This is a genomic window from Luteolibacter sp. Y139 (genome assembly GCF_038066715.1).
In the GTDB taxonomy this organism is placed as follows: Bacteria; Verrucomicrobiota; Verrucomicrobiia; order Verrucomicrobiales; family Akkermansiaceae; genus Haloferula; species Haloferula soli.
On record NZ_JBBUKT010000011.1, the window covers coordinates 57,391 to 172,733 of the forward strand.

Consider the following 115,343-nt stretch of genomic DNA (forward strand, 5'->3'; position numbering starts at 1 on the left):
CAGGTCGCGGCCATGGCAGCGGCAACTGCTGCGAGCACGGCTGCAGCCTCATCCTGATTCCATTCACCGCCGTGGCCGGATTGGCTGCCGGGTCTCCGGTAATGGCGCTGGAAATCCTGCCCAAGGGGTCATGGAGAATCTCGGCCGACTTTTCTCGTGAGGAGGTCATTGGTTCCGTCCGAGGAGGGATGTGACTTCGTCCTGACAAACCCGTGCTTCTCGTAGAACCGCAGCGCCCGTGGATTGTCAGGGGTGACTTCTGCTCGAATCGTTCCGAAACCATTTGAGGCCGCCCATTGGAAGAGCGCATCCATGAGATCAGCCGCCACTTGGCTACCGCGGCTTTCGGGGGAAACCCACACTTGGATCAGTTCTCCCTCCTGCGGCTGATCAAGGTTTCGATAGATGGCCCCCAGACCGATCGGCCGGTCGGCGAGAACCACAAACGTCGCCCGATCGCTTCCGGATGCCGACGCGTCAGCTTGAGCTTGCCAACTGCCCTCATCTCTCTGCAAGGCGGATTCGTAGCTCGTGGCAAACGCCTCCGGGGACTCGCGCAGTGATTCCAGCCGGACTGCTCGATAGAGATCGGCTTCGCCGGGATTCAACCGCCGGACGATGTAGTTGGGCGAGTGGCTGCCGGATGCCTGCCGGTGGCCAAGATCCAGCTCGTAGAATCGCTCAGCGAAGGAATCGTCGTTGTATCGTTCGATGGGGATAAAGCCATTGGCCTCGAAAAGACGGATCGCCGCCGTGGACTTTGTGGTCGTGTCCAAGCGAATCCTCGCGAACCCCTGCTCGCGGGCATGTCCGATGGCGGTCTCTAACAATCTCCTCCCGAGTCCTCGGCCATGCCATGCAGCCAGCAGGTAGAAGCGCTTCAGCTCCGCGCACTCCTCATCCAGTCGCCGCAACGCGATCGTTCCAGTCACCAGCCCATCCTCGCCGTCCCTGAGCATCCAGAACTCACCGCCGGAGTGTTGATACGCCGCGGGGATGTCCGCTAGATCCCGCTCTTTTGAAATCAGGTCAAAGTCCCGGTCCAGCTCGCCGAAGACCTTCGTGAAGAAGGCGACCACCTCATCACTTGCCGGGGGTTGGTAGGGTCTGAGGAGTGTGTGCATGGACGGAGTCAGTTCTTCCGAAAGATGTCTGTCCGATGTCGGGCGAGAAAAGATGCTTCCGGAAGCGCGGCATCGTCTGGGATCTGGAGTGGCTTGCCCGCATAGGCTCCGAAGTTTTCCGCGGCCGAGCGTTGATCGAGTTCCGCTTTGAGTCGCGGGGACAGCAAGAGACGCAAACTGTCATCGAAAGCGATCAGGCCTCGATCGAATGCGGCATCATGCAAGCGGGAGAGGGAGAGGCCGTTTTGGACGTTCAAGCGCTCCTCGGGATGAGAAGACCATGGCAGGATATGGGAGGCGGTCAGCAACTCTCGGAGTGCCAGCCCGGTCACACCGCACCGCCCTCCGAAATTGTTCAGAACAGCGTCCCGGAAATACTCTTGTCCGCGGCGCTGCTTCACGGTCGCTAAGATCTCCGTCGATTCGAGATTCGGGTGCTTGCGTGTGCGAATTCCCACCTTGGGCAGGACTTCGAGGTCGGCTGTGGCTCCTGCTTTGAAGAGCTTCCGCAATGCTTCTTCGCTGGCAGGCGCCGTTTCGTTCAGATCGGCATGGAATTCGGTCCACACTGAGCGATCGAGAGCACTGGCACCGGGAAGGCCGCGAATTCCGCGCAGTTGAAGGGCGGGATCGAGCGATGCAAGATTGCAGAGCTTCATGGCCACGCTGTTCGCGCCGCGATCCAGCTTTTTGGCGAGATCGACGATCACCGGTTGGCGTGCGTGCAGTTGGCCAAACGTGAGCTTGTGATAGACGTTCAGCAGCACCAGCAACTCGTCACGGGTCCAATTTTTTCGCGCAGCCACATCAACACTTTGATTGTTTCGGAGACGCCGGGAAGAAAACTTCGAGGTGGGGCCAGGATTCCTGGTCTACGAGGATAGCGCTTGAAGGCTTCCCCAATCCTGGCCAGGTGATTTTGGCGATGAGTGCGTCTAAAGTTCCACTTCTGCTGGATAGCCTGATGGTTGGTCAGATTCTCGATGCCCTTCAAGTGCGACGAGAAGCTTGGGAGAAGACCTCGGCTTGGTTTCGAGGAGTGCTGGATGATCCCTACTTTGTCATCGAAGAGTGTAGCGACGCTGAGGAGGCGGATCAGATTGCCGCCTATTATGTTGAGATCGAAGCCGAATTGAGAAAGCAACTCGACCAGCACCGAGTGGAATCTGAGGGAGAGTGAGCACCTTTTGATGAAGCCGGTGACACGTGGCAAGAGGGCAAAAGCGGAGGATAGTGAAGACGATGGAGGTAACTAGCGATGGGAATTTGGCGAGCGGATTCTATCACCCGCTTTGCACAAGCACAGGCGAGGGGAGCGCTTCTTCGGTCGAACTCTATACCTCACCAATCCCATGAAACTCCGTTCTCTTCCCGTTCCCGTCCGTTTGTTCCTGAAGCGCCAATGGACGGAATGGCGGTCGACGGTGTTGTTTGTCGTGTTCGTCCTGACGCCGGTGAAGTCGAGTTTCGCGGACATGAACTGGGTGCCGACGGGGTCGATGAATCCGACGATCCTAGAAGGGGATCTGGTGTATGTGGACAAGCTGGCTTACGACTTGCGGGTGCCGCTGACTTACCAGCGGATTGCGCGGTGGAAGGAGCCAGCGAAGGGGGACATCGTGGTGTTGTTTTCGCCGAAGGATGACACGCGGTTGGTGAAGCGGGTGGTGGGCACGCCGGGGGATGTGGTGGAGTTGCGGAACCGCAGGCTATTCCTCAATGGCAAGCCGATGGACTATGATTCCTTACCGGCAGCGGAATCGGCGGGGCTGAATCCGGCGCTGGCTTCGCGGTCCGTGATGGCGGAGGAGGATCTGGCCGGGGCGGAGCATGCGGTGATGGCGATTCCCGGGTTTCAGGGAGCGCCGACCAGCTTCGGCCCGGTGACGGTGCCTGCGGGGCACTATTTCCTGATGGGAGATAACCGCGACAACAGCGCGGACTCGCGCGACTTCGGGATGGTCGAGCGCAAGCGGATCGTGGGCAAGGCGACGACGGTGCTCGCGTCATTCGATATCCTCGACAAGTATCAGCCGCGCGGGTCGAGGTTTGGGAAGCACTTGCGATAGGTGGCGATACTTGGGCCTCTTTGAAGAGGCGGGAGGTGGCTTCAACGTAAGGGGTGTCGACGTTGCGTCGACGCCGTGTGGACAGAATGTCCACACTCCTTATGGGGCTGCGCCCTGTATGGAAGCTGGGAGCTCACCGGGGCTTATCGATTCAAGATCATGAACCCTGCATTGAGGTAGGTGGCATAGCAGACCCAGAGGAGATAGGGAACGAGAAGAGCCGCCGCGAGGCGGTCGAGACGGCGGAAGCGGGCGATGGTGACCATGATGGCGATGATGAGCAGCACGATGATCACGAGTGCGGCGGCGAGTTGATGGGCACCGAAGAAGACGGGCGTCCAAGCGAGATTGAGGGCGAGCTGGACGAAAAAGGCGGTGAGCGCGCGGCGCTTGGCGGAGTCGGAAGGTGCGCGATGCCAGATGAGGGCGAAGGCGATGCCCATCATCGCGTAGAGGACGGTCCAGACGGGGCCGAAGATGGCATTCGGTGGTGTGCCGGGCGGGCGTTCGAGGGCGGCATACCATGAGCCGATGGAGGAGGCGGTGATGAAGCCGCCGAGACCGCCGAGGATTTCGGCGGCGAGGATGCAGAGGACGATCTTGAGCCAGAGGGGCATCCTCAAAAGTCGCCGCGATGGTGACTCTGTCCAACAGAGAACGGCTTGAGATGCTCCGAGGTTTTTATCGGTGCGGCGCAGGTCTACCAGCGCGGATCGTCCGACAGCTCACGGATGGAGCGGTGGATGAGGTGGAGAATCAGGCACAGGACCACGAGCATGCCGATCAGGAGTGCGATCCCGATCACCACTCCGTCGCCGGGACTCTGGATCGTGTAGCCGATCAAGGTCGAGAGGGCGGCGATCGCCACATAGGCGATGCGGCGGCTGGACGCCCGCTGAGAAAGATCCTGTCTCTGGCGGGAATTGGCCAACTCCATCACGCCTCCCAGAAGGAACCACATCATGGCGCAGTCCATGGCCGAAGAAAGGAGGGAGAAGCCGATGGAATTTCCACGGACCGCATAGCCCGCCACGGATAGAATCGCCATGATCCATGCCAAGGTGGCCGCGGTCGAGAAGCGCGGCGAAGCATCCCTCAATCCGCGGCATCCCAAGGCGATGAGAATGTAGCCGAGGATATCCGGCAGGATATCGATCTGGTTGATGTTGAAGTCGAGGACGACCAGCAGTAAGCCCCAGAAGATTTGGATGAAGCGAAGAGCCATGGGTTCGAGGGAGGCGTAGACCGTATTCTAACGGTTCCATCATGAGCGACCATCGCGTGGAGCCGCTAGTGCAATTCTTCGGAGTTTTTGTAGATCTCCCTGAGCGAGCGGTAGCGACCGCAGGCTCTCTGTCCGATTGAGAGAGGCCACGGGTCAATGGATGCCGAGTCAGTGGCCCTGCTTTGATTTCTCGAAGGTCTCCGCGGCCGCCTTTAGGAAATTGTCGCGCGCTTCCCATTGGTCACCGCTGGAGCATTGCACCAGGAAGAGGGCGATCATGCCGGTGCCGGGGTGGACGGAGAGGTCGGTGCCGTAGGCACCATCGTGGCCGAACATGCCATTCCGCAGGTGATAGCCGAGGCTGTAGTTCACCTTGGTGGTGCCGGTTTGTTCCTTGCGGAGTTCGTCCATCGCGGCGGGGGAGAGGTAGCGTTTGCCATCGAGTTCGCCATTGTTTGCGAGCAGCATGCCCCAGCGCAGGATATCGTGGGCAGTGGAGAAGAGGCCACCGCCGGCTTCGGGGAAGCGGTGGACACGGTCGCTGAAGGGCTGGTGGAGGTAGCTGACGCTGCCCTTGGTGTAGCCGGTCTTGTCTGCGTTCGGGCCGTAGGTATTGGCGAGCCGGGCGATCTGTGCATCGCTGGGCCAGAAGGTGGTCTCGGTCATGCCGAGCGGATCGAAGATGCGCTGCTGGAGGAAGTTTTCGTAAGGCATGCCGCTGACGAGCTCGATGATGCGCGCGGCGATATTCATGCCCTGGTTGCCATAGGCATACTTTTCGCCGGGCTGCGATTGGAGCGGGCCGGTGACGGAGGCGGTGGCGCGGACGGCGAGCGGCACGCTATCGGCGCCGGTGATCTGTTGCAGTTCGGGGTGCGGGGCGAGGCCGCTGGTGTGACTGAGCAGGTGACGGATGGTGACCGGGCGGGCGACGGGCTTGAGCAGGGTGTGCTTCTTGTCGTTTTCCGCGATGACCTGCCAGCGGTCGAGATGGGGAAGGAACTTCGTCACCGGGTCGTCGAGGCTCACCTTACCCTCGTCCACGAGCATCATGATGGAGGCGCCGGTGAACATCTTGGTCATCGAGGCGATCCAGAAGACATTGTCCTCGCTCATCGGTTTTCCGGCTTCGACATCGGCGTGGCCGATGAGGTTTTCGGAGACGACGGTGCCATCTCGGTTTGCGACGATGCCGATGACGCCGGCGAGCTTGTGGCTGTCGAAGTAGGGCTGCATCGCCGCGGCGACTTCCGGGCTGGCGAGAGGGGCTTCAGGCGCGGCGATGGCGATGATGGGAAAGGCCGAGGCTAGCAGCAGAGAGGTCCAAACGCGGAAATGCCGGCGAGTTTTCATGGCGAGGATGAGTCGCTATTCAGAACGGCGGGAGGTGCGGCGAACCATCATGCATGACACGGTCACATGAGGAGGTGGCGGCCGATGGGAGCCGGGAGAGGATAAATCCGTTCGGCGGGAAGGTGGCGCTTGGCTTCATCCGCTTTCCCCCTGCGGAGCAGATCGTGGATTTTGGTCACGGCGGGTGTGAGGTCTTCGATCTTGAGAATCCATTCGTCGACCAACGTGCGAATCAGATGGCGACTGATCCCCACCTGGATGCTGAAGTATTCCAGCCCTGCGCCTCGCAGCGTGCGCTCGGGATCCCATTGCACGTGAACCACGGCATCCTCGAATTGACGATGCCAGTCATCCCGTGACCGGTGGGCCTTCGGTTCGTAGGAAGTAAGGACCGCCTTGCTGAGGGCTTCCTCCCAACCCTTGCGGGAAATCGTCACGGCCAGGGTTCTTTCCTGGCCGCTCTTGTTGCCCCAATTGCTCCGGTGCATGAGCCACAGGAACGACGGCTTGATCCACGTCATCCGGCCAAACGAAAACGGCTCGACGAAGCGTCCGGCCTTCAGTGCGGGATCGGCGATGGCCGAGGAATAGCCCTGATAGACGACGATGCTTTCGCCGTCGTAGTTGGCGCGGATTTCGTGTTTGGAAGGCATTGCGGGTCGATGGAGGAGGGCACTCGGCATCATCCCTCCGGCACGTAGCGGCGGGTGGCGAGCATGAGGAAGGCGGCGACGGTGGATGCCACCAGAACGCCTACCCACAGGATGGCGGGACTGAATTGCCACAGGGTGATGCCGAGCGACGGGCCGATCATGGTGGCGCTGCTCCAGCTGATGGAGCTGACGCCCTGATAGCGGCCGCGCATTTCATCCGGGGCCAGGCCGGCGATGTAGCTATTGCCCACGGGCAGGGCGATCATTTCACCGAGGGTGAAGATGATCATGCTCGAGACCAGCAGCGGGAGGCTGGCACCGAGGGCATTCATGCCCATGCCGAGGCCGATGATCGCATAGCCGGTGGCCATGATGCGGACCGGTGCGAAGCGCCGTGTGAAGCTGGTCAGGGGCAGCTCGAGGAAGACGATGAGGATGCCATTCAGCGCCATCAGTAGGCCGTAGGCGCGCTCGTCGAGGCCTGCGCCTTCGGTGGCTTGGAGGCCATAGCTGCTGCTCATTTGCCAGAAGACGATGCCGATCAGCAGGCTGGCGATGGTGGCCAGTTGGAAGGGGACATTGCCCTTCATGTGCTGGAGAGCGTGGCTCCAGCCGAGCTTGGCGGCGGCAGCGCTGGCGGGCCGTGGCTTCAAGCCGAAGAGCACGGTGAGACCGAGGATGATGGTGGTGGCGGCGTCCGCGATGAAGAGCGCCATGAACGATTGCTTGGCCATGAAGCCTGCGGTGGCCATGCCGGCGGCGAAGCCGAAATTGATCGCCAGCCGTTGGCAGGAGAAGGCACGCACCCGCAGCGCTGGTGGCACGAGGTCGGCGATCAAGGCACCTGCTGCCGGGCCATACATGGCGGTGAGAAGGCCGGTCATGAAGGTGGTGCCCACCAGCGCCGGGACCCCATGGGCTTGTGACAGCAGCAGCATGAATATGGCCGCGCCCGCACACGAGATCAGCATGGTCGGCTTCCGGCCGATGCGGTCGGCCAGATAGCCGCCGATGGCGCCGGCAACCAAGGCGCCCGCTCCATAGGCCGCCATCACGAGGCCGGTGGTGCCGGCATTGTGCCCCTGCTGACGGAGGTAGATGGCCAGGAACGGGATCACGAAGTGACCGAAGCGGTTCACGAGCGTGCCGCTGAAGAGGATCCAGTACTGGCCGGGCAAGGCGCGCAGGTCTTGCCACAGCGTGGTGTGGTGGGGCGTGGCTATCGGCGTCGGGTTCATGACATGGGGCGGAAAACAAAAAGCCCCGTCTGCCGGTGTGGCGGACGGGGCGAAAACGGTTCTGGAGTGTCTGTTTATTCCATCACGATTTCATCCCGCCACGCGCGCTCGTATTTGGTGGTGCGGAAATTCGCGCCGAGCGGACGGACGACGGTATGCCACATGCCCGCAGTCTGCCCGCCACGCACGAGGTGCGAGAGGGAGCGGGAAGCGGAGGACACCGGATTCATCGGAGGGTCGGGAGAGTGTTAGGCAGCGGGGCGTGAGTCAATCCGGATCTCCGTGGAGAGAGGCGGCTGGACGGGTGGAACGGGATATGTTTTTGGCGGAAATCGGGGTGCGGGAGGCTTGTGGCGCGGGGTTTTAAGAAATTTCCGAAATCCTGAACTTGTTCGGGGGTTGATTTTCAAGTAATTCCCGGCGCGTGAACACTCCGGTCCCACTCCGGTGGATGCGCTTCACCCCCATCGCTTTCGCCCTCCTCCTGTCCCTCTGTCCGCTGGCAGCCCAAGTGGTTGTCTCCTCTCCCGTGACGGTCACCCATCGCGTGCAGATCCAACCGATCCGCGTGAAGAAGACCAACGGGACGGCTGCGACCACCTTCGGGACGGGCACGACGGAGACCTACATCAAGGATCAGATCAATCGTGTGTGGGCGCAGGTCGGCGTGGAGATCACGTGGCTGCCGCTGGCGGACTACACGAACAACTTCGCCTACGACGGCTCACCGACGAGCTATGCCTCGACCGCCCGGCCCACGGCGCATTTGTCGCAGATCGTGGATGCCGCGGGAGTGCCACCGAAGAGCGGGAATGCGATCGTGGTGAACTTGTTCTTCGTGGAGATCGTGCCGGGTTTCGCGCAGACGAACGACAATACCTCGAACGGCCTCGCCTTCATCGACTCGAATGGGATCACGCTGCACGTGGGGACGAATCTCCTGACCTGGCAGGCCGGGCGGGATGTGGTCGCTGCTGTGGCCGCGCATGAGATCGGGCACAATCTGGGCCTGTCGCACGCGGCGAATAATACCGACAACCTGATGAGCCCGGGAGGCACCTCGCAGCGGCTGACCAGTGCGCAGAAGACGACGGTTTTCACGAACAACTCCGGCACGGATAGCTATGAGTTTCTGCAGCAGGTGGTGCAAAGCAGCCAGTATCAGCAGTGGGCTGCCACCAATGGCGTGATTGGCGGGCCGGAGGATGACCAGGATCATGACGGCATCACCAATGTGATCGAATTCATGCTGGGGCTGAATCCCACCACATCGAGCAAGATGCCGGTGCCAGTGCCAGGAGCCAATGGTCTCACGTGGACCCTGACGAAGAATGCCAACGCGCTGGCCGATGGGCTGGTCTATCAGGTGGAAAGCGGCAATGGCGAGGCGTGGCTGCCCGCTGGTGCGAATGGCAGCGGAACCACCGTGGTGCAGGACAATGCAAGCGCGCTGATAGTGCGGCTGAATTCGGGAGGCGGCCGGCGCTTCATGCGGATGAATGTGGGCGTGCCTGCGTCGCTCACCGCGGGTTCAGCAGCGGCTGCGTTTTATGCGCCCGGGGAGCCGGGCGAGCGGGTGGTGTCGGATTGCGGCGATGCGGGCTGCGAGATTCATGCGGCGGTCCCTCCGTAGCGGAAGCTCTGCGAGCTTCCGGCGGGGCGAGGCGTTCGAGAAGGTCGCCGCGTCGATTGTCGTGCGGGTCCGCCAGACGCCGGAACGGCGCAGCCGCTCCGCTACATATTCGGTCCGCGCTAGGCGAGGAATCCAAGCGGCCCGGTCGCGGCGGGCGTGAAGAAGTTGCCGACATTCGGCAGCACCAGAGGCAGGCTGGAGGGTGGCACGCCGAGCCACAGGGCGAGCTCGGCGAAGTATTCGTCGCAGCTCGTTGTTGGAATAAGCCGGCCACGGCCGGTATCGAGCGGGTTCAGGTCGTTGCCGCTTTCCGGATTGAGGGCGAGGCTGGGATACTGGCCGTAGATCTTTTTTCCTACGACGCTGCCGCCCATCACGAAGTGATTGCCGCCCCATGCGTGGTCAGAGCCGCGGGCATTGCTGGTGAGCGTGCGGCCGAAGTCGGAGGCGGTGAAGAGCACGACTTGGTCCTGGATGCCGAGCGCGACGAGGGCTTGCCAGAATTCACCGATGGCTTGGTCCACCTCGCCCAGCATGGCTTCCTGAAGCGACAGGGTTTCACTGTGGTGGTCCCAGCCGCCGCGCTGGACGAAGAAGGTCTGGCGTGCGGCCTGCAGTCCATTGCGGCCCATGATGGCCTTCGCCACCTGCTTGAGCTGGCGGCTGAGTGGATTGTCATTGGTGAAGGTGGCGGTGGCAGGGAGATCAGGCGCGGTGGCGGCGGCATACATCTCGTAGGCCTGCTGAGCCTCGCGGCGCTTCTTCTGGAAGGTCTCCTGCAGCAGGTGGCTGTATTGCTGGGCCAGCATGCTATCGACGGCGGTGCTGGCGGTATTGTCGAAAGGACGATCGGGATCGTAGCCGGCTTTGTAGCCGGTGAGCGGAGTGGCTCCGCCGCCGGATCCATCACCGTAGCCGGCATTGACGGCATACTCCGCGCCGGTGATTCCGCTCTGGAAGACATTGCTGCCGTCGATGGAGATGTTCATCGAGACCGCCTGGCCGGGATTGATGCCCTTGATGAGGTCCATCATGCGGCCGGCCCAGCCGACGCCGGTGCGGCTCTGCGGAACGCTGGTCTGCCATTGCTCGATCTGATCGGAGTGCGAGTAGAGGCCGAGCGGCAGGCGCTTGGATGCGGCGATGACTTCGGCGCGGCTGAAGACTGGCTCGATCAAGGTGCCGACATTCGCCACGAAGGCGGCATCGCCTGCTTCGAAACGTGCAGCGAGGTTCGGCATCGAGGGATGCACGCCGAAGGTGCGGACGCCTGTATTGGTCGGGTGAATCCGGTGAAGATCCTCGAGATCGAGCGCGAGATCGCCGCGGCTGTTCACGTACTCGGTGCGTGAGTCATCGTGAGTAGAGGAAGGGCCGCTGTAGGGGGACAGCATGTTGAAGCTGTCATTCCCGCCGCTGAGGAAAAGGCAGACGATGGCGCGATACTCGCTGGCTACGGGCGGGGCTGCACTGGCGATGGAACCGGCGAGCCGCAGATTGAGCAGCGTATTCAGCAGCGGGATCGAGCTGACGGCGGAGCAGCTGGCTTGGCCGAGGAAGCGACGGCGGGACGTGCGGTGGGCATTCATGGGATCGTTTCGGATCACGCCGGGGGGCACGCGCGATGGGCTTATCTCAGATTTGGGGAGGCCTGTCTACCTAGGGCTCCGGGTCATTTTGCGCAGAGACACTGAATCGCTCTTTCTCCGCTTTCTTTTGCGGTCTGTTGGGATTCCGGGCGGCCTTTCCCATCGACATTGGGGCGGCGGGCGAGTGTCTTTCATGCGATGTCTCTTCCGTCCTGGGCCACCGAGATCGTCGCGCGCTACGAAAGCGGGGCGGCGGGTCAATTCATCCTCCACGGCAATGTCGCCGACCGCATGCTCTTGCGCCTGCCGGAGGGTCCGAAATTGGGACGGCTGAATGACTACTTGTTAGACGTGTTGCTACCGCGTTTCCAAGTGGTGCTGAGCTATGATCCGGGCTTCGGCTTGCGCGTCGAGCGGGGGAAGGAAGTGTTTGCTGATTGGCCGGCGTTGAAGGAGATGCCGGAGTTGCCATCGCTGCCCTTGCTGGCGGTCCGGGCCATCGCTCGCTTTCTCCAGTATGCACGGAACCTGCGCGCGGTCGGGGCGAAGCCGGTGACCGTGGCGGTGGTGCTGCGGGATGCGCAGCTCTACGTGCCGGTGCTGCCGCAGACGATGAATCATGAGCTGAGCGCGATTGCTTCGCTGATCCGCACGTGGGGTGGTGACACCACGCTGGCGGCGCATGGCCAGGCGGTGTTCCTGGTGGCGGATCGTATCAACAGCCTGCATCCGCTGGTTGCCACAAATCCGCGGGCGGCGGAGATCGAGCTGCCATTGCCGGATACGAGTGAGCTGGCCGGAGCACTGCAGGCGCTGGCTCCCGAGTGCCCGAAGGCGCTGGCGACGGATGCGGATTTTACACGCATCGCTTCGCGACTGGCGGGCACGTCGATCGCAGCCTTGGAAGCTTTCCTGCGGCGTCGCAATCACGCGGGCCTGCCATTGGGCGATGCCGACCTCGGCGAGCTGCGGAAGGCGCTGGTCGAGCGCGACGCGGGTGAGTTGCTAGACTTCGTGGAACCTGACCGAACCCTTGACGATGTGATCGGTTTGGAAGGCGTGAAGACGCGGCTGCGCCAGGATCTCACGCTTTGGAAACAGGACGAAGTCGAGGCGCTGCCGATGGGCTATTTGTTCTGTGGGCCTGTCGGGACGGGCAAGACCTATTTGGCCGAATGCCTCGCTGGTGAAGCGGGTGTGCCGGTGGTCACTCTTCGGAACTTCCGCGATCGCTGGGTGGGATCCACCGAGGCGAACTTGGAGAAGATCTTCGCGCTTCTGCATGCGTTGGGCCGTTGCATCGTCTTCATTGATGAAGCCGACCAGGCACTGGGCCGTCGCACGGCGGGTAGCGGAGACTCCGGTGTCTCCAGCCGTGTTTACTCAATGCTCGCCGCGGAGATGTCCGACACTCGTAATCGCGGCAAGATCCTGTGGGTGCTGGCCTCGAGCCGGCCGGATTTGATCGAGGTCGACTTGAAGCGCCCGGGCCGTATCGACGTGAAGGTGCCGATCTTCCCGACCGCGACTGCGGAGGAGGGGATGATCCTGTTAGGCGCGTTGTGCAAGCGCCGCGGCATCCCGCTTGATGATGCGGCAAAGGCCGCGTTGCTTCCCTTGGTTCCCTCATGGCTCACGCCGGGCGCTGCGGAAGCGCTCGCGGTGAAGGCCTATCGTCTAACAAAAACGGGAACCCCCTCCGCTCAAGAGGCGCTGCGCACTTGTTTGCAGGGTTACTTGCCGCCCGTCGATCCACTGGTCATCAAGGCTCAGATGCGACTCGCTTCTGAAGAAGCGACCGATGCGGAATTCGTTCCTGCGGAGGTCCGCCGCTACCTCGACTCCTGATGACACCGGAACAGGAACGATTCGCGGAGCTTGCAACGAGGTCATTGGAAGGAACACCGGAGCTTCGGGATGAAGCTCGCTCCGAGGTTCTGGGCCGCCTTGCTCATACCGGAGCCGACCCCGCGGAGGCTTCGGCAAGGCTGGAGTCGAGTCAGCCGCGATCCTTCTGGATGCCGGTGTGCCTTTCAGCGTTGGCACTCGTCGTTCTGGGCCTATGCGCCAGCTGGCAGATGACGAAAGTCTTGCCTGAAGCCAGAACGCTTCAGGGGCTCACGAATTTCGGATCGTCTCTCAATCCCAAGGATCGATTGCGAGAGCGACTCGACCCGGAGACGCGCGATTTCGTCTATGCCTGCATTGGTTCGGACCATGAAGTGGCGAAGAACCTCCAGCGACAATGGGAACTTCATCCCGACGAGCTGGGAATCTACGAGGAGCTTGTACACCGCCGCATCGCCGCGAAAGAAGGCTTGCCCCCGGGTTTTCAGAAAACGTGGCGACGTCGTGATGGCGACAATGGCATGTGGCTCTTCCTCGAGGCGGTTGGCAAGAATGAGGAATGGAAGGCCAAAGGGCCGCCTGCCGGGGAAACGTTTTCCCGGGAGACGCTGGACTTGCTTCGTCAAAGCGCTTCAGCCCCGAGGTTCAAGTCCTACTTGCCTGAACTCCGCAAGCATCGTCTCGCCCTGCTGGGCCCCACCGACACGATGGCGGGAGAGACGGAGATCTTCCTCTACTCGATTTCGGCGCTCTGGGCACCGAGCATTCGCTACCAGAACGACGCGCTCCTCACCTTTAGCAAAGCGGCAAAGCAGGCCGTGGTGGATAAGAACGCCACGGAACTTGCAGCCGTGATCAAGTCTTACGAGCGCTTGCCTGGTCGTCTGGCCGGGAACGGGAGCACGCTTTTGGATCTGATTCCCGCCGCGTCTAGTTGGAGCGAAGCAAGCAAGGTCATGGTCCAAGCGAGCCGGGACCTCGGACTGCAAGAGGAAGAACTCCGGATGGAAGAACTCGGGAAGCAATTCTCGGACTACCAGGCGACGTATCATAGGTCCCGTGCCGACGCGAAGCCGATGAGCTCTCTCGCGCGGGTGTTGGTGAGTGGTCCACTGCCTGACGTGGTCGTCGAGGCATCTGCTTTCGAGCCCGGCCGGCGGGTGGAATACGCCGTGATGGAGCGGATGTCAGCTTTGCTGGCAGCGATCGTGGTGCTGCTATTTCTCGCCGTTGCCGTTGTCGAAAGCTTCCGCCGGGGCCGTCGGGTCAATGGCTTGGCGACCGGCTTGGAGCCTCTGTTTCATAGGGTGGATCTGCTGTGGACTTTAGGCCTCGGAGTTGTCGTTCCGTTGTTGTGGTATTTCGGGATCACACGAGGGACTGCTTTCGGCCTGCGCGATATCGGAATGACTTACTACGAGAACCAGCCGCATCCTATCTTGATCCAGGAGGGAGCGGCTTTGGTATTCATGCTCCTGATGATCGTTCAGACGGTGCGCTGGCGCGTCTCCACGAGAACCAGCTTCCTAGCGTTGAAACCTGCTCGGCCATGGATCGGGTGGACGATGGCGGGCGTTGCCGCGGTGGTCATGCTTTCGGCGGGTGGAGTCCGCTGGCTTCCGGGAAATCAGCAGCGCTATCTGCAGGCGATCGCAGCTACCGGTGGCTTGCCGTTGCTGTGGCTATTGTGGGAGACGGGGATGATGCTCTTTTCGTCCCGTGACCAAGCTCTCGGTGGCGTCCTTTTGTGCCGTCGCATGATCGTGCCGCTCACACTGCTGGCGGGATTGCTGCTCGCATGCCGGGGGCCGCTGATGGCGACCGAGCGTTATTGTCACGCGCAGGACAATGTGACCCGAGCTGACCGCGAGCGTGGTGGGTTGACCCTGTTGGAGAGTCAAGTGGTTGAGAACGTTCGCAGGCGCATGCACAAGGCATTTTCCGAAGCCAGCTCCGCCCGCTGAGCATCTACGATTCGGCCAAGGCGGCGAAGAGCGCTTGCATCTCTTCGTCTACCAGATCACCGGAGACCAAGGTGCGGGCGATCTCCTCGCGCAGTCGATGCCGGTAGCGCTTCCTTAGCCGGTGCACGGCGACCCGCGCGGCTCCTTCGGTCATGCCGAATTTTTCCGCGATCTCCGCGTAGGCGATGCGATTGCTGCCCATGCCGAGGAACGGCTTCCATCGCGCGAAGTCTTCTTCCTCTGCTTCAAGATCGGCCAGCACCTTGTCGAGCAAGGCCATCGCCCACTCGCGATCGAAGAGCACGTCGGGGCTGAGCGGGTCGGCGGGATCGAGGGCGAGCCCGGTTTCCGCGTCGCGCCGGTCGATGGAGATCCTCGTGGCAAAGCCACCGCGCTTTTGCCGGTGGGCATGGCGCCATTCGTTGGCGAGGTAGTGCTTGAGCGTGCCTAACAGGAATGCGCGAAAACGCCCGCGGTCGACATCGGCATGACGCAGGCCCTGGCCTTCCCAAAGGTGGGCGAAGAATCCCTGCACCAGATCCTCCGCATCATGTTCTCCGTGGCCGAGTCGACGGACGTAGCGGTAGAGCGGCGGCCAGTAGATGCGGAACAGCTCCGCCAATCCCTCGCGTGCCCGCGCAGGATCCTCCGCACCCGCGTCGCCGACGAGAGTCCAGCGGGTGGTGGCGAAGAAGGAGACGTGTGGCTTTTCTCCGGGCATGCGGTACTGCTCATCCTAACGGAAATCCGCTGCCGCGTTACACGAGAAAGATGTCAGCCGTGCTCAAGGATAGCGCACGTGACGGACGGTGAGCCGGCTCAGGGCAAAGTCACCGCCGTAGTCATTCCACAGCTCCAGCGACGTGGGCATCACCTTCGCTTCCGTGTCCAGTTCGGCCAGCGTTTCCCCTTGGGCATTGGTGCCGGCGTGGAGCGTGATCCTTCCCGCTGAGGGGTCGTAGCGCAGGGTGAGATCGTGCGTCTCCAGCGCGGACAAGCGGGTGAGGCTGGATTCCCGGCCGGCAATGTCATCGCGCAGACGCCAGCAGTGATTCTCGCGGGCAAGGGCGACCACCGAGCAGAGGCGCTTGCCATTCGCATCGATCAAGGTGATTCGCTCGATGCCGCTGCGGCGGGTCTTCTTGTCACCCATCACCGCTGGAGGCGTGGTGGTGAACGTCGCCACGAGGACCTCGCGGCCTTCACCTGCCGGTGGGTCGGCGAAGATGGCTCCGAGATGGCGGAAGCCGCCGGAGGTATCGAGCTGGCCATCGCCCGTTGTCATGATGCCCTGCTGCTCGACCACCTTCCACGGCTTGCCGATATCCGGCTGTTTTCCAGCGAGCACCGTGCCCGCTGGCTCGCTGAAGTCGTCGTCGAAGATCACCTGTTCCACCGGCGGCAATTGGCGGAAAGCCGTCCGCTCTGCGGCAGCGCGCCGGGTTGGTCCACCATCGCGCCACGATGCGGATTCACCCGTGGAAAGCACCAGCTTGTCCTCCCCCGGTCGTGTGATCTCCACGCTGCCGCCCAGCACGTGGACGTCGCAGGACCCATCGTCCAACGCGCGGATACCGAAGTCGGTGCCGACGTGCCGCACGGTCGCTCCGGCTACCTTTACCTCGAAGCCGGGGCTGTCCGCTGCCGTGTGGAAGAAGATTCGGCCGCGGCGCAGCTCGAGATCGCCGTCATTGTTCAGCAGCCGCAGGCTTGCCGAGCCGTCGATGCTGGCTTCGGCGGAGGGATTCAATCGCACGAGCAGCACGCCATCGTGCACCTCGAGCACCTCGCCCTTTTTCCAGAACTTGGAAGTCGCCTCTTTCCCATCGATCAGGAAATGGCTGTCCGCGGTGGCGGTCATGGTCACCCGCGGCGTATTCGAGTGAATGACAAAGGCGGTGAAGAATCCGGCCACCAAGACGGCGGCGAGGGCGAGCAGCAGCTTGCCGATCTTGCGCCGCTTGACCGTCGGAACGGTGACCACCTTCGCATGCGCGGCGAGGTGCTCCGGCATCTCGTAGGTGTCCACGAGCATCTGGTCCGTGCAGAGCAGCGCGTAGTAGTCCTTCCGCGCGGCCGGATCGCGCAGCAGGATTTCCTGGAGGCGCGCGAAATCCTCCTTGCCGATGGTGCCGTCGACCAACTCATGGATCAGCGGCACGGTCTCGGACGGCCTGCTCATGAACTCTCAGGTTGGTGGAGTTGCCCTTCAATGCAGCGCCGCAGTCCGGCACGGAGCTGATGGAGGCGCGCCTTCAGCGTGCCCACGCTGCGGTGGGTGTCGTTTGCCAGTGTCTCCAGCGAGCCGCCGCTCCAGTAGCGATGGCGCAGCAGCTCGGTGTCCTTGGGCGTGAGCTTGGCCAAGCAATTGGAAAGCGCGGCGCGGCGCTCGGGAAGTTCGTCCACGGTATCGGCGAACTCGGTGGCGAAGAGGTCGAACAGCTTGTCGTCGAACGTGACCAGCGGCGACTTTCGCTGCTTGCGGAGGTGGCTCTTCACTTCCAGCTGGGCGATTTGAAACGACCAGTTCTTGAAGCTGGAGCCCGGGCGGAATTTCTCGCGCTTCTTCCACAGCACCATGTTCACCGCCTGCCGGATGTCGTAGGCCGCGTGCATGTCACCGGTGAGCGCGCGGATGAAATAGAACAAATCCATCTGGCAGCGGGTCAGTTCGCTCACGAATTCGTCGAGATTCTCTTCACTGGGGTCCATGGCTGCCAAGAATGCACGGCCTGTGCCGGTAGCGAGGTTTAGTTTGCGGGCGGGATTTCCGCCAGTCTGTCGCGGATCTTTTTCACGGCCCATGTGGCGTGTTCGGCAATCAGTGGATCCGGGTCGACCGCCGCCTGATCCAGCGCGGGAAGATCGTCCGCTCCGCCGGTATTTCCGAGCACCACGCAGACGTTTCGCAGGAAACGCGGGCGCTTGATCCGCTTGATCGGAGATTTGGAGAAAAGCGTGCGGAAAGCATCATCGTCGAGCGCCAGGAAATCGCGTGCCTTCATCGCGAAGACCGCTTCGCGGGCGTGGAAGCGAGCTTCGCGGGCCTCCTTGGCAAAGCGGTTCCATGGGCACACCTCCAGGCAGGCGTCGCAGCCGTAGAGCCGGTCGCCGATCGCCTCGCGGAATTCCTCCGGGATCGGTCCCTTGTGCTCAATGGTGAGATAGGAAATGCAGCGCCTGGCATCCACCCGGTGCGGCGCGGTGATCGCCTTCGTGGGACAGGCATCGATGCAACGCGTGCATTTCCCGCAGTGGTCGCCGAAGACCGGGTCCGGCGGCAGATCGAGCGTGGTCAGCAGCTCGGCGAGGAAGAACCACGTACCGATCTCGCGGTGGATCTGGACGGTCGACTTGCCATTCCAGCCGAGTCCCGCGTCGCTGGCAAAGTCCCGCTCCAGCACCGGGCCGGTATCCACGTAAAACCGCTGCGCGCCACCCAGTGCCTGCATGCCCTCGTCCATCCGGCGCAGCATCTTCTCGATGATGTCGTGGTAGTCGTCATTCCACGCGTAGCGGGCGATCCGGTAGCCTTCGCCTGCGCTACGGCCGGGATAGTAGTTCAGCGCGAGGCAGACCACTGCCTTGCAGCCGGGCAGTACCTCGCGGGGGTCGCAGCGGCGCTCCGGCGTGCGCTCCATCCATGCCATCTCGCCGTGGCAGCCATCGCCGATCCAGTCCCGGAAGGCGTCCGCATGCGTCGCCACGCCCGCGGCCGCGATCCGGCAATCATCGAAGCCGGTCTCGCGGGCGAGCTGCTTGATCGCATCGGCCGGGGACATAGGGGGACCATGGGGCGGGAAGGGGGGGGTGACAACTGTGGCGTGGCTCTCCACCCTACCCGAATCGGTGGATTGAAATCCCCGGCGGGTCCGTCACGTTTGGAAACCATGCACCGTCGGCACTTTCTCGAATCCTCCGCCCTCGCCCTCGCCGCCACCGGCATTTCGCCTCTGATGGCGGCGGAAGCCGCCCCGGTGGCAGCGGACCGCCCGCTCGCTGTTTTCACCAAGATGCTGGAAAAGGTGCCGGCGGACGAACTCGCGGAGAAAGTGGCCGCTCTTGGCGTGACCGGCATCGAGGCCCCGATCCGCGCCGGGGGCCACATCGAGCCGAAGGACGTGCCGGACAAGCTGCCAGCCTTCGCCGAGGCCTTCAAAAAGCGGGGCCTCGAAATCGTGATCCTTTCGTCCGATGTCGATCAGGCGAGCGACGAGCACGCGAAGGTGCTCCGGACCGCGGCTTCACTCGGCATCAAGCGCTACCGGCTGAAGCACTACAACTACGACCTGAAGAAGCCAATCGCGCCACAGCTCGCCGACATCCGGGCCAAGCTCATCGACATCGCTGCGATGAACAAGGAGCTCGGCGTGCAGGGTCAGTATCAGAACCACCGCGGCAACAACTACGTGGGTGGGCCGATCTGGGACATGGTCTGGGCGCTTGATGGCATCGATCCGGCGCAGCTGGGCCTCGCGTTTGATTTTGCGCATGCGACCGTCGAGGGAGGCAATGCGTGGGAGCTGAACCTGCATCGCGCCGCGCCGCACATCGTGGCTTTTTATTTCAAGGACTACCGCCTGGATGGGCGTGAGTGGAATCCCTGCCCTCTTGGCGAAGGCTCGGTGAATCCGAAGTCGGCTGCTCTCGTTCGGCAGCTTCTTCCGGCGACCACGCCGATCTCGGTCCACATCGAATACATCAGCGGGAAGGATCAGGCTGCCCGCATGTTTGAGGCGATGAAGAACGACGTGGCGACCTTGAAGAAGTGGCTGGCGTGAGTGGTGGGTGCGGGGGCAAGGATGTCCCCGCTCCTCAGGGGCCGAAGGCGAAGCGTGCGAAGAACTTGGCTCCTCCTGGCGGTGGGGTGATGCGGTAGGTCAGGCGATCCACCGCCGGGCTGGTGGTCACCCGTTGGCTGCCGACGAATTCCGCGCCAGCATCCACGGCCCAGCTGGTGAGGTTCGTGGAAATCTCGGGAGTCACGGATGCCCCTTCCGCAGTGGCGCGGCGCGTGATCGTCATCAGGAACTTGCCATCTGCCTCGGCGGTGAAGGTTGGTGCGAGGCTTCGGTCAGCGACCTGCGGATTGCCTCCGAGAAAGTACTCCTCGCGCGTGGTGAAGCCGTCACCGTCCAGATCGGCGTTGTCGCCGGGATTGCCATTCGCGGCCTTCCAGTCGGCATAGCTCTGCGTGTCGCTGAGGCCAGGAGTACCGCCGCCTGTCACCGCGCTTGCGCGCCAGCTCCGCGGATCTTTGTGGTCCGGTGCGGTCGTGGGATTGACCAGCACCAGCGAATAGCCATCGCCGTCCGCCTCGACCGGCCACGGGGGCACGTCATCGTAGGTGAAGTCGTGCAACTCGGTGCCGTTGGCGGCGACCAGCCGGATGTGCTCGCCGGAGTTATCGAGATTGTTGGGGAAGGTTCCCGCGATGGGCCTGCCGGTTCCAAACGCGGCGTTGAAGGCTGCGACGTCTTTCACCACCAGGGTCCGCGCTCCGGGTGCCAGCAGCGTGCCGCCGGGGAAGGTGAAGGTGAGGCCTGCGGCGAAGTTCACGCTGCTCAGGTCGAGCGTCGCGTTCGAGACATTCGTCAGCTCCACATACTCGGTGGTTTCGACGTCTCCCGGTGGATTGTAGTAGATCTCGGAGACGACCAGGGTGGACGGCGTGGGCAGCGCGATGCCACCGGTATTCGTGACAACAATGCTGTCGCTGCCAACCACGGCGCCGGTGAAATCCACGGCTTCCAGCGTGATGGCATTCGGACCGGAGGCGATTGGCACGGCGGCTTGCCATGCGGTGGAGGATGTCCACGTCACGGCCAGCGGCACGCTCGATCCGGCGAGGCGGATGTTGCGCACGTTCACCCAGCCGGTACCCGCTAGGGTTACCGGGCTGAAGGGAGTGGAGAAGTTCGCTCCGTTGTTGGTGGTGATGTTGAAGGCGACGGTTGGCGTGTCGCTTTGGATCGCACCGAGGATGTAATTCGAGCGCGTGTTGATGTAGCTCAAGTGACCGGCGAAATCCTGGCCCGGCAGCAAGTTGCCGTAGTGCGCGGCCCATGGCCCCATGTAGCTCTGGTTGAAGACGGTCGTGCAGATATGATGGAGGTGGCCGAGGTAGAGGCGGCGGCGCGCGGGATTGGCGACAAGCTTCTGGAGTTCGGAATTGTCAAAGATGCCGCGCGTTGCATTGAACGCGTAGTCCATGTCGTGCGGGAAGTAGAGGACGCGCCCATCCGGCCGGGCATAGAAGATCCCGTTGTGGTTCGAGTTGTCGAAGAACGAGTCTCCCGCGCCCGTGGTGCAGGCATGGGCCAGTGCTTCGAGCCACTGGTCCGGATCGATGACGTCGGTCAAGCCGGCTTCAAAGGCGCTGCCGCTCCTGGAGAACTGCTTCGCGGCTGCCATGATGCGCGAGTAGTCGTCCTTGTCCTGATTGTTTTCCTGCAGGAAGTTCCAGCGGTAGTTCTCCTTGTCGTCGCCTAGGTCGGTCATGTCCGTGCCGACCACGCCGTCCGGCTGGGGCAGCTTGTAGCCATTGGCATCGGTCGTAGTCGGGTAGTAGATCAGCTCGTACTCCCAGGCCGACCCATCGCTGCCGTGTTCGAACTGCGAGTCGAGGAAGACGTCGCCGTAGCGGGCCATTTGCAGGATCGCCTGGCTGGTGTGGGCCGGGTTCGGCGCGATGACCTGGCAGAGGTCGTTGTATTCGGCGGGAATGTTGCCGCCGGCGGCCATGGTGTGATCGAAGAGGATTTCGCGGCAGCCGGTATCCTGGCCGTCCGAGCGGTCGATCGCCACGGTCTTATGAACACCGCGGAACAGCTGGCCTTGGTTGAAGTCGAGATTGAACCCGACGCGCTGGTCGGAGGGGCGGCCGCGCTGGCTGCTCTTCAAGCGGACGCCGACGTCGTAGTAGACCTCGTTCTCGTCATAGATGACCGTGCAGCCGAGCCGCTCGTTGCTCATCAGGTTGTTCTCCTGGTAGAGCAGGGCCTTGTCCGCCGCGTCCATCACGATGCGGATGTTGTGAAGCCCGTTGGTGGCGGCCAGGCTGTCGTTCACCTGATAGAGCGCGTGAGAGGCGACGCCATCGGCGGGGAAGTACGAGGTTTGTGGTACTGCCGCCGCATCCGTGGCGGAAACGTAGAAGCGCACCACGCTGGCGGCGGTTTGGCCCGGGACGACGGCGGTGAAGGTGGCTCCGTCGCCGGTGGCGGTCATCGGCACGGCCGTGAACGATCCGCCATTCACCGCGTAGCCAAGTGTCAGTGTGCCGAGCCCGTCGGGGTCCGCGGCACGTGCTGTCACGGTCACGCTTTGACCTGCATTCGGCACGGCGGGCGAGTGGGTGAAGCGAGTGAAGCTGGGCCCGGCATTCGGCAGGGCGGTGGAGTTCGCCGTGCCCGGAGTGCCGGGGTTTTCAAACCTCGTCAGCTCGGTCGTCTTCGCGCAGCGATTGAAGTAGAGCCGCGTATTGAGCCGGTTCGATCCGCTGAGCCAGCGGGCGCGATAGCGGATTTCGTAGACGCGGCCGTTCACCACCGACCTTCCGTTGGTGAGGGTGGTCTCCACGTGGTTGTGCATGTGCTCGGTGGCTCCCTTTGCGGAAAGGTGCAGCACCGGGTTGCCGGGTTGGGAAGGATCGTCGATCACCTCGGCGTGGCGATGGTTGCCGAGGAAACGCCAGCCGGTCGTTCCCGAACTGAAGTTGCCATTGGCGATCATCGGTGTGGCGGTGGTGTCGGGATTTTCGATCACGGCGATGTCATCCAGCAACACGTCACCATCGTCTAACAAACCAAAGATGAATTCCCGCCACTGGCCATCCGGTCCCACGCTGCTGGCGTTGGCCGTCATCCGGTAGCTGTAGTTCTGCCACGACCGCCGGGCGCTTTCATTGCTGGCGGCCCAGGCCTCGGGCAGTGAGTTGTCCGAGTGGGAGTCGCGGAGTTCCAAGGTGGATCCGTCGCCGTCGGCATCGCCCGGCCAGCGACCACCATCGAGGTAGTTTACTTCGTCGGCGGGATTGCCCGCTCCGTCGAATAGGGTCACCGTTTCGCCGCTGTTGTCCAGGCTGCCGGACCACGGGCCGAGCACGGTCACACCGCCCGGCACGGGAAAGTTTCCTGGAGTCTTCGCGACGACCAGATAGCCGCCGGCGGCGATCATCGTGTTCGCCGGGAAGGTGAAGTCGACTCCGTTGCCCAGACGCCAGCCTCCGATGTTTACGGCTGCGGCACTTTTGTTGCGGAGTTCGATCCACTCCTTGTCCGCGCTCGCCGGTGTCAGGTCCACCGGGTGGTAGCAGAGTTCATTGAGCACGATGTCCTGATGGAGCGTGAAGGCATTGGTCGCGCCCGGTGTGGCAGACGAAGGGAAGAGCCAGCGCCCCGGCCACATGTCGCTGCGGCCGCGCACGACCGAGTCCGCGATCTGGGCATCGACCGGGGCACCGCTGGGAGCACGCAGGATGACCTTGTCGCCGACACCGGGGCGGAAGCCGAGTTGGATATAGTTGAAATGAAGCATGCCTCCCGGAGGCACTGTGGTATTCGGCAAGGCATCGGTGCCATCCACGGAACCGGCAACTTCCAGCGTGAAGCCGTTGGTCGAAATGGTCTGTGATGATGGGTTCCGGACTTCGATGAAGAACGATGGGGAGGCGGACGCTGCGATTTCATTCAGCTCCAGTGCTGCTGGCAAATCGGGATCCACGGGTGTCTCGATGCCGCGCAGGTTCGCGGTGAAGTATGCGGTGTTATCCGAGGCACCGGTATGCACCGAGACGGCGAGGACATTCGTACCGCTCACGAGTGCGGTGGAGGGGACGGTCTGATATCCTGTTGCGGCCGGGGTGGCGAGATCGGCCAGTGCGGACGTCGAATGACTCACGCTGCCACTGGCCATGCCACTGCGGGAGATCTCCTGGCCATTAAGATAGAAGACCGCGCCATCCGCCAGCGTGTGCCCGAGTTCCAATGTCGTGCGGGCGGGATCTCCGGTGAAGGTGAAGGATTTCCGGAAGTAGGAGGTGGAGGCGTTGGACGCCAGTGTGGTGCGAGCGGCACTATCGGGGAAGGCGGTGGTGAGGCCATACTTGGCTTCGAGGTAAGCACCGGTCGCTTGGAAATCGGCATCGCCGAGCGCATCGCGATAAATCAGCAGCTCGGCGATGTCGCCATTGAAGCCATTGAGCTGGCTGCCGTGGCGGCCGATCACGATCGGTTGCGGGGTGAGGCTCGATCCATCGTCGGCCGAAGTGCCTTCCATCACTCCATCGACCCACAATTCGAAGCGGCTGAGCGCGGGATTCCGCCGCACTGCGACGATTTGAAATTGGGTGGTGGAGATTGCAGTGGTGGATACCGGGCCGCCGAGGCTGCTGTTGTTGTCGTAGCGCTTCTGAAAGCCGTAGCGGCCGTTCACCGCCTTGAGTGAGACCAACGGCGGATCCGACACGGTTGGTACGCGGTCGAAGAGATAGGCACCGCTGCCATCGGAGATGCCGCCACTGCTCGGCGCGGCGTTCGCGCGGCAGACGATGAAATAGACGAAGCCCGAGGTGGGTCCAATGCCGGGCGAGACCGCGGTGCGGAACTCGTCGTTGCCATCGAAATTGACCGAGGGTTGTCCGCTCGGCGTCATGTTGGTGGCGAAAAATGGATTTCCGCCGGATGTGGCACTCTGGGTGGCGCCATCATCGGTGGCAGTGTCGTTCCATGTGGTGAAGCCCGCTCCATTCGAAACGCCGGTAATCGCACCGGCCCGGAAGCGCTCGACCAGGTTCGCGGTGGCTCCGAGGACCGGGGCAATGCCCGTGGTGGCGAAGGGCGCTTGGCCTTGTGACCATGCGCTGTCGTTGAAATTGGCATTCGCCCAGGTGCCGGCGGGCGCGGCGGTATTGTCGCGGTAGCGCCAGGTGGTGTCGCCGTTTGTGAAAACGTGGGTCAGCGGCTGATCCGGCGAATGGAAGTTGAGTGCGGCGGGCGTGGCGACCGCGCCCCTCCAATTCGCCGGGTCTCCGGCGCTGCGGCCTTCGTATCGCTTCGCCAATGTGGCACCCGCACCATCCGCGGTGACTGGCCACGGCGCGCTGTCGCCATACGACAGGTGATCCATCAGGCGGCCGGTGGGGCTCAGCAGGTTGATCGTTTCGCCGCTATTCGAAAGGTTCCCGGTGAAAGGGCCGAGTACGCCGGGGATGCCGGCGAGCGATGCATGTGCCGGTGTTTTCGCGACGATCAGATATCCGCCGCCGGGGATCACTGTGCTACTAGGGAAGACGTAGTCGATGCCATCCGCCAGCGACCAGCCGGAGATGTCGACGTTCACCGCCATCTGATTGTGAAGCTCGATCCACTCCGCATCCTGGCCGGAAGCCGGGTTGTAGTTGATCTCGTTGAAGGTAACGACCGCGTCGGGTGTCTCGGCGAACAATCGTGCCGTGGCGACGACGCCGAGCAGCGGGAGCCATCTCATGGGAAACATGGAAAAGGAAAAGCGGGTGTAAGGGTGGAAGGAGAGCCGGGGAGGGGCGGGCTCTCTCCCGAAAAAAGGCCCCGCGGATCGCTTGGATCCGCGGAGCCGTGAATCATCGAGGAACCGGGTGGGTCACTCCGTGTAGGAGATGCGATAGTAGGCGCGCACGTCCGGTGGATCATTGTCCAACACCGTCACGGTGCCCGAAGGTGGTGCGACTTCCGTATCCACATTGGTCCAGCTCGCCGCTTGCAGGGTGGTGGAGCGCTGCAGGATGTAGGTGGCGCCCGGAGCACCCGTGAAGGTGCCGGTGACCGAGTTGCCATTGAGATCCACTACCAGCGTCAGCGGACCCGGAGCCGTGCTGGCGGCGGGATTCACGGTGATCAGCACCGTGCCGAGGGCGGACGTGCCGCCCCAGCCATCGCTGACCGAGTAGGTGAAGCCATCCAGACCGCTGTAGCCGGTTGCCGGCGTGTAGGTGAGAATGCCTCCGTCGTTGGTAATCGTGCCGCCGTTAAAGCTGGTGGCACTGAAGCTGGCGATCGTCAGCGTGTCCCCATCCGAGTCGGTGTCGTTGACGAACATGTCGAACACGGGGTTGATCTCGAGCGGCACGTTTGCGTCGGTGGTCAGGTTGTCATCGGACACCGCCGGGTTGGTATTGCCCACCGTGACCGTGGCCACGTTGCTATCGACGAAGGTGACGCTATTGGTCACGCGCACCTTGAAGTTGCCGCCAGAGGTCAGATCATCGATCGACACCTCATAGGTCGGGGAGGTCGCGTCGGGGATCGGGTTGCTGCCCTTGTACCATTGGTAGCTCAGGGTAGCGGAACCACTGGCTGCGACGCCGAGCGTGAAGACACCATTGTGGGGACCGGTGCCGCCTTGTGGTTGCACCACGATGTGCGGCGGGGTGTTCAGCGGAACGATACCGATGGCGTGCAGGCCTTCGACTCGCAGGCCGGTGTATCCGGTGACTGCGTCAGCGTTGTTCACCACGAAGTCGATGTTGTTAATGCCGGCCGTGAGGCTTGGAGCATTGGTGCTATTGATCGTGAACGGGGCCAGCACGCCGTAGGTGACGCCAGCGGTGTTGGTGATGCCGGTGGGCGATCCGTTCACGCGGAGTGCGAGGCCGGAGTTGTCGGTGGCCCAGCTTCCGGTGATCTGCACGGTGGAGACATCGAAGCCGGTCAGATCAACCTGGGTGCGATAGACGTAGGTGCCGGGACCTTCGCCCGCATCCGAGTTCAGTGCGGCAGCAGCGTTGGTGACGGTACGTGGGCCGACCCAGGTTGAGGTAGCCGAATGAGGAATCCACGAACCAGGAATCGGGTTTTGGACGAGCACGTTGGTGCTCGACGGATTGTCCGGGTTCACGATGAGCGTGTAGTGCGCATCCGTCGCTCCGGCAGGCAGTGCCTGGCCGAAGTTGTTCACGCCGGTGGGGAAGACACCGGGGACGTTTTCAAGCACGGAGACCACGGCCGCGTTGCTGGTGGCGGAGCTGACGCCATTGGTCACGACCAGCGTGTAGCTGCCGCCATCCGAGACATCGGCATCTTCGATGAGGAGCACGGGCTCCGTCGCTCCCGGGACGTCCTGGGTGCCGCGCTTCCACTGGTAGGTCAGGGTTGCACTGCCGGTGGCTGCACCCCGCAGGGTGTAGCTGCTGTGAAGGCCGATGGATGCTCCCACCGGCTGCAGGGTGATCGTGGGAGCCACGCCGACCATGGCGTTCGCCTCACGATTGCTGCTGCCATAGATGTGCATCGTATCGGTGCCGGTGATGCCGTGGAGCATGATGGTGGCAGTGGCGGCGGTCGCCGTGTATGAGTAATCGAAGCGGATACCCTGGTTGTCGCCGTAGGTATGCTGATTGAGGATGGACGGGGGCTCGCCGGGGACTGTTCCGTAGAATGCTCCTTCGCGTGCTCCCGCGCCGAAGCCGGCCGAGTAGATCGAGAAGACGTATTGCTTGCCCGCGGTCAGGCCCGAGAGGCTGAAGACGCTCGGGGAGCCATTGTAGCCGAAGTCCTTCGCCATCGCGGCGCCGTAGCCGGTGATGGAGTTGGTATCGTTGTTGAAGATGGTCGGCAGGGTGAGGCTGCAATTCGTTCCCGTGGGATTCACGCCGGCGATACCGGTGAAGTTCACGCCGTTGATGTTCGGGGAAACGGTGGTGCCGTAGCTTTGGGCGTGAGTGTAGACGTGATTCGGGCTGATGCCGGAATCGGAGTCATCATGCCATGCATTGACGGACCAAGCGCTGGTGGCGGTGCGGGGTGTCGTTTCCCGGTTGCTGAAGGCGCTGGTGTGGAAGGAGAGGCCGGACAGGGGCGGATAGGAGATCGTCACCGGCGAACCGAGCGCGTCGGTCGTGTAGGTGTAGTTCACCTTGATCCCCTGGCCTTTTCCGTATTGGTTCAGGTTCACCGTGTAGGAGTTGCCTCCGAGGCTGCTGCTGAAGGTCGATGCCCGATTGGCCGTCGCGTCCGTCGGCGCATCCCAGCCGGCACCGTAGATGGTGAAGAGATACTGCGTGCTCGGCTTCAGGTTCTGAAGGGTGACCGAGGTCGCGCCGTCGTAGCGGAACGGGCTCGCCAGCGTGGCGCTATTGCCGGTAACTTGCAGGACCCCGGCACCAAAGGCGGCGGAGGCAGTGAGCCCGGTAAGATTGTAGACGCCCGGCAGCGCGCCCTGGCGTCCGTAGAAGGTGACGCCATTGATCGTCACGTTCGTGTTGGCATTGCTCAGCTTGAAGGCGTGAGTGTAGACGTAGCTGGAGTCGACTCCGGAACTCGCATCGTCGGTCCATGGGGAGAAGCTCCACGAATTGGTCGAAGGGACCACGGTCAGGCTGTCCAGAAGCAGCGTGTGGTCGCCATTGGCGGAACTCGCAGGAGCTACCGTCGGTTTTGTATTGGTGAAGGTGATCACGTGCGACGTGGCCGTCGCGGTGAATTCAAAGCTGGCGGTGCGGTAGGCAGCGGTGCCCCCGACGGCAGACACTTCCGCAGAGACGGTCGGTCCCGCTGCCGGGTTATCGATCGAGAAGCGGATATGGGGGACGTTCGCGGGAGTCTGCGAACGAGCATTCACCCTGACCGACACGTTGTATTTGGTGCCGATCGTCAGGCCCGAGACGGTGGTTGAAAGCGATGGCGTTGCCGCGCCCGTGGCCTGGAGGAAGGCGACATTCGGGGTGCTGGGAATCGTGCCATTGTTGGCAAACGGGGAGGTGCTCGCCGGATTGAGGCCGACCCGGTCGAGCGGCGAGGGCGTCCATCCGTTGATCGAGGCGGCGCCGCCGTTGCCGGAAGCATAGCCTGGGAAGGTGGTGAAGTTGGCGGCATCGAATCCCGGGTTGGTCAAGGTTTGCGCCGACAAGGGGGTCGCGGAGAACAGGAGCGCCGCGGCGAGGCAAGTCGCCAGCACTCCTGTGGAGCACGAGGTTAGTTTCATGGGCATTAGGGTTTTTCTGGGAGGCTAGGTTTTTGGTCGGATCAGCGCCGTCCGCACGACGAGGCTGGAACCGATGAACCCCGGTTTTACCCCGGTGCCCGGGAGAGACGATGGAATTGGATTCCCAATCCCTGCCAAAATGGCCTCTGCATGTTAGAATGGAGCGACTCCCAATGCTTCCAGCCGTCTTCAGTCGCCATTCGGACGCAGGGAAAGTTGTTTCGTTCCGAAACCCAAATGCGGGGTGGGGGTTTGAATCAAAGTCCACGATCCTGACATTTTCGCTTCCCGCCCGGCCGTCATCTGCTTTCGTCGCCGCCCGCATGGATAAGAACGCATTCTGGAAACTCCTCGACGGCCTCGACACCGAGGACGCCGCCGCTGAACTCGCCAGCCGTCTCGAAGAACTCGAACCGGCCGAGATCGCGGACTTCCAGCGTCACTTCGATGACGCTCATGCCAAGGCCTACACCTGGTCGCTGTGGGGTGCCGCGTATCTCATGGAAGGCGGCTGCTCGGACGATGGATTCAACGACTTCCGCTATGGCCTGATTTCCCGCGGCCAGAAGGTCTACGAAGCGGCTCTCGCGAATCCCGACAGTCTCGCCGATCTCCTGGACGAAGAAGATTTCCTTTCCAACGAGGAGTTCGGCTACGTGGCCGGCCAAGTTTACCAGTCGATCACCGACGAGGAGATCCCGCATTCCGACGACCCACCGGCCTTGGAGCCTTCAGGTGAAGAGTGGGATTTCGATGACGAGGATCTGAACGCCGAGAAGCTTCCGAAGCTGGCGGCGAAGTTCGGGGGCTAAGACCCGAACAGGCTCATCACTGGCTTCCCCTTGCCATCTTCGGTGGCGTAGAAGGGACGCTTCTCGATGTCATAGACTGTCTTCGGGCTGATGCCCATGGCGGTGAAGATGGTGGCATGGAGATCGCTGATGGTGACCGGGTCCTTCACGGCGACCAGAGGGCGTTCGTCCGCGGTCGCACCGTGAACGTGGCCTTTCTTTACGCCGCCGCCGAACATCACGACCGATGAGCCGCCGGTGAAGTGGCGGTGCAGGCCGTAGTGGGTCATGCTCTCCAAGGTGTCGGATTTCACGCGTGCCTGGTCCTTCGCCGTCGAGCCGGGCACGCCTTCGATCATCATGTCGCGGCTGAACTCGCTGGCGATGATGACCAGCGTGCGGTCCAGCATGCGCCGCTCTTCGAGGTCGCGGATCAGTTGAGCGATCGGACGATCGATCTCTTGCTTCATTTTGACGACGGTGTCGTGGCCGTTCTCGTGGGTATCCCAGTAAACGAAGGGAACGTACTCGGTGGTGACCTCGATGAAGCGTGCACCCGCTTCCGCCAAACGCCGGGCCAAGAGGCAGCCGCGTCCAAAGCGTCCCGAATCATAGGCATCCAGCGCTGACTTCGACTCGCGGGTGAGGTCGAAGGCTTCCTTCTCCTTCGAGCCTAACAAGCGGTGCGCGTTTTCCAGCGAGCGGAGCATCGACTCCTGCTGGTAGTCGCTCATGAAGTCGCGCTGCGGGTTCGCGTCGACGAGCTTCCGGTAGAGTTGGTAGCGGTTCGCGAAGCGGCTGGCGTCCATGCCCTCGGGTGGGCGCACCGAACGCGCGGCCTCGTCCGGGAAGGGGAGATTGAAGGGTCCGAACTCAGACCCGAAGAAGCCGCCGGTGGTGAAGGCCTTGAGCTCCTCGCTTTCGCCGATGCCTTCGAGCCGCTGGCCAATATTGACAAAGGCGGGCATCACCGGATTGCGCGGGCCGAGCACGCGCGCCATCCACGCGCCGATGTGCGGGGCGGCGACGGTCTGCGGCGGCACATAGCCGGTGTGCCAATGATACTGGTGGCGCGAGTGAAGGATGGAGCCCAGGTCCGGCTGCACGTGCGAACGGATCAGCGTGGCGCGATCCATCAGCTTTGCGATTTCCTCAAGGCCTTGGCCGATCTTCACGCCATCGAGCGAGGTATTGATGGCGGGGAAGGTGCTGAGGATCTTGTCGATCGGCAGGCCTTTTTCGAAAGGGTGGTAGCCCTTCGGATCGAAGGTTTCCGGAGCGGCCATGCCACCGGCCATCCACAGCAGGATGCAGCAATCGGCAGTCGCCTTCGGATGGACGACCTCTTCGCTGCCGAAGGCGCGTGGAGCGCCGGACATCGCTGCGGCGAGGCTGGAGGCGGAGAGCGCCTTGAGAAACGTGCGGCGTGTGTTGTCCATGGAGTTAGCGGACGAATTGGAATTCCGGCAACAGGATGACCATCCACAGGAGGTCTTCGATCGCCTGCGGCGTGGGTTGCGAGCCGAGCACGGTGCCGAGACCGTTCTTCTCGGCGGCAGTGGCGCGGCGGCCGAGGGATCGCAGGAAAACCTGGTCGATCAGCTCGGGCGTGGGCTTTCGTGCGGCGGAGAGGGAAGCGGCACCTTTTTTGAGAAGGCCGGCAAGCTGCTCACCATTCGCGAGGTCGATGGCCTCCAGCGTGGTGATATTGTCCGGACGCATGCTGACGATCTGTTCGCGATTCGGCCGGCCGAGTGCGCGCATCAGGAGATCCGCCGGAACCAAGGACGCGCGCACCATCGGTGACGAATCGGCGGTGAGCGGAGGCATTGCGGCGACGAAGCGATCCCACACTGCTGGATTCGCCAGCACCTGAGCTGGCTGCCAATCCTGCGGCGGGCGAGGGAAGCGGCCCTTCGCATCAGGCAGCGTGGCAGTCCATTTCCATGACGGCCCGGTCGCGATGGTGAGCGGCTTGCCATCGGGCAACTCGATCCGGCCTTCTAACAGGAAGCCCGCGGGATTTGGCCCACTGCCGCCATTGCGAGCGATGACGATGATGGAGTTTTTCCCTGCGCGGAGATCCTTCAAGTCGACGGCGACGCCACGCGGACCTTCCGGCCGGATGGTCTCGTGCACGATGGAGCGGCCATTGACGAAGATCTCGGCCTCGTTGTCGGCGATAAACACGGCCTTCGCGGACAGTGGTGCGGTCGGCAGGGTGACTTCGGTGCCGAGCGTGATGGCGTTGTCATCGGGCATTGCCGACGAGGCATTCGCATCCGACCAGATCCACTTGGCGGCGAGGGCGGAGGAGCCGCTTCCCTTGCCGCGCGGGACTGCGTCATTCGCTTTGGCCGGTGCGGTGCCGGTGAGCGTCCACACGGCATCCACGAATTCCTCGGCGGTCATGCGCTTGGGAAGCGGGCCACGGAAGATGGCGGGGTCGGCATTCTTCGCGGTCACCACCGGCTGGGACTGATAGATCTGGGACGAGGCGATGAAGGCGAGTGCCTTTTTCAAGTCGTAGCCGTCATCCACGAAGCGGACGGCGAGGTAGTCGAGCAGGTCTTCATTCCACGGCTGGGTGTCCATGGCATCGACCGGATGGACGATCCCACGGCCCATCAGGCGGTGCCACAGGCGATTGACGATGGTGCGGGTGAAGCGGCCGTTGTCCGGATGGGTCATCAGGCCGGCGAGTTGCTTCAGCCGCTCCGGTTGGGGCGCACTTGCATCGACTTCGCCGAGCTCGGGGAAGATCCAGCCGGCCTTGGCCATGCGGCCGGTGGGTTTGTCGCAGCGCGCGATTTCCAAGGGCCGCTCGGAGTAGATGGCGGCGAGACCGTAAGCCTGATCGAGCTTCCAGCGGTCCACGAAGCTATCGTGGCACGAGGCGCACTTCATGTTCAGACCCAGGAAGGTCTGCGAGATGGATTGGGAAAACTGGATCTCTCGGACTTGCGAGGCATTGACGCTGCCGCGCCACTGGATGCCATCGATGAAGCCGCGCGAGTCCGGGGTTGGAGGCGCGAGCAGCTCGCGGGCGAATTGGTCGTAAGGTTTGTTAGAGACCAGCGACTGATAGAGCCAGCCGGTGATTGGCTTGCGGCCGCCATCGATGTAGCCGGTGCCTTGGTAATCATTCCGGAGCAGGTCGTTCCAAAAGCTCAGCCAGTGCTCGGCGTAGTCGGTGTCGCGGGCAAGCGTGGCGGTGATCAGTTTCTCGCGCTTGTCCGGTGCCTTGTCGGCCACGAAGGCATCGATGGCTTCCGGCGTGGGAAGCAGGCCGGTGAGATCGAGGGTGAGGCGACGGATGAAAGCGGCATCACCGAGAGGTTGCGGGCGGGTGACCTTGTTGTCGGCGAAGTAGGCGTCGACCAGGCGATCGATGGGATTTTCGCGGCCTTCCACCACCGGCGGCAGTTGTGGCCGACGCGGCTTGAGCGGCGGCTCGTAGGCAGCCTTGCCAAAGCTGAAGCCGGGCTCCCACGCCATGCCCTCGTTGATCCACTTCTTGAGGATTTCGACTTGGTCCGCGGGAACACGCTCACCCTTCGGCGGCATGCGGTCCGACTTGTCCTCGGAGAGAACGCTTTCCAACAGAACGCTCTCGTCCGCCTTGCCGGGTTCGACGACCGCGCCGTCCTCAGAACCGGCGAGCAGTGACTCGCGGGTGTTCATGGAGAAGCCGCCTTTTTTGGCGGTGTCCATGTGGCACTTGGAGCAGTGCTCCTTCAGGATCGGGACGACCTGGTGGGCAAAGTCCACGTCCGCCCGGGCGGCGAGCGGTGCCAGTAGCACCGCTGCCATCCCACCCAGCCCGGTCGTTGATTTGACGGCTCTCCTCATACGCCGGTGCTGGTCAGGTTGGTTGGAAGGGTGCCTGAGTTACTTCGCCAGCAGATAGGCGAGCAGATCCTTCAGCTCTTCCGGATTGAGGCGATTGATCAGGCCGGCGGGCATCGGCGAAACCGGGGACGGCTTGATGTCCTTGATCTGGCTGCGCTCGATTTCGCTGGTGGCGCTGAAGTCGAAGGGACTGGTGGCGATGATCCAGTGCTCGTCCTTTTCCTCGATCAGCTTGCCGACGACCTGCGAGCCATCCTTCTTGAAGACGGTGTCGAAGGCGTATTGGTCGGAGACGACCTTGCTCGGTTCGAGGACGGATTCGGCGAGGTCCTTCACGGTGAAGCGTCCGCCCACAGCGGTAAGGTCGGGACCGGCGGAGCCGCCTTCACCATCGAAGCGGTGGCAAGCAGCGCAGAGCGAGGCTTGGAACATCTTCTTGCCGTTCTCCTTGCTGCGACCGGTCAGGCCAGTCGCGGCGAGCTTCTCGATCTCGGCGACAGTCCATTCACGGCCGGGGCCTTGGACCGGCGGCAGATTGGCCAGCGGGTTTGCGGTGACCACGGGGGCCATCTTGCTGATCCAGTCGCGCTCCTCAGGCGTGGCGGTTTCCAGCGCCTGCTTGCGAAGGTCCTGGATGAAGCCGGCATAGCTGGCACCACCGCTCTTCTCGGTGAGGCGGCCGAACCATGCGAAGAAGCGCTTCCGCTCTTCCTGGCTCCACGGGCCCTTCACGACGCGCAGGCAGTAGATGTAGTGGATGACCTGCGCGGGTGGCAGGTTCTCGATCATCTTCTTCACGTCGCCGCCGTACTGGGTATTGCGCGCGGCAACGGCGAGCCAGTCGGGTGCCGGCGAGGGGCCGGTGGTATCCATCAGTGTCAGCGTGCGACCGACGATGCCGGGAGCCTGCAAGTAGCAGAGCATGCGGCACAGTTCGCGATCGAGTTCGCGCTGATCCGAGGGGAAAGCGGCGTCAATCTTGGCGATCATCTTGGTGCGCTCATCGGCGTTCGGTTCACCATGGCGGGCGAAGGCGAGGCCGGCGGCGCGCAGCCAGTTGAGCTTCTGTTGGAGATCGAGCTTCGCCCAGTCGAGGCCGAGCAAGGCGTTGAGAGCAATGCCCCGCTGCGAACTGGTGCCGGTGCGAACGAGGCCCATGGAGCCGTCGATCACCCTCCACGGGTCTTTCTCGGTGGCGAGCTTCTGGGCGAATGCCTGCGGGCCCACGAGCTCAAGGGCGACGCGCGAGTTGAAGCGCTCGATGCGATCCGGCGAGCCAAGGCCTTCCCAAGCGCCGTCCTTGCTGGCGATGCCAGCCTCCTTGGATTCGTAAGGAACGGGAGCGGTCGATTCGCGACCCGTGTAGGTCACGCGCCAGAGCGCCGAAGCCGTGCGGCGACCGCCGGTCATGAAATACATCGCGCCGTCCTTGCCGATGACCGCATCGGTCAGTGGCAAGCCGGTGCCGGCAAGGAAGTCCTCGCTCTCCGCCTTGTAGCCTTGGCCATTCGGCGTGGCGTGGATCGCGTGGATGGTGGCGTAGGTCCAGTCGAAGGCGTAGATGGCCTTCTGGTACTTCGCGGGGAACTTGGCGTCCTTTCCGGAAACCACGCCGGTGGGCGAGCCGGGACCCATTTCCAGGAGCGGCGGTACACTATCTTCATAGTAGATCGGCCATGGGCCGGTGCCATTGCGCCAGCCGAACTCCGCGCCGGGAAGGATGTGGCAGATGCGGGTGGGGCGATACCACGGCATGCCGAGGTCCCACTCCATGTCGGAGTCGTAGCCGAAGAGATCGCCGTGCTCATTGAAGGCGATGTCGTAGGTATTGCGGAAGCCGCTGGCGACGAGCGTCCAGTTCGAGCCATCGGTATTGCAGCGGGCGACCCAGCCGCCGGGTGCGAAGCGATCCTGCGCGTGGCCGCGGGCGTCCGGGCGACGTGGCAGGAGTTGGTCTTCTGCCCACACCTTAGGGACCAGCGAGTCCTTCATCTCCGGCAGGTCGGTGAAGTTGCCGGCGACGAAATAGATGTATTTGCCATCGGGAGACGGCACCAGCGCGTGCGGGCCGTGCTCGCCATTGCCCTTCACGCTCAGGACGCGTTCGGCCTTGTCGGGTTCGCCATCGCGATCGCTGTCGGTGACGCGATAGACGCCGGCAGGTTCCGGACCTTCGTTCACGGTGACCCAGAGCACGCCCTGGTGCCACAGCAGGCCGTGAGCGCCGGCAAGCGGGATGGCGGTCGGAGTGACGATCGTTTCCTGGTCCGGCTTGGCGGCCGGAGTGACGCGGTAGATTTTTCCGTACTGGTCGGAGCAGAGGAGCTTGCCGGAACCATCCACGGTCATGGCCACCCACGAGCCCTGGACATTCGGCACCTGATAGAGGCGCTCGAGCTTGAAGCCGGGAAGGAGTTGATACTTGTCAGTGACATCGACAGGAAGGGCGCCGCCTTCGGAATCCGGCTGGAGGACCATGCCCCACGGGCCATCGCCCATTTTGCCGACAGCCACGGCAGGCGTCCAATCCTTCGGCGTGAAGCGTGGCTCTTGCCAACCGCGCGGCGCTTCGAGCGAGGTCTGCCACTTGTCATCCGTCACGATCCATGCCTTGCGGCCGCCTTTGACCGTTGCGGAGAAGCGCAAGGCCATGCCGGCGCTGCCACCTTCGTTGCGGCCTTCCACGGCGATGACGTTGCGGCCGCCCTGGACGATGTACTTGGAGACATCGTGGTTGGCGGGCGCACCCCATTCGGCGGTGAAGCCAAGGTCCTTGCCATTGATCCAGACACGCTGCCAGTTGTCGCAGGTGACGGTGAGTGAGGCGGAGATGATGTCGCGCGGCAGCGAGAACTCACGGCGGAAAAAGACCTTCTGGTTGTCGGCCGGTGAGGCGTTTTGCCAGATCCAGGAGATCGTTGGCTCGACCGTTTGAGGGTTGGCGCTGGTGTCGGCGGTGGCCTTCGGTGGAACGGCCACCGGCGCGGGAGCGAAAGTACGGATCCGCAGATCCTTGAACTCCGCTTTCATCGCAGGGCCGGCGTGGACTTGCAGGGCCAGCACGCCTTTCAGCGAACGCTTCGCGGCATCCACATCATGGATTTCGGCCACGGGCTTGTCATTGATGTAGTGAGTGGCGGTGTCACCCTTCGCGACGATGCGGTAGGTATTCCACTCGGCGAGATTGGTGGCGGGACGATCAAGCGATCCGGTGACGGTCGGCTTGTCGGCGAGATCCACCTTCTGGCCGCTCTGGCAGGCGATGCCGCGGCCTCTCTCCTCATAGAGCATGCCGAGGTAATTCGGATCCGGATGCAGGTCCATCTGGTAGCCGCCGACGATCCACTGCTTGGGATCGACGATCTTGCTGCGGTACTGGACGCCGGAGTTGTTGGCGTCGACGCGGGCCTTGTATTCGAGTTCGAAGTCCGCGACTTCGCCTTTCCAGATCAGGAACGAATTCGCGGCGAGCTTGCGCTTGTCGTCATCGGTCTGGCCGATCAGCACGCCATCCTCGACGCGCCAGAGACGCGGATCTCCGGTCCAGCCGTCGAGATTGCGGCCATTGAAAAGTTGTTTCCATTCCTGGCCGTGAAGCGGCAGCGCGATGAGGAATAGAGCGGCGAGTGATGGAAATTTTTGCATGAACGGGTGAAACAAGAAACGGAGCGTACTTCAGGGATTCTTTCCGGATGACACGCGATGATCGGGAAATCCGAGTACGCGCGGGGTGCGGTTGCCGGGTTCAGTGATGACGAAGACAATCGTGCGGACGGCGGGATCGTGATTCCACTGGGTTTCGCAGAGCGGGTAGAGCGCTTCCTTCCCGGGAATGCGGAAGGTGAGGTTCACGTTGTAGGACTCCAAGGTGGAAGCCGGGGGATCCAGAACGATCTTCGAGCGGGTCTTCAAGACGAGTTGCTGTTTTCCGACGCTGCCGCCGACGTCATTGGCGGTGAGATTGAACCACATCATCTGGCCGGCCTTGAAGCGATCGGCACTGGCATCAATGACCTGCATGCGAACCGGTGCCACCTTGTTCTCCGCGTCCGGACTGAGCAGCAGGTAGAGATCGCCGGTGGTTTCAGGCACGGTGGCGGATGGAGCGCCGGCGGGGAGGGGCTGATCTTTCGTGGGCAGCGCGGGCAGCATCCTGAGCGTGAGCGCCCCACTGGGCAGCTCATAGACCTTCGACAGATTCATTCGTGGCAGCTCCACCTCTTGGGCGGCCTTGCCGTCGTGCAGGTAGAGTTTTTCCGGATCCGAGTCTGTACCCCCGAGGAAGAGGATGCGGCAGGTGCGATCGCCCTTTTTTTCTTGGGCGGTGAGGGAGAGCGGCAGGAGGCAGCAGAGAAAGGCGAGAAGGCGCATGGGATCAGTTTGTCAAATTTCCGAGGGGTTTAGCCAGCGGAAGCTCACCATCTCGAAGCGGCGGCCGAAGGTTTTGTTGATCGCCACCTTTGGCGACGTGACGAGATCGGCGGCGTCGGCGGAGCTGACGTAGTCGCGAGTTCGGCGGACCACGGCTTCGCAGACGGCGCGGCTGACGATGTTGCCCTGGTCATCGCGGGCATCGCCGTGGGCACGGATGACGAAGGTATCATCGCGGGCGGAGAGGATCGGCGCGAGCGGGCGGAGGATATCGGCCTGGCGTGTCCAGCCGGGCAGGCCGTAGGCACTCCAGCCTTCGGCAGCGGCGGGGAACTTGTAGCCGGCATCCGCAGCCTGGGGAATATTGGCGGAGGCCCTGCCGGTGCTTCCGACCACAGCTTCGATCTCCGAGTAGGGATTGGAGCTCCCTTTCGCGACTTCGTTCATGGCGGTCTGGAGGGCTCCGGCGAGCGCGAGGTCACCGGACGAAAGCTGGCGGTTCACGAACTCGGAGAGCGACAGGAAGGGCCCGCGCAAGCGGACTTGCTTTACGATTTCCTCCGCGAGCTGGTCGATGAACTCATCGTCCAGCACGCGATAACCGGAGAATTCGGTGGCTTCCGGGAAGCTGCCGGAACTGCCAGCTGTTCCAGCTTGCGAGTCGCCGGAGATGGAAAAGCGGCTGCTCGCGTAGTCATTCTCGCCGGAGCTGTCCACATTCCATGAAGTGCCGCTTTCGCGGATGAACGGAACCTTCTGCTTGCGGGCGTGACCGAGCAAGGCGCGCCAAGCGGTAACTGAAGTGGAGTTCACGTTGAACATGCCTTCCACTTCCAGATGAGAGGAGACCTTGCGGTAGGCATCGGCGGGTTTCACGTTCTGGTCGTAGAGCTTGGTGGCATTGCCTGGTGCTGCGGCGACGTAGCCGGTATCCTCGGCGGTTGGCTTGTAGGCGCGGTTGGCGAGCGGAGCCACGCCGGAGACGAAGTCGGTGTAGGTCGTCTGGAGGTTCTTGCCGCTGGTGCCGTAATTGGTCGGATCGGGCGCGATCGAGGAGAAAAACCAGTCGTCGAACAGCAAGTGATTGGCGCAGTAGCTGTCGTCGTACTGGAGGTTGGTGTCGGCGGTGTAGTTTGCGATGGCGTTTGCGGGCATCAGCGGGCTCGCGTCGCTATTGCCGATCAGATTGAAGGCATAGGGCGGGATGGGATTCTCGTAACGAAGGTCCCAGTTTTGCAGCTCACCCAAGGAAGCCAAAGGGCGCACCGGGATTTCCGCGATCACGCAGCGCGAGAGGCCGTCGGCCTTGTTGAAGCCGGTGACGATGTAGCCGCGGTTGGTCGCGTCGCTGGCATTCGGAAGCTGGCTGTCACCGCCGGGAGCGTGCTTGATGAAGCTGTAGTCGAATGGCGAGTTCACCGGGTGATTGGTGCCATTGTAGTCCATCATGATCGTGGGTTCCGCCCGATCCTTGTCACCCATGGCAGTGTAGTTCACCAGCGGGCTGGATTGGACGAATCCCTTGGCCGGGAGGTGGGTCTTGCTGGCCATCCGCGCACCGAAGACGGTGGACATGAAAGGCACCGGGCTGGAAGACGCCTGTGCCAGCGTGGCATCTGCAAGCGCGCTGAGAGGCTTGTAGACTTCGTTGGCCACCTTGTCCGTGTAGACCATCCGGTAGACGAGGTGCCGCGGGCCTCCGGCGGCGAGCGACATGTCCAGATAGATGCCGACGCCTGTCTTGCCGGCATCTTCGTAGATCGTGTCGAACTTGGCGTCCGCCTTGATCGTGGTGCCGCCGGCACCGGTGACCACCTGGCCGGCGGAGTTCTTCAAGTCGAAGTAATGGCCGCCCTTGCTGCGGTAGCCGGGTTGCAGCTCCAGTGCGACAGGATTAGTACCGGCGGGCGGGGTGGCGGGAACGATTGCGACCACACTCGGATTCGTGCTCGAGCCGGGGCTGAAGACGCGGGTCTCGCCGGGCTTCAACACGAATGATTGGGAGATCTGATACGACAGGCTGCCCACGGTCGAAAGAGCGGGCGTGTTGTTGTTGCTGACGCCGAAGAGGCAATTGTAGTTCGCCGAACCGCTCACATTGTAGCGCAGTGCGACCGGTAGCGGCTTGGGAATGTAGAAGCTGAGGGCGGCCGGCGAGGTCAGCTCCACGCTGTAGGGATTCCACATCGTGATCACCGGCGTCAGCAGCAGTCGGGCGGTGTATTGGCTGGCCGATCCCGCGGTGCCGGTCGTCCCGGCGTAGTGCGAGAAGACCCACTGGACGCGGGCAACCACGGGCAGCAAGCGAACCTTGTGGAGGAAATTGAAGGCATTGCCGCTGTCATCGATCGCATACGAGGAGGAGGCGATCCGGTTGCGGCCGTTGGCGCTGCTGGTGATCTTCTTGTAGAGGGTGGCGTAGTCGCGGAGGTTTTCCCAACTCGTCACCGGACCGTGACGATAGATCGTCATGTCGCCCGCGGAGCCACGGTAGGCAGCCCACGGGTAGAGCATGGAGCGGTCGGCCGTGGCGTTGCCGGAGGTGGGTTTGGCGGCGGCGACGTCCTTGTCCGGTGTAAGGCGGAAGAAGGGAAGATTCGACGAGGGCAACTGGGTCCAGTTCTCGGTGGCGAGCGAGAGGTCCTTGCGCCAGCCGCCGGTGGCGGTGTTCGTCAGCAGGCCGACCGAGGTGGCGGAGAGGTCGTGGAAGAACTCCTGCGAAACATTCAGGGTCTCCTTTTTTCCGAGGAGGTCGCCGAGCATCAGGCTGACGGCGCGATCGGCGGGCGCCGCGTCGTCGAGCAATTGCTCCATGCGAAACGACTTCGGGTCGGCCACGGTATGGGTCTTCGCCAGCACCGACCAGCGAGCCGCATTATCATCTGTCGGCTTCTGGGGTTTGGGCAGGCGGGCTTTCTGATTTTCCCCGCCGATCCACCAGGCGAGGCCGCCCTTGCCGTCAGGAGTGGAGATTTCCTGGGGCACCAGGTGGATTTGCATTTCATCCCGGCCGGAACCGGTGCCGACGGTCTTGGCACCGATCAGTGGTACGCTGCCGCTACGCTCTTTGGTATCGGGCAGGGTCTTGGAGTCGCCTGACGTGGACGTCAGCCAGCCGAGGAAGTTGGCTTGTTTCTTTGAGGCATAGTTGCCGGGTGAAGTCGGCTTGCCCTTCGAGTCGTGATCGGCGCCCCCCCAGCTCTTCCATGCGCCGAGGACCGCCGGGCGGCCGGCTCCCTGGATATCAGCACGGGCGGTGACGCGGGTGTCGGCACCGGTTTTTTTCTGAAGTTCGCCGATCGCGATGACGAGCGCCATGCGGGCGTTCGCCCGGGCTTGGGCGGCGTAGCCATCGCGACCGCTGCTGCGCAACGAGATCGAGGACAGGCCGAGCAAGCCGGTGACGAGCACCATCATCAGCACCATCAACGAGAGTGAGATGATCAGGGCGAAGCCACGTGGCTGACGCTGTCGATTGGAAGAAGAAGGAATGGGCGCGGTCATGGGTTTTTGCGTCGCGTTCCGAGGGTTTGCAGGATCGGACCTGGGCTAGGTCCTTTCAAAAACGGGTGATCGATTTAACAGGTCGGAGAGACATCGTGAAATTCTCAGAGGACCCCTTTTAGGGGGATCCCTGCGGCGTCATGCGGCGCCGGCGCGGCGGCCGTGGAAGGACTCCTTCCACTGTCCTGGCGTGAGGCCGAGGTGCTCCTTGAAGAGCCGGCAGAGGTTCTTCGCGTTGCCGAGGCCGGTCTCCATTGCCACGGGCTCCAGCTTCACGTCGTCCTCGCGCAGCATCATCGCGGCGGCTTCGATCCGGCGGGCGATGATGTCCTGGCCGATCGTGGTGCCGGTGACCGAGCGGTAGAGCCGGTGCAGCGAGCGCACGGACATGCCGCACTCGCGGGCCAGCGATGAAACGGTGAGCGGGCGGGAATACTCGTAGCGGATCGTGCGGAGGACCTTGCGGATGCCGGGATTGTCGCACTCCGTCACCGCGGCACTGCGCTCGTGAAAGGAAGCGCGGGTTTGGCGCGTACGATCACTCCAGTCGTATCCGCCTCCGGGAGCGTCGACCAGGTCCGCGCTATCGCCGGATCCATCGTGGCATGCATCGAGTTTCATGGGTTTTCGGCCACGGGGATTTCTCCAGTGGACCGTGCTTCCCTACCCGAATGGATGTCGCTTGGATACCTAGGCGAATACCTAGTAATCACATAATCGACTCATTTACAAAGAAATGAGGGTGTCACAAAAGTGACGAAACGAGCCGGTTTTGGCCGTTCAAGGAGCCTCAGGCTCGCGCTTCATGTACTTCAGTACCGCTTCCGTACGCGTTCGCACGTGGAGCTTCCGGTAGATATTGCCCAAGTGGAAGCTGACGGTTTCCATCCGCACGCCGAGCTCGTGGGCGATCTCCTTGTAGAGATAGCCCTTGGCCAGCAGGTCGAGCGTTTCCTTTTCCCGCTGCGTGAGGTGGTAGTCTTCGCTCGGTTCCGCGACCGGCAACTGGACGGGCAGTTGGAAGTGCTGCACCACCTTGCGGGCGATGCCGCTCGACATCGGTGAACCGCCGGCAACGACATCATCCAGCGACTCCAGCAGCTTGGCGTCGATATCGCGCTTCAGCACGTAGCCGGAGGCACCGGCGGCGAGCGCTTCGAAGACGCGGTCGGCGTCCTCGAACACGGTGACCATGAGGAATTGCGTATTCGGGCACAGCGGCTTGATCTTGCGGAGGAGCTGGATGCCGGAGAGGCCGGGCAACTGGATGTCCATCACACAGGCTTCGGGAGCGTCCTTCTGCAGGCCTTCCAGTGCGGTTTCCGCGCGGCCGTAGCAGCCGGTCACGGTCCACTTGTCCGAAGCGGACAGTGTTTCGCGGAAGGACTCGCGCAAAAGCGAGTCGTCTTCAACGATGGCGATGGTGCGCTTGGCCGAACTCATGCCTTCGGCAATGCCGGAACTTTGGGGAGCTGGCAACGGAAGATCGCGCGGGTGCCCTCTCCAGGCGTCGATTCGATGACACAAGTGCCACCGAGCTCGGCGAAACGGGCAGCGAGATTCGTCAGGCCATTGCCCTCCTGTGGAATCGAGGGATCGAAGCCCAGGCCATTGTCCGAGATCTCCGCGAATAGCACGCCGTGATCGAGCAGGCGCAGCATGAAGGTGGCCTCGCATGGCCCTGCGTGCTTGAGGATATTGTGCAGCGCTTCCTTCACCCCGAGCGCGAAGTGATGGCGGAAATCCGAGCGCAAGGTCACCGGCGGAAGATTGTCCGCGATGTCGATCCGCAGCCGAACCGGACTATCGCGGAAGATTTCCTGGGCGACTGCGGAGAGGTGGGTGGCGAGGTGATCGAGTGTGTCATTCGACGGATTTACCGCCCATACGAGGCCGTCCATCGCGGTGACGAGGTCGCGGGCCGCGGATTCGAGCCGCACGACCTGCTGGCGTGCCCTTTCCGGATCGCCATCGATGGCACGCCGCACGAAGGAAGCGGCGAGATTCAGCACGGTGACGCGGGTACCGAGGTCATCGTGCATGTCGCGGGCGATGCGGGCGCGGTCGCGTTCCACCGCGTGCTGGAGCTTGATGGCGGAGAGCCGGTGACGGGCCCGGCGGCGATAGGCGGCGAAGAAAAGCAAAGCGGTGGCCAGCACGCCGGCGGCGACCGCGAGCGGGGCGAACCATTCGCGCTCCCAGATGGGGCGCTCGATCTTGATCGGGAAAGCGAGGCTTGCCGTGGCCGGTTGCGGCTCGGATCCCACGGCGATCGCTTGGAAGGCATACTCGCCGGGCGGCACATTCAGGTAGCTCGCCCGCAGCGAAGCTCCGGGAATCACGTTGAAGGCTTCCTTCCAGCTCAGCAGGAAGGTCTCGCCTCCGGCGGCCGGCTTCACCCCGAGCTCGCGGGTGGAAGTCCACTGCGCGTAGCGTTTCTGCTCGGCATCCACCAAGCCCAGCGAGGGGCCGCGCATTTGCATCACGCGTGCGATCGCCGGCTCGGTGCCGTGCCGCTGCCAATGCAGCGGGACGCCGCCGAGTTGGTTCATCCGCTCGCCTTGCTGGAAACCGCCGTCTTCCCAAAGGTTGGTCTGTGGTGCGGACGACCGCGCCAGCGCGAGGTCGTCGATCACCCAGATGCCGGTGGTATCGTCGGTGCCGGATGAGATGGTGACGTGGACTTTTCTCGTGCCCTCCGGAATGAAGAGCGGCTCGGTGCGCTGCACCATCGGCGAACTCAGGGCATCGATCTGCCAGCCGATGCTCGAGCCCGTGGTGGCGAAAACCCGCTGCGTGAGCAGGGCGTCTCCGGCGCCCAGCATCCGCCACTCCATGGTCATGCCGCGCGCGGCTGGGTGCCACTCGTCGCCAAGCCCCTCGAGACGGCAGCGCACCGCCAGCGGATCGGCATTCACGCCGGGCAAGAACTTGAAATCGAAATCCAGCCGGTGGAGTCCAGGGCCGAGCACCAGCGGCTGGCCTGCTGGCGGCAAGACCGCCGGCTGCTCGCCAACCTGCACCTGCTCCAGCATCATTCCCAAGGGAGGTCCTTGCGGCGGCGCGCGGCGCAGGAGTTCGTCCAAGCGGTTTTTTTCCTCCTCGTCGACAAAGCAGAAGTCGTAGGGAGCGCGGGCGATGCTGCTGATGCGGACTTCATCGATCAGTCCGGGGAAGAATTCCTTGGGTGCATTGCTGCCCTGGCGGTTGCCAGTGTTGCCGATGGCGAAGTCCGCGAGCTGCCGGCCGAGGTCCGCGGTCAGGGTTCCTTGGCCGATCATGTTGGCGGTCTCGTTCCCTTCGCCCAGCTTGGTCCAGTAGAGCTTCAGGTTATTCACCGCCGACTCACGGCCGTCGTACACGACGGCGGCGTGGAACCAGTCCGTGGTGTTCACCGCGTGCGGGCCATCCTTTGGCAAGGTCGCCAAACCTCCCCCGCGGACGTCGCTCCCCGTGATCGGCAGGAAGCACAGGAAACCCGGCTTTTCGACCCGGAAAATGAAGACCCGGTTCGCCGTCACTTCGTCGTCCATGCTGACGATGTCGAGCGCCAGACCGGGGGAGTCCGCAGGCATCACATCGAACTTCACCAGCGCCTCGATCGTGAAGGCCCCGTCGTGTCCCATGATCGGGAAGGGCGGATCGACATTGTCCTTCGGCCCGCTGTCCAACTCCGGCTTGGCCAGCAGGATCGGCCCGTACTCACGGTCTCCTTCCGGCAGGGGCTGGAAGGAAATCGCCGCACCGAAGCCCGGGTAGGGCGGTTGGCTGGCCCTGGCGCCATTGAGCAGGCCTAGCAGCGGCGACGGGCTGACCCCGTCGTCCTTGAAGGGAGGACCGGCCTCGTCGAGGTGCCACAGGTGCAGTGTGTGCTCGTCCGATTCATAGGGTTGGATGGTTGGTGCGCCGAGGACCGCCGCCACCATTCCCACTGCCACCATGACTTGAAGCACCCACATCTCCCGCCAACAGAAACGCCTCCCGTGCGCGTTGCAAGCTGCGAACATTGAACACCTTGCCTTTCGAGTGGTCCTAACCATTAGATCCCCCTTTACCGCGCCTCCCCCCCGAGATGACCGGACGACTGACATTCGATGCCCCAAGCTTCCTTTATTGTGCCTGCCATTCTGGCGGGTGGCCTTCTTTTCGGGTGGATCATTGCGCGCTGGCTGGAGAGACACTTTGATCGCAGCCGCGGTGCCAGCTCCGAGGAGCTGCTGGACGAGTTGGAGACCGCCTGCACGCCCCGCCGCAGTTTCGAAGTCCGCGTTCGTCCGGATCTCTTGAAGCCCTTTCTTTCCTGTGTGGCGGATGAGGTCGACAGCGGCTTCAGCCCGCGCCATGCCCGTCACCTGCTAGGACGCATCCTGTCACTCCGCGACCATGTCGTCCGTCACACCTGGTATGCGGTGAAGGTGAATGGCATCCGCACCAACCTCGACCTGCAATGGTCGCGCGATCCGGATGGCCGGATCCGGCTGCTGGTGCTGGCCGTGCCGAAGATCATCCGAGCGTTGAAAAAACAGGCCAAGGTGCCGGTTCCGGCAGCTCCCGCGCTGGCGCAGCGCGACACGGTGATCGAGGCGAGCCCGGTGCAATCTCCGGCTGGCAGTTGACCGCGCTCCTGCGTTGACGGGGCATGCGAGCGTTTCCATGGTCATAGGTCATGGCTTCCATTGCGTTCACGCAGCACCTCCAGACGCACGTCGATGCGCCCCGCTCGGACGTCTCCAGTGGAACCGTGCGGGACGCACTGGAGGAAGTCCTGGCCGAGAACCCGCGGCTGCGTGGGTATGTGCTCGATGATGCGGGTGCGGTGCGGAAGCACATCGCCGTCTTTCTCGACGGCGAGTCGGTGAAGGACCGCACCGGTCTGAGCGACCCGCTGCCGCCCGGCGGTGAGATTTTCGTCATGCAGGCCCTGTCCGGGGGCTGACGTTCCATTCGTTGAAAGGAAAACGCGCTTTCTTATGAAACCCCGCATCCACGTCGGCACCCGCAAGGGCCTCTTCGCCTTCGAGAAAACGAATGGCCACTGGACTCCGGCCGGGGAATGGTTCCTCGGTATCCAGGTGCCGATGCTCCTTCACGATCGCCGGGACGGTCTGCTGCATGCGGCCGTGGAGCATGGGCACTTCGGGACCAAGATGCACCGGTCTGCCGACGGTGGTGCGACGTGGGAGGAGACCGCGGGCGTGGTCTATCCGCCGAAGCCGGACGATGCGCCGGAGATTCGGGACGGTTTTCGCAACGTAGTGGTCCCATGGTCGCTGGAAAAGGTCTGGTCGCTGGAATCCGGCGGCTCCGATCAGCCGGGCTTGCTGTGGTGTGGCACCATTCCCGGCGGGCTATTCCGCTCCACCGACAGTGGCGGGACGTGGGAGCTGGTGCGCAGCCTGTGGGATCGTCCCGAGCGGGCCCACTGGGCTGGCGGTGGCTATGATTTCCCGGGCATTCACTCGATTTGTGTCGATCCACGCGACTCGCGGAAGGTGGCGGTCGCCATTTCCTGTGGTGGCGTCTGGCTGACGACCGATGGCGGCGAAACCTGGGAGCAGGGTGCTGATGGCATGACCTACGATTTCCTCCCGGCCGAGCAGGGGGGAGCCGCGCCCGATGGGCAGGATCCGCATCGCATGGTGATGTGCCAGGACGCGCCCGATCGCTGCTGGGTGCAGCATCATTGCAGCATCTACCGCTCGGATAGAGCTGGCCATGGCTGGGAAGAGATTTCCGGTGTGAAGCCGTCCGGCTTTGGCTTCGCCGTCGCCGTGCATCCGAAGGATCCCGACACGGCGTGGTTCGTGCCTGCGCGGAAGGATGAGTTCCGCTACCCGGTCGATGGGGAATTCGTCGTCACCCGCACGCGCGACGGTGGCAAATCCTTCGAAGTCCTGAGCAAGGGGCTGCCGCCCGCGCCGTGCTACGATCTGGTCTATCGCCACGGCCTCGACATTGACGACAGCGGCGACCGGCTGGTGATGGGTTCGACGACCGGCGCGCTATGGGTCAGTGAGGATCAGGGCGACTCGTGGGAGCTGCTGAGCGCCCACCTGCCGCCGGTTTACTGCGTGCGCTTCGCCTGAGGCCCGCCATCTGCTAGAGTGAGGCATGCCAGACGATCTCCGCTTCATGCGCCGCGCCATCGAACTCGCCCGGATCGGGATGAATTCGGGGGCGGGTGGTCCTTTCGGTGCGGTGGTGGTGAAGGACGGCGAGATCGTCGGTGAGGGTCACAATCGCGTGGTCGCCACCAACGACCCGACCGCCCATGGCGAGGTCGTCGCCATCCGCGATGCGTGTGCCCGTCTCGGCACCTTCAGCCTGGCTGGCTGCGAAATCCACACTACGGGCGAGCCCTGTCCGATGTGCCTCGGCGCGATCCATTGGGCACGCATCGGCAGGATCTACTATGGGTTTAGTATTTCCGACGCCGCGACGATCGGCTTCGATGACCGGGAATTCTACCGGCAGTTTTCGCTGCCGCCGGACGAGCGGGATGTGCCGATCGCCGAGTCGCCCGGGCAGGAAGCGAAGGTGTTACTGGCCGAGTATCTGTCCCTGCCGGACCGGGTGGCCTACTGAGAAGCAGGGCTCTCGCCGAAGTGTTTCGCCGAGAGCCACAAAATTGGCAGACAAGCAGACCGCCAATCAAATGCGGCGTCGGCGCAACAGCCCCACGCCAGCAAGCGCGCCCAGAAGGGCGGTGGATGGCTCGGGAACGGCTGCCAGACCGCTGAATGTCAGACCCGGCGTGCTGCCAACCGAGCCCAGGAAAGTGCCGACACCGGTGGTGAGATCGATGGAGTAAAAGTTCGTGACTCCGCTGGCATTGGCCAAGGCGTATCCAGTGTTCGTCAGGTCGATGTCAAAGCCGCTGCCGGTGGGGGTGAAGCCCAAGCCAAACGCGCTGACCGCCACGCCGTTACCGAACGATCCCGTAGGTGTGGTGTGCGAATTGAGGAAACCATCGGACGAAAGCGTATACAGAATCGTGGAGGGAGGATTGTTGCCCGGGTTCGTATAGGCCGCAGCCACGACGCTGACGCCCGGACGGGCGACCGCGGACGAACTGGTAAATGAGAACCCACCATCGACCGTTACGGCACCGGGACTTGTCACCGTCTGTGGAGCCGAGGCGAAATCCGGTTGAAGACGGTAGTTGTTGGCACCGCCATTGGAGATTACCCGGACCCGGTCGGCAGCTGGATTGAAGTCGAAGGTGGTGACGGCGCCGGTGATCGGATTGGTATTTGGCGTCCAACCGCCGGAACTCGCCCCGGTCGCGAGATTGATTTGGGATCCGGCGCCGCTGCCGCTGATGGCGTAGAGCGCGCCGTTTGCCCCATAAATATCGACGTCAACGTAGCCCGAAGCGGCACCAGATGCACCGACTTGGGTTACCGTTCCGGGAGTTGCGGAATCGAAGGAGTAGAAGCTGTTATTGCTGCCGATCGTGTAGATTGTGACAGCGTCGGCCGACGAGGCTAACAATCCGGAAGCGATCACTGGGAGGAGGAAGAAGGAGCGAGGGGTCATGGTGGTTTTTTGGAGGATATGAATTCGCACGGCGGAGGCCCGCATCGCGAGGCCCCTTCTGGAAGGCAACGCGCGTCGATTCATTCCGGATGCGTGAAAAATCGCACTCGTGAGCCATTGCGCCCAATCGATGGGTACGGCACGGCCCGAATAGTTGGTCGACGGGGGCCTTGCTGAAAGAAGGCCGTCCTCCGTTATGAGGCGGTCAGAACAGCCCGAAGAACCACTTCCGTTTGGCGGTGCGCTTGTAGCTGCCGTCGCCGACGGAGAGGACTTTCACCTCCACTTCGGCGAGTCCCTGGTCCCGGAAGCCGATCTTCTTCGCGGCTCGCGGTGAGAGGTCAATGATGCGGTCGCCGATGAAGGGGCCGCGGTCATTGACGCGGCACTTCACGGACTTGCCGTTCTGGAGATTGGTCACCTGCACCATGCAGGGCAGGGGCAGGGTCTTGTGCGCGGCGATCAGATGCCAAGGCATGACCTTTTCCCCGAGCGAGGTCTGGCCGCGCTTGAGGCCGAAGAAGCTGGACTCATTGTACCACGAGGCCGTGCCGGTCTCGGTGTGGTGGAGCGCCTCGTCCACGCCCATCGGCTGATATGTCTGTCCGCGGACGTGGTAGGACTTGGTCTGGTAGCCCTTGTAGTTGCCGCTCGGATAGGCGCAGGAGGCCAGCAGTAGAAACGGAAAAAGCCGGAGAAGCACCCAGCGGCCCGCATTCGGGCCGGCCTCAGATGAACTCCGGCGTGAGAAAGCGGGCATTATTTGTCGCGCTCGCGGATCATCGGGAGGGTGCGGGCGACCTGCTCCTTCATTTCCTTGCCGGGCTTGAACTTGACCACGGCGCGGGCGGGGATCGGCACGTCCTTGTCCGGATCCTTCGGGTTGCGGCCGATCTTGGCCTTGGTTTCCTTCACTTGGAAGGCGCCGAAATTCCGCATCACGACGGTGTCGCCGTTGGAGAGGGAATCGGTGATGGAATCAAGGGTCTTTTGGATCACGTCAAACACCTGCTGCTGGGTGAGGCCGGTTTCGTTGGAGATTTTGATGACGAGCTCGCGTTTGGTGATGGTAGCCATGGCTTTACGGGTGAAGTGGTGTTGCGTGCGGCGGGGGGATTGGACACCACAGAGCGCGGTCTTTGTCCCGCGAAAAAAACGCTAAAGTTCATGCGGAATCCGTGCCAGCGCCGTTTGAATCACCGGTGACCGCTGACGTAGTCTTGAAATGCAGCTTTGCAACCTTGCCAAGCGCTTCGATTCCATGTTTGGCGACGACCTGTTTGGCGGCCTCGATTACCGCCGTGGAGGCCCCCAGCGGTAGCACGATTCCACCAGCGGATGAGCTTTTGTCGATCCACTCGACGAAGCGCTCACGGGCGAGAATCGACGCTGCAGCAACGGCAATGTCCGATTCTCCCTTGGTCCGCTGGTCGAGCTGGAGTGTGATATTCTGCTGCTTCAAGGCGCGGAGCAGGACGTCGGGCCGGGCGAACTGGTCGCTGAGGGCGCGAGGACATTTGGGCCGCTGGTCTGCAAGATTTGCAATCACCTTGGCATGACCCCAGGCGAGGAGGCGGTTGAGGTTGCCAAAGGAGCGGAACATCTCGTTGTAGCGCTCCGGGCCGATGGCCACGACGGAGGTCGCGACGCCGGGAACCTGGCGGATCTTTTCAGCCAGGTCGCGGATGCGTTTAGCGCTGGAGATGCGTTTCGAATCCATCACCCCGGCGGTCATCAGCGCGCGGGCGACCGTGGCATCGGTATAGACGCCAGCGATGACCAGCGGGCCGAAGTAGTCGCCCTTGCCGCTTTCATCGATGCCGAAGTGCGGCGCGAACATTTCGGGATCGAGCTCTTCCTCGTAGCCGAGCTTGGCCTCGCCGAGCACCTCGGGTTCGAGGATGAAGCGGATGAAGTCCTCGGTGTCCTTGCCCTGCACCAGCACCTTCGGGCCCTTTTCGTAGACGGAGACGTTCAGCTTGCCCTTCTTGGCGGCATACAGAGTGTAGGGTTTGGCCTCGAAGTCGTAACCGCGCTCTTCCAGCACCTCCTTCAGCCGGGCGGCTTGGGCGGTGGTGAGCGGGGCGGTGTGCGAGGTCAGGGACACGGAAGACAGGGAATCGCGGCGGTGGCGAATTGGCCAAGATTTTTCCTTAAACCCGGCTCCCGGCTTCGACATCTCCTCGGTGCTGGCTGCGAAAAAACGCGGCCGATACCTCCCCAGCGACCTTCCCCGGGCCCCGTCCGTTTTTCCAGCGGACGGGGCCTCGCATTTCCGGGCCTCAGGTCAGGCGAAGATTTCTTTTACCACCCGCGAGGGCTTGGTGACGTTCGAGAGGCGCTGGTCGAGGCCTTGAAAGGGGTAGGTCAGCTTCTTGTGGTCGAAGCCCAGCAGCGTCATCAGCGTGGCGTGGAAGTCGTGGGCGCTGACCTTGTCGACGATCGACTCGTAGCCGACGGGATCGGTCTCGCCGTAGGAGAAGCCGCGCTTCACGCCGCCGCCGGCGCACCAGAGGGTGAAGGCGCCGGTGTGGTGGTCTCGGCCGACGAAGGGCATCTCGACTCCACCGCGATTCTCGCGCATCGGGGTGCGGCCGAATTCGCCGCTCCAGATGACCAGCGTTTCTTCTAACAGCCCGCGCTGCTTGAGGTCCTTCAGCAGGGCGGCGACCGGTTGGTCGATCTGGTTGCACTTGTCGACGAAGCCTTGCTTGAGGTCGGTGCCCTTGTCGGTGCCGTGCGAGTCCCAGCCCCAGTCGAAGAGCTGGATGAAGCGGACGCCGCGCTCGGCGAGGCGACGGGCGAGGAGGCAGTTGTTCGCGAAGGATTCCTGGCCCGGCCGGGTGCCGTAGAGCTTGTGAACGGCTTCCGGCTCCTGCTTCAGGTCGAAGGCTTCCGCGGCGTGGATTTGCATGCGGAAGGCCATTTCGTACTGCGCGATGCGGGTGACCGTCTCGGGATCGCCGAAGTCGGTGGCCACGCGCTGGTTGAGATCATTGAGCGCGTCGAGCGTGCGGCGGCGCAGCGCCTGGGAGACGCCGTCGGGATTTTGCAGGTAGAGCACCGGCTCTCCTTGGGAGCGGCACTGCACGCCTTGGTAGACGCTGGGCAAATAGCCTGCGCCCCATACCGATTTGCCGGCGTCCGGGTTCTTGCCACCGGAGGTGAGGACGATGAAGCCGGGCAGGTTCGAGTTCTCCGAGCCGAGGCCGTAGGTCGCCCAAGCACCCTCGGACGGCGAGCCGGGGATCTGGCTGCCGGTGTGCATCAGGAGCTGGGCCGGACCGTGGTTGAACTGGTCCGTATACATCGACTTGATGAAGCAGACCTCGTCGATCACTTGCTCGAACTGCGGCATGCGGTCGGAGATCCACTGGCCGCTCTGGCCTGCCTGGTGGAAGGGAAACTGCGAGCCGAGCATCTTCGGGACGCCTTGGATGAAGGCGAACTGCTTGCCTTCGAGGAACTCCTTGGGGCACTCCTTGCCATCGAGCTTGGCGAGCTCGGGCTTGTAGTCGAAAAGTTCGAGCTGGCTCGGCGAGCCGGCCATGTGGAGGTAGATGATCCGCTTCGCCTTTGGCGCGAAGTGGGAAAGGTCCGGCTGCAAGGGATTGGCCGGGTCCTTTTTCAGCGCCGCTCCAAATGCTTGGGAGCCGAGCCACATCCCTCCGAGGCCAACCGAGCAATTTTGCAGGAAATGACGGCGGGTCAGGTGCCGGGCGCGATCAATGTGCAGTTGTTGGAAAACGTTCATCGGGTCAGGGCGATGTCGGAGTTGAGCAGCGTGTTTGCGACGAGCACGAGTGCTGCTTCATCCGGTGTAGGTGCGAGCTTGGCGGACTCCGCGGGAGATTTCTCGTAGTCCGCCCTGGCGTCGGCGTGGAGCTTCGCGAGCGTGGCGACAACAGGTGGAGGTGCGTCTTGAAGCGTCAGCATCTTGTAGCCCCGGGCGAGACGCTCTTCGACATTTGCGCCTTCCATCCGCTTCGCGAAGGCCTGCGCGAGTTCGATGTAGGCGGGGTCGTTCAGAGTCACCAATGCCTGCAATGGGGTATTGGTGGAAATGCGGCGGGCGGAGCAGACGTCGCGAGTCGGTGCGTCGAAGGTGAGGAAGGCGGGATAGCCGCTGGTTCGTTTCGAGTAGGTGTAGAGGGCGCGGCGGTAGCGATCCTCGCCTTGGGAGGTGTCCCACTTGGCACCGCTATAAACGGACTTCCACACGCCTTCCGGCTGGGGCGGATAGACGGGCTTGCCGAATTGCTTGTGCGAGAGCAGGCCGGAGACGAGCAGCGCTTGGTCGCGGACCATCTCGGCGGAGAGCCGTTGGCGGGGGCCACGGGAGGCGAGCTGGTTTTTTGGGTCGCGTTGCAGCGCTTCGGGGGTGGCTTTCGACGACTGCCGGTACGATGCGGATAGTACCAGCTCTCGCAGGAAAGGCTTGAGGTGCCAGTGATGTTGATCTCGCAAGCGCAGTGCAAGGTGATCGAGCAAGGGCTGGTCTGCGGGTGGCAAGCCGGAGCTGCCGAAGTCTTCCTGTGTTTCCACAATGCCGATGCCGAACAGCTCGGCCCACAGTCGATTTGCCAGCACGCGGGCTGCCAGAGGGTTTTCCGGTCCGGTGAGCCAGGTGGCGACATCGAGGCGCGTCAGGCGGCCGTCTTTCTTCGGCCCGCCAGTGAGCGCGGGGATGGCCGGCTGGACGGACTTCTCCTTGGTCATGCGGTTGCCGCGGATGAAGACGCGGGTGTCGCGAGTGGCATCCGGCAGGCGTTCCTGCATCACCGGGATCATGGTGCCTTGGATGGCATTGTAAGACTGCTTGAGCTGGCCGTGGGCGATCCAAGCGGAGGCCCGCTCGGGGCTCATCACGAAGTTGGTGAGCCGCTCATCGGGCGATACGGCGAGGCGGAATTTCCGCATCACGCAGCCCTGAGTCTCATTGCAGGTGACGCCGTGCTTGAGGCGGATCTCAAACTTCGAGTCGGGTGGTGAATCCTCGACCTTCTCCGCCACGAACCATCCGGTTCGCGGGCTGCGGAGCACGGGATAGTCGCCGAAGCCGCCGCCGCCTTGAACCACGCCATTGGGATCGAGCGGGCCGGCGATGAAGTCGCTGACAACTTCCTTCAGCTTCACCGGTTGGCGTGTGCCGTCTGGCAAGATGCGATCGATTTCCAGCTTGGTGACCACCGCGCCGAATTCGCTCCATTTCGCCGGGTCATCGCTCATCGGCAGGATGTCCAGCCGCAGCACGCCGAGCCGCGAAGCAGGCACGGTCACGGTGAAAACGGTGGCGGTGGGGTTGGTCCCGCCGGCGAGGAAAACACCATCAGGCTGCTGCTCCAGCTTGCCGGTGTCGGCCGATGCTGCGGCGGAGTCTGCTTTCACCGTCTGCCAGCCGGTGGTCTCCTTCGCGAGCGCGAGCGCCGCTTCGTTGAGCTCCTCGCGGTTGGTGCGGATATCCTTTTCCAAGCGCTGGGCATCCGCCTGCTGGGCGGGATCGTTGGCGGCCTTCGACTTGGGAAACTCGTTGTTCAGGTCGCTGTCCTCGCTGTTATCGAAGAAGGCCATGAACTTGTAGTAATCGTCATGGGGGAAGGGGTCGTAGGGGTGGGAGTGGCACTGGATGCAGCCGAAGGTGGTGGCATTCCACGCCGTCCAGGTTGTGTTCACGCGGTCCATCACCGCAGCGGTCCGATACTCTTCGTCGTCGGTGCCGCCTTCGGTATTGTTCTGCGTATTGCGGTGAAACGCGGAGGCGATGAGGTCGCCGGGCTCGGGATTCTCTAACAAATCGCCCGCGAGCTGTTTGCGTGTGAACTCATCGAAGGGCATGTCCGCATTCAGCGCGCGGATGACCCAGTCGCGGAACGGCCAGATATCGCGGTGCGGATCTTTCTCAAAGCCAGTGGTGTCGGAGTAGCGCGCAAGATCGAGCCACATCGCCGCCCAGCGCTCGCCGAACTGAGGTGACGCGAGCAGAAGGTCCACCGCGGCTTCCATCGCTGCCTGTGGATTGACGGCTACGCCTTTCTGGAAGGCATCCCACTCCTCGAGTGTCGGCGGCAGGCCGGTGAGATCGAGCGTCACGCGGCGAAACCACTCGGCCGGCGGAGCCTCGGGCATCGGGGAAAGCTTTTCCGCCTCCAGCTTGGCGAGCACGTGGCGGTCGAGATCCGTCTTCGGCCACGCCGCGTTTTTCACGGCAGGGACCGGCGGCTCGACGGGCTTCTGAAAGGACCAGTGCTCGCCCCACTTCGCGCCCTCTTTGATCCATCGTTCTAACAATGCCACCTGCTGCGGTTCCAGCGGGTGCGGATGCTCCTTGGGCGGTGGCATCCGTTCGTCGGGGTCGCTGCTCTTGACCCGGTGCATGAGTTCCGATGCTGCGGGGTCGCCAGGGACCACGATGGTCTTGCCGGACTTGCCCTGGCCGAGCGCTTCTTCCCGGTAGATGAAGGAGGTCTCGCCCGCCTGCTTCACCCCGCCATGGCAGGTGGTGCAGTTCTTGGTGAGGATCGGCCGGATATCGCGGTTGAAATCCACGGGCTCTTCCGCGCTAACCCGAGAGGGGGTGATCTGGAGCAGGAGTAAGGAAACGAGGAAGCGCGACATGGTGCAGGTCGGGGCAGGGAATTCTTGCCTCCCTCGCACGGGTTACTGACGGATTTGGTAATAAATGAAATGAAAAATGAGAAATGGAGCCAAGTGGTGGTGTGGCCATTTCATGCGACGGGCTCCAACGCCCTCTCTTCCCTCGCGCGGGCAGCATGATTCCAAGAAAAACGGCCGGAACCCCGAGGGTTCCGGCCGTTGAGTAAACCTTTTACGGGGGCCAGATCAGAGACCGGCGCTGCTCTTTTCCTCTTCCGTCTTCTTTTCCTTTTCGGCGGTGCGGGCGTTGAGCTCCTCAACCGTCTTGCGGAGGGTGTCGATCTCCGTCGACTTCGCAACGATCTGCTGCTTGAGCTCGTCGCGGTTGGTCACGGCGGAGGCGAGTTCACCCTTCACCGAAGCCAGCTCCTTTTGAAGGGTGGCTTGGGTGTCTTCCGCGCGCTTGCGGGAAACGTTGGCTTCGCGGATCGCAGCGGTGGCGAGTTCGGTCTGTTCCTTGGCGGCTTTGATCTCGGCAGCGAGTGGTGCAACCGTGCCACGGAGTTGGGCGGCTTCCTTCTGAAGCTGTGCCAGGCTGTCGCGGGTCGCGGTGAGTTCGCTCCGGGAGTCGTCGCGTTCCTTGGTCACGGCGGCGGTGGCTTGCTTGAGTCCGTTCGCTTCATTCTGGATCGCTGCGACGGTTTTTTCCCGTTCGTCCAGCTTCGCGGCGAGTTCGGTGCGCTCGCGGATGGCCTTGGCGAGCTCCTCTGTCTTGGCCTTCGCGTCGGCAGTGAGCTTCGTGAAGGTTTCCTTGAGGCTGGTGAGGGCGCTTTCGCTGGTGCTGAGCTTTTGCTTGGTGCTGGCGTGGGCCTTGGCTTCCTCTTCACCGCGCTTGGCGAGATCCGCATTGGCGGTCTTCAGCGCTTCCGCCTCTTTCTTCAGCGCGACGCGCTCGGCCGGGGCCTGGAGTTCGCCGCGAACCTCGGCGAGGTCGCTCTTGAGCGTGGAGAATTCTTTCAGAGCCGTGCCCATCTCATCGCGGAAGGTCGCGAGCTTCGCATAGGCTTCCTCACCGGCGCCGAGCTTCTTCTCGAGCACGCCAGCCTTGTCTTTCCAGCGGGCGATTTCCTCGGTGGTGGAGCCGACTTGCTGCTTGAGGCCGGCAAGCTGCTGTTCCAGTTGCTGCTTTGCCTCGCGCAGGGCGGTGGCTTCGGTGCGAGCGGCATCGCGCTGGGCGGCCGTATCCGCGGTTTCCTTGCGGACGTCGCGGATCGTCTGGTTGGCGTTTTCGAGATTCTTCTGAGCGCCAGCGAGAGCTTCGGCATCGGAAACGGCGGCGGTGGGGGCCGGGGCGGCGGGCTGCGCGGGAGTGGACGCGGTGTCCTGCGCTCGGGCGAGCGGACTGGCGAACACCGCGAGGGTGAACCAGATGGGTGCAGTAGTGAGTTTCATGATTTGAAGGATCAGTCGCGGGAAGGCAGGTCCCCGCAAACCTTGGCCTCTATGTAATCAACAAATTGCGGCATTCAATCAAGTTTCATACTAAATATGCCTAAAGTGATTTTTTGCTGCATCATGCACGGAGGCGGAGATGCGCCTTTTGATGGAAAAGAAGGGCCATCTCGCACCCCCTCATTCCCGGAATCCATTCGCCCGCCTTGGCTCGCTTTCACCGCAAGCCGGGATCGGAAAACAATTCGTCACCCGTCCAGCAGATCCGGCCGGTTTTGCCGGGTCCGCTCCAAGGCCTTCTCCTTCTTCCACGCCGTGATCTTCGCGTGGTGGCCGGAGATCAGGACGTCCGGCACCTTCATGCCGCGGAAATCGATGGGGCGGGTGTAGGCCGGAGCCTCCAGCAAGCCGGGATCGGAAAAGGATTCGTCCTGGTGGGAGCGTTCGTCGCCCAAGGCACCGGGGAGCAAGCGCACGATGGCATCCGTCACGACCGCGGCGGCGATGGCACCATTGGTGAGCACGTAGTCGCCGATCGACAGTTCGAGATCGACGAGCGCCTCGATGACCCGGTGATCGACGCCCTCGTAGTGGCCGCAGAGCAGGATGAGGTGCTTTTCGTCCGACAGCTCCTTCGCGATGGCCTGCTTGAAGACCGTTCCCTGCGGAGTCATCAGGATGACCTTCGACTCCGGCGTGCGCAGTTCTTCGATCGCGGTGAAGATCGGGCCGGGCATCATGAGCATGCCTTGGCCGCCACCGCAGAGGGTATCGTCGGTGCGCTTGTGCTTGTCGGTGGACCAGTCGCGGATGTTATGCGCGCGGATTTCCACCAGCCCGGCGTCCTGCGCGCGGCGGATGATGCTCTCGCCCAGCGGGGCGAGGGCGATCTCGGGGAAGAGGGTGAGTATGTCGATGCGCATTCGGTTCTTTGGGTCGATAGCAGGCCCAAAAACAAAACCGCCTGCCTAGGGCAGTTCAACAGAGAAGAGGTTTGGGGACGGAGCTGGTGCCACAAACTCTCCCACCTGCGAACGATTTTGACTACAGACCCGTACTGTGAGTCTGCTCCACTCCTTGGGAAGTTCGACAATGCCGTCTTGATCTGGATCCTTCCTGGTGCCGTCAGGGCCAAGCAAGTAGACGTTGGTCATTGGAACTCGCATGCGCACGAGCCGCACGAGAATCCGTGGTTGTAGAGGAGCTGTTCCAGGTCGCGGCCTAAAATAAATGTATACGGCCCACGCGAGGGCAACAGCTGCAATGATTGTTCCGAGAGTTGTGGCATCTAGCAGGGGAGTGAGGGCGAGGGTTTTCATGAAGGGACGTGGTTCGAGGGAAGTCGTAGGGGTGAACAACAATCGTCATCGAGGCGTCCGGAGCGGGTGGAGTTACGGATTCAGGTGCGGGTTCAGGTGGCCGCGGTGGGTGCCGCGGTGAAGGAGGAGATTCCACGGAACATGCGTTCCAAGTTGGAAAGCTGGTGTTCACCGGTTTCGGTAACTTCGTAGGCCTTCGGGCTGCCGAGTTGCTTCCCGGCGCTGGTCAGCAATGGTTTGCCGTTTTTCTCGTTCGTCATCTTCGTGAGGATGTCGGAGACGTTGGGCTTGGAGCCGAGCTTCTCGACGAACACGGCTCCGATTTCGGCCACGGTAATGAATGCTTCTGGCTTTTCGTGGCGGAGGATCCCGATGGTCAGCAGCACCTGATCTGGGTGAGTCAAGGTCTTCGCTCCATGACGGAGCATCGCCTCCGCCCAGTAGGGGGGCGCGTCGCTTGAGGGGGCTGCTGTTGTGGGGACGGAGGTGCTTGCCGGAATCCGCAAGTGGACTTCGTTCTCGAAGAGCTCTCTCAAGGTGGGATCTTCCACCAGACTCCACGCTACCAGCAGGCAGCTTGTGGCTTCGGAGAGTGTAACCGTGGGGAGGTTCGTGCCGCCCTTGCTGCGTTGATACGCCATCGTGTCAGCAAGCCCGCGAATCTGCTCAAGCGGCAGATCACGAAGCTGAGCCAAGAGGTTGGTGTACCAAGCGAGCATTTTGAAAATTCTGAGGGGTGAATTGTGGTCGCGGCGCTCGACGGCGCGATATATGGGCAATCAAAAAGTATCTTTCAATATTTTTCCTGAGATGAAGGGAAATGATTTTGCAACCAATGCTTTAAATGGAAATGGGAAGCGGGTAATGGCAGGATTCCTCGAATCAAAAATAGAAAACGATAGTCAGCGACCAATGGCTTTGCGGAGGCCTGGTGCTGTTCCACAAATTTCGGTTTGGCATGATCCTGAAGTCCCTCCGGTGGCGAAGAATCGTGAAGGCTTCATGGGCGAGTAGTCTCGATCGCAAGGCGGCTTGAAGCACGGGGCGGTGCGCTATTCCGAGCGTAGGAAAGAAACGGACGAGAAGGCATTGCCCAAGCCTTTCGTGGGGGCTCTAGCCTCAGCGGTCTTCCTCATGTCTCGACTCTCCGAGGAGGTCGGCAAGGTGAAGGTGCTCGATAGGGCGGGCGTTCTCGTCGCAAGACTTTGTCGGAGAACACTTCGCCTCCGAAATCTCAATCCAGCGTCTTTTCTCAACTGGCCGAATTCTGGAAGCCCGCTTCCACTAGTGATTCGCCAAGAGCGCGATCAGCAGGATCACGGCGATCACCAGCAGCGTGACGAAGAAGATCTTCCAGGCGCTGAGCGGGAAGCGGGCGTGGGCGGTGCCGGTGACGGCATTGACGGCTCCCTGCCAGGTCTTGCCGCGGTACTGGTAGGCGAGCAGCCAGATGGGGACGAGGATGTGCTTGAAGGTCTTGTCGGAGAACTCGGGGTAGATCTGGAGATTCCGATACGTGTCGCCGGGCACCTCGTGGCCGCACATTTCGCGCAGCATGCCCTCCATGGTGCCAAAGCCGAGGCGGGCGGCATCCATCAACGGAATCTGGTAGTGTTCGACCTGCCAGCCGGAGACGTAGCGGGTCTCGTAGGGTACGAGATCCTTCGTGGGAAAGGGCTCCAGCTTCTGAAGTAGCTCGGTATCGAGGCCACGGGAGCCGGAGATGACGATGTCATCGAACCATGTGGAGACATGGCCGCTGGCCGGCCGCCATTTGGTGCGGCGCTCTTGGCGGGTGACGGTGCGGCCTTCGGAGTCGCGGCTTTGGACGGTGACCCAGTAGTAGGTGCCGCTCTCCGCAGTCCACGGGCATTCGGCGGAGGAGTCGAAGGTCCAGTAGGGGAGATAGACGCGGTTGATCCGGTCGATCAGGTTGCGGCGCTTGAGGTCATTCGGCGCAAACCAGCGTGCGGCGAGGAAGGCCTTGAGCGCGTGGTAAGCAGTCTCCTTTGAAATGGCGGCGGGCAGCAGCGATTCCGGCGAGATCGGGCTGTGGATGTCGTTGTAGTCGAGCAGTTCGGGCGAGCCGCAGAAGTCGCAGTGCTGCGCGACGGTGTCGGCACTGCGGACGAGCACGGCGTGGCAGTTGTTGCACTGCACGCGGCGGGTGGCGGTGTCGACATTGACCGCCTTGTCGCCGAGGCGCGAAATCGCCTCATCGAGATCGTGCTCGACGATGGTGCCGGGCATCGGCGGCGGGCCCTCACGGGGGAAACGCGTGCCGCAAAACGGGCACACGAGTTCCTTCTTCCCCGGATCCCACTCGGCCTTGCCGCCGCACTCGGGGCAGACGTGGCGCTCAAGCGACCGTACTTCCGCAGCGACCCCGCGCTGCCCGGGCAGCGGGGGTGGGATGCGTTTCTTCGGCAGCTCGAGCGGCGGGGCGTCCTCGTCCGGCGGTGCCGGTGGGTCAACGGGCTCCATGGCAGTGCACGGGAATGCGGCAGGGTGCCGCAGCCACGCTAGTGAGCGAGGAAGGCGTCAAGCGCGGCGCGGGTGACGCGGTAGCTGGAGCCGATCTTCTTCGCGGGCAGGTTACCGGACTCGATCTCGGTCATGACGTCCGCCTCGGAGACACCGAGCATGCGGGCGACACTGGCAGGATCGAGGATATCAGGATTGGCCTGGACTGGAGCGGCGGAAGCGGCAGCGGGTGCGCCGGGCATCGGCGGCGGAGAGCCACCGCCGGTGAGTCCACCTTGCTGCATGAGTTCCTTCGCGACGGCAAATCCGACGGCGAGTTCGCTGGCAGTGCCGGCAGCACCACCACCGCCACCGGCGGCCATGCCCTGTCCCATCTGGTACTTCACGTAGTCGTTGAGATTGCCGATGGCCGACATGGCGGAGCGCTTGTCGATGGCCTCCTCGACTTCTGGCGGAACGCTGACGTTCTCGACGATGAAGGAGGACACCTCGATGCCGTATTTGGCGGAAATGACCGGATTGATCAGCGGCAGCAGCGCCTCACCGAGGTCGGTGTAGCGGGTGGCGACGTCGAAGACCGGGACGTGCGCATTTGCCAATGCGTCGGAGAAGATGCTGACGACGCGCGAGCGCATGGTGTCCGCGAATTCATCGACGCGGAAGTCATGGTCGGAGCCGGCGACTTCCTTGAGGAAGGTCTGCACGTTCGTCACCTTGAAGTCATAGGTCCCGTAGGCGCGGGCGCGGACGACGCCGAGGTCGGCATCGCGCAGCATGATGGGATTGGCAGTGCCCCACTTGTTGCCGGTGAAGAGGCGGGTATTGACGAAATAGACGTCCGCCTTGAAGGGCGATTGGAAGCCGTACTTCCAGCCCTTGATACGGGTGAGCACCGGGATGTTGTCCGTGGTCAGCGTGTGCTTGCCGGGACCGAAGGTATCGCCGAACTGGCCGAGGTAGAGGAACTGCGCGACCTGGCTTTCCCTAACAATCAGCTGGGCGCCGTTCTTGATCGCCTTGTCGTCGTCGGGGTAGCGCCAGGCGATGGTGTCCCGTGAGTCGTCCTGCCACTCGATGATTTCGAGCAGCTCGCCTTTGATGAAGTCCATGAGTCCCATATGCGTGGAAGGGGTAGATTGACCCCTGAAGGCTGAATGGCCCCGCGCGGCCCATCAATGAGAAATCGGGGGCGATTTTCGTAACCGCACGTAGAAAGAAAAAGCCCGGCTCCCTCGCGGGAACCGGGCTCTTTGGAATCGTTTGCGTTCTCGATTAGTTCGAGGACGAGATCAGGCTGGCCTGGGTGGCGCCCTTCTTGAGCTTCTTGGCCTTGAGCCAGCTCATGGTGGCGCGGAGCTTTTCACCGGTCTTCTCGATCGGGTGATTGGCTTCTTCCTTGCGGATCTTGTTGAAGCGCGGGTAGCCGTTCTTGTATTCGGCGATCCAGTCCTTGGCGAACTTGCCGTTCTCAATGTCCTTGAGCTGCTTCTGCATCCGCTTCTTGACGGAGGCGTCGATGATCTTCGGTCCGACGGAAACATCGCCCCACTCGGCAGTTTCGGAGATGGAGAAGCGCATGCCGGCGAGGCCTTGCTCGTTCATCAGGTCGACGATGAGCTTCAGTTCGTGGAGGCACTCGAAGTAGGCCATTTCCGGCTGATAACCGGCTTCGACCAACGTTTCGAAACCGGCCTTCACGAGGGCGGAAGCGCCGCCGCAAAGGACGCACTGCTCGCCGAAGAGGTCGGTGACGGTTTCCTCGCGGAAGTCGGTTTCAAAGACACCGGCACGGGTGCAGCCGACGCCACGGGCCCAGGCGAGAGCCTTTTCCTTGGCCTTGCCGGTAGCATCCTGGTGGATGGCGATCAGGCCGGGGACGCCCTTGCCGGCGACGAACTGGGAGCGGACGGTGTGGCCCGGGCCCTTCGGCGCGACGAGGATGACGTCGATGTCTTTTGGCAGCTTGAGGCCACCGAACATCACGGCGAAACCGTGGGAGAAGAGAATGGTCTTACCGGCCTTGAGGTTCGGCGCGATGTCCTTTTCGTAGACGCCCGGGATGACAGTGTCCGGGACGGCGACGAAGATCACGTCGGCAGCCTTCACGGCTTCGGCGGTGTCCATGACCTCGAAGCCGAGCTTCTTGGCGACTTCGCGGGACTTGGACTTCTTGTAGAGGCCGATGACGACCTTGCAGCCGCTGTCCTTGAGGTTGAGAGCGTGGGCGTGGCCCTGGGAACCGAAGCCGATGACGGCCAGGGTCTTTTTCTTGAGCGGCGTGAGCGACGCGTCCTTGTTCGTATAGATCTTCGCGGCCATGGCGATGGTTGTCAGTGTTGAACCGCCAGAGGCCTCCTCGGCCGCGGCGGGCGGACAAGCTGGAGACTTGACGCTCAGGGGTCAAGCGCGCGATGCGCGGCGAAAAGCGGCCTTCAGGCGATCTCGACGTAGCCCTTGCCGGTTTTCTCCGCGATCAGCTTGGTCATCTCACGGGTGGCGCGTGCTTCGTCGGCGAAGGTTTTCACCTGCGCCTGCCCGCTGGTGCCGATCCGGCCGAAACGGATGTGGAGCGATGCGCCGTCCTGCGAAACGGCCCAGAACTTGCGTGAATTTCCGCCGGTGAACTCGAAGCGGCGATCGTTAGCGGCACCGGAAACGGGTGCTACGGCCGGCTGCACGGGTGGCGGTGAAAGGGGCGGGGAAGGTGGTGAAACGGGCTCTGCCGGTGCCTTGTCTTCTTCCTCCGGTAAAATTTCCTCTTCCACCTCTAGGATCTCGCGGCGTAGCAGGCGCTCGATGCGTTCCAGCACCGCCTGCGGCTCGTGCCACCAGTCCTTGGCCATGACCACGGCGACCTGCCAGCCGAACGCGCGCAGGATGCCGGGTCGGGTGTGAAAGCGCTCCAGCACGCCGGAAGTGCCGCCACCCTCGACGAGCACGGCGAGCTGGTGCCGGTCCGCTCCTCGCTCGCGCACGGCGACATCGCAGCGGAAACGGCTTTGACCGGTATCCGTTTCGACATGCCAGCCGCGCTGCTGCAAGGCGGAGGCGATTTGGCGGGCGACTCCGTTGCCGGAGGTTTCGCGGGAAAGCGACTTCCGCTTGAGGGGATTGAGGCCATCGAGCACCTGCCGGGCCATGGCAGGCTCGCTGCGGGAGAGGCTTTCGGCGTACTGCAGGAAGTTTTTGAGAGCCCGCGCGCCGTCGTTGTAATCGTTGGTGATTTGGTGATGGCGGATGCTGCTCACCAGCACCATGTGGTGGCGGGCGCGGCTGAAGATCACATTGAGGCGCTTCTCGCCGCCGCGCTGGTTGATGGGGCCGAAGTTCATCCGCATCTTGCCGGATGGATCGGGGCCGTAGCAGACGGACATCAGGATGATATCGCGCTCGTCGCCCTGGACGTTTTCCAGGTTCTTCACGAAGAGGCCGCAGAATTGATCGTCCTCCTCGCGGACATACTCGGCCTCCAGGCGGGTGGCGAATTCCGGATCTTCGGCGGCGAGGGCTTCGAGCGCGGACTCGATCTCGCCCTGCTGCGCTTCGCTGAAGGCCGCGACGCCGATGCTGAGCTTCGATTCAGAAATCAATAGCCCGCGCACGAGGCGGGCGATGACCGCTGCTTCGGTAGCATTGCGGCGATCTTCATACGGGGCATTTTCGCAGCGGAGATAGCTGATGGGGCGAGTGAGGATTTCCGGCACGAATTGCCCGGCATCCTCCGGCGTGGCGACGACGAGATCTTCGCAGTCCGCGGTCGTGAGCTGGCGATCGGGGATGGTGTAGAGTTCGCCACCGTAGAAGGCCGCGTTGCTGAAGCTGATCAGCGACTCATAGCGGCTACGGTAGTGCCAGGCCAGCAGGGTGCTTGGCAGGTTCCGGGCGCATTGGGTGAGGAAGCTGTCGGCATCCATCAGCAGGCTCACCGATTCGCCATCTTCCTCGACCGTGAGTTCATCGTCGTCGTCACCGCCACTGCTGCTGAAGAAGCTGGTGGGCGGGAGCTGCATTTCATCTCCCACCACGATGACCTGCTGCGCTCGGTAGGCCGCGGGCACGGCATCTTCCACAGGGATCTGGCTCGCTTCGTCGAAGATCACGACGTCGAACAAGCCGGTGTCGAGAGGCAGTGTGTCCGACACCGAGAGCGGGCTCATCAGCCAGATCGGTTTCAGGTCGCGCACCACTTCACCGCTGTCGCCTGCGGCGAGATCGCGGATTGATTTGTAGCGCATCGTCTTGCCGAATTCGTGTTCGAGTTCTCGGCGCCCGGCGGTGTAGGACTTCTTGAATGCCTTCTGGTCCGCCGAAAGCACCGTCGCCGATTGATTGGCGATCTGGACGTGTTCGAGGAAGCGCTTGCGGACGCCAGCGCGGATCCAGCCCGCATTCTGGTCCAGCCACTGGCGGTGGGCATTGGCCAGGCGGTCGAGTTTCTGCTGGAGGAGATGGCAGTCGAAGCGCTGCAGCATGCGGTCCTCGCGATAGAGTTGGGTGAGCGTCTTGCGCGCGCATGCGGCTTCGAGCTGCTCGGCGGTGAAGGCAAACTCGCGCGTCGATCGACGAAGCGCCTCGGGCGTGGCGGCGAGATCGCGAAGGGCGGGCAGAAGTTCGGGCAAGGCATCGAGCTCCTCACGCACTTCGCGGACGGCGGAGGAAAGTTCGGCGAGGCCGTGGCTTTCCGCTCCGTGGAGCAGCTCGCGCAGATTGGCTTCCAATCGCTGGAATCCGGGTGCGAGCGCGGCCAGGATTTTCACCAATCCCGCTCCTTGGTCTGAGGAAAGCAGGCGGGTCTTCAGTGCCACAATTGCCGGTGGCGCGGCGGGATCGTTCAAGGTCTTCAGGTCCGCAGCGAGCGCGCCGGGTTCTTCACTCGCGAAGTCTCGCAACGACCGGGCGCGGACATCCGCCAGCGCTGCCGCCGCGGCGTGCTCCGCGGAAAGGTCGGCCAGCACCTGCTCCCACGTGGGAGCAACCGCATGCTTGGAGAAGTCGTAACGCGCTCGCAGCACCTTGCGCAGCCGCCACCACGCGGGATTGATAAAGCCGAGCAATCCTTGGACTTTCGGCGCGAGGGAGAGCGCGGTGGTCGTGTCCTCCGGCGGCAGTTTGTCGATCCAGTGTTTGTTCTTGGTCTGCTTCGCCGCGAGATCCAGCCGCTTGGCTTCGTGCTCCGCCTGCAATTTCGAGAACTCGGCGGAGCGCTGCGCTTTCGTATCTAACAGATCTAGCAACCCTCGCTCGGCGAGCGGCAGCAAGCGCCGCGAGAAATCGAGCAACTGCCCGATTTCTGCCAGCGTGTCCCAATGTTCGATGGGCAAGGCCGTTTGTTCGAGCGCGTCCTGGAGATCGTCGAGTTGGTGCTCGGCGTCGTCGAGCCGAGCAGCGAGTCCTTCCAGCGGTGAATCGCGGGTGATGACCGCTTCGCCCAGCCAGCGCAGTGGATGGGTGGCGAAAACCGGTTCGGCGCCGAGGTCGCGTAGCACTTCGCCGAGGCGGATAACGACGTCGCCGTGCTCCAGCCAAACGTCGTAGCCCGGCAGGTGTTCTTCTTCTGCTGCCGTGAGATCGGGGCAGGCGCTGCCGTCATGGGTGCCGCGCAGTTCGATCAAGCGCTGCAGCAGCCCGTTCAGGGTCACGCCTGCTCCTTGCGGCACGGATTGAAGCTGGGTGGCGTATTTTTCAAGCGCCCCGAGCTCGCTTGCCATCGCCCGCAAGGCCGCGTGGCGCTTCGAAGCATCGTGCTCGCTGCCGCCGGCAAGCCATTGCTCGTAGGTCTGCTTGAGATTGAGGATGAATTCCTTCTTGTCCGTCTGCGAATCGTGGATGAGGCAGCACAGTTCATCGAGGCCTTGCTGGCGCAGGCGGTGGAAGACGACATCGATGGCGGCGCGCTTCTCGCAGACGAAGAGCACGCGTTTTCCACGAGCCACGTAGTCTGCGATCAGGTTGGTGATGGTCTGCGACTTTCCGGTGCCCGGTGGTCCCTGGATGATCAGGCTGTCGCCGAGACGGGCTTTGGCGATCGCACCGACTTGGGTCGCATCGGCGACGATGATGAGGTGCTGGTCGGAAGGCGGCAGCTCCGGCGGTGAGGTCTCGTCAATGGCCTTCGGCTCGATGGAGAAGACCCGGTCGAAGGCGAGGCTCGGCGTGTCGTGCTCGATGAGGTTCGCGTAGTCGCGGACCAGGGTCATCTTGCGGTAGTTGAAGTTCGCGAGGGTCATCGCGCAAAGGTCGAGCTCCCACGAGTAGGGATTTCCCTGCGATTCCTCCACCAGCGTGAACATCTTCCGGTCCGTGACGGTGCCAGCTCCCGCCATGAAGGGCGTGCGCGGTCGTGGCGGCGCACCGGCGAGTTCGCGCAGCGGCAGCGGTGAAGGCACCACCAGCTTCTGGAACATCTGCAGGCCCAGCGGCCGGAAGTCGGTGCGATCGTAGCTGTAGTCGAGGCTGCCCGCGCGCTTCACCCGCCTTCCCTGGCGGGCCATGCGGCGGCGATACTGATCGAGCCGCTGTTTCGCGCGCTCGTGGACGAGCTGGATCTTCGGCTTGTCCGCGAGTTCGAGCGTGATGCCTGGTTCGGTCGCGTGGATCAGGCGGCAAAGGTTTTCATGGAAGGCGGCGAGGGTCGTCTCTCGCAGGTCGATGGTTTCCGGGAGATCAAGATCGTAGAGCTGCTTGAGGTGATGGCGCAGCGCCGGGTTTACCTCTGCTTCGCTGCCTTGCGGTTCGAGCGTGTAGTGGTCTTTGACTCCCTTTCGCTTTACCAATTCCACCGGCAGCAGCAGCAAGGGTGAGTGGATTCGCTCGTTGGGTGCTTCCTTGAGATTGTTCCAACGCAGGAAGGCGATGACCAACCGGAGCTGCGAGAAGCCATACTCAGCGCGGCTGCGTCGCGCGTCGCTGATCAGCTTGTCGAGCTGGCCGGGAAGGTATGGGGCTTCCTCGTAACGCAGCCATTTTTGCAAGGGCAAGGCGCGTCCGGAAACGATCTCGGGGGCCAGGCCATCGTGCCAATAGAAGAGCTGGTCGGGCCGGATGTTCCGGAAGTCGAGCACCAGCGGGACGCTCGCCGTGGTGAGATTGAGCGTGGCCTGCGAGCTTTGGAAATAGAGTAGCCGGTTACGCCGCGAGACCTCGAACAAGCGGTCGCGCAGATGCGTCTGGATGATCCGCCGCCGTCCGCCCTTCGTCGCCGTTGCGAGGCCCGGCAACGCAAGCACGTCGGCATCCACGGGTTGATCGCGGTAGCTTTCCAAGCGCCGGATCAGCGAGGGAAGATCTTGTGCGCGCTTGCCGCGATGCAGCTCGGTCATTTCCACGATCAAGCCCGCGATCACCGGATGCAGCCGCGGCGCGATGGTAAAGAGATTCTTCCGCGAGTTCGCGAAGCGTTCCAAGTCATCGCGGTCCGTGAGATCCAGTCCGCAGGCGAGGCTGGCAAGCAGCATGCCGAGCGAATGGATGTCGGTGAGCGCGTCGTGATGGCCGATGGCGTGCTCCCAATTCGCGTAGCCTGCTAGAAAGACCGGCTTCGTGATCTCATCGTCTGCGGTCCCGACATCGAGGTTGGAGACTTTGGTGAGATAATTCTCGTCCGACTCGCGGCGCATTTCGCCGATCACCTCCACGCCATGGCTGGCGGGAACCTGTAGCTCATAGACGCGGATCGCGTTTGACGTGGGGGCGATGCCTTCCGTCGATTTCAATCCGAGCGCGCGGTCATCGTGAACGACCAGCGCCGAGACTCCGCGCAAGGGCGCCACCTGCGCGGCATCGTGGATGGCCACGACCTCGCGCATCAGCGGTAGCACCGCGGCAAGCACGTCATCGGTCTCGAAGCCGCCGCGCTCGTGTCCCTGTTCGAGGAAATGGAGGAAGGGATTCTCGGTCATGGTCGGGCGGCGGCGAGCAGTTCGGAGGACTTTTCCTTGAGTCGCTTGAGGTCCTTCGCTTTCAGCTTCAGTTCCTTGGCGGCGAGCTTTTCGAAGTGGCTCAGGCATTCGAGGTCGCGGGCCCGCTCGATGGCCGCGGCTACCGGCAGTTCGTCGAGGTCGGGATCGACCGCGCAGAAGTCCAGCATCACGTGGCAAAGGAACTCGCGTCTTGGCTTCGAGAGCGCCTCGAGTTCATCCGCAAGTTCGCGATCATTTGTGTCGGCTGGTGTGAAGTCGGGGAAATAGAGCCGAGCGTGCGCGAGCACCGCCTCGCTGCGGAACCACGTGGGACGGAGGTGCTGTTTTAAAAAGCGCTGAGTGAGTGCCGCGAGTTGGGCCTGTTGGATCAGGTCCATTTCCTCCAACCCTTCGTCTTCGACCAGCATCCGGGCGATGGCTCCTTCGAGGTCTTCGCTTTCCTCCACCCACAGATGCAGTGCCCGCGCCCTCATGAAGGTCTCGGGATGCGTGAGCTGTTCGGTCTTCGGCTTCGACTTGGAAAAGATTTCCTCGGCCTGGGTCAGGTAGCTTTTTCCGCTGACCTGTGCGAGGCCGGTGCAGATTTTGACCAGGCTCGCCACGGCGGTTTCGAGGCAACCGGTGACGAGATAGGCGCCGCGGTCGGCGAAGAGCTCCGTTGCAAGGGCCCAAAGGCGGGCGCTTTGGCCATGGCTCGGCTCGGCGTGTGGGTGGGCAGCGGATTGGTGGAGAATCCGGTCGGCCAGATAGAAGGTGCCGTCTTCCATCTGCCAGAGGAGATGGTGAGCCAGCTCGTGGCCGATCACCGCCCGCAACTCGGCAGGAGAGAGCAGGGTCAAGATGGGCCCGGAGAAGATGAGATGAGCTTCTCCTGGGAGGTAGCAGATGGCAGCGTTCGGAGTGCTCTGCCCTTGGGCCTGATAGGCATACACAGTCACGTGGGATAGTCCCAGAGCCTGTTGGGCGGCGGTGATTTCCGCGAACAGCTCAGGATGGCCTTCCGCATCCATCCGGTAGGTGTCGCGTAGCAGCGAGAGTCTGACCTCCTCCGCATCCTGCGTGAGGCGCTCGGCATCGGAATGCCACTTCCATACCTCGCTCTCGCGGGTCCTCAGCCAGTCCACCAGGGAACGGTGCTGTGGCAGGGGAGTTAGTATCCGGCTCATCTGGGCGCGGATTCAATCGGTCTGGTTTGGGAACCTCAATCTTCAATCCACCTCGCTTGCTCCCGCGATTCCGGGGATTCGTCACAGTGACCTTGGAGGAGGAGGGCAGGGCCGTCATGGAATGGCGCGTGACCCGAACCCTTTCTCTCTTCGCCCTTTTGCTACTGCCGCTGTCCGCCGCGACTTGGAACAGCGATTTCGATGCCGCGCTCAAGGAAGCCAAGGCTTCCAGCAAGACGGTGCTCATTGATTTCACCGGCTCGGACTGGTGTGCGTGGTGCATCAAGCTGCATAAGGAGGTTTTCGATCAGCCCGAATTTGAGGCGGCGGCGAAGGACAAGTTCGTGCTCGTGGAGCTGGACTATCCGAAGGACAAGGCGCTCCTCACCGAGGCCGTGGCGAAGCAGAACGAGGCGCTGCTGAAGCGTTATCCGATCAAGGGCTACCCGACGATTTTGCTGTGCGATGGGGAAGGCCGGCCATTCGCTGCGACCGCTTATCAAGAGGGTGGTCCGGCGAAATACCTGCCTCATCTGGATGAGCTGCTGGCGAAGCGTGGAGCGCGGGACAAGGCATTCACCGAGGCCGGGACGAAGGACGGGGTGGAGAAGGCGAAGGTCCTGATCGCTGCGCTGGAGGGCTTGCAGCTTGATCCGGCAATGATCGCGTCGAACTACGCGGAGATCGCGGAGCAGATCAAAAAGGCCGATCCGCAGGATGAAACCGGCTTTGCTAAGAATGAAGGAGCCCAAGCGCGCTTCTCCGAATTCATGGCGAAGCTTGGGGAGAGTCGGCAGGCCAAGAATCTCGATGGGGAGATCAAGGCGGCGGAAGAGGCGCTCGCCGATCCAAAGATCACGGGTGAGATCCGCCAACAGGTATTCGGGCACCATGCCGCCTCATTCGCCTACGCGAAGAAATTCGATGAGGCGATCGCTGTCCTGAACCGCGCCATTTCTGAGGCCCCCGATGGCACTCGCACCGTGGAGCTGCAGAACTTCCGCACGATGCTGGAGAGGATGAAATCGGGATTGCCGCCCGAGGCCCAGCCAGCCAAAGCGGAGTAAGCGCGGAGGCGGGAAAATTGCGGCGACGGAAAATTTCCGCTTGTAGTTTACCAAACGGTCAACTATCTATTCCGGCGTGGGACGCAAAAGTGACGCCAAGCAACGACTGCTCGATGCTGCTCTCGATCTGATCTGGGAGAACAGCTACGGGGTCGTGACGATTGACGCCATCTGCGAAAAGGCAGGCGTCAAGAAGGGTAGCTTCTACTACTTCTTCGAATCCAAGGCCGATCTGGCTGTTGCCGCCTTGGATCACGAGTGGCAGACGGAGATCAAGCCGAAGTTCGACACCATGTTCTCGGTCTCGAACGCGCCGTTGGAGCGCATCCGCCTGATGTTCCAATCCTGTATCGACTGTCAGGCCGAGATCCAAAAGGAATACGGTCAGATCCTCGGATGTCCTTGCTTTTCACTGGGTTCTGAGATCTGCACGCAAAACGAACCTATCCGTGCCAAGGTCCAGGAGACGCTGGGCCGCTTGGTCCGCTACTTGGAATCAGCGATTCGCGATGCGCAGGCCGAAGGATCGATCGCTCCCGGCGACCCGTTGGTGAAGGCCAAGTCCGCTTATGCTCTCTACGAGGGTAGCCTCGCCCAAGCACGCATTGCCAATGATCTGGAGCCTCTCCGTCTGATGATGGACTCTGTCATGGATCTCCTTGGCGTGGCGGCAGAAGCCCGTCCGGGCTGAGATTTCTCCCTTTTTTTTGCCTACATTGTTTACTAATTGGTCAACTACACTATTCATTCCCATCCCCACCATGAGCACGAACAAACTCGCAGGAAAAGTCGCCGTCGTCACCGGAGCCTCCAAGGGCATCGGAGCCTCCATCGCCAAGCACCTCGCCGCTGAAGGCGCGGCTGTGGTGGTGAACTACGCCTCCAGCCGCGAGGCTGGAGAAAAGGTCGCAGCGGAAATCAGCGCCGCCGGTGGAAAGGCAGTCGCCCTTCACGGAGACCTTTCCAAGCAGGAAGACGTCACACGCCTCTTCACCGAGGTGAAACAACAGTTCGGCAAGGTCGACATCCTGGTGAACAACGCGGGTGTCTACCAATTCGCTCCGCTGGAGCAGATCGATGCCGCGCATTTCCACTGGCATTTCGACCTCAATGTCCTGGGCCTTCTGCTCGCCACCAAGGAAGCGGTTGCCCTCTTCCCGGAAAGCGGTGGCAACGTGATCAACATCAGCTCGGTGGTTTCTACCGGCGCGTTCCCCGGAGCCGCGGTCTATAGCGCGACGAAGGGTGCCGTGGATGCGATCACCCGCGCGCTCGCCGCCGAACTTGGTTCCCGCGGGATCCGTGTGAACGCGATCAATCCCGGCATGGTGGAGACCGAAGGGACCCACACCGCCGGCATCTCCGGCAGCGATCTGCAGAAGCAGGTCGAAGCCGTCACTCCGCTCGGTCGCATCGGCCAGCCGCAAGATATCGCCACTGCCGCTGTCTTTTTGGCCTCCGCCGATTCGTCGTGGATCACCGGACAGACATTCCAAATCGCTGGCGGATACCGGGCATGAGCCCTCTTTTTTGGCCTAAATCTTTACCAATCAGTCAACTACTTACTCCCATGAACGTTCCTGACCGTGACGAATACCCTATTCCGGAAGCGCCGGAGCCGAAGTCGCGCTTTCACACCCGCTTGGCCTTGATGCTCGTTGGCATCGGTGCAGTTGCTGCGGGAGTCTACTATGGACCGCGTGCCTCGGCTGCCGAGTCGAAGCATGAGGCTCCGGCGATGGCGCCTGCCAAGGTGACCGTTTCCACTGTCGAGCAGCAGACGCTGGCCGAGCACCGCGAGCTGATCGGCCGCGTCGATGCGCGGGAAACCGTGGAGATCCGTCCACGCGTTCCCGGCCATATCGATGACGTTCGTTTCCAAGCCGGCAGTGTGGTCGAAAAGGGCGACATCCTGTTCGTGATCGATCCTCGCCAATACCGCGCCCAAGTGGACCTTGCCGCGGCCGCCGTCGAGCGCGCCAAGGTCCGCGTGGGGATTGCGGAGAGCGAGGCGAAGCGAACCGGCAGCCTGCTTGCCACCCGCGCCGTTTCGGTGGAGGAATCGGACACGCGCAACTCGCGTCTCGCCGAAGCCCGCACCGATCTGTCCGCCGCCGAAGCCACCCTTGTCAGTGCGAAGCTCAATCTCGAATACACCGAGGTCCGCGCTCCGATCCGTGGCAAGGTCAACCGGGCCTTGGTCACGGCAGGCAACCTCGTTTCGAGCGAGAACCTGCTGACGACGGTGGTGTCGACCGGCGACGTTTACGTTTACGCGGACGTCGATGAGAATACCGCGCTGGCCTTCGATCGCCTGCGCCGTGAGAAGAAGATGGGCGAAGGCCAGCTGATGGTGGAGATGCAGGTCGGTGACGAGAAGGATTACCCGCACAGGGGCTTCATCGAGTCCGCCGACAATCGCGTCGATGCGGCCACCGGCACCCTGGTCTATCGCATGATCTTCTCGAATGAAGACGAGTCGCTGGTCCCCGGTCTCTATGCCCGTGTCCGCCTCCCTGTTAGTGCGCCTGCGCCAGCCCTGCTGGTGAGCGAGCGTTCGATCGGCACGAATCAAAGCCAGAAGTTCGTGCTGACCGTGAAGCCTGACAACACCGTCGCCTACCGCACGGTGAAGCTCGGCCCGGTGCTGCAAGGCAAGCGTGTGATCCGCGAGGGCATCGAGCCCGGCGACCGGGTCATCGTGAATGGCCTGCAACGCGTCACCGCCGGCATGATCGTGGATCCTGCCGTCGCGAACTGAAGTCACCTCGCACTGAGGTTTTATAGGAACCGTAGGCGCGTTCGTGAGAACGCGGAAGGGAGCTTCTTGCCCTGAGCTTGGGCTCTCCCGTGGTCTGACCACCGCGCCTACGGTCCTTTTGCCGGCTTATCGAACAAGCCGCGCCAAGTCCCCTCTGTCCTCCTGAAATGAACTTTTCCGATTTCTTCATCAAGCGCCCGATCTTTGCCGGGGTGCTATCCATCGTCATCTTCCTCGTCGGCGCGATCGCGCTGTGGAAGCTGCCGGTCAGCGAATATCCCGAGGTCATCCCGCCGACCGTTGTGGTGCGGGCGACTTATCCAGGTGCCAATCCGCAGACGATCGCGGAGACCGTTTCCACGCCGCTCGAGCAAGCGATCAACGGGGTGGAGAATTCCATCTACATGTATTCGCAGGCGACCAGTGACGGGGTGATGACCCTGACGGTCACCTTCAAGCTCGGCACTGATCCCGACCTCGCGCAGGTGCAGGTGCAAAACCGCGTCTCGCAGGCACTGCCAAAGCTGCCCGAGGAAGTGCGGCGTCTCGGTGTGACGACGATCAAGAGCTCGCCCGACCTCACGATGGTCGTGCACTTGCTTTCGCCCGATGGCCGTTACGACGACGTCTACGTTCGCAACTACGCGACGCTCCAGGTGCGTGATGTGCTCACCCGTTTGCCAGGCGTTGGCCAGGTTCAGCTTTTCGGTTCCGGTGACTATGCGATGCGCATCTGGCTGGACCCGAACAAGGTGGCATCACGCGGCATGACGGCCGGTGACGTGGTCAATGCGATACGAGAGCAGAACGTCCAGGTGGCTGCCGGTGCGGTGGGGCAACAGCCGAATCCGCAGGCAAGCGACACGGAATTGCTCATCAATACCAAGGGCCGCCTCGTATCCGAGGAGGAGTTCGGTGACATCGTGCTGAAAGTAGGCGCGCACGGCGAGCGCACGCTTTTGAGGGACGTGGCACGCGTCGAACTCGGTGCATCGGAATACGCGCTGCGGTCGTTGCTGAGTAACAAGACTGCGGTCGCCATACCGATTTTCCAGCTTCCCGGATCGAACTCCATCGCGCTGTCGAATGCCGTCCGCACCAAGATGGAGGAACTGAAGAAGGACTTCCCGGATGGGCTCGACTATAAGATCGCCTACGACCCGACGGTCTTCGTCCGCCACTCGATCGAGGCGGTGGTGCACACGTTGCTAGAGGCAATCGTGCTGGTGGTGCTGGTGGTGATTCTTTTCCTCCAGACCTGGCGGGCATCGATCATTCCGCTGGTCGCGGTGCCGGTGTCGTTGGTGGGTACTTTCGCGGTGATGCTCGCCCTTGGGTTCTCGATCAATGCGCTCTCGCTCTTCGGGCTCGTGCTTGCGATCGGTATCGTCGTCGACGACGCCATCGTGGTGGTGGAGAACGTGGAGCGGAATATCTCGCTCGGGCTTTCGCCGTTTGAGGCGACGAAGAAGGCGATGCGAGAGGTGACGGGGCCGATCGTTGCGACCGCGCTGGTGCTGTCGGCGGTGTTCATTCCCACGGCATTCATCACCGGCTTGAGCGGCCAGTTCTACAAGCAGTTCGCGATCACGATCGCGATCTCGACGATCATCTCGGCCTTCAATTCGCTCACGCTGTCGCCAGCCCTTAGCGCGCTGCTGTTGCGTGATCACCATGCGCCTAAGGACCGGCTCACGCGGATCATGGATACATCCTTCGGATGGCTGTTCCGCCCCTTCAATCGCTTCTTCGAGTGGTCATCGAACAAATACTCCGCCGGCGTGCAACGGCTGGTGCGCCGCGGCGGGATCGCGCTGATCGTCTATGCGGGCCTTCTGTTCCTGACGTGGTCGACCTTCAAGCGCATTCCCGCGGGCTTCGTGCCGGCGCAGGACAAGCAATACCTGGTGGCCTTCGCCCAGCTTCCCGAGGGCGCCTCGCTCGAACGCACTGATGAAATCATCCGCAAGATGGGGGACATCATGCTGAAGCATCCTGGCGTGCAGGACTCGATTGCCTTCCCGGGTCTTTCGATCAACGGCTTCACCAATAGCCCGAACTCCGGCATCGCGTTCGTGAGCCTCAAGTCCTTCGAAGAGCGCAAGGGGCCGGGCATGTCCGGCAAGGAAATCGCGGCACAGCTTCAGGCTGAGTTTGGCCAGATCCAGGGTGCGTTTGTTGCGGTGTTTCCGCCTCCGCCTGTGAACGGTCTTGGTACTACGGGTGGCTTCAAGCTCTACATCGAGGATCGCAATGGTGCGGGCTACGATGAGCTTTACACGGCGGCCCAGGCGTTGCTGGCGAAGGCGAACCAGACGCCAGGGCTGGCGGGCATGTTCTCGGGCTTCACCGTGAACACGCCGCAACTCCTCGCTGACGTGAACCGCGCCAAGGCGAAGCAGCAGGGCATTCCGCTCGGTAATATCTTCGAGGCGATGCAGGTGAACCTCGGGTCGCTTTACGTCAACGACTTCAACCGCTTTGGCCGCACGTATCAGGTGGTTGCTCAGGCCGACTCAGAGTTCCGCACCCGTGCTGAAGATGTCGCAAGGCTGCGCACCCGCAATGACAAGGGCCAGATGGTCCCACTCGGCTCGGTGCTGGAAGTGAAGGAGACCTACGGCCCCGACCGCGCGATGCGCTACAATGGCTATCCTGCTGCTGACCTCCAGGGTGGGCCAGCGCTTGGCTTCAGCTCGGGCCAGGCAGAGGCGCTCATGGAAAAGGTTGCCGCCGAGACCTTGCCGAAAGGCATGACGCTCGATTGGACTGACCTGACCTATCAGAAGATCCTCGCGGGCAATACCGGCATGCTGGTGTTCCCGATCAGCATTCTGCTGGTGTTCCTGGTGCTGGCAGCGCAGTACGAGAGCTTCCGGCTGCCCTTCGCCGTGTTGCTCATCGTGCCGATGGCGCTGCTGTCCGCGATGGTCGGTGTGTGGCTGACCGATGGCGACAACAACATCTTCACGCAGATCGGCCTGATCGTGCTGATTGGCTTGGCGGCGAAGAATGCGATCTTGATCGTCGAGTTTGCCGTTCACTTGCGAGAGCAGGGCAAGAGCGTGGTCGAGTCCGCGGTGGAAGCCGCGCGCCTGCGCCTGCGGCCGATCCTGATGACCTCGATCGCCTTCATTGCCGGTGTGTATCCGCTCGTCGCTGCGACCGGTGCCGGCGCGGAGATGCGTCACGCGATGGGTGTCGCAGTCTTCTCCGGAATGATCGGTGTCACTGTCTTCGGCCTGCTGCTCACGCCGGTGTTCTATGTGGTGCTCGCAAAAATCGGTGCCAACAAGCAAGCCGCCGCTCCTGCCATCGATGCCTGAGGCTTGATTCCTAGATTCTCAATCCTGGCCGACAAAAGTGTCGGCCCTCCTTAAAGATGAAAACTTCACGTATTCTGCTGCTGTCCGCAGCCCTCTTTACCTCTTGCTCCTTTGAGCCTGCGCTCGACAAGCCGGGCGTCGAGGTGGTGCCCGTCAGCTTCTCTGGCAGCGGCAGCGGTTCCGCTTCCGCCACACTGGATTGGCGCTCGTTTTTCACCGATCCGCGCTTGAAGAAGCTGGTCTCCCTCGCACTTGAGCACAACCGCGACCTGCGGGTCGCCACATTGAACGTGGAGCAAGCGCGTGCCCAGTACGGGATCTCTCGTAGTGCACTGTTTCCGACCGTTGATTTGTCCGCCACTGGCTCACGACGGCGGACACCGGGCTCGACCGTCTCCGGGGGGACGGCGGTCGAGTCCCGGAACTACGATGTCTCGGTGGGAGTCACTTCCTATGAGCTCGATCTTTTCGGACGCGTTCGCAGCCTGAATCACGCCGCGCTGGAAAGCTACTTCGCCAGCGATGCCGCGCGGGTCGGTGCGCAGATCTCGCTCGTTTCGGAAGTAGCCTCGCGCTACCTGAATGAGCGTGCCTTGTTGGAAGAGATCGAGCTTTCCGAACAGACGCTCGTTTCGGTGAGCAAGACTTACGATCTCACCCGCATGCGTTTCGAGGCTGGCGACGTGTCGGAGCTGGATTCCCGCTCGGTTGAGATCCAGGTGAAGACCGCTGAAGCGAATCTTGCGGCCTATCGCCAGCAACTTGCGGAGACGCACAACGCGTTGGCATTCCTGATCGGCACCGCACTGCCTTCGAATCTCCCCGAAGGCAGAAGCCTGGAACAAGCGCTCGTCTCCGATTTACGTGGCGGTGTCCCGTCGGACTTGCTGGCGCGCCGTCCCGATATTCTGGAAGCCGAGCATCAGCTTCGGGTGGCGAATGCGAACATCGGTGCCGCACGCGCGGCCTTCTTCCCGCGGATCACGCTGACGGGTGGAGCTGGCACGGCTAGCAAGAGCCTTGGCGATCTGTTCCAAAACGGCAGTTCCGCGTGGGCGTTCTCGCCACAGATCAGCGTGCCGATTTTCGACGGCGGCTATAACAAGTCGAATCTTGAGGTCGCTGAGGTGCGCAAGCAGATCGGAGTCGCGCAGTATGAGAAGGCGATTCAGACCGCCTTCCGTGAGGTGTCGGATGGCCTCGTCGCGCGCTCGGGGCTCAATGGCCAGGTTGCCGCCTATGAGGGCCTCGTTGCAGCGCAGCAAAAGCGCTTCGACCTCGCCGACGCGCGCTACCAGCAGGGGGTGGACAGCTACTTCCAGGTGCTGGATGCTCATCAGGACCTCTACGCCGCACGCCAGATCCTGATCCGGCTGCGGCTTGCCCGCCTGACCAATGCTGTTGGACTCTACAAGGCGCTTGGTGGCGGCTGGTGAACTGAAATCGGCCTCGACCATGGCGGGTCCATGGGCACGATTGTTCCTGAAGCCCATGCCCGCCACCGCCACCCGACTTGCCGCGTTCACGGAATCCGTGATTCGCGGCACCACCCGTCTCGCCAATCAACATGGCGCGATCAATCTCGCGCAGGGCTTCCCGGATTTCGATCCGCCGGAGGAATTGTTAGGCGCGTTGGAGAAGGCGGCGCGCGGACCGCATCACCAGTATGCGGTCACGTGGGGTGCGCCGCGTTTCCGGGATGCCTTGGCGCGAAAGATCTCGCGCTTCACCGGGCTGGAGGTGGATCCGGATCGTCATCTCGTCGTTACGTGCGGCAGCACCGAGGCGATGATGGTGGCCATGATGACGGCCTGCAATCCGGGCGACAAGGTGATCGTCTTCTCGCCCTTCTATGAGAACTACGCGGCGGATGCGATCTTGTCCGGAGCGGAGCCGATCTATGTCGCGCTGCATCCGCCGGATTTCGGATTCGATCGCGATGAGCTGACGAAGGCGTTCCAACAGAAGCCGAAGGCGATCGTTGTCTGCAATCCTTCCAATCCGACCGGCAAGGTTTTCACGCGCGATGAGCTGATGTTCATCCTGCAGCTTGCGGAAGAACATGATGCCTTCGTGATCATGGATGAGCCGTATGAGCACATTGTCTTCGCGCCGCATGAGCATGTCTATGCCGCGGCCTTGCCGGGTGCTGCGGAGCGGGTGATCACCTGCAACTCGCTTTCGAAGACCTATTCGATCACCGGCTGGCGGCTGGGCTATGTTCATGCGGCGCCAGAGGTGATCGCGCAGGCGCGGAAGGTGCACGATTTCCTCACCGTGGGTGCAGCGGCGCCCTTGCAAGAAGCGGCGGTTGCGGGACTTGAATTGCCGGACAGCTACTATGCTGGACTGCGTGATCTTTATACCGCGAAGCGCGATGTGTTCCTTGGCTACTAGAAGGAGCTCGGCCTGCCCTTCACTGAGCCGCAAGGCGCGTACTACGTGATGCTTGATATCTCCTCATTCGGCTTCGCGACGGACACCGAGGCGTCCGAGTGGCTGATCAAGGAGATCGGCGTTGCTGGAGTCGCAGGATCGAGTTTCTTCCGCGAGCCGGTGCACAATTTCATCCGTTTTCACTTTGCCAAGAGTGAGGGCATCCTTCGCGCAGCGGGTGAGAAGCTGCAGGCGCTTCGGGCGAAATAAAAAAACCGCGGGCACAACGTGGTGCGCCGCGGTGAGTTGGGAGCGTTTATGCGGATGCTTCAGAAGCCTTCGAAGAAGTGCGACTGGACCTTGTCCGAGGAGGTTTTCACCGCGGTATCGATCGCACGATAGAGGGCATCCTTTCCATCTCCATCGATGGCGACTCCGTCACCCGGGTTGATCACCGGGACAGCAGAGCGCCATAGGATCTTCTGATCAGTGGTGGAATACATCGCGCCCTGCATGGGAGCGATCGCACTGCTGCCTGAAAGCGGGATGAAGGCATATACCAGCTTGGCGCGACCAACGGCAGGCATCGAGAGGTAGATGGCGGCGTCGTAGCCGTTGAGATAGCTGCCAGTTCCCGGGATGGGCTTCGCGGTCGTGGGCTTGGCGGTGGTAGGATTGATGTCCTTGTAGGTCGGATGCACCGACGGCAGATGGGTGGCCTTGTAGCCGTAGCTGCTCAGGCGCTTGGCGAATTGCTTGCCGGCCTCATCCAGCTTGGCTTGAGAGGGGTATCCCTCAAGTTCGCGACGGCCGCCGGTGGCCATGGCGTGATTGGCGGCCATGTCGAGCAGGCCCTGGTTGCCCACGTGGTGAACCGAGGCGACGGGAGCTTGCATGGTGATGACGGCAACCTTCAGCTGGCGATTCGCCTTGAAGGATGAGTCCACCGGCACGGGGCCGTAGCAGCTTGCCAGCGCAAGCGAGGCGATGGCGACGGGCAGGAACAGCAGACGACGGAGTTGATGTGATAATCGGGGGAGGTTCATGCGGCCCGAAAAATCTGGTTAGGACACATGTTGTCAACTCTGGAGAGATGTCGTTTCGCTGCCGCCGCACCAAAAACGCCGTCCCCTGGCTTTCCTGGGGACGGCGTTATCTTAAGCGGAGAATGCAGATGCTTCCCGTTACTTCAGCGGGATCGAGATGTCGGATCCAATGAGTTGGATCGCGCTGTCGGAGCAGCTTTCGATGCGCTTCAGCACGTGGCTGACAGCTTCGCGGGCAGGCTTGGGAAGGGCGGCGAGTTTTGCGTCGCCGAGGGTAGCCTTGATCGCTTCCGAAACCGGAGAGATCACGCGTCCCATCTTCACGATGTCGTCGTCCGCTGGCTTTTCAGGTTGGGCGAAGATGCCTTCGAGGGCGCTCTTCGGCTCGGGGACGAGTTTGATCGCATCGGCATCCACGCCGCACTTGCTGGCGGCGAAAGCGACCGCTTCACCGAGTCCACCGAGTTCGTCGACGAGGCCGAGTTCGAGGGCGCGCTTGCCGGTGTAGACGCGGCCGCCTGCCATGCCTTCGAGCTCGCCCTTCAGGCGCGTTCCACGGCCGGCTTCGATGCGCTTCTTGAAGGTGCCATAGACCTGGAGCATCGATTCACGGACGAGCTTGGCTTCATCTTCGGTGAAGGGATGGAACATCGACTGCGCGCCGGCGTTCTTGCCGCGCTGGGTGGCGTCGGTGGTGATGCCGAGCTTTTCCATCGCGCCGCCGAGGACGAGCTTCATGCCGACCACGCCGATCGAGCCGGTGATGGTGCCTTCTTCCGCGAAGATGCGGTTGCCACCACTGGAAATGTAGTAGCCGCCGCTGGCTGCGACGCCACCCATGGAGACCACGAAGGGACGGCCGCTGGCTTTCCATTCATCGGTGGCTTCCCACAGCACCTCGCTGGCGAGGGCGGATCCGCCGGGTGAATCGACGCGCAGCACCAGCGCCTTCGCGTGCTGGTCCTTGATGAGCTTGAGAATCTGGGCACGGACCGGGGCGATAGATTCGCTGGAGATTTCACCTTCGAAGGGAACCACGGCGATGTAGTCGGTCTTGGCAGACTTCGACTTGTCGCTTTCGAACATCAGCCTGAAGACATCGAGCATGCCGCTGATTTCCGGGCCGTCGAGGTCGGGAAGCTCATACTTGCGGTCGAACTTGGCACCTTCGTAGGCGGCTTTGACGGCGGTGGCGAAGTCGGTGCGGTGCTTCAGGTCATCGACGAGTCCCGCGTCTTTAGCCTGCTGCGCGGTAAAGGTGCCGAGGTCGACGAGCGAGCGGAGTTTCTCTGCGGGCACCTTGCGGCCTTCGGAAACCTCAGCGACGAGTTGGTCGAAGATGCCGCCGATCAGCTCTTCCTTCTGTTGCTTGGCAAATTCGCTGGGGCCGGTGCGGTAGTATTCTTCGCCGAAGCTCTTGAAGTCGCCGATGTGGATGACGTCGGCCACGACGCCGGCCTTGTCGAGCAGGCCCTTGAAATACATCGACTCGGAATAGATGCCGCTGAGGGAGACATCGCCTTCCGGCATGAGGGTAAAGTGATTCGCCGCGGAGCCGAGTAGGGCGGTGCCATTGCTGAGGGAGTCAGTGTAGAGCCAGACGTCTTTCCCGGCGGCACGCACGGCCTGGAGGCGGCGGCGGAGTTCCTGAATCTGGGAGAGCCCGAGTTGGGCATCGTCGGCATCCACCACCACGGCCTTCACCTTCGGGTCGGCGGCGGCCTTTTTCAGGCTGCGGGTCAGGTCGAAGAGGGTGAGCGGGCGGTTGGGCTCGATTTCCAGTCCTCCGAGCAGCGATGCTTCGGAGCGGCCGGATTCGGAAATGGTGCCTTCGAGGTCGTAGATGGCGACGACCGGCTTTTCTTCGGCCGCGGCGAGCGGCAGCGCGGCGAGGAGGCAGAGAGCAATGGTGGTTTTCATGATCACGACGATACTTCGCGCCGGGGAAGCGGCAGGTTACACGGGATTTGTGCGTTGTTTCGGTTTCCAGTCAACGGAATCGCTGGATCAGACATTAGAAGGGAAACCCATGCGTTGCCTCGCCGTCCTGCTGCTGACCCTTCTTTCCGCCAACGCCCGGCCGTGGACGGACGACGTGCTGTATTTCGTCCTGACGGACCGTTTCCACGATGGCGACCCGGCGAACAACACGCCGGCGGGGAGCGACCCGCTGCTCTACGATCCGCTGCAGAAGAATATCGGCATGTACCAAGGCGGCGACCTGCGCGGCTTGGAGCAGGCGATCGAGAGCGGCTACTTCACTGATCTCGGCGTGACGGCGCTGTGGATCACGCCGCCGGTGAAGAATGTGTGGCGTTCCGGGTATGACCTCGGGGGATGGAAGACAGGCTACCATGGGTATTGGGCGCAGGACTTCCTGGATATCGATCCGCACCTGACCAGTGCGGTATCGATGAAGGGCGAGAAGTATCCTGATGGTGCCGAGGGGCGGATGCGGCACTACCGCGACTTCGTGGCGCTCGCTCACTCGAAGGGCCTGAAGGTGGTGCAGGACGTGGTGCTGAACCACGCGGGCCCGGTGTTTTTCTACGACGTCAATGGCAACGGTGCCTTCGACAATCAAGCGAAGGAGGAATGGGTGCAGCCCTTCAAGCGCGATGGATTTTATCCGAACGCGATGTGGATGGACATTGCGAAGTGGAACTTGGAGAAGGCCCAGCCGGATGGACCGCGTGAGTTGTTAGGAAAGAGGATCGCGACGAAGGGCGTGCTGGCGGATCTATCGAGCTACGGGCGGAAGGGCTTCTCGTCGGACAGTCTTGGCAAGTCGGATGGGGAGGAGATCGAGTGTGACTTCTTTTCGCTGCGCGACCTGTGGACGGCGCCGGATAGCGATCACTTCGACCGGCTGGTGAATGAGTTCGTGGAGATCTACGCGTTCTATTTGCTCAATGTGGGAGTGGATGGCCTGCGGATCGATACGGTGAAGCATGTGCACCATGAGTTCTGGGATGCGTTCACCGAGCGGCTCCGCAAGCGGCTGGGAGCGAAGGCGAAGGACAAGCTGCTGTTCGGCGAAGTCTACGATGGCGATCCGAAGAAGCTCGGTGTCTACACGTGGCGCAGCGACGCACCGGCGCGGAAGGAGCCCTGTCTCGACTCGGTGCTGGACTTCCAGACCTGTTTTGCGGCGCGGGAATACCTTCGGCATGAAGGCGGCGAGTACGGGAGTGCCGCGAAACTGGAGCGGGCGATGAAGGCTTTCCGCGGAGCTGAAGGCGACCGACCGTATTACAATCCCAACCCGGGGCCGGATGGGAAGAACGCGCGGGAGAAGTCAGTCACGTTCATCGAGAACCACGACGGCTTGAATCGTTTCCGCGTGGCCGGCGTGACAGCGGAGAGGAACGATCTGGCCCAAGCGCTGGTGATGACTTTGCCGGGGATCCCCTGCATTTACTACGGCGCAGAAGTCGCCCTGCACGATACGAAAGGGAAGGTCGGGCAAGACACGGAGTCGGGTCGGCTGACCTTGTTCCCACGTGAAGCCGAAGCAAAGCTGTCGGAATTGAAGGAGGAGCCTTCCTTCAAGGTCATCTCGCGAGCGGCGGCGCTGAGGGCGGAGTTGCCCGTGCTGCGTGACGGCGAGTTCAGGCCGCTGTGGGTGGATAGCCCGCAGAGTGGCGAGGATGACGGGGTGTTCGCCTTCTGCCGCGAGAAGAAGGACGGGAAGGTCATAGTGGTCTTCAATGCGGCGGCCGAGCCGCGCACGCCCAAGCTACCCGCCGCGGACTTCCCCGCGGGCACGAAGCTGGGCGTCACGCCGGTCTGCGGGACGAGCCCGGTTTCCCAAGCCACGGTGGGCCCGGACGAGCGGGTTGAAGTCGCCTTGGGACCCAACACGGCCGTCATCCTCCAGCGAATCGTGGAGCCGGTTCGGGCAAAGTAGTTCGCTTTTCCTAAATTTCGCGGTATTCCGGGGGCGTGACCTCCCAAGAAAAAGGCAATTGGATCCGCCGGCTCTTCACCCTCGGCCTCCTTCTCGTCGCTGCGGCGGCGGGGGTGTATTTCGCGATGCCGGACGGGTGGGGAAAGGCTGACGGGACGAAGAAGAAATTCGGCCTGCAGCTGACCAGCCGGAACCTGGGCGAGGTCCTCGCATCGAAGAACAAGCTGACCGTCATCAACATGATGGTGGATGGGAGTCCGGACTCGAAGAAGCTTCAGGAGATCCTCGAGAAGCTGCAGCCGAAGTATGGCGAGAAAGTGGTGATGGCCGAACTCGACGTGGAGGCCGAGCCCGATTTCGCCGAGCGCCACGGGGTGAAAAAGGAAGGATTCGCCGGGCAGCTTGATTTCTACGCAAACAGTCAGAAACTCGAGCAGCTCACCGGTCAGACCGATCCGCTGGTAGTTGAAAAGACCATCGATCGCCTGCTGGCGGGGCTGGTCCAGCGAATCAGCAAGGACTGGCTGCCGGAGGTGCCCGGCATGCAGCGCACGCAAGGAAACCAAGCGCAGGAAGTGCTCAAGATCCACCCGTCCGAACCTGCCAAACCATCCCGAAAACCATGAGAATCCAGCTCGCGAGTTCCTTGATCCTGCTGCTTGCGGTGTCTTCTTGTGAGAGTGCCAAGGGTCCGCTTTCCAAATCGAAGACCTCCGCAGCGCCGAAACCTGCTGCCTGCACGTCCGCCGCTTCCTCGGGGCACATGCCGGCGGTGCAGGAACTGGAATCCGCCGGTTACGACTCCTTCATCACCACGCCGGGTCGCCTGATGGTGGTGGATTTCCACGCCGATTGGTGCGGCCCGTGCAGGAGGCTGGGCCCGGTGCTGGAGCAGGTCGCGGGAGAATTCCCGGGGAAGGTCTGCATCGGCAGGGTGAACGTCGATAACGCCCGCGAGATCGCGGAGCGCGAAGGCGTCCGCGGCATCCCGGACGTGCGGATCTTCCGCGACGGCAGGCAGGTCGACCAGTTTGTCGGCGTGGTCGATGCGGGAACGATTCGCGAGCTGCTCCGGAAACACAGCGAGGATCTCCAGGTCGCACAGGCCGCGGAGCCGAAGCGGAGATCCAGCGAATAGGTCCGCTGCTAAGCTTGGATCAGCGCTGCCGTCCGTCGGTCATCGTGATCGGTTTGATCAGTCCCTTGAGGTCGTAGTCCACTTTTTCCACGGCGATCTTCCGGCCGCCTCGGTAGGGCGGGTCTTTCCGTCCGGTTTCCCAGCGGTGATAGACGATGTACCACTGCCGGGTCACGAGATCCTCGACGAAGGAGTGATGCCCAGGGCCCTGGTGCTTGTCATCGCTACCGAGGATTTCGCCGCGGTATTCCCACGGGCCGGTGGGTGAGGGAGCGGTGCAGTAGTGGACGGAGTAGGTGCTGTCGTTCCACTTCCCGTGGCTGTAGCTGAGATAGTAGGTCTTCCCCTTCACGTGCATGAAGACTCCCTCGGTGAAGTTCTTCGGTTGCTCGATGTCCACCTCGCGCTTGAAGCTGACCATGTCGTCCGCCATTTCAAAGACCCGCAGTTTCGCGCCCGCGCTGCCGCCGGCGTAGAACCACGATTTGCCGGTGGCGGGGTCGGTGAAAACCATCGGGTCGATGGCTTCGAAGCCATCGCCGCCGGTCAGCAGTGGCTTGCCGCTATCGGTGAATGGGCCGGCGGGCGAGGTGCCGACGGCGACGCCGATGCGGCTGGGGGTCGGGTTCTGTGGACCGACCGAGTAGTAGAAGTAGAACTTGCCCTTCTTTTCCGCGAGCGCCGGGGCCCAGGCACCGTGGTAGGGAGCGCCATCGGCTTTCACCCACGGGATCTTGTCGAGATCGAGGATGGTGCCCTCGCGTCGCCACGAACGCAGGTCGGCGGAGCGGTAGGCGGCGAAGATCGGCTCCCGGCTGTGCGGCTCGGTGGGATACATCCAGAAGGTCCTTCCGACCACGGCGGCGTGTGGGTCTGCGCCGTCCATCACCGGATTTGCGGTGAGCGGGGAAATGAGGAGGATCAGAGGAAGGAACAGGCGCATGGGGTGACTACCGGAGCCGGGAAGATGATCTTCCCCGCGCGGCAGAAATCCAGCCGTTCATTTGGATACCGGTTCAAGCGTCTGTTCCTCGACCGTTCCGTCCTTCTGGATGATCGAGAATTTCCCGCCGCTGCGGAGGGCGAGTTCCTTCATCGGCCCGATCGCGTCGGGCTCCATCATGGCGATGGAATTGATGATGGTCTTCTTGCTCTTGGCCCGCCGGCCCATTTTCTCGGCGATGTTCATCGACTCGCTGCCGGACACACCGTCGGTCATGAAGAAGATCAGGTCCGGCGCGGGAGAAAGTCCCAACGCCATCTCCAGCGGGCCTTCCCACGAGGTGCCGTATTGGAGGGGAGTTTGCTGGATGGCGTCCAGTGAGTCGGCGATGCGGGCGGGATCCGCCTTCGTCCAGTAGACGCTGCGCGAGTGGCCCTTTTCCATCTCCCAGACCGGACGATCCTTGGCGATCCCCCACTTGTAGGTGCGGCTGCCGGAGCGGACCGTGGCTTCGCGACGGAGGTTGTCCATTTCGACCTTGTCGCCTGCGAGCCACGCGGGGCCGGCGAAGAAGAAGATCTGGTATTCCTTGTCGAGGCCGAGTCCCGCGATGCTCCGCTTCAGCTCGGTGCGCAGCAGCTCGATGCGCTTGCCCTGCATGGAGAGCGAGTAGTCGATCACATAGGCGACGCGTTTGCCGCGAGTGGTCTGATTGAAGAAGGTGACGGCGCCGCCTTGGCCGAGTCCCTTGCCGGTGCCGACTCCGGGACCGCTGCCAATTCCGGTGCCATTTCCCCCGCCGCTGCCGCCTCCACTGCCTCCGCCGGAACCGGCACCCGCGGACAGATCCGGCAGCGAGGATGACATCGGTGTCGGATTGGAATCCGGCAGCACGATGTCCGAAATCGCGGTGCTGACGATGGTGCGGGACATCGACGCCGCCATCTTCTGCTGAGCCCGGGCCTGCTGCTGGATGCGGTGTCCGCCATCGCCTCCACCGCCGCCGCCCTTGCCGCTGAAATCCGGCGGTGCGTCGACCGGTGGCGTGACGAGCGTGTAGAAGGCGAAGATCGCGAGCGCGATGAAGCAGACGTGGATGAGGATGGAGATGAAGAATGCGCCTGCTCCCAAACGAGCGAACGTTTGCTTCCAGGTTTTGGTCGGAGCATCGACGACGAGCGGCTCGTCCGGTTCCAGTTCGTCTGGCTCAAGTTCGGAATGATTCATGAATCCCACGGAGATTTACCTGCGTGGCGGAACGAGAGGGCGTTCCGCTATCTTGGAGGAAATCCCGGGGAAACTTTAGCGGCTCGTTGTGTCAGTGGCTAAATGCCGGAAGCACGACGTGTGGATCGCGTAACTCGTGCAAGCGGGCGAGGCCGGTCCGAACGTCGCGGAGAATCTCCCCGAGCTGGTGGCGATGGGGCGCGCCCTCATTCACCAACCGCAGCAACACGCGTTCGAGCCTGAGGTCGCAACGTTCGCACTCGCGCGGCAGACCTTCGAGGAAGGTCGGGAAACGGCGGTTCACCAAGGTCATCCACAGCTGCTGGAAATCGGCTTCGCCGCTGAAGCCGAAGTCGGGAACATCGCCGTTTTCGTCGATCAGGCCGGCGATGCGGTCGGCTTGTTCATTCCGCTCGTCAGCGAAGGTCTGGCAGACCTTGGCGAGGAGCCGGGACTCCGAAAGCCGGGAAGCGTGGCGATAGGCGATGGCCGCATCAAGGGTGCGGGTCAGGGCGGTCTGGAGGGTGACGAAGGGGGCTTGGGTTGGCAGGCGCAACTCGTACATGGCCGATCATCCTCGCATGTGTCGTGCCTGATGTCATGAGCGAGATTTCAGCTATTTTCCAAGAGGTCATTTGACGTCACGATTTCGTCGCAGAGCAGGCTGCAATTTTGGCGTCTTTCCGCGTGGCGCTTTGCCATCAGGAGATAGGTTGCCAGCCGGTCCCGGCACGGCGGAAATCCATGACGCTGCATTCGATGAAACGAGTTTGATCGAAGCGATGAAGCACGATGCGGAGCGAGTCGCCGTCGTGATGAATCATGTGGAAACCGGGCGGCTCTCCCTGCAGGCGGGTGGAGCAAACGGTGGGAGCCTGGGAAACGATCGTCGACCATTTCGCGTCTTTGCCGACGATGCCGATGAGGGACTGGTGGAAGTGTCCGCACAGGACCAGATCGACGTGCGATGCCGTGAGCAGGGAAACCAAGGCGGGCAGCGGTTTCACGACGTCGCGGCGGTGGTCGGGTGGGGCCAGCAGCGGGTGATGCAGCGTGAGGATGCGGAGGCCCGGCGAGGGTGAGGCGAAGCGCGAGGCGGCGCGCTGGAGCTGTGCTTGTGAAAGAATGCCCTTCGACCAGTCCAATTGCGGACCGATGCCGCGGCTGCTATTCAAGCCCACGATCTCGATGCTGCCCTTGCGCAGTATGGGTTCTAGGTCCGGCCCGAAGGTTTCGCGATAGCGGCGGAAGGGTCGGAAGACACGGTCGAACGGTTGATTGAAGGCGGGGATGTCGTGGTTGCCGGGGATGACGAAATGCGGCTGGGGGAGCTGGTCGACGAAGGACTTCGCGGCAGCGAGTTCCGACCGGCGAGCGCGCATGGTCAGGTCGCCGCTGAGCACGGTGAGGTCCGGGGCGAGTTCCGCGGCACAGTCGAGGAAGGAACGGGCCGTCGCTTCATCGGCCGCACCGAAGTGCGGGTCGGAAAGATGGAGCAGGCGGGTCATTTGGCCGGGGCGAGATTTTCTGCCGTGGTCAGCACATGCAAGTGCCGTGGAAGGATGGTGAGTTTCAAGGGCAGGGCGAGGCGGAGGATTTCGCCATCGATCATCACCGAAAGGTGCTTCCGCCGACGGGCCGAGAGTTCGAGGGAAGATGCCTGAAGCATGGTCAGTTCGGGATTCTCCTCTTGCCGTCCGAAAATATAGTCCAGCATGCCGCGCAGTGCGGCGGCGGCATGGCGCTGGCGGCCGATGTAGGCGGTGAGCTTGCCGGAGGTGAAATCGGTGCGCGCCGGAACCAAGCCGGCAGTCGCGCGATAGCGGCCGGGGACGAAGGCGGAGAACTTGGTGCGCGCGCGGCCTTCGATGCCATCGCCTTGCCATGTCAGGTCGATCGGTCGGGACTCGGCGAAGGTGCGAGGCAAGGCGGTGATTACCTTGAAGGCTTTCTTCCACCAGTGCCCGCCGTGGTCGCGGCGCTCGAAGGTCTTCGCGAACTCGGGGTAGAAGCCGAGGATGGTGGTGCAGAGGCAGGCGCGACCTGCGACTTCCAGCACGTCGATCGCGTGGACTTCGGCTTTGGCGAGGAAAGTGGCGGCACCCGGGATATCAAGCGGCACGCCGAGGTCGCGGGCGGCGAGATTGAAGGTGCCCATGGGCAGGATCCCGAGCGGGATGCCGGTGCCGCTCAAGGATTTCGCCGCGGCGGAGACGGTGCCATCGCCGCCGGCGATGATCAGGGATGCGGGCTGGATCTTCACCACCTCCTGGAGGGCGGCATTGATCTTTTCGGGAGCTACAATCTTTGACTCGATCCTGTGGCCGATCTCGCGGAAGGCGGTGGTGACGGTGGCGCAGACTTCGTCGGGTTTCAGGCCGCGGTCGTTTCCGCCAGAGCCACGGTTGAGGAGGAGAATGGACTTACGCATTGGCAGCGTTGTCTCAACAGCCCGCGTGCCCGGACGCTTCCGGCAGAGCCAGCCCTGTTCTGAAAGGGTCTTTGCAGAATGAGGGGAAACGCTCTCTCGTGCGAAATGCCACCGGCGAAAAAGACGGATCGCACAATGCAATTTCGGGCAGGTTTCTCAAGGCGGTGAATCCTTGGAATTTCAACGTTTCGCCGTTTGGTCCGGGGTCTGCAAAAAAGGATCCACCATGAACCCGATCCTCTTGCCCAAAACCTTCGTTTGCCGCCGCTCCGTTGAAGGAGTGCGCCTGCCCGTCCGTCTGGTCCTGGTCGCCTTGTTGCTGGGATCGGTAACCGCAGGACTCAGCTCTTGCGCGACGACCCGCGGCGTTGGCCGCGACGTCCAAACCGCTGGTCAGAAGATTGAAAAGGCTGCTTCGCACTGAAGCTTGAGCACTCCAGTAATCCAGAATGCCTCTATACTGGAATTACTGGAGTAGCTGCTCCGCCCTTTAAAGCGCCCGCTCCGGCCAATGGCCGGGCGGGCTTTTTTGTGGACGGAGGCCGGCCTTATTCAAGGAAGCTGCGGAGCATCCATGCGGCTTGCTCGTGGTCTTGGAGCAGCTGGGTGAGGAAGTCGGCTGTGCCAGCGTCGCCCGCTTTATCGGTGGCGTCGACGGCCTTGCGCAATTCGCGCGCGGCGGCTTCGTGGTCATCGCGGAGGCCGGTGATGGCTTCCTCTCCGCCAATGAGGGCTCCCGAGCATTCCTTCAGTGAGGCGAGGGCCAGGAACTCCTTCATCGAACCGGGGCTGGCCGAACCGAGCATGCGGATGCGCTCGGCGGTCTTGTCGATCGCCGCGGCGAGCGCCTCGTACTGCTCCTCGAAAAAGGCGTGGAGGGTGTGGAAGCGATGCCCGGTGAGGTTCCAGTGGAAGTTGCGGGTCTTGATGTAGAGCACATGCTGATTGGCGAGGATGCCGGACAGCGCCTTGACCGAAGTGGCGCGGGCCTTGGTGTCGAGGCCGATGTCCAGATCTTCGGTGGTGCGGGCGGCGGCGGCTTTAGGAGCGGCTTTGTTTTTCATGATGGCACTTTCGTTTTAGCAATCGATGCGCCGATGTGACCAAAGGGGATGAGGTGAGCTCAGGGTCAATGGTTTGTGAGGAAGTGGGGTGGTGAGGGCAGAGGGCTTGGCATGGCGTTTTGCATGGTGCGTTTTCGCGTCCCTTGTCGGGGAGAGCTTCGGCGTCCAGATTCCGGCATGCCTGAGCCGCTTGCTGCTGTCGCTGCCGGATTCGTGGAACTGCGCGAGCTGTCGTTTTCGCAACGCGCGTCGGGGCTGATGAGGGCTGCGAATTTGCTGGAGGCCGGACAGGACGAATTCGCGCTCTGGATGGCGAGGGAGATGGGCAAGCCGGTCACGCAAGGAGTGGCAGAGGTGGCCAAGTGTGCGGCGGCGTGCCGGCACTATGCCGAACATGGCGAGGAGATGCTCGCGCCGGTGGAGCTGGAGGAGGCGGCGCTCCTGCATCAGCCGCTGGGGCCGGTGCTGGCGATCATGCCCTGGAACTTCCCGTTCTGGCAGGTCTTCCGCTTTGCGGCGCCGGCGCTGATGGCGGGGAACACGATCCTGCTGAAGCACGCGTCGAATGTGAGTGGCTGCGCCCAAGCGATCGTGACGGTTATTTCGAAGGCGTTCGGGCGCGGGGATTTTCTTCAGGCGGTTTTCATTCCGGGGAAGGAGGTGGAGTCGCTCATCGCTGATCCACGGATCCGGGCACTGACGTTTACCGGTAGCACGGAGGTGGGGCGCGAGGTGGCGGCGGCGGCGGGGAGGCACTTGAAGAAGTCCGTCCTGGAACTCGGTGGTAGCGATCCTTACCTGGTGCTGGAGGACGCGGATCTCGATCACGCGGCGAAGACCTGTGCCGCGGCGCGGATGGTGAATGCGGGGCAAAGCTGCATTGCGGCGAAGCGCTTCCTGGTGGTGGATGCGGTGTATGATGCTTTCGTCGAACGTTTCCGGAGTGAGCTGTCGGCTTTCGAAGCGGGAGATCCTTTTGAAGCGGCGACCAAGCTCGGGCCAATGGCGAAGGCGAGTTTGCGCGACGAACTGCACGCGCAGGTGACCGATAGTGTGAAGGCGGGCGCGCGTTTGTTGCTCGGCGGTGAGCCACTGGAACTACGGGGGAAGTCGTACTATCCGGCGACGCTGCTGGTGGATGTGGTTCCCGGGATGCGGGTCTTTGATGAGGAGACTTTCGGACCGGTGGCAGCGGTGACCCGGGTGAAGAATGAAGCGGAGGCGATCGAGCTCGCGAATCAGACGCCGTTCGGTCTCGGAGCAGCGGTTTTCAGTGCGGACGAGAAGCGCGGGCGTCGTGTCGCGGAGCATCTCGATACCGGCACGGTGGCGATCAATGGGCAGGTGGTGTCGGATCCGCGCTTTCCCTTCGGCGGCGTGAAGGACAGCGGTTGGGGGAGGGAGCTGGGTGAGCACGGGATCCGCGAGTTTGTGAATGTGAAGACGGTCCGCGTGTAGCAGCTACAGGGGATTTCCGGGAAAATGGTTCTTGCCAGCCCGCAAAAAGGGGGCAGTCTCCGCGCCCCGCCGCCGGAAGTGCGCGGCGTTTGTGCGATCCAGGAGGCCTAGCTGTTTGTGGTTTCCAGGATCATCCGTCCTGAAATCACTACTATTATGGAAACACCTCCATTCTCTGAGCTCGGCTTATCGCCCGAGCTGCTCGCCGCCGTTGAAGTCCTCGGATTTGAACGCCCGTCGCCGATTCAAGCCATGGCGATCCCGGTCGCATTGGCTGGCCGCGACATCCTCGGTCTCTCGCACACCGGCTCCGGCAAGACCGCTGCCTTCACGCTGCCGCTGCTCGCGAAGCTCGATTTCAGCCTCCGCCGCCCTCAGGCGCTCATTCTCTGCCCGACCCGCGAACTTGCGGTGCAGGTCTGCGAGGAAGTTCACCGCCTCGGCTCGAAGCTCGGCCAACTCCGCGCGGTGCCGGTCTATGGTGGCGCGCCGATGGACCGCCAGCTCCGCGCCCTGCGTGACGGTGTCCAAGTCGTGGTCGGCACTCCCGGCCGTGTGATGGATCACCTGCGCCGCGGATCTTTCGATGTCACTGGCATCCAGACCATCGTGCTCGATGAAGCGGACCGCATGCTCGACCTTGGCTTCCGTGAGGAGATGGAGGAGCTGCTCGGTCAGCTGCCGAAGGAGCGCCAGTCGATGTTCTTCTCCGCTACGATGAGCAAGGGTGTGTCCCACCTCATCGGCAGGTTCGCCAACAATCCGGAGACCATCCAGATCGACCAGAAGTCGAAGACCGTCTCGACCATCGATCAATCCTACTTCGAAGTGCGCGAGCGCTCGAAGGTGGAAGTGCTCTCGCGCTTGCTCGATATGGAGCAGGCCCGACTCGCGATCATCTTCTGCAATACCAAGCGCTCGGTGGACGAGTGCACCGAGTCCCTGTTGGCCCGTGGCTACACGGTGGACCGCCTGCACGGCGACATCACCCAGCAGATGCGCGAGCGCGTGCTGCGCCGCTTCCGCGAAGGAACCATCGAGCTGCTCGTCGCTACCGACGTTGCTGCGCGCGGTCTCGATGTGGAGAACATCGACGTTGTCTTCAACTATGACCTGCCGCAGGACCCGGAAGACTACGTGCACCGCATCGGTCGTACGGGTCGTGCCGGTCGCAGTGGTCGTGCCGTGAGCTTCGTCTTTGGGCGTGAGATCCACCGTCTGGAAATGATCGAGCGCTACACGCGCCAGGTCATTCGTCGCGAGAAAGTGCCATCCCAGGAGCAGGTCGAAGGCCGCCTTGCCGACCTTGCCTTGGAAGAGATCAAGGAACGCCTTGAGAAGGGCGAGTTCCAATCGCACGAAGAACAAGTCGACCGCTTGCTGGAGCAGGGCTACACGCCGACTGACATCGCGAGCGTGCTCTTCACGCTGCTGCGTGAATCGCGTGGCCGTGAGTTCGGCGAGATTCAGGAAGACCGCGAAGATCCGCGTGATCGTCGCAGGCCAACTGATCGCCGCGAACCTCGTGAGTTCCGCGAACGCGAGCCGCGTGACTATCAGCGCGAGCCACGTGGCCCGCGCGAACGTCGCGAAGGGCCGAGCGACAATGCGGACATGGTGCCGCTGTTCTTCTCGCTCGGGAAATTCCACGGCGTGAAGGTCGGCGAGATCATCGGCATGCTCTATGGCGAAGCCGGTCTGCCGGATGGCGCCGTGGGTCACGTGAAGCTGTTCGCCAAGCACAGCTGCATCGACGTCCGCGCCGATTGCGCCCAGCGCCTGGTGGAAATCTCCAAGGGTGCCAGCCTCCGCGGACGCAAGTTCGTCCTCGACTTCGACCGCGGTCCGAAGAGCCAGCAAGCCTGAGGTGGCTTGCGCAGATCGCCTTCACGGGCATCATCGATTTCAGGATCTCCGGGCTGTCCCGGAGATCCCCAGCCGGCGAGGCGGCACTCAAAAGATGCTATCGGAAACGCAGTAGATCTTCTGTGTGCTCTGCTTGTTGTCGGGGTCCGGGACGATGACGAAATACACGTTACCGTTCTTGGTCTGCACGCCCTCGATCTCGTGATTGCCGACGTTGGTGATCTTGACGAGCGACTTGTAGGCGCCGGTGTTGCTGATCATGGCGATCGATGGGGTTTCGCCTTGAGCGCCTCCGCTCGTGTAGATCTCGGTGGAGCCGAGCAGGTCGGCGCCTTGGAAGGAGCCGTTAGGGCGAATGATGTCCGAGCCGCTCTGGGTGAAGCTGGAGACGCAGGCATTTTGTGCGGCGTCGCTGTCCATCTGCACCTGGGTGCTGCCGTCCAGCAACTGGTTCAGATCGACGGTATCGTAGATCGACCAAGTGACCGTTCCTCCTTCCGTTTGAACGCGGAAGGCGGTGTGGGTGCTATTGCCGCCGGCATCCACGCGATAGGTGGTGCCCAGTCGGGCTCCGGTCTTGTTGGCGTAGTTCATGTAGGTGAACCGGTGGAGATCGGAATAGTCGACGGTGGCACCGGCGGTGTAGAGGGTCCGGGCTACCTGGAGCGACCAGTATTCGGTGGTGGCCGGATCGGCCTTGGAGCTCACGTACAGGTAGTTGATGTCGTTGTAGGTGTACATGTCCAGCGTCTGGCCGTGACCGCAGTTGGTCAGGGTCATCTCGTCCTGATAGGTGGCGTTGTTGCCGCTGATCAGGCAGCGCGACAGGTAGACCGTGCCTCCGCTGCGTTGGGTGACGTAAACGTAGGTGGAAGCAATGTAGGCCTTCTGAATGGCCAGATTGTGGTGAAGCGACTTGATGTTGTAGGCGAGTGTGGCCGCGGCGTTGACGGTCTTGGCGGGGGTGGCTGCGGAAGCGAAGTCCGGTAACCCGAGGGAGGAGGCCGCGAGAAGAGCGAAGGCGATCTTTGAAATGCCAGAACGGCGAAGGCAATGGGTGGTCATTCGAAGAGTGATGTTAGATGGGTAGAGTTAATGCTCCGCTCGCATAGGCTCAGACCACCGGAGGTAGTGCATCATCTTCGGTGTGGCGATTTTCTCACGTGGCGATTGTGCCTCATGGCACGCGCGAGATCGTGGACTCGGCTGGACCCTCATGCTCGACTTCGAGCACGATCAATCCGGCTCGCCGGTAATCCTGGCCGTGATGAAGACAGGGGCTCCGGCAAGTTGGTGGAGCTCTCCTCCCATCTTGGGGCGGAGGACAGGATCTCGCGAAACGATGGCTCCATATCTGGAGCCGTAGAATTCGATCGCGCGAAGTTGGTGCTGCTCGTCGTAATGGGCGAGCACGCTATACCAATCGGCAAACGCCATGCCGCTTGAATGCCCCGACGTTCCCCAGAGGCCGTCGACGAATTCCTTTGGGATCGCGGAAGCAGGGAGCACCCGGGTTTCTGGAAACCCAAAGATTTCGGGTTCGTCGGTGACCGCGACGAAGTCTGTCGCCGGCCTTTTTTCGATGCGCCCGAACCATTCGACGATGGTGGCAATCCGCGCGGGTGTTCCGAAATCACGATGGGCCATTCCCTCGTAACTCACGACCGATCGGATCATCGCGATGATCCCGACCACGGCCACGGTCAACACGATGAAAAGCGTGTGGACACCGAAGCGACGCCGGAATGCGGGAGTCATTGGCCGATGGTTGCGAATGGTCCCGACGGCTGGAAAGCAAAATCCCCCGGCCGCTGGAGCGACCGGGGGATGTGAAGCAGTGGTCCCGCTTACGGATTGGTGACGCTCACCTGGAGGAAGCCCTTGCCGGGAAGACCGTTCGATCCGCCGAGGCTGAACGAGCGGTATTCATAGCTGACTCCGCCTACCGGTGTGAGAGCGGGCAGGTTGGTGGTGATCGGGGCGACCGAGGTCACCGTCAGCGGGAATGACGACAGGGTGGTGCTGCCTTGCACTGCGATGCCGAAGCCAGCGAAGCTCGCAGTGGCGGGAGCACCGGCGGTGAAGGCGGGAGTGCCCACTGGAACCGCAATGGTCATGATCAGCTCCTTGTCAGTGCCGACATCATCGCTGTCCGCGGTGAAGGTGTAGATCTTCGGATTGTTCGAGCCGCTGACCGGCGAGCCGCCGAGGATGAACTCGGTGCCGTTCTGGAAGCCGTCGTTTCGAAGTCCACGCCTGCGGCACCCGGATTCGGGGTAAAGGTGGATGCCCATGAGGTGTAGCTCGGGCCGGAGGGCGCCGTCACCAGCTTGATCTGTCCTGCGGTGGCGTAGGTGATGGTGTAGCCGGGGGTGACGGTGGCGCCTTCAGCCAAGCCGGTGAAGGTGCCGGTGCGGGTACCGGTGTAGGTGGCGAGGATGTACTCCGGCTGGGTCGGAGCGCTCAGGACGGTGACGTTCAGCGAGGCGCCGTCGATGTCGAGGTTGCCGGTGACGGCGAGCTTGTCGGCGGTGGCACCGTTGATCTCACAAGCGTAGATGCCGTCGATGGTGGCGGCACCAGTGGTGAGCGTGCCCACGGTATTGGCGCCGGGGGCGATGATGCCGCCGGCCGCCACGGTGACCGTGCCATTGACGGTTCCGGTGCCACCGAGGGTCGCATCTGTTGAAACGCTGGTAGCGCTCAATGCATTGGTGGAGCCGTTGACCAGGAGCGTTCCGACCACGACGGTGGTGGCGCCGGTGTAGGTGTTGGTGGCGGCCAGCGTCATGGTGCCGGTGCCGGTCTTGTTGATGCCGCCGACGGCACCTCCGATATTGCCTTGGGCGCCCAAGATCATGCTGACGGTGAGGTCTGTGGCAGAGGAGACGGTGACATTAGCCACGTCGAAGTTTTGCACTCCCTGAAGGTGGATGCCGCCGGTGCCGTTCATCACTGATGGCAAGGTGCTGCCGCCGGTATTCTCGACCTTGACCGTCGCTGGCCCCGTCGAGGTGTTCGCCAGGAGGTAGTCCCAGGCGGCGAGGGTGCGGTTGGAGGTCCAAGTCGCGCCGTTCCGCAAAGTGACGTTGCCGATCCGGTTGTCGCCGGAGTTGGGGAACAACAGCGTGCCGCCATTCACCGTGAACAGACGGGCGTTATCCATCGCCGTGCCGTGGTCGACGGTGAAGATGTTGTTCGTGGTCGTGGACAATGTCGCGCCGGGTCCGACATTGAAGCCCGACGATGTCCGGTGCTGGGCGGAGAGGGTGAGCGTGCCGGCATTCACCGTGGTGGCACCGGTGTAGGTGTTATTGTTGGTGAAGGTCACGGTGCTGTTGCTCGTGTCCTTCAGGAAGGCGCCCGCGCCGCTGATGACTCCGGAGAAGGTCTGGTTGCTGCTGGAGGCGTGCTGGAAGGTGCCGGCATTGGCGATCGCGGCCGTGTGCGTTCCGCCACCGAGGATGCCCGTGCCGATGATGCGCAGGGTGGTCCCGCCACCGATGGCCAAGGCACCGCCAGCTGACTGGCTGCCGCTGATGTCCACCACTCCTTGGAAGACGGAGGTAGTACCCGTGTAGGTGTTAGCTCCAGAAAGCAGCAGCGTGCCGGTGCCGCGCTTGGCGACGCCGAGCGTGTTGATGCCGTTGTTGGGGTTGGCGATTGCCGATGCATAGGTGAAGGAGCCGCCTGCATTCGTGGTGCTGATCCCGAGGTTCGAGCCTCTCAGGAAGCCGCCGGTGGTGGTGCCGAGTAACTTGAAGGCATCGAGATCCGCCGCGGTGAACTCTCCAGCACCGCCGACGGCGAAGGTGGCAGTTGCAGCGTTGTTGACGATCAGGTTGGCGGCGGTCCAACTGGCCGGGGTGTCATTGTAGAATGACACCCTTTTGTCGAACTGCAGGTTGCCGGTCGCGGCACGGGTGGTGCCGGTGTAGGTGTTGACTCCGGACAAGACGATCGAAGTGCCAGTGGCTACCAGGTTACCGGTGCCAGTGATGGAGTTGGAGGGGTTGGTGAAGAGGGCACTCTTGTTGTCAGCATAGTAGGCATTGATGGTGTTGGTGCCGCTCAGGGTGATGGTGCCGCCGTAAGTCACCACCCCGTCCTCGGAGGTCAGCGTGGCGTCGTTCAGGTTGATGTTGTTGGCGTAGCTCTGGGCATTGGCGGTGCTGGCGGTGAGGATGCGCAGGTTGCCGCCCTGATTCACCGTCACTGGTCCGGTGCCGAGGCCGGACTTGGCTCCTGCGGTGATGGGCGATGCGACGGTGAGCGTGCCACCGGTCACGGTGGTGCCACCGCTGAAGTTATTGGTGCTCGCGGCCACGGTGTTGCCGATGGTGACATTGCCAGCAGTCTTGAGGGAGACCGCGCCGCTGCCATTGTCGGTGATTTTCGCGGTGACCACCGGGGCGTTCGCTCCCGCGTTGGCGAGGAAGATGGTGCCGGGGGTATCGGCAGCGCCACCAGCGGTCAGCGAGCCGTTCTGGAATGTGACGACCGAGCTGCCGGTTCCGGAGATCAGTTCGCCGTCAGCGGCGAGCCGGAGCGTTTGGCCACCGAAGTCCACGGTGGTGGCCGTGAGGGCGGTGTGTAGCACGGTATGGACCTCCGTGGTGGGGTCGCTCAGCAGGATATTGCCGGCGGTGCCGTCACCCTCGATGGTGCGGACGATGGATCCGGTGGCCGAGGGGATGACTTTCGTGCCCGAGGACAGATTGGTGACATCGACGTAGGTGACGCCGGACGCCTCGACGATTTTCCCGGTGCCGTCGTTGGCGGCGAATCCGGCACCTTGGAACAAGGTGTGGGGGAGGTAGCCTTGAGCGTTGTTCGGTTTCGTCGTCGTCGCCAAGTCGGGATATTGGACGTTCAGCAAGCCGTTCGTCACGTAGTTGCCGAGGGCGATCGTGGCGAGATTCGGATCCGTTGGGTGTGATGTTCGAGACACCGTTGATGGTGACGGGGCCGACGAGTTCCACATGGGATCCCGAAGAGCCGGTCATTTGAAGGGTGGTGTTGTTGAGGATCAGCGCGCCCGTGTCGGAGAGCTTGCTGGTGTCACTCGTCGAGTAGTCGAGCGCCAGGGTGCCACCGGTGGCGATTGTCGCACCGGTGAAAGTGTTCGCGCCGCCCAGAGTCAGGAGGGTTCCGGTCTTGTTGATGTTTCCGGTTCCGGAGATGACGCCGAGGTAGGTCTGGTTCGCACCACCCAGGAAGGTGACCATGCCATTAAGCGTAATATTGCTATCGATGGACGATGCATTGTTGAGGTTGTAGAACTGGGATCCGGCATTCGCCACGATCGGGCGCGTGACGTTCGGGCTGACGTTTCCCCACACACCGAGTGATCCGCCGTTGTTGATGGTGATGGTTCCGGTGCCGCCGACGGCGGTGGTCGTCTCGATGCTGAAGATACCACCATTGATCACGATGTTGCCGTTGGTGACTTGGGCGCCGACCAAGGAGACTTGGTTACCGTCGATCTTGGTCAGGGTGTTGCCCGCCAGATCCAGCGTCGGCGTGGTGCCGGGGCGGATATCGAAGCGCCCGGCGCCGCCGATCGTGGCGTCGGCGGTGAGTTCCAGGCGATTGATGGAGTTGAGCTGGTCCGCGCCGGTATTGATCATCGCGCCGCCATTGCCGACGCCGGTACCCGCGATCCGGAAGATCTCGGTGGTGGTGACGGCCTGGCTGTTCAGGTCGACGGTGGCGCCGCTGGAAACGATGGTTTCCGCCGCTGCTCCGCCCGCGCCGGTCGCGGCGCCGTTGCCGAGTTTCAGCGTGCCTGCGGTGACCAGGGTCTGGCCGGTGTAGGTATTGGCACCGCTCAGGAACAGGGTGCCGGCCCCGGCTTTGGTAAGCGAGCTGAGACCGCCGGTGTTGTTGGCGATGGTCTCGGCGATGGTGGCGGTGTCCGCGGCATTCGTCACCGTGATGGTGCTCGCCAGATCATTCGCCAGATTGAAGGATCCGGCACCGCCGGCGATGGTGAAGCCACCGGCACCGAAGGTCATGTCGTTGAAGGTGGTGGCCGTGGTGACGGTCACCGTTTCGGGAGTGCCGTTGAAAATGGCGTTCTCATTCTGGCTCCAGGTGACGTTGCCGGGCAGCCAGTTGGTATTGCCGACTTCGGTGCCCCAGTTGTTGGTGGGGCCGGCGGCGTTCCATGTCAGATCGCCCCAAACGGGGAAGGGAAGGGCCGCAGCAGTCAGGAGCAGGGCACGACGAGTGCTCAAAGGGAAGTGGATTTGGGTTCTCACGGGGTTCTTGTGGGTTCTGTTGGGGTCTGGTGGATTTCCCAAAATCGAGTGGTGCAATTTTCACTCTTTTTGGTCTAAGCATGCCTTTTTAGGGGCAATGCATGAAGGAGTGTCGCGGGGCGAACCGAGTTGACACAAAATCGTTCATGCCGGTCCGAACTACGCAGGTGGGTAGGGGTGGGAGATGAATGGGCGGCTTTCCCAGCGGGCGCTGCCAATTCCGCACGACCGGTGTGAATCCGCCGGAACGGCCGAAACATCATGGCGGGAGGCCGGTTTTGCCGGAGAATCGACCGCCTCGCATGAAGACCTTCCCGCTCGTCCTTTTGGCCGCTTCCGCCGTGTTCGTCGCGACCGCCGGAGAAACCCGCACGTGGGTTTCGAATGATGGGCGGCCGATCGAGGGTGAGTATCTGCGCGCGAATTCGGAAGCGGTGGTGCTTCGCAAGAAGGACGGCGGGGAGCTATCCGTGCGCTTGAGGTTTCTGAGTGCTGCCGATCAGGAGTTCGTGAAGCAGAAGCTGGCTGCGGAAGCTCCGGCGGCAAAGGAAGAGAAGGTGCGGAACGACCTGAAGTACCAGCTTTCCGGCGGAAGTGAGAAATGGCCGGAGGACCGGAAGAAGCGGATCGTGGATTCGATGGACGCGGCGGTCGCGCTCTACAACAAGATTGGCAGCTTCAAGAAACAGCTCACGGCGAACAATAGTCCCGGCACGCCGACGGCGGATGCGAACTACAACGGGTGGATCAATTGGGGCGGCACCATCAGCACCCGGGTCGCGCTGCATGAGATCGGCCACACGCTCGGAATTGGCACGCATCCGAACTGGCAGTCGAACATCAAGGAGGGCCTGTGGACGGGGAAGCATGCGCTGGAGCAGCTTCGTGAATTTGATGGCAAGGACGCGGTGCTTCATGCCGACCGCATGCACTTCTGGCCCTACGGGCTCAATTTCGACAACGAGTCGAGCAAGGAGAACGACGTGCGCCATGTGAAGATGGTGATGGCGATGCGGAAGGACATGGGGATCGATTGAGGTCAGATTTCTTCGGACCACGCCGTGATGCATGGTGGGACGGTCCGGATCGGGATTTTCGAATCGAAGTTCCGCGGAAGAGTCATCGATGGATCGCGGTGGATGAAGCAACCGTTGCGAGAGGAGAAACACTCAATCGCCATCAGTTTGCCGTCCGGGCCGAAGTGCACGAGGACATTGCCGATGCCCACGAACGGCAGATCTTCACCTTTCCTGAAGCTCTGAAGGTTCGCTGGCACCATGGAGCGAGGAAGTTTCCATGACTGGGGGAAGCCGAGCTTCTCTTCCAATTTGATCAGGCCGAGTTCGGATGGCGTTGCCGATTCGAGCCGGTGGAAAAGAGCGGTCATCTCCGAGACTCGCTCTTTGTCGGAGAAATAGCGCCGGGTTTTCGATTCTCGGCTCTCCAGGATCTGGAAGGCCAAGGCGAACAGGCATGCCAAGCCGATGATGGCGATGAGACGAACGAAAATTTTCCGAGCCGTCATGAACTATTCAACCACGCACGGCAGCAGCACGGCATCGCGCATGCCGTGGATCTTCTTCTTGTCCGCGGGGGCGAGGGTGGCGAGTGCGCCGGCGAGGGAGGTGCGGCCTTGGTCGTCGGTGAAGTAGTAGGGGCAGAGGCGGACGCGACCTTTCATCTGATAGACGCTGCCGTCTTCGCGGAAGACCGGGTGCTCGATCAGGCGGCCTTCGCTGAAGGACTGCATGATCCATGGCTGCTGGTCGAAGTCGTCCGTGGCGATCTTGATACGTTCGGTCCAATCGGCCTGCGAGATGTCGTGGCCGACGTGGACGCCGCGCGAGCCCCAGGCGGTCTCGTGGAAACCGCTGATCTTGAGAACGAGGCGGCGCTGCTTCTGGCTGAAGGAGGCGACTTCGTCCCATGAGTTCACGCCGAGCACGGGAAGCGCGGCTTGGGGTGGAAGGGGAGCGGGATCGACCACCCAGCCGTGGGGGACGATGTCCCTGACTCGCGACAGGTGGCTGCCGCGGAGTGCCTTTTCCCAGACTGGCTTCAAGGCAGGTGTCCAGAGCAGGGCGAGCCAGAGCTTGTCCTCCAGGTGCGGCTTGCAGGGTGGGGTGAGCTGGATTTCGCCGAGAGCGGATTGTTCCGCGAGATGGCGCGCCTCGGGAACGGATTCCCAATCGAACCACTCGAAGAAGCGGTAGAGGGCGCGGCCGTCCGGCTGGTATTCCTCGGCGGACTCGACCGTGCGGCCACCGCCGGTTTCGCGGGCGAGCCATTCAAGTTCACGGCGGTAATCGGCGGCCTCTTCGGCGATCAGGATGGTGCCATCTTTCGGCAGCACCGAGGAAAAGCCGACCAGCATGCCATCGCGCCCGCCGAGCACCTTGAAGCCCGCATCGGCATAGGTCCGGGAAAGCCAGGCGGTGATGCCGAGCCCGCCCGGGACGGAGTCGAGCTCGGTCAGGGAAAACTTGCCGTCCTCCATCAGGATCAGGTCCGGGCGGATGACCCGCGGCATGGCGTCGCGGAAGCTGGCTTGGCGCTGGAGGTCGGCCATCCAGGCTGGCTTGCCGGTATCGAGCACTTCGGAGATCCAGCGGGGCATCTTTCCCGTGGCGCTGCGGCGGTAGAGGTCGTCGCAGGCGCGTTGGAACTGGGCCAGCGGATGGCCAAGGGACCGGAGGAAACGGCCCTCTGCCTTGGTAAGCTTCAGCGGCTCCGGCGAGTACTGCCAGTTTCCTTCGAAAAGCCCGCCTTCCGGCAGTGCGGCCCGGATTTGATCGAGGGTGAGGCTCATTGCAGCGACCGCAGTGCTCCGCGGACCAATTCTTCGACCGAGGCACCCGGAAGTGCGTCGAGCATCTGGCGGATCGCCTTGCGCGACTCGACCTGCTTGTAGCCGAGCGCCATCAGCGCCAATTCGGCATCGGCGGTGGCCGGGGCCATCTGGCCGTTGGCGACTTCCTGCCAGGTATCGGCAACGCCGACCTTGTCCTTGAGTTCCAGCACGATACGCTCGGCAGTCTTTTTCCCGAGGCCCTTGATTTTGGAAAGCTCGGCGGTGTCGCCATTGGCCACGCAGGCCTTGAATCGACCGGCGGGCATGCCGCTGAGGATGGCCATGGCGATGGCCGGGCCGATGCCGCTGACGCGGTCGATAAGCAGCAGGAACAGGTCCCGCTCCTCCTCGGTGGCGAAGCCGTAGAGGGTGTGGGCGGTCTCGCGGATGTGGAGGTGGGTCCGCAAATCCACGGGAGAACCCTCCGAGGGATGGAGCCGGTCAAAGGTCGAGAGCGGCACGTGGACCTCATAGCCCACGCCGCTCACGTCCACCACCAGACGGTTGGGATAGGCCTCCAGCACCTTGCCGCGCAGCCGTGCAATCATTGTGGGGTGGAGCTTGGAGCGGGTTTGCAAACTGCCAAGGGCGAAGTTCAGTCATGCTTTCCGGAGGAGAAAACGGGCCGTTTTTCCCCTGATTTTCCCGTGAAAAACCCGGCTTTACACGGGGGAGGTCGCCCCTATAGTGCGCGCCCCATGACCGTTCTCGGCACCCTGCTCGGCATCAGCATCAACCTGCTGCTGTTCGTTTTTGTCATCGTCTGCCTGCTGATGAGCATGATCATCCTGATGCAGCGTCCGAAGAACGAGGGCCTCGGAGCCGCGTTCGGCTCGAACACGACTGACCAGCTTTTCGGCGCCCGCACGACCAACGTGCTGCAGAAGGCCACGGTCTATCTTTCCACGCTGTTCTTCGTGATCACGCTCGCGCTGGCCGTTCTCATCGGAAAGCGCAACGCCAGCCAGCTGAGCTTGCAGGCTGCCGTGCCGACGCCGCCAGCAAAGGTGGAGGAAAAGCCCGCCTCGATCGCCGAGGAAGCGGCGAAGGAAGAGAAGCCAATCACGCCGGAGGCCGTGACGCCGCCGGTGCAGGTGCCGACCGAGACGCCGACCCCGGCGCCTGTCCCTACTCCGGCTGAGGAAACCAAGCCTGAAGCCGAGTCGAAGCCGGAAAGCACGCCGGCCGAGGAGACCAAGCCCGAGGAAACGAAGCCCGCCGAGGAGAAGCCTCCCGGGCAGTAAGCGGCAGATCACCTTTTTCAAGCAAGGCGCGTGGCGGAAGAGCCCCGCGCCTTCTTTTTTGGCGGGGATTTCGCCTTGGCCACCGGCACGGACCGCGCTTGATTCGCCCCAGCATGACCCCTGATGCCGAGCTTCCCGTCTGGGCGCGCGAAGACGCCTTCCCGGAAGCCGGTCCCGGTTGGGGTTGGGTGGATCGCAAGGGCCGGCGCATGCAGGTGGATGGCTTCGAGGAGCTTGCCCGGGCCATCGTCGAGGATGCCGGAGCGCGGGTCGATCTGGTGTGGACGCCGGAGGCGCGCGGCTACGTGCTGCCGGAGGAAATCCCCGAGCTTCATTCCGCTCTCCGCGAGTCCCGCATCCGCTGGGCGCGCTGGGAGATCGAGGAAGGGAAGCGGCAGATGACGATGTTCGGCGGATTTTTCGCCGTGATGGTGCTGTGGAGCTTTTTCACGACCGGCCGGATTCTGGCCAGCGGGTCGGTGGGCCTAGCGCTGATCCTCTTTTTCATCCTCGGATTTCTCCCGTGGTATCAGGGGCACAAGCGCCTGAAGCGAGCCAAGCGCTGGGCGGCCGGTGAGATGGCGGCGGACGCGCAGGTGCTGCGTTTCGAGACCTGGCTAGCGATTCAGAAAGCGCCGGTCACCCGGCTGGTGTTTTGGCTGATGGCAGTGGTGGGGATTGTCCAGTTCCTTGCCGAACTCCAATTTTACAACGCCCGGCATGGATTGGAGGGAGCCAGGGCCTTGCTCGGAGTGTGGAACTATGTGCTGAGCTTCGGTTCGTTCGACACCTTTGGGATCACGATCGCGAAGGCGGGCCTGACGAAGCACGATGGCGTGGTGACGGAGTGGTGGCGGTTGCTTACCGCGCCCTTCCTTCACGGGCATTGGCTGCACTGGCTGATGAATGCCTCGGCCATGGTCTACCTCGGCAAGCGGGTCGAGTGCTTCGCCCGCTGGCCGCACATGGTGATGGTGCTGCTGCTCTCGATGTGGATCGGCGGCGAGGCGTCGGCGCGCTTCCTAGCGATGAAATCGGTCGGTATTTCAGGCGGGCTGATGGGGCTGCTCGGGTTCCTGCTGGTGTTCGAGTCGATGCACCGGCGGTTGGTGCCGGAGAGTGCCCGCAAGCGTCTGCTCGCGGGCATCGTGATGACGGGTGTGCTTGGCTATGTGTTCCGCCACTTCATCGACAATGCCTGCCACGCCGGCGGTCTGATCGCGGGGATGGTTTACGCCGCGGTGGTGTTTCCAAGGTCGTCGTCGACGCACCGGCCGGGGACTACTTCGCCAGACCTAGTCCTGGGCGGGGCAGCGCTTGGCTTGCTGGTCGCTTCCGCGCTGCTGGCGTGCGTGAAGATGTTAGGTTAGCTCGTTAGAAAGAGCCGTAGCGGATCTGCCTCATCACCTGTAGCGCGCCTTCCATGGTGCGAGCTGCATTGGCCACCCACTCCTGGCCGTACTCGGTGAAGCCCATCGGCTTGGCCGCCGCGCACAGCAGGGCCGCGAGCACGAGCTGGTTGGCGAAGTAGATGATGACCAGCGAGAGGAAGGTGCCGTTCTCCCGCAGGTCCGGTTGGTCGCGGGGAATCATCCAGAGTGTCCACAAGAGGTGGAAGGCCCAGAAGAAGCCGACCCAGCCGAAGAGGATCTTGTCCGTTACCGGCGGCAGGTCGAAGGCCAGGCCTAACAGCAGGTGAACGATCACGCCGAGCGCTGCCCAGAGCGGCACGAAGTACGGCGAGAGGGCGATGAAGATGTTCGACTTGTCGGTGGTCACGTAGCCGCCGTCGAGGCTCACGCCCCAGTCGCTGACGCGGCCTTGGAAGGCCCAAATGGAGAGGATGTGGGTGAGCTCGTGGCCGAGCACGTAGAGGTAGAGGAAGAACGACCGGAGCAGGCCGGAGAAGAACCAGCCGGTCATGAGCAGCACGCCGGTGGCGAAGTACCAGAAGGCGGGCATTTCCCAGAACAAGCGGGTCTGGGCCGCATCGCTGAACTGCTGGAAGAAGGTCCACGTACTGATCCAGCACAGCGGCAGCAGGAGCAGGCCAAGGGTCCAGCGGATCAGGCGTGTCAGGATCCCCGTGGGAGGATCCTCGTAGCCGAGGACCGCGGTGCCTGCGATCGCGGCGCGCACGTGCTTGAGCTCGCGCTGGTTCAGGCGGCGGTTGATCCGCTCGTGGGCGCGGGCATTCGCGCGGGACAAGACTTCCGAAAAAGACTGGCGGCGCTTGCGACGGGCATTTCCCGTCGTGGAGCCGAGCCGGATCTTCTTCTTGGGGGTCCTCGCCATGCGCGCGGACCTGATTACTTCGGGAAACTTAAGGAATCAAGAGCGAAGAGGTGTTCAAACGATCTTGAGGCGGGCGAGGTCTTGGGTGTCGACGAGCCCGACCGCGCGGCCTTCGGCATCAAGGACCACCACATCGTCCACGCGGTGCGAGCCGATGGTCTGTACCGCCTCTACCGCCAGCGAATCGGCGGAAACGCTGATCGGCCTGCGGGTCATGAATTCCGCCACCGGGCGATCGCCGACGTGGGGGTCGGTTTGATAGCAGCGGGCGAAGTCGCCGTGAGTGAAAATGCCTCCCAGCTTGCCGTCGGCGGCGGTGACGACGCAGGCACCGGAGCGGGCCTTGGTCATGGCGACAAGGGCTTCGCGGACGGTGGCGCCTTCGAGGACCTGGGCGAGTTGGTCGCCGGCGCGCATGATATCGGAGACTTTCGTGAGCAGTGCCCGGCCGAGGGCGCCGCCGGGGTGGAAGCGGGCGAATTGTTCCTCGGTGAAGCCGCGGGCTTCCAGCAGGACCATCGCGAGCGCGTCGCCCATGACCAGCATGGCGGTGGAGGAGGAGGTCGGTGCGAGATTCAGCGGGCAGGCCTCGCGGTCGACGGAGGTATCGAGCGTGACGTGGCTGTGATCGGCGAGGGTGGAGCTGGGCTTGCCGGTGAGGGCGATGACCTGGACATCGAAGCGCTTCACGTGCGGCAACAGGTCGAGCAGCTCGGAGGTTTCGCCGGAGTAGGAGAGCATCAGCACGGCATCGCCATCGGAGAGGATGCCGAGATCACCGTGGAGGGCGTTCTGGGAATTCAGGACCACGGCGGTGGCGCCGGTGGAGTTCAGGGTGGCGGCGATCTTGTGGCCGATGTTGCCGGACTTCCCGATGCCGACGACGACGATCTTGCCGCGGCGGTCGAGGGTGTCCTTGAGGATTTCCACGGCGCGGGTGAAGCCGCCGTCGAGCCGCGCCGCCATTCCTTGCAGCGCTTCGGTCTCGATCTCGATGACTTGCCGTGCCTTCGCCAGAACGTCCATGGGCGGAGGATGGACGGTGGGGGCGGGGGATGGGAATGAGGAATTCCGCAGAACCCAGCCGAGCAGGAAGTGCTACTCTCCGATCAAGTTCTCTGCCTCGACGGCTTCCTGCTCCATCGGTGCTGCCGGATATCCGATCTCGATACACTCTCTGAGATATTGAGCGAGGAACTGCTCAATTCCGCCCATCCGCTCATATTGGGCAGTGTGAGCACATTCATGGGCGATAAGCCGGCGGTCATTCCAGCAATCACTTCGAATGAAGATGCCATGCCTGATCGTGAGCCCTGCGGTCGCCGGAGTAAGGAGTTCTGCTACCGCTGCTGCTTGCGCGAGGATTGGATCCTCTGGAACCGGGATCGCATCGATCTTCAGCAAGCGGATCCTTTCCGGGAACTCAACGCCAATGAGGCGGGCGTCGGCCAAGGAAACCGAGGAGAGAGGAACACCATCCTGGAGGATGCGGAGCTCCTGTTTTGCGGCCCATTGAGCTGCCAGCGGTACTAACTGCGGCAGAAGAGCGATTAATTGAGAATTCATGCTACAGGATAATGGGAGACCGGCTTCACTAGTCGCGTTTGCCGGAGGGACTTTCATCCGGCCGGGCAGCCGAAGGTTCCGATGGCTTTTCCAAGTAGCCGAGGCGGACAAGGAAGGCATCCGCCTGGGCTGTGGTCTTTTCCTGCCACGGGGCTTTGTTGAAGAAGCCGTGCGGCTGGCCTTCTGCTTCGAAGATTTCCACCTTGGCTCCGGCGGCGACGGACTTGTCGACGAAGGAGCGGATCTGCGGGTGGAAGCGGTCCTTGGTGCCGACCATCACGAGGGTGGGAGGCAGGGTTTTGATGTCGAGAAGAGCGGGGGAGATGCGGCGGGCTTCGGCTTCTTCGAGTCCCCGTGTCAGGCCATTGTCGCTGGTGCTCCCGAGTTCTGTTAGGTCGACCACCGGGTTGTAGAGGAGCAGGGCATTCGGCTTTGGTGATACCGCTGCGTCGCCGCCGTTTACGAGAAAGGTGCAGGCGGCGAGGTGGCCACCGGCGGATCCGCCCGCGGCGATGATCTTGCCGGGATCGATGCTCCATTCGGCGGCGTGGCTGCGGACCCAGCGCATGGCATCAAGCGCATCCTCGACACAGGCGCTGGGCAACACGCCGTCGCGCGATTTCACGCGGTAGTCGGCGCGGAAGCAAACGAGTCCGCGTTTTGCGAAGTGTTCGGCTTGGGGTTGGAACTGCTCCGGCTTGCCGCTTGTCCAGCCGCCGCCGAAGAAGAAGACGATGGCCGGGCGCTTGTCCGCGGCGGTCCAAGCCGCTGGGCGATCCACTTCAAGGGTCAGCTCGCGGGTGCCGATGGTCTTGTAGACGACACGTTCTGGTGCAGTCTCGGCCTTGGCTGCCGTCAGCAGCAGAAGTGCGGCGAAAAAGGGGCGGATCGCGTTCATCGAGAAACCCATTTCGCTCGCTTCGGGGGTGTTCCTTCACTGCTTCGGCTGAGGGTTCACCTGCAGCGAAAGATCATCCAGATAGAAGACCGAGCCTTGGCTGCCACGCGAGTCGAGGGAAAGGGTCATTTCCCGGCCGGTGAGGTCGAGGACAGGACGGTGCTCGACGGTTACGTCGCTGGGTGTGCGCTCGAGGTTATCGCCGAGATCGAATTCGATGCGGAATTGCTGCCAGCCGGGTTTGGGAGCCAGTTCGAGCTGCTGGTGAACGGCTTCGTACTGAATCATGGCGGGACGGCTGCTGGCTACCACGCGGAGGGCGGTGCGAAGGAGGGGAACGGCGGTGCCTTCGACGTAGGCCCAGCCGGTGAGGACGTAGCGGGCACCGGGTTGGGCGGTGACCGGCTTGTTGTTCTCATCCCCCAAGCGCTGGGTGAGATAGGCAGCCTTCTTCAGCCGGGCGACGTTCTTGCCGGACTTGGCGAAGATCCGCCCTTGGGTCACCCGGGCGATGTCGCAGAGATCCACGTCCCCGGAGGTGAAGTAGTCCTGCCAATCGATGAGGGCATTGGTGCTGCCGGTGGGGTTCAGCGAGAGGTCGGTGGTTTCAAAGCCGGGATTCTTCAGGACGGGGAGGCCATGGGGCTTGAGAAGCCGCGGGACGAAAATCGTGGCCGCGATTCCGAGGACCAAGGCGGTAACGCCGCCGGTGATGGCGAGCAGGCGGCGCTTTTTCCGGGCGGTGCCTTCCAGTCGGGCGCGGGGGCCGACGCGGAGTTCCTGGCTGCGCTGGATTTCCATCGCCGGCCGGCCATCGCGGCGGGCGAGGACCACGCGGCGGGTTTCCGACCATTCCAGCTCGCTTGGTTGGACGGCGTCCTTGAGATCGGATTCGAAGAGCAAGCGTTGGGCGCAGCGGTCGCGAGCGGTGGGATCCTGACGGAGCAATTCCTCCAGACGCTGGTGGCCGGCCTCGTCCAGGCGCTGGTCGATGAATCTGGCGAAAAGCTCGGCGACCTCGTCGTCGGCCTCGGAAGGATGGGCGGGCAATTCGCTCATGCCGACGGGGAAAGCTGCCGGGTGACACACTCGCGGAGCAGGGAGCGGAGCCGCTCGAGGCGTTTGTAGAGGGTCAGGAGGTTTTTTCCGGCGCGCTTGGCCTCGTCGGAAAGCGCGGCGGGATTATCATCGGAGTAGCGCATCCGGATCAGCTCCTGCTGGTCGGGGCTGAGCTTGCCGATGCAGCTCCGCAGCGCTTCCACCCGGTCGGTGGGTTCGGTGGAGGCGGGTCGCTCTTGGGCGGCCACGGCGTCGGCCAAGGACTGGGCGACATCTGGCGCGAGGAGTTGCAGGCGGCTGCCGTGGAATTTCCGGCGCGCGGCCATGCCGACGTGCCGGGCGCAGGCGAGGGCGTGATGGAGGAAGGCTTGGTCGCCTTCATCGAGCGGACCCTTTTTCCAAGCGACGAGAGCGACTTCCTGCACGCAGTCATCCAGTAGGCTGCCATCGGGGACGAAGCTGGCGAGGTAGGCGCGGACGGAGCGCTGGGACTGCTGCCAGTATTCGGAGAACCGGCGCATGCGGTCGGCGTCCTGCCCAGCCAGCGCGTTCTCCCCGCCGCCCGCCAGCAGGCGTTCGGGGGAATTGGCGAGGCTGAGGGAATGGGACATGATGGCGGGCCCGCGGGTATACTCTACCCATGCCCCGCATGTAGCGCGGATGCGATTTAAAAAACCGGGTTGGAAACGGCGGATGCCGAGCATGTCCCGGTGGCGTTGCTGACGCTGTAAGAAGCGATTGGCGCTTTTTTCCGCAGAAAAATGTCAGGTTCCCTATCCGGGGGAACATTTCTCCCCGCGGCCTACCCTCAACGTGGAGGCTTCCCGTTTTTCTCAAGACCGATTAAGACTGACCTCACGTCTGCCGTAGACCAAACCCACTATTTCCGCCCGAAACCGATGAAACCACCCTTGCCGGGCTTCGCCCGCTTCCTCGCTGTCACTGCGCTGATGCTGGCGCAGGCCCATGCCGCGAACAAAATCGTCTTCCTCGCCGGCGGCAAAAGCCACGGTCCGGGCGAGCACGAATTCCGCGCCGGCTGCATGCTGCTGGCCAAGGAGCTCAATGAGAGCGGCCTCGACGTGCAGGCGGAGGTCTACAGCGGCTGGCCGTCCGACGAGAAGGTGCTGGATGGCGCCAAGGCGCTGGTCATCTACGCCGATGGCACCAGCGTGGTCGGCAAGGGTTGGGACAAGGTCGACCAGATGGCGAAGAGTGGCGTCGGCCTGATGTTCATGCACTACGCGGTGCATCCGGACAAGGCGGAGGCGGACAAGTACTACCGTCCGTGGATCGGTGGCGCCTTTGAAACCGACTTCTCAGTCAACCCGCACTGGGTCGCCGATCTCAAGCCGCTGCCGAACCATCCGGTGTCGCGCGGCGTCGGCTCGCTGGTGGAGGCGTACGACGAGTTCTACTACAGCATCCGTTTCATGGCCGACCGGTCCAAGGTCCTCGATCTCGCGACCGCTGTGCCGGACCGTGAGAGGATCAAGCGCTACATCAACCTGTGGACCCCGTATGGTGTTCAGGAGCTCGGCAAACCGCAGGCGCTGATGTGGGGCATCGAGCGTCCCGGCGGTGGCCGCGGGGTCGGCTTCACGGGTGGCCACTATCATCGCAACTGGTCGATCGACGGCTTCCGCACGCTGGTGCTGAATGCGATCGTCTGGACCGCCGGCGTGGAAGTTCCAAAGGACGGCGTGAAGTCGAAGCCGCTCACCGAGGATGAGCTCAATGCGAACCTCGATGACAAGGGCAAGGCAGATCGCCTGACCGTGGTGAAGCCGGGCGAGTTCAAGAAGATCCCGACCGCGCCGATCGATACCAAGCGCGAGGCGGCTTTCCCGCAGGATGGTCCGCGGAAGTTCGAGAACGCGGGCAAGAGCCCGACGGTTCGCAAGGGCGGCGTGGTCAAGCCGGTCGCGGAGAGCCCGAACATGAATGCGAAGTCGGCGCGCCTGCACGAGATCAAGGCGAAGATCGAGGACGCGAAGGAACTTTACCTGGTCGTTTCCGACAATGGTGACATGGGCTTCGATTGGTCGGACTGGATCGAGCCGAAGATCTATTTCAAGGACGGCACCTCGAAGGACCTCGGCGACCTGCAATGGACCTCTGCAACTACAGGCTATGGCGAAGCGAAGGTGGGCAAGAACATCAATGGCGACGCGCTGACCGTTGACAAGAAGACCTATGACAAGGGCATCGGCACGCATGCCTCATCGGTGATCGTTTACCAACTGCCGCCCAACGTGCGCGGCTTCACCGCCAAGGTGGGTGTGGATGACGGTGGGATGTTCCAGGGCGGCAAGACGCAGGGTTCGGATGTGAAATTCTCGGTTTACACCGAGAAGCCGCCGGCGGCCGGTGATCAGGGCGACACGATGGTGCCGGAAGAGATGTTCACGACGCCGGACAACAATCTGGAAGTGACCGTGTGGGCGACCACGCCGATGCTGAAGAACCCGACGAACATCGACTTCGATGCCGAGGGCCGGATGTATGTGGCCGAAGGCGTGAACTACCGCCATGCTGCGGGCACGCGGCCTGAAGGCGACCGGATCGTGATCCTTTCCGACACTGATGGCAACGGCCAGGCCGACACCAGCGAGGTCTTCACGCAGGACAAGAACCTGGAGTCGCCGCTCGGCGTGGCAGTGCTGGAGAACAAGGTGATCGTTTCCCAGCCGCCGGACCTGATCGTTTACACGGACGTCAATGGCGACCGGAAGTTCGATCCCGCGGTGGACAAGCGCGAGGTGCTGCTGACCGGCTTCAATGCCCGCCAGCATGACCACTCGCTGCACAGCGTGACGGCTGGTCCCGATGGCCAGTGGAACTTCAACAACGGCAACACCGGCGGCATCTTCACCGACAAGTCGGGCAAGACCTTCCGCATGGGGAGCGGCTACTACAAGGATGGTGGCGGCACCTGGTATCAGGATACCAAGGCGATCGCCGGCAAGCCGAGTGATGATGGCAACGTGTGGGTCGGCGGCTTCTCCGTCCGAATGAATCCGGACGGCACCAATGCCCGCATCGTGGGCCACAATTATCGCAACTCGTATGAGCAGGCGCTGACTTCATTCGGCGACATGTTCCAGAGCGACAATGACGACCCGCCGGCCTGCCGCGTGGCCGAGGTGATGGAAGGTGGCAATGCCGGCTTCTCGTCTGCCGATGGCCAGCGCTCGTGGGGTGCGGATCGCCGCCCGGGTCAAGACGTTCCGACGGCCGAGTGGCGCCAGGAAGATCCGGGCACGATGCCTTCCGGCGATGTCTACGGCGGCGGTTCGCCGACCGGTGTCGCTTTCTATGAAAGCGGTGCGCTTGGCGACAAGTGGCAGGGCCTGTTGCTCGCTTGCGAAGCGGGCAAGAACGTGGTCTTCGGTTACCTGCCGGTGCCAGAGGGGGCGGGCTTCAAGCTCCAGCGCATCGACTTCCTCACGTCTAACAAGGAGAAGGAATTCGCCGGCTCCGACTTCCTCGGCGGCAAGGCGAACGGTGAGCTCAAGACGCTGTTCCGTCCTTCCGACGTGGCCGTCGGTCCCGATGGCGCGCTCTATGTTGCCGACTGGTTCGACCAGCGCGTCGGCGGTCACGGCACGATGGACAAGTCCGGTTCGGGCACGATCTATCGCATCGCGCCGAAGGGCTTCAAGCCGGTGGTGCCGAAGTTCGACCTGAACACGACCGAAGGCCAGATCGCGGCGCTGAAGAGCCCGGCGGTGAATGTCCGCAACAGCGGCTTCGTTCGCCTGAAGGCCCAGGGTGACAAGGCGGTGCCTGCGCTCGTGGAGTTGCTGAACGACAAGAATCCTTACATTGCCGCTCGTGCGGTGTGGTTGCTCGCTCAGGTCGGACCTTCTGGTGAGAAGGTCGTGGCGGATCTGCTTTCGTCTGACAATGCACGGACTCGTCTGGTCGCTTGCCGTGCGGTGCGCGCTGCCGGTGGTGATGTCGTGAAGCTGGCCGAGAAGATGGCGGCGGATCCTTCCCCGATGGTGCGCCGTGAGATCGCCCTCTCGCTGCGCCCGGTGGCGGCGGACAAGGCGCTGCCGTTCCTGGTGACGATCGGTGAGAAGTTCGATGGCAAGGACCGCGCCTACCTTGAAGCCTTCGGCCTCGGCTGCTCCAACAAGGAGGCCGCGGTGTACGATGCCCTTCGTAGCAAGGTGACTGCCTCCCCTGAGATGTGGACGGATGCCTTCGCCTGGCTCGCCTGGCGCTTGCATGCGCCGCAGGCCGTGGCCGACCAGAAAGCGCGCGCGCTTTCGAAGAAGGTCAGCCCGGATCAAGTGAAGCTCACGTTGACCGCGCTCGGCTTTACCAATAGCGCCGCGGCCGCCACCGCGATGATCGAACTCGCGAACACCGCGGGCTTTGAACAGAAGGACTTGGCGAACTGGTGGGTGAACAACCGCAAGGGCAACCTGTGGAAGGCCTTCGACGTGGATGGCATCCTCAAGGCGATGGGCCAGGATCCTACAAACGTGAAGCTGACCGCCGTGGAAATGCCGGCCGAGCCTGCGAATGCGCCGAAACTGCCGCCCGCCGCCGAGATCGCGAAGCTGCAGGGTGACCCTGCCAAGGGCAAGACCGCGGTGGCCGCCTGCTACATGTGCCACCACATCGGTGACACCGGTGTCGAGTATGGCCCGGACCTCACGAGCTTCGGCAAGCAACAGCCGACGGAAGTCATCGTGAATGCGATCGCGAATCCCTCCGCGGATGTTTCGCACGGCTATGACGGCAGCGAGATCAAGACCAAGGATGGCATCACCATCATGGGCATGGTGCTCAGCGAAGGCGACCCGATCATCGTGAAGTGCCTGGGTGGCCAGACGCAGACCATCGCCAAGTCGCGCATCGCGAGCGTGAAGAAGATGGAGAAGTCGCTGATGT

The 115,343-nt window shown here is 62.6% G+C and carries 87 protein-coding genes and 2 pseudogenes (2 of these 89 only partly in view); 30 read left to right on the forward strand and 59 right to left on the reverse strand.

Annotated elements, in window-relative coordinates; all coding sequences use genetic code 11:
* Positions 1-57 carry the 3' end of an outer membrane protein assembly factor BamB family protein gene (locus WKV53_RS22775; RefSeq protein WP_498049544.1) on the forward strand. It extends 294 nt beyond the left edge of the window, so 57 of the gene's 351 nt are visible here — the last part of the coding sequence; its start codon lies beyond the left edge, outside the window; the stop codon is at positions 55-57.
* Positions 58-128: 71 nt separating this feature from the next.
* Here WKV53_RS22775 and WKV53_RS22780 read toward each other — a convergent pair whose 3' ends face one another.
* Positions 129-1,124, reverse strand: a complete 996-nt coding sequence (locus WKV53_RS22780) for a GNAT family N-acetyltransferase (RefSeq protein WP_341407123.1) — start codon at positions 1,122-1,124, stop codon at positions 129-131.
* A gap of 8 nt (positions 1,125-1,132) precedes the next feature.
* Positions 1,133-1,891, reverse strand: a complete 759-nt coding sequence (locus tag WKV53_RS22785; RefSeq protein ID WP_341407268.1) for an HNH endonuclease — start codon at positions 1,889-1,891, stop codon at positions 1,133-1,135.
* 158 nt (positions 1,892-2,049) lie between these two features.
* On the opposite strand from WKV53_RS22785, the gene WKV53_RS22790 reads away from it, so the two are divergent.
* Positions 2,050-2,304 (forward strand): hypothetical protein, encoded by a 255-nt coding sequence (locus tag WKV53_RS22790; protein WP_341407124.1) that lies wholly within the window; start codon positions 2,050-2,052, stop codon positions 2,302-2,304.
* Positions 2,305-2,476: 172 nt separating this feature from the next.
* On the forward strand, positions 2,477-3,193 hold the full coding sequence (lepB, locus tag WKV53_RS22795) for a signal peptidase I (protein WP_341407125.1): 717 nt from the start codon (positions 2,477-2,479) through the stop codon (positions 3,191-3,193).
* A 143-nt stretch (positions 3,194-3,336) separates the two neighbouring features.
* Here lepB and WKV53_RS22800 read toward each other — a convergent pair whose 3' ends face one another.
* The 6 genes from WKV53_RS22800 to WKV53_RS22825 form a co-directional block, all read right to left on the reverse strand.
* On the reverse strand, positions 3,337-3,810 hold the full coding sequence (locus WKV53_RS22800) for a TspO/MBR family protein (protein WP_341407126.1): 474 nt from the start codon (positions 3,808-3,810) through the stop codon (positions 3,337-3,339).
* Between the two features lie 83 nt (positions 3,811-3,893).
* Positions 3,894-4,418 carry a hypothetical protein gene (locus WKV53_RS22805; RefSeq protein ID WP_341407127.1) on the reverse strand — a complete coding sequence of 175 codons (525 nt, stop codon included), beginning with the start codon at positions 4,416-4,418 and terminating at the stop codon, positions 3,894-3,896.
* A 168-nt stretch (positions 4,419-4,586) separates the two neighbouring features.
* Positions 4,587-5,771 (reverse strand): serine hydrolase domain-containing protein, encoded by a 1,185-nt coding sequence (locus WKV53_RS22810; protein ID WP_341407128.1) that lies wholly within the window; start codon positions 5,769-5,771, stop codon positions 4,587-4,589.
* Between the two features lie 62 nt (positions 5,772-5,833).
* Complete coding sequence (locus WKV53_RS22815; RefSeq protein ID WP_341407129.1) at positions 5,834-6,424, reverse strand: DUF4291 domain-containing protein; 591 nt, start codon at positions 6,422-6,424, stop codon at positions 5,834-5,836.
* Between the two features lie 29 nt (positions 6,425-6,453).
* Positions 6,454-7,662 carry an MDR family MFS transporter gene (locus WKV53_RS22820; RefSeq protein ID WP_341407130.1) on the reverse strand — a complete coding sequence of 403 codons (1,209 nt, stop codon included), beginning with the start codon at positions 7,660-7,662 and terminating at the stop codon, positions 6,454-6,456.
* A gap of 74 nt (positions 7,663-7,736) precedes the next feature.
* Positions 7,737-7,892, reverse strand: coding sequence for a hypothetical protein (locus WKV53_RS22825; protein WP_341407131.1), 156 nt, complete (start codon positions 7,890-7,892; stop codon positions 7,737-7,739).
* A gap of 194 nt (positions 7,893-8,086) precedes the next feature.
* Here WKV53_RS22825 and WKV53_RS22830 point away from each other — a divergent pair, with 194 nt between their 5' ends.
* Positions 8,087-9,295 (forward strand): zinc-dependent metalloprotease family protein, encoded by a 1,209-nt coding sequence (locus tag WKV53_RS22830; protein ID WP_341407132.1) that lies wholly within the window; start codon positions 8,087-8,089, stop codon positions 9,293-9,295.
* Between the two features lie 119 nt (positions 9,296-9,414).
* On the opposite strand, the gene WKV53_RS22835 is transcribed toward WKV53_RS22830, so the two are convergent.
* Entirely contained in the window at positions 9,415-10,884 is a 1,470-nt protein-coding gene (locus tag WKV53_RS22835; RefSeq protein ID WP_341407133.1) for a DUF1501 domain-containing protein, read from the reverse strand.
* A 198-nt stretch (positions 10,885-11,082) separates the two neighbouring features.
* On the opposite strand from WKV53_RS22835, the gene WKV53_RS22840 reads away from it, so the two are divergent.
* A complete protein-coding gene (locus WKV53_RS22840; RefSeq protein WP_341407134.1) occupies positions 11,083-12,732 on the forward strand; it encodes an ATP-binding protein in 1,650 nt (549 codons plus the stop codon).
* A gap of 242 nt (positions 12,733-12,974) precedes the next feature.
* Positions 12,975-14,696 (forward strand): hypothetical protein, encoded by a 1,722-nt coding sequence (locus tag WKV53_RS22845; protein ID WP_341407135.1) that lies wholly within the window; start codon positions 12,975-12,977, stop codon positions 14,694-14,696.
* A 4-nt stretch (positions 14,697-14,700) separates the two neighbouring features.
* On the opposite strand, the gene WKV53_RS22850 is transcribed toward WKV53_RS22845, so the two are convergent.
* From WKV53_RS22850 to queG, 4 genes are all read right to left on the reverse strand, one after another.
* A complete protein-coding gene (locus tag WKV53_RS22850) occupies positions 14,701-15,417 on the reverse strand; it encodes an RNA polymerase sigma factor (RefSeq protein ID WP_341407136.1) in 717 nt (238 codons plus the stop codon).
* Positions 15,418-15,480: 63 nt separating this feature from the next.
* Positions 15,481-16,878, reverse strand: a complete 1,398-nt coding sequence (locus WKV53_RS22855; protein ID WP_341407137.1) for a FecR domain-containing protein — start codon at positions 16,876-16,878, stop codon at positions 15,481-15,483.
* On the reverse strand, positions 16,875-17,408 hold the full coding sequence (locus tag WKV53_RS22860; protein WP_341407138.1) for a sigma-70 family RNA polymerase sigma factor: 534 nt from the start codon (positions 17,406-17,408) through the stop codon (positions 16,875-16,877). The genes WKV53_RS22855 and WKV53_RS22860 overlap by 4 nt, the downstream gene beginning before the upstream one ends.
* A 38-nt stretch (positions 17,409-17,446) precedes the next feature.
* Positions 17,447-18,478, reverse strand: a complete 1,032-nt coding sequence (queG, locus tag WKV53_RS22865; protein ID WP_341407139.1) for a tRNA epoxyqueuosine(34) reductase QueG — start codon at positions 18,476-18,478, stop codon at positions 17,447-17,449.
* Between the two features lie 108 nt (positions 18,479-18,586).
* Here queG and WKV53_RS22870 point away from each other — a divergent pair, with 108 nt between their 5' ends.
* Positions 18,587-19,477 carry a sugar phosphate isomerase/epimerase family protein gene (locus tag WKV53_RS22870; protein WP_341407140.1) on the forward strand — a complete coding sequence of 297 codons (891 nt, stop codon included), beginning with the start codon at positions 18,587-18,589 and terminating at the stop codon, positions 19,475-19,477.
* 34 nt (positions 19,478-19,511) lie between these two features.
* On the opposite strand, the gene WKV53_RS22875 is transcribed toward WKV53_RS22870, so the two are convergent.
* Positions 19,512-25,184: a lamin tail domain-containing protein gene (locus WKV53_RS22875; protein WP_341407141.1), complete on the reverse strand. Its 5,673-nt coding sequence runs from the start codon at positions 25,182-25,184 to the stop codon at positions 19,512-19,514.
* 132 nt (positions 25,185-25,316) lie between these two features.
* Positions 25,317-28,655 (reverse strand): Ig-like domain-containing protein, encoded by a 3,339-nt coding sequence (locus WKV53_RS22880; protein WP_341407142.1) that lies wholly within the window; start codon positions 28,653-28,655, stop codon positions 25,317-25,319.
* A gap of 323 nt (positions 28,656-28,978) precedes the next feature.
* Between WKV53_RS22880 and WKV53_RS22885 the strand changes: the two genes are divergently transcribed.
* Positions 28,979-29,467 (forward strand): DUF4240 domain-containing protein, encoded by a 489-nt coding sequence (locus tag WKV53_RS22885; protein WP_341407143.1) that lies wholly within the window; start codon positions 28,979-28,981, stop codon positions 29,465-29,467.
* On the opposite strand, the gene WKV53_RS22890 is transcribed toward WKV53_RS22885, so the two are convergent.
* The 8 genes from WKV53_RS22890 to WKV53_RS22925 form a co-directional block, all read right to left on the reverse strand.
* Complete coding sequence (locus WKV53_RS22890) at positions 29,464-30,885, reverse strand: DUF1501 domain-containing protein (protein WP_341407144.1); 1,422 nt, start codon at positions 30,883-30,885, stop codon at positions 29,464-29,466. The genes WKV53_RS22885 and WKV53_RS22890 overlap by 4 nt on opposite strands.
* A gap of 4 nt (positions 30,886-30,889) precedes the next feature.
* Entirely contained in the window at positions 30,890-33,298 is a 2,409-nt protein-coding gene (locus WKV53_RS22895) for a DUF1549 domain-containing protein (RefSeq protein ID WP_341407145.1), read from the reverse strand.
* Between the two features lie 39 nt (positions 33,299-33,337).
* On the reverse strand, positions 33,338-36,943 hold the full coding sequence (locus WKV53_RS22900) for a 3-keto-alpha-glucoside-1,2-lyase-like domain-containing protein (RefSeq protein ID WP_341407146.1): 3,606 nt from the start codon (positions 36,941-36,943) through the stop codon (positions 33,338-33,340).
* Between the two features lie 30 nt (positions 36,944-36,973).
* Positions 36,974-37,669, reverse strand: a complete 696-nt coding sequence (locus tag WKV53_RS22905; RefSeq protein WP_341407147.1) for a hypothetical protein — start codon at positions 37,667-37,669, stop codon at positions 36,974-36,976.
* Positions 37,670-37,681: 12 nt separating this feature from the next.
* The gene (locus tag WKV53_RS22910; RefSeq protein ID WP_341407148.1) at positions 37,682-41,173 is read right to left on the reverse strand and encodes a hypothetical protein; all 3,492 of its coding nucleotides are present in this window, start codon (positions 41,171-41,173) and stop codon (positions 37,682-37,684) included.
* 138 nt (positions 41,174-41,311) lie between these two features.
* Positions 41,312-41,794, reverse strand: coding sequence for a helix-turn-helix domain-containing protein (locus WKV53_RS22915; RefSeq protein ID WP_341407149.1), 483 nt, complete (start codon positions 41,792-41,794; stop codon positions 41,312-41,314).
* Positions 41,795-41,953: 159 nt separating this feature from the next.
* The gene (locus WKV53_RS22920; RefSeq protein ID WP_341407150.1) at positions 41,954-42,616 is read right to left on the reverse strand and encodes a response regulator transcription factor; all 663 of its coding nucleotides are present in this window, start codon (positions 42,614-42,616) and stop codon (positions 41,954-41,956) included.
* Positions 42,613-45,132, reverse strand: coding sequence for a histidine kinase (locus tag WKV53_RS22925; RefSeq protein WP_341407151.1), 2,520 nt, complete (start codon positions 45,130-45,132; stop codon positions 42,613-42,615). The genes WKV53_RS22920 and WKV53_RS22925 overlap by 4 nt, the downstream gene beginning before the upstream one ends.
* Before the next feature lie 156 nt (positions 45,133-45,288).
* Here WKV53_RS22925 and WKV53_RS22930 point away from each other — a divergent pair, with 156 nt between their 5' ends.
* Genes WKV53_RS22930 through WKV53_RS22945 form a run of 4 tightly spaced genes read left to right on the forward strand, consistent with a single transcriptional unit; the run spans position 45,289 to position 47,758 of the window.
* The gene (locus WKV53_RS22930; protein WP_341407152.1) at positions 45,289-45,789 is read left to right on the forward strand and encodes a hypothetical protein; all 501 of its coding nucleotides are present in this window, start codon (positions 45,289-45,291) and stop codon (positions 45,787-45,789) included.
* A 50-nt stretch (positions 45,790-45,839) separates the two neighbouring features.
* Positions 45,840-46,109 carry a MoaD/ThiS family protein gene (locus tag WKV53_RS22935; protein ID WP_341407153.1) on the forward strand — a complete coding sequence of 90 codons (270 nt, stop codon included), beginning with the start codon at positions 45,840-45,842 and terminating at the stop codon, positions 46,107-46,109.
* A 34-nt stretch (positions 46,110-46,143) separates the two neighbouring features.
* A complete protein-coding gene (locus WKV53_RS22940; RefSeq protein WP_341407154.1) occupies positions 46,144-47,259 on the forward strand; it encodes a beta propeller repeat protein in 1,116 nt (371 codons plus the stop codon).
* Positions 47,260-47,284: 25 nt separating this feature from the next.
* Positions 47,285-47,758 (forward strand): nucleoside deaminase, encoded by a 474-nt coding sequence (locus WKV53_RS22945; protein WP_341407155.1) that lies wholly within the window; start codon positions 47,285-47,287, stop codon positions 47,756-47,758.
* Between the two features lie 66 nt (positions 47,759-47,824).
* Here the strand turns inward: WKV53_RS22945 and WKV53_RS22950 are convergent, their stop codons facing one another.
* The 9 genes and pseudogenes from WKV53_RS22950 to WKV53_RS22990 form a co-directional block, all read right to left on the reverse strand.
* The gene (locus tag WKV53_RS22950; RefSeq protein WP_341407156.1) at positions 47,825-48,712 is read right to left on the reverse strand and encodes a DUF4394 domain-containing protein; all 888 of its coding nucleotides are present in this window, start codon (positions 48,710-48,712) and stop codon (positions 47,825-47,827) included.
* A gap of 205 nt (positions 48,713-48,917) precedes the next feature.
* Entirely contained in the window at positions 48,918-49,415 is a 498-nt protein-coding gene (locus tag WKV53_RS22955) for a septal ring lytic transglycosylase RlpA family protein (RefSeq protein WP_341407157.1), read from the reverse strand.
* Positions 49,416-49,471: 56 nt separating this feature from the next.
* Positions 49,472-49,798 (reverse strand): annotated as a pseudogene (locus WKV53_RS22960) (HU family DNA-binding protein); the annotation flags it as partial.
* A gap of 79 nt (positions 49,799-49,877) precedes the next feature.
* Entirely contained in the window at positions 49,878-50,819 is a 942-nt protein-coding gene (gene rnhC / locus WKV53_RS22965) for a ribonuclease HIII (protein WP_341407158.1), read from the reverse strand.
* 180 nt (positions 50,820-50,999) lie between these two features.
* Positions 51,000-52,466 (reverse strand): DUF1501 domain-containing protein, encoded by a 1,467-nt coding sequence (locus WKV53_RS22970; RefSeq protein ID WP_341407159.1) that lies wholly within the window; start codon positions 52,464-52,466, stop codon positions 51,000-51,002.
* Positions 52,463-55,327, reverse strand: coding sequence for a PSD1 and planctomycete cytochrome C domain-containing protein (locus WKV53_RS22975; protein ID WP_341407160.1), 2,865 nt, complete (start codon positions 55,325-55,327; stop codon positions 52,463-52,465). The genes WKV53_RS22970 and WKV53_RS22975 overlap by 4 nt, the downstream gene beginning before the upstream one ends.
* A 225-nt stretch (positions 55,328-55,552) precedes the next feature.
* A complete protein-coding gene (locus tag WKV53_RS22980; RefSeq protein ID WP_341407161.1) occupies positions 55,553-56,758 on the reverse strand; it encodes a coiled-coil domain-containing protein in 1,206 nt (401 codons plus the stop codon).
* 248 nt (positions 56,759-57,006) lie between these two features.
* Positions 57,007-57,681 carry a tRNA (guanosine(37)-N1)-methyltransferase TrmD gene (trmD, locus tag WKV53_RS22985; RefSeq protein WP_341407162.1) on the reverse strand — a complete coding sequence of 225 codons (675 nt, stop codon included), beginning with the start codon at positions 57,679-57,681 and terminating at the stop codon, positions 57,007-57,009.
* Positions 57,682-58,169: 488 nt separating this feature from the next.
* Entirely contained in the window at positions 58,170-58,796 is a 627-nt protein-coding gene (locus WKV53_RS22990) for a hypothetical protein (RefSeq protein ID WP_341407163.1), read from the reverse strand.
* Position 58,797: 1 nt separating this feature from the next.
* Here WKV53_RS22990 and WKV53_RS22995 point away from each other — a divergent pair, with 1 nt between their 5' ends.
* Entirely contained in the window at positions 58,798-59,091 is a 294-nt protein-coding gene (locus WKV53_RS22995; RefSeq protein WP_341407164.1) for a hypothetical protein, read from the forward strand.
* A 270-nt stretch (positions 59,092-59,361) separates the two neighbouring features.
* Here the strand turns inward: WKV53_RS22995 and WKV53_RS23000 are convergent, their stop codons facing one another.
* The 5 genes from WKV53_RS23000 to WKV53_RS23020 form a co-directional block, all read right to left on the reverse strand.
* A complete protein-coding gene (locus WKV53_RS23000; protein WP_341407165.1) occupies positions 59,362-60,561 on the reverse strand; it encodes a Trm112 family protein in 1,200 nt (399 codons plus the stop codon).
* A 38-nt stretch (positions 60,562-60,599) separates the two neighbouring features.
* A complete protein-coding gene (locus tag WKV53_RS23005) occupies positions 60,600-61,679 on the reverse strand; it encodes an SPFH domain-containing protein (protein ID WP_345789674.1) in 1,080 nt (359 codons plus the stop codon).
* A 154-nt stretch (positions 61,680-61,833) separates the two neighbouring features.
* Positions 61,834-62,880 carry a ketol-acid reductoisomerase gene (ilvC, locus tag WKV53_RS23010; RefSeq protein WP_341407167.1) on the reverse strand — a complete coding sequence of 349 codons (1,047 nt, stop codon included), beginning with the start codon at positions 62,878-62,880 and terminating at the stop codon, positions 61,834-61,836.
* A gap of 113 nt (positions 62,881-62,993) precedes the next feature.
* Positions 62,994-68,459, reverse strand: coding sequence for a WGR domain-containing protein (locus WKV53_RS23015; protein WP_341407168.1), 5,466 nt, complete (start codon positions 68,457-68,459; stop codon positions 62,994-62,996).
* Positions 68,456-69,646: a M48 family metalloprotease gene (locus tag WKV53_RS23020; RefSeq protein ID WP_341407169.1), complete on the reverse strand. Its 1,191-nt coding sequence runs from the start codon at positions 69,644-69,646 to the stop codon at positions 68,456-68,458. Before WKV53_RS23020 ends, WKV53_RS23015 begins: the two co-directional genes overlap by 4 nt.
* 128 nt (positions 69,647-69,774) lie before the next feature.
* Here WKV53_RS23020 and WKV53_RS23025 point away from each other — a divergent pair, with 128 nt between their 5' ends.
* The 7 genes and pseudogenes from WKV53_RS23025 to WKV53_RS23055 all read left to right on the forward strand — a co-directional run bounded on the left by WKV53_RS23025 (position 69,775) and on the right by WKV53_RS23055 (position 79,446).
* Entirely contained in the window at positions 69,775-70,713 is a 939-nt protein-coding gene (locus tag WKV53_RS23025; protein WP_341407170.1) for a thioredoxin family protein, read from the forward strand.
* Positions 70,714-70,789: 76 nt separating this feature from the next.
* Positions 70,790-71,404, forward strand: a complete 615-nt coding sequence (locus tag WKV53_RS23030) for a TetR/AcrR family transcriptional regulator (RefSeq protein ID WP_341407171.1) — start codon at positions 70,790-70,792, stop codon at positions 71,402-71,404.
* A gap of 70 nt (positions 71,405-71,474) precedes the next feature.
* On the forward strand, positions 71,475-72,233 hold the full coding sequence (locus tag WKV53_RS23035) for an SDR family NAD(P)-dependent oxidoreductase (protein ID WP_341407172.1): 759 nt from the start codon (positions 71,475-71,477) through the stop codon (positions 72,231-72,233).
* Positions 72,234-72,283: 50 nt separating this feature from the next.
* Positions 72,284-73,474 carry an efflux RND transporter periplasmic adaptor subunit gene (locus WKV53_RS23040; protein ID WP_341407173.1) on the forward strand — a complete coding sequence of 397 codons (1,191 nt, stop codon included), beginning with the start codon at positions 72,284-72,286 and terminating at the stop codon, positions 73,472-73,474.
* 167 nt (positions 73,475-73,641) lie between these two features.
* Positions 73,642-76,800, forward strand: coding sequence for an efflux RND transporter permease subunit (locus WKV53_RS23045; RefSeq protein ID WP_341407175.1), 3,159 nt, complete (start codon positions 73,642-73,644; stop codon positions 76,798-76,800).
* Positions 76,801-76,856: 56 nt separating this feature from the next.
* Positions 76,857-78,236: an efflux transporter outer membrane subunit gene (locus tag WKV53_RS23050; RefSeq protein ID WP_341407176.1), complete on the forward strand. Its 1,380-nt coding sequence runs from the start codon at positions 76,857-76,859 to the stop codon at positions 78,234-78,236.
* A 55-nt stretch (positions 78,237-78,291) separates the two neighbouring features.
* A pseudogene (locus WKV53_RS23055) lies at positions 78,292-79,446 on the forward strand (pyridoxal phosphate-dependent aminotransferase).
* 59 nt (positions 79,447-79,505) lie between these two features.
* On the opposite strand, the gene WKV53_RS23065 reads toward WKV53_RS23055, so the two are convergent.
* Positions 79,506-80,222 carry a hypothetical protein gene (locus WKV53_RS23065; protein WP_341407179.1) on the reverse strand — a complete coding sequence of 239 codons (717 nt, stop codon included), beginning with the start codon at positions 80,220-80,222 and terminating at the stop codon, positions 79,506-79,508.
* Between the two features lie 138 nt (positions 80,223-80,360).
* The gene (locus WKV53_RS23070) at positions 80,361-82,142 is read right to left on the reverse strand and encodes a S49 family peptidase (RefSeq protein ID WP_341407180.1); all 1,782 of its coding nucleotides are present in this window, start codon (positions 82,140-82,142) and stop codon (positions 80,361-80,363) included.
* 109 nt (positions 82,143-82,251) lie between these two features.
* Here WKV53_RS23070 and WKV53_RS23075 point away from each other — a divergent pair, with 109 nt between their 5' ends.
* From WKV53_RS23075 to WKV53_RS23085, 3 genes are read left to right on the forward strand one after another with little or no spacing between them, the layout of a single operon-like run.
* Positions 82,252-84,132, forward strand: a complete 1,881-nt coding sequence (locus tag WKV53_RS23075; protein WP_341407181.1) for an alpha-amylase family glycosyl hydrolase — start codon at positions 82,252-82,254, stop codon at positions 84,130-84,132.
* Between the two features lie 35 nt (positions 84,133-84,167).
* Complete coding sequence (locus WKV53_RS23080) at positions 84,168-84,758, forward strand: thioredoxin family protein (RefSeq protein WP_341407182.1); 591 nt, start codon at positions 84,168-84,170, stop codon at positions 84,756-84,758.
* Positions 84,755-85,270, forward strand: coding sequence for a thioredoxin family protein (locus WKV53_RS23085; RefSeq protein WP_341407183.1), 516 nt, complete (start codon positions 84,755-84,757; stop codon positions 85,268-85,270). The genes WKV53_RS23080 and WKV53_RS23085 overlap by 4 nt, the downstream gene beginning before the upstream one ends.
* Before the next feature lie 19 nt (positions 85,271-85,289).
* Here the strand turns inward: WKV53_RS23085 and WKV53_RS23090 are convergent, their stop codons facing one another.
* From WKV53_RS23090 to WKV53_RS23110, 5 genes are all read right to left on the reverse strand, one after another.
* Positions 85,290-86,213, reverse strand: coding sequence for a family 43 glycosylhydrolase (locus WKV53_RS23090; protein WP_341407184.1), 924 nt, complete (start codon positions 86,211-86,213; stop codon positions 85,290-85,292).
* A 57-nt stretch (positions 86,214-86,270) separates the two neighbouring features.
* A complete protein-coding gene (locus WKV53_RS23095) occupies positions 86,271-87,440 on the reverse strand; it encodes a vWA domain-containing protein (protein WP_341407185.1) in 1,170 nt (389 codons plus the stop codon).
* A gap of 91 nt (positions 87,441-87,531) precedes the next feature.
* Positions 87,532-88,005: a hypothetical protein gene (locus tag WKV53_RS23100; protein ID WP_341407186.1), complete on the reverse strand. Its 474-nt coding sequence runs from the start codon at positions 88,003-88,005 to the stop codon at positions 87,532-87,534.
* A 136-nt stretch (positions 88,006-88,141) separates the two neighbouring features.
* Positions 88,142-88,948: a metallophosphoesterase family protein gene (locus WKV53_RS23105; protein ID WP_341407187.1), complete on the reverse strand. Its 807-nt coding sequence runs from the start codon at positions 88,946-88,948 to the stop codon at positions 88,142-88,144.
* Entirely contained in the window at positions 88,945-89,871 is a 927-nt protein-coding gene (locus tag WKV53_RS23110; protein WP_341407188.1) for a diacylglycerol/lipid kinase family protein, read from the reverse strand. Before WKV53_RS23110 ends, WKV53_RS23105 begins: the two co-directional genes overlap by 4 nt.
* Positions 89,872-90,184: 313 nt before the next feature.
* Between WKV53_RS23110 and WKV53_RS28745 the strand changes: the two genes are divergently transcribed.
* Entirely contained in the window at positions 90,185-90,295 is a 111-nt protein-coding gene (locus tag WKV53_RS28745; RefSeq protein ID WP_375341839.1) for an entericidin A/B family lipoprotein, read from the forward strand.
* 124 nt (positions 90,296-90,419) lie between these two features.
* On the opposite strand, the gene WKV53_RS23120 is transcribed toward WKV53_RS28745, so the two are convergent.
* Positions 90,420-90,935 carry a Dps family protein gene (locus WKV53_RS23120; RefSeq protein WP_341407190.1) on the reverse strand — a complete coding sequence of 172 codons (516 nt, stop codon included), beginning with the start codon at positions 90,933-90,935 and terminating at the stop codon, positions 90,420-90,422.
* Between the two features lie 177 nt (positions 90,936-91,112).
* Between WKV53_RS23120 and WKV53_RS23125 the strand changes: the two genes are divergently transcribed.
* Entirely contained in the window at positions 91,113-92,393 is a 1,281-nt protein-coding gene (locus WKV53_RS23125) for an NAD-dependent succinate-semialdehyde dehydrogenase (protein WP_341407191.1), read from the forward strand.
* Positions 92,394-92,549: 156 nt separating this feature from the next.
* Positions 92,550-94,259: a DEAD/DEAH box helicase gene (locus tag WKV53_RS23130; protein ID WP_341407192.1), complete on the forward strand. Its 1,710-nt coding sequence runs from the start codon at positions 92,550-92,552 to the stop codon at positions 94,257-94,259.
* 87 nt (positions 94,260-94,346) lie between these two features.
* Here WKV53_RS23130 and WKV53_RS23135 read toward each other — a convergent pair whose 3' ends face one another.
* From WKV53_RS23135 to WKV53_RS23155, 5 genes are all read right to left on the reverse strand, one after another.
* The gene (locus WKV53_RS23135) at positions 94,347-95,324 is read right to left on the reverse strand and encodes a helveticin J family class III bacteriocin (protein WP_341407193.1); all 978 of its coding nucleotides are present in this window, start codon (positions 95,322-95,324) and stop codon (positions 94,347-94,349) included.
* Positions 95,325-95,495: 171 nt separating this feature from the next.
* On the reverse strand, positions 95,496-95,969 hold the full coding sequence (locus WKV53_RS23140; RefSeq protein WP_341407194.1) for a hypothetical protein: 474 nt from the start codon (positions 95,967-95,969) through the stop codon (positions 95,496-95,498).
* A gap of 137 nt (positions 95,970-96,106) precedes the next feature.
* On the reverse strand, positions 96,107-96,376 hold the full coding sequence (locus tag WKV53_RS23145) for a hypothetical protein (RefSeq protein ID WP_341407195.1): 270 nt from the start codon (positions 96,374-96,376) through the stop codon (positions 96,107-96,109).
* A gap of 2 nt (positions 96,377-96,378) precedes the next feature.
* Positions 96,379-98,859, reverse strand: a complete 2,481-nt coding sequence (locus WKV53_RS23150; protein ID WP_341407269.1) for a beta strand repeat-containing protein — start codon at positions 98,857-98,859, stop codon at positions 96,379-96,381.
* A 52-nt stretch (positions 98,860-98,911) separates the two neighbouring features.
* Positions 98,912-100,498 carry an autotransporter-associated beta strand repeat-containing protein gene (locus WKV53_RS23155; RefSeq protein ID WP_341407196.1) on the reverse strand — a complete coding sequence of 529 codons (1,587 nt, stop codon included), beginning with the start codon at positions 100,496-100,498 and terminating at the stop codon, positions 98,912-98,914.
* 326 nt (positions 100,499-100,824) lie between these two features.
* On the opposite strand from WKV53_RS23155, the gene WKV53_RS23160 reads away from it, so the two are divergent.
* A complete protein-coding gene (locus WKV53_RS23160) occupies positions 100,825-101,559 on the forward strand; it encodes a zinc metalloprotease (RefSeq protein ID WP_341407197.1) in 735 nt (244 codons plus the stop codon).
* Between the two features lie 2 nt (positions 101,560-101,561).
* On the opposite strand, the gene WKV53_RS23165 is transcribed toward WKV53_RS23160, so the two are convergent.
* Genes WKV53_RS23165 through ruvA form a run of 3 tightly spaced genes read right to left on the reverse strand, consistent with a single transcriptional unit; the run spans position 101,562 to position 103,921 of the window.
* Positions 101,562-102,047: a hypothetical protein gene (locus WKV53_RS23165; protein WP_341407198.1), complete on the reverse strand. Its 486-nt coding sequence runs from the start codon at positions 102,045-102,047 to the stop codon at positions 101,562-101,564.
* A 3-nt stretch (positions 102,048-102,050) separates the two neighbouring features.
* Positions 102,051-103,331: a hypothetical protein gene (locus tag WKV53_RS23170; protein ID WP_341407199.1), complete on the reverse strand. Its 1,281-nt coding sequence runs from the start codon at positions 103,329-103,331 to the stop codon at positions 102,051-102,053.
* Positions 103,328-103,921: a Holliday junction branch migration protein RuvA gene (gene ruvA / locus WKV53_RS23175; RefSeq protein ID WP_341407200.1), complete on the reverse strand. Its 594-nt coding sequence runs from the start codon at positions 103,919-103,921 to the stop codon at positions 103,328-103,330. The genes WKV53_RS23170 and ruvA overlap by 4 nt, the downstream gene beginning before the upstream one ends.
* Positions 103,922-104,071: 150 nt before the next feature.
* On the opposite strand from ruvA, the gene secG reads away from it, so the two are divergent.
* Positions 104,072-104,617: a preprotein translocase subunit SecG gene (gene secG / locus WKV53_RS23180; protein ID WP_341407201.1), complete on the forward strand. Its 546-nt coding sequence runs from the start codon at positions 104,072-104,074 to the stop codon at positions 104,615-104,617.
* 113 nt (positions 104,618-104,730) lie between these two features.
* The gene (locus WKV53_RS23185) at positions 104,731-105,987 is read left to right on the forward strand and encodes a rhomboid family intramembrane serine protease (RefSeq protein WP_341407202.1); all 1,257 of its coding nucleotides are present in this window, start codon (positions 104,731-104,733) and stop codon (positions 105,985-105,987) included.
* Positions 105,988-105,991: 4 nt separating this feature from the next.
* On the opposite strand, the gene WKV53_RS23190 is transcribed toward WKV53_RS23185, so the two are convergent.
* The 6 genes from WKV53_RS23190 to WKV53_RS23215 all read right to left on the reverse strand — a co-directional run bounded on the left by WKV53_RS23190 (position 105,992) and on the right by WKV53_RS23215 (position 111,046).
* Positions 105,992-106,912: a hypothetical protein gene (locus WKV53_RS23190; RefSeq protein WP_341407203.1), complete on the reverse strand. Its 921-nt coding sequence runs from the start codon at positions 106,910-106,912 to the stop codon at positions 105,992-105,994.
* A 54-nt stretch (positions 106,913-106,966) separates the two neighbouring features.
* A complete protein-coding gene (locus WKV53_RS23195; RefSeq protein ID WP_341407204.1) occupies positions 106,967-107,938 on the reverse strand; it encodes a KpsF/GutQ family sugar-phosphate isomerase in 972 nt (323 codons plus the stop codon).
* 72 nt (positions 107,939-108,010) lie between these two features.
* The gene (locus WKV53_RS23200) at positions 108,011-108,478 is read right to left on the reverse strand and encodes a hypothetical protein (protein ID WP_341407205.1); all 468 of its coding nucleotides are present in this window, start codon (positions 108,476-108,478) and stop codon (positions 108,011-108,013) included.
* Between the two features lie 28 nt (positions 108,479-108,506).
* The gene (locus WKV53_RS23205; RefSeq protein WP_341407206.1) at positions 108,507-109,376 is read right to left on the reverse strand and encodes an alpha/beta hydrolase; all 870 of its coding nucleotides are present in this window, start codon (positions 109,374-109,376) and stop codon (positions 108,507-108,509) included.
* Between the two features lie 36 nt (positions 109,377-109,412).
* The gene (locus tag WKV53_RS23210) at positions 109,413-110,435 is read right to left on the reverse strand and encodes a hypothetical protein (RefSeq protein ID WP_341407207.1); all 1,023 of its coding nucleotides are present in this window, start codon (positions 110,433-110,435) and stop codon (positions 109,413-109,415) included.
* Entirely contained in the window at positions 110,432-111,046 is a 615-nt protein-coding gene (locus WKV53_RS23215) for a hypothetical protein (RefSeq protein WP_341407208.1), read from the reverse strand. The genes WKV53_RS23210 and WKV53_RS23215 overlap by 4 nt, the downstream gene beginning before the upstream one ends.
* A gap of 288 nt (positions 111,047-111,334) precedes the next feature.
* On the opposite strand from WKV53_RS23215, the gene WKV53_RS23220 reads away from it, so the two are divergent.
* Positions 111,335-115,343, forward strand: the 5' portion of a protein-coding gene (locus tag WKV53_RS23220; RefSeq protein WP_341407209.1) for a PVC-type heme-binding CxxCH protein. The gene runs 71 nt beyond the window's last position; the window shows 4,009 of its 4,080 coding nt (coding positions 1-4,009); it begins with the start codon at positions 111,335-111,337; its stop codon lies off the right edge, out of view.

What these genes read in the sequence shown, in the direction of transcription:
- WKV53_RS22780 (WP_341407123.1), bottom strand. Translation starts at nt 1,124, where the DNA reads ATGCACACACTCCTCAGACCCTACCAACCCCCGGCAAGTGATGAGGTG.
- WKV53_RS22790 (WP_341407124.1), top strand. Translation starts at nt 2,050, where the DNA reads ATGAGTGCGTCTAAAGTTCCACTTCTGCTGGATAGCCTGATGGTTGGT.
- lepB (WP_341407125.1), top strand. Translation starts at nt 2,477, where the DNA reads ATGAAACTCCGTTCTCTTCCCGTTCCCGTCCGTTTGTTCCTGAAGCGC.
- WKV53_RS22800 (WP_341407126.1), bottom strand. Translation starts at nt 3,810, where the DNA reads ATGCCCCTCTGGCTCAAGATCGTCCTCTGCATCCTCGCCGCCGAAATC.
- WKV53_RS22805 (WP_341407127.1), bottom strand. Translation starts at nt 4,418, where the DNA reads ATGGCTCTTCGCTTCATCCAAATCTTCTGGGGCTTACTGCTGGTCGTC.
- WKV53_RS22810 (WP_341407128.1), bottom strand. Translation starts at nt 5,771, where the DNA reads ATGAAAACTCGCCGGCATTTCCGCGTTTGGACCTCTCTGCTGCTAGCC.
- WKV53_RS22815 (WP_341407129.1), bottom strand. Translation starts at nt 6,424, where the DNA reads ATGCCTTCCAAACACGAAATCCGCGCCAACTACGACGGCGAAAGCATC.
- WKV53_RS22820 (WP_341407130.1), bottom strand. Translation starts at nt 7,662, where the DNA reads ATGAACCCGACGCCGATAGCCACGCCCCACCACACCACGCTGTGGCAA.
- WKV53_RS22825 (WP_341407131.1), bottom strand. Translation starts at nt 7,892, where the DNA reads ATGAATCCGGTGTCCTCCGCTTCCCGCTCCCTCTCGCACCTCGTGCGT.
- WKV53_RS22835 (WP_341407133.1), bottom strand. Translation starts at nt 10,884, where the DNA reads ATGAATGCCCACCGCACGTCCCGCCGTCGCTTCCTCGGCCAAGCCAGC.
- WKV53_RS22840 (WP_341407134.1), top strand. Translation starts at nt 11,083, where the DNA reads ATGTCTCTTCCGTCCTGGGCCACCGAGATCGTCGCGCGCTACGAAAGC.
- WKV53_RS22850 (WP_341407136.1), bottom strand. Translation starts at nt 15,417, where the DNA reads ATGCCCGGAGAAAAGCCACACGTCTCCTTCTTCGCCACCACCCGCTGG.
- WKV53_RS22855 (WP_341407137.1), bottom strand. Translation starts at nt 16,878, where the DNA reads ATGAGCAGGCCGTCCGAGACCGTGCCGCTGATCCATGAGTTGGTCGAC.
- WKV53_RS22860 (WP_341407138.1), bottom strand. Translation starts at nt 17,408, where the DNA reads ATGGACCCCAGTGAAGAGAATCTCGACGAATTCGTGAGCGAACTGACC.
- queG (WP_341407139.1), bottom strand. Translation starts at nt 18,478, where the DNA reads ATGTCCCCGGCCGATGCGATCAAGCAGCTCGCCCGCGAGACCGGCTTC.
- WKV53_RS22870 (WP_341407140.1), top strand. Translation starts at nt 18,587, where the DNA reads ATGCACCGTCGGCACTTTCTCGAATCCTCCGCCCTCGCCCTCGCCGCC.
- WKV53_RS22875 (WP_341407141.1), bottom strand. Translation starts at nt 25,184, where the DNA reads ATGAGATGGCTCCCGCTGCTCGGCGTCGTCGCCACGGCACGATTGTTC.
- WKV53_RS22880 (WP_341407142.1), bottom strand. Translation starts at nt 28,655, where the DNA reads ATGAAACTAACCTCGTGCTCCACAGGAGTGCTGGCGACTTGCCTCGCC.
- WKV53_RS22885 (WP_341407143.1), top strand. Translation starts at nt 28,979, where the DNA reads ATGGATAAGAACGCATTCTGGAAACTCCTCGACGGCCTCGACACCGAG.
- WKV53_RS22890 (WP_341407144.1), bottom strand. Translation starts at nt 30,885, where the DNA reads ATGGACAACACACGCCGCACGTTTCTCAAGGCGCTCTCCGCCTCCAGC.
- WKV53_RS22895 (WP_341407145.1), bottom strand. Translation starts at nt 33,298, where the DNA reads ATGAGGAGAGCCGTCAAATCAACGACCGGGCTGGGTGGGATGGCAGCG.
- WKV53_RS22900 (WP_341407146.1), bottom strand. Translation starts at nt 36,943, where the DNA reads ATGCAAAAATTTCCATCACTCGCCGCTCTATTCCTCATCGCGCTGCCG.
- WKV53_RS22905 (WP_341407147.1), bottom strand. Translation starts at nt 37,669, where the DNA reads ATGCGCCTTCTCGCCTTTCTCTGCTGCCTCCTGCCGCTCTCCCTCACC.
- WKV53_RS22910 (WP_341407148.1), bottom strand. Translation starts at nt 41,173, where the DNA reads ATGACCGCGCCCATTCCTTCTTCTTCCAATCGACAGCGTCAGCCACGT.
- WKV53_RS22915 (WP_341407149.1), bottom strand. Translation starts at nt 41,794, where the DNA reads ATGAAACTCGATGCATGCCACGATGGATCCGGCGATAGCGCGGACCTG.
- WKV53_RS22920 (WP_341407150.1), bottom strand. Translation starts at nt 42,616, where the DNA reads ATGAGTTCGGCCAAGCGCACCATCGCCATCGTTGAAGACGACTCGCTT.
- WKV53_RS22925 (WP_341407151.1), bottom strand. Translation starts at nt 45,132, where the DNA reads ATGTGGGTGCTTCAAGTCATGGTGGCAGTGGGAATGGTGGCGGCGGTC.
- WKV53_RS22935 (WP_341407153.1), top strand. Translation starts at nt 45,840, where the DNA reads ATGGCTTCCATTGCGTTCACGCAGCACCTCCAGACGCACGTCGATGCG.
- WKV53_RS22940 (WP_341407154.1), top strand. Translation starts at nt 46,144, where the DNA reads ATGAAACCCCGCATCCACGTCGGCACCCGCAAGGGCCTCTTCGCCTTC.
- WKV53_RS22945 (WP_341407155.1), top strand. Translation starts at nt 47,285, where the DNA reads ATGCCAGACGATCTCCGCTTCATGCGCCGCGCCATCGAACTCGCCCGG.
- WKV53_RS22950 (WP_341407156.1), bottom strand. Translation starts at nt 48,712, where the DNA reads ATGACCCCTCGCTCCTTCTTCCTCCTCCCAGTGATCGCTTCCGGATTG.
- WKV53_RS22970 (WP_341407159.1), bottom strand. Translation starts at nt 52,466, where the DNA reads ATGAACGTTTTCCAACAACTGCACATTGATCGCGCCCGGCACCTGACC.
- WKV53_RS22975 (WP_341407160.1), bottom strand. Translation starts at nt 55,327, where the DNA reads ATGTCGCGCTTCCTCGTTTCCTTACTCCTGCTCCAGATCACCCCCTCT.
- WKV53_RS22980 (WP_341407161.1), bottom strand. Translation starts at nt 56,758, where the DNA reads ATGAAACTCACTACTGCACCCATCTGGTTCACCCTCGCGGTGTTCGCC.
- trmD (WP_341407162.1), bottom strand. Translation starts at nt 57,681, where the DNA reads ATGCGCATCGACATACTCACCCTCTTCCCCGAGATCGCCCTCGCCCCG.
- WKV53_RS22990 (WP_341407163.1), bottom strand. Translation starts at nt 58,796, where the DNA reads ATGCTCGCTTGGTACACCAACCTCTTGGCTCAGCTTCGTGATCTGCCG.
- WKV53_RS23000 (WP_341407165.1), bottom strand. Translation starts at nt 60,561, where the DNA reads ATGGAGCCCGTTGACCCACCGGCACCGCCGGACGAGGACGCCCCGCCG.
- WKV53_RS23005 (WP_345789674.1), bottom strand. Translation starts at nt 61,679, where the DNA reads ATGGGACTCATGGACTTCATCAAAGGCGAGCTGCTCGAAATCATCGAG.
- ilvC (WP_341407167.1), bottom strand. Translation starts at nt 62,880, where the DNA reads ATGGCCGCGAAGATCTATACGAACAAGGACGCGTCGCTCACGCCGCTC.
- WKV53_RS23015 (WP_341407168.1), bottom strand. Translation starts at nt 68,459, where the DNA reads ATGACCGAGAATCCCTTCCTCCATTTCCTCGAACAGGGACACGAGCGC.
- WKV53_RS23020 (WP_341407169.1), bottom strand. Translation starts at nt 69,646, where the DNA reads ATGAGCCGGATACTAACTCCCCTGCCACAGCACCGTTCCCTGGTGGAC.
- WKV53_RS23035 (WP_341407172.1), top strand. Translation starts at nt 71,475, where the DNA reads ATGAGCACGAACAAACTCGCAGGAAAAGTCGCCGTCGTCACCGGAGCC.
- WKV53_RS23040 (WP_341407173.1), top strand. Translation starts at nt 72,284, where the DNA reads ATGAACGTTCCTGACCGTGACGAATACCCTATTCCGGAAGCGCCGGAG.
- WKV53_RS23045 (WP_341407175.1), top strand. Translation starts at nt 73,642, where the DNA reads ATGAACTTTTCCGATTTCTTCATCAAGCGCCCGATCTTTGCCGGGGTG.
- WKV53_RS23050 (WP_341407176.1), top strand. Translation starts at nt 76,857, where the DNA reads ATGAAAACTTCACGTATTCTGCTGCTGTCCGCAGCCCTCTTTACCTCT.
- WKV53_RS23065 (WP_341407179.1), bottom strand. Translation starts at nt 80,222, where the DNA reads ATGAACCTCCCCCGATTATCACATCAACTCCGTCGTCTGCTGTTCCTG.
- WKV53_RS23070 (WP_341407180.1), bottom strand. Translation starts at nt 82,142, where the DNA reads ATGAAAACCACCATTGCTCTCTGCCTCCTCGCCGCGCTGCCGCTCGCC.
- WKV53_RS23075 (WP_341407181.1), top strand. Translation starts at nt 82,252, where the DNA reads ATGCGTTGCCTCGCCGTCCTGCTGCTGACCCTTCTTTCCGCCAACGCC.
- WKV53_RS23085 (WP_341407183.1), top strand. Translation starts at nt 84,755, where the DNA reads ATGAGAATCCAGCTCGCGAGTTCCTTGATCCTGCTGCTTGCGGTGTCT.
- WKV53_RS23090 (WP_341407184.1), bottom strand. Translation starts at nt 86,213, where the DNA reads ATGCGCCTGTTCCTTCCTCTGATCCTCCTCATTTCCCCGCTCACCGCA.
- WKV53_RS23095 (WP_341407185.1), bottom strand. Translation starts at nt 87,440, where the DNA reads ATGAATCATTCCGAACTTGAGCCAGACGAACTGGAACCGGACGAGCCG.
- WKV53_RS23100 (WP_341407186.1), bottom strand. Translation starts at nt 88,005, where the DNA reads ATGTACGAGTTGCGCCTGCCAACCCAAGCCCCCTTCGTCACCCTCCAG.
- WKV53_RS23105 (WP_341407187.1), bottom strand. Translation starts at nt 88,948, where the DNA reads ATGACCCGCCTGCTCCATCTTTCCGACCCGCACTTCGGTGCGGCCGAT.
- WKV53_RS23110 (WP_341407188.1), bottom strand. Translation starts at nt 89,871, where the DNA reads ATGCGTAAGTCCATTCTCCTCCTCAACCGTGGCTCTGGCGGAAACGAC.
- WKV53_RS23120 (WP_341407190.1), bottom strand. Translation starts at nt 90,935, where the DNA reads ATGAAAAACAAAGCCGCTCCTAAAGCCGCCGCCGCCCGCACCACCGAA.
- WKV53_RS23125 (WP_341407191.1), top strand. Translation starts at nt 91,113, where the DNA reads ATGCCTGAGCCGCTTGCTGCTGTCGCTGCCGGATTCGTGGAACTGCGC.
- WKV53_RS23130 (WP_341407192.1), top strand. Translation starts at nt 92,550, where the DNA reads ATGGAAACACCTCCATTCTCTGAGCTCGGCTTATCGCCCGAGCTGCTC.
- WKV53_RS23135 (WP_341407193.1), bottom strand. Translation starts at nt 95,324, where the DNA reads ATGACCACCCATTGCCTTCGCCGTTCTGGCATTTCAAAGATCGCCTTC.
- WKV53_RS23145 (WP_341407195.1), bottom strand. Translation starts at nt 96,376, where the DNA reads ATGACCATTGCGGTTCCAGTGGGCACTCCCGCCTTCACCGCCGGTGCT.
- WKV53_RS23160 (WP_341407197.1), top strand. Translation starts at nt 100,825, where the DNA reads ATGAAGACCTTCCCGCTCGTCCTTTTGGCCGCTTCCGCCGTGTTCGTC.
- WKV53_RS23165 (WP_341407198.1), bottom strand. Translation starts at nt 102,047, where the DNA reads ATGACGGCTCGGAAAATTTTCGTTCGTCTCATCGCCATCATCGGCTTG.
- WKV53_RS23170 (WP_341407199.1), bottom strand. Translation starts at nt 103,331, where the DNA reads ATGAGCCTCACCCTCGATCAAATCCGGGCCGCACTGCCGGAAGGCGGG.
- ruvA (WP_341407200.1), bottom strand. Translation starts at nt 103,921, where the DNA reads ATGATTGCACGGCTGCGCGGCAAGGTGCTGGAGGCCTATCCCAACCGT.
- secG (WP_341407201.1), top strand. Translation starts at nt 104,072, where the DNA reads ATGACCGTTCTCGGCACCCTGCTCGGCATCAGCATCAACCTGCTGCTG.
- WKV53_RS23185 (WP_341407202.1), top strand. Translation starts at nt 104,731, where the DNA reads ATGACCCCTGATGCCGAGCTTCCCGTCTGGGCGCGCGAAGACGCCTTC.
- WKV53_RS23190 (WP_341407203.1), bottom strand. Translation starts at nt 106,912, where the DNA reads ATGGCGAGGACCCCCAAGAAGAAGATCCGGCTCGGCTCCACGACGGGA.
- WKV53_RS23195 (WP_341407204.1), bottom strand. Translation starts at nt 107,938, where the DNA reads ATGGACGTTCTGGCGAAGGCACGGCAAGTCATCGAGATCGAGACCGAA.
- WKV53_RS23200 (WP_341407205.1), bottom strand. Translation starts at nt 108,478, where the DNA reads ATGAATTCTCAATTAATCGCTCTTCTGCCGCAGTTAGTACCGCTGGCA.
- WKV53_RS23205 (WP_341407206.1), bottom strand. Translation starts at nt 109,376, where the DNA reads ATGAACGCGATCCGCCCCTTTTTCGCCGCACTTCTGCTGCTGACGGCA.
- WKV53_RS23210 (WP_341407207.1), bottom strand. Translation starts at nt 110,435, where the DNA reads ATGAGCGAATTGCCCGCCCATCCTTCCGAGGCCGACGACGAGGTCGCC.
- WKV53_RS23215 (WP_341407208.1), bottom strand. Translation starts at nt 111,046, where the DNA reads ATGTCCCATTCCCTCAGCCTCGCCAATTCCCCCGAACGCCTGCTGGCG.